This window comes from Paraburkholderia sp. 31.1, from assembly GCF_014397645.1.
GTDB lineage: Bacteria > Pseudomonadota > Gammaproteobacteria > Burkholderiales > Burkholderiaceae > Paraburkholderia > Paraburkholderia tuberum.
Genome location: NZ_VZQN01000031.1, coordinates 1 through 101276 on the forward strand (window position 1 = coordinate 1; position 101276 = coordinate 101276).

Annotated in this window: 98 protein-coding genes, 1 tRNA gene, 2 pseudogenes and 1 riboswitch; of the genes and pseudogenes, 33 read left to right on the forward strand and 68 right to left on the reverse strand. The window is 64.7% G+C overall.

The genetic code is table 11. From position 1 onward, the window contains the following. The first annotated feature begins 231 nt into the window (after nt 1-231). Both ettA and F6X37_RS23105 read left to right on the forward strand, forming a co-directional pair. Complete coding sequence (ettA, locus tag F6X37_RS23100; RefSeq protein WP_018420110.1) at nt 232-1896, forward strand: energy-dependent translational throttle protein EttA; 1665 nt, start codon at nt 232-234, stop codon at nt 1894-1896. Nucleotides 1897-2052: 156 nt separating this feature from the next. Continuing rightward, nucleotides 2053-3177, forward strand: coding sequence for a DUF748 domain-containing protein (locus tag F6X37_RS23105; protein WP_187612888.1), 1125 nt, complete (start codon nt 2053-2055; stop codon nt 3175-3177). A 14-nt stretch (nt 3178-3191) separates the two neighbouring features. Here F6X37_RS23105 and F6X37_RS23110 read toward each other — a convergent pair whose 3' ends face one another. Genes F6X37_RS23110 through F6X37_RS23120 form a run of 3 tightly spaced genes read right to left on the reverse strand, consistent with a single transcriptional unit; the run spans nt 3192 to nt 5960 of the window. Next, complete coding sequence (locus F6X37_RS23110; protein WP_187612889.1) at nt 3192-3815, reverse strand: HAD family hydrolase; 624 nt, start codon at nt 3813-3815, stop codon at nt 3192-3194. Between the two features lie 33 nt (nt 3816-3848). Beyond that, nucleotides 3849-5663, reverse strand: coding sequence for an aminopeptidase P family protein (locus F6X37_RS23115; RefSeq protein ID WP_187612890.1), 1815 nt, complete (start codon nt 5661-5663; stop codon nt 3849-3851). An 18-nt stretch (nt 5664-5681) separates the two neighbouring features. Beyond that, the gene (locus tag F6X37_RS23120; RefSeq protein ID WP_187612891.1) at nt 5682-5960 is read right to left on the reverse strand and encodes a hypothetical protein; all 279 of its coding nucleotides are present in this window, start codon (nt 5958-5960) and stop codon (nt 5682-5684) included. A 229-nt stretch (nt 5961-6189) separates the two neighbouring features. On the opposite strand from F6X37_RS23120, the gene F6X37_RS23125 reads away from it, so the two are divergent. The 7 genes from F6X37_RS23125 (at nt 6190) to F6X37_RS23155 (ending at nt 12355) form a co-directional block, all read left to right on the forward strand. Next, a complete protein-coding gene (locus F6X37_RS23125; protein ID WP_184065653.1) occupies nt 6190-6900 on the forward strand; it encodes a response regulator transcription factor in 711 nt (236 codons plus the stop codon). Nucleotides 6901-6979: 79 nt separating this feature from the next. Continuing rightward, entirely contained in the window at nt 6980-8266 is a 1287-nt protein-coding gene (gene hemA, locus F6X37_RS23130; protein ID WP_184052388.1) for a glutamyl-tRNA reductase, read from the forward strand. A gap of 121 nt (nt 8267-8387) precedes the next feature. Beyond that, on the forward strand, nt 8388-9470 hold the full coding sequence (prfA, locus tag F6X37_RS23135) for a peptide chain release factor 1 (protein WP_187612892.1): 1083 nt from the start codon (nt 8388-8390) through the stop codon (nt 9468-9470). Between the two features lie 10 nt (nt 9471-9480). Continuing rightward, on the forward strand, nt 9481-10368 hold the full coding sequence (gene prmC / locus F6X37_RS23140; RefSeq protein WP_187612893.1) for a peptide chain release factor N(5)-glutamine methyltransferase: 888 nt from the start codon (nt 9481-9483) through the stop codon (nt 10366-10368). A gap of 112 nt (nt 10369-10480) precedes the next feature. Further along, nucleotides 10481-10792 carry a Grx4 family monothiol glutaredoxin gene (gene grxD / locus F6X37_RS23145; protein WP_018420101.1) on the forward strand — a complete coding sequence of 104 codons (312 nt, stop codon included), beginning with the start codon at nt 10481-10483 and terminating at the stop codon, nt 10790-10792. A 40-nt stretch (nt 10793-10832) separates the two neighbouring features. Continuing rightward, nucleotides 10833-11435 carry a UbiX family flavin prenyltransferase gene (locus F6X37_RS23150; protein WP_090802052.1) on the forward strand — a complete coding sequence of 201 codons (603 nt, stop codon included), beginning with the start codon at nt 10833-10835 and terminating at the stop codon, nt 11433-11435. Nucleotides 11436-11569: 134 nt separating this feature from the next. After that, nucleotides 11570-12355: a DODA-type extradiol aromatic ring-opening family dioxygenase gene (locus F6X37_RS23155; protein ID WP_184070559.1), complete on the forward strand. Its 786-nt coding sequence runs from the start codon at nt 11570-11572 to the stop codon at nt 12353-12355. 117 nt (nt 12356-12472) lie between these two features. On the opposite strand, the gene F6X37_RS23160 is transcribed toward F6X37_RS23155, so the two are convergent. Beyond that, nucleotides 12473-14068 carry an APC family permease gene (locus tag F6X37_RS23160; RefSeq protein WP_184065637.1) on the reverse strand — a complete coding sequence of 532 codons (1596 nt, stop codon included), beginning with the start codon at nt 14066-14068 and terminating at the stop codon, nt 12473-12475. 430 nt (nt 14069-14498) lie between these two features. On the opposite strand from F6X37_RS23160, the gene F6X37_RS23165 reads away from it, so the two are divergent. Continuing rightward, the gene (locus F6X37_RS23165; RefSeq protein ID WP_007180251.1) at nt 14499-14702 is read left to right on the forward strand and encodes a cold-shock protein; all 204 of its coding nucleotides are present in this window, start codon (nt 14499-14501) and stop codon (nt 14700-14702) included. 134 nt (nt 14703-14836) lie between these two features. On the opposite strand, the gene F6X37_RS23170 is transcribed toward F6X37_RS23165, so the two are convergent. Then, the gene (locus F6X37_RS23170; protein WP_187612894.1) at nt 14837-16087 is read right to left on the reverse strand and encodes an Hsp70 family protein; all 1251 of its coding nucleotides are present in this window, start codon (nt 16085-16087) and stop codon (nt 14837-14839) included. 188 nt (nt 16088-16275) lie between these two features. On the opposite strand from F6X37_RS23170, the gene F6X37_RS23175 reads away from it, so the two are divergent. Then, nucleotides 16276-17769: an MFS transporter gene (locus F6X37_RS23175; RefSeq protein WP_187612895.1), complete on the forward strand. Its 1494-nt coding sequence runs from the start codon at nt 16276-16278 to the stop codon at nt 17767-17769. Between the two features lie 103 nt (nt 17770-17872). Here F6X37_RS23175 and F6X37_RS23180 read toward each other — a convergent pair whose 3' ends face one another. Both F6X37_RS23180 and F6X37_RS23185 read right to left on the reverse strand, forming a co-directional pair. Next, the gene (locus tag F6X37_RS23180; protein ID WP_262419998.1) at nt 17873-18490 is read right to left on the reverse strand and encodes a nitroreductase family protein; all 618 of its coding nucleotides are present in this window, start codon (nt 18488-18490) and stop codon (nt 17873-17875) included. Nucleotides 18491-18659: 169 nt separating this feature from the next. Next, nucleotides 18660-19943 (reverse strand): MFS transporter, encoded by a 1284-nt coding sequence (locus F6X37_RS23185; RefSeq protein WP_187612896.1) that lies wholly within the window; start codon nt 19941-19943, stop codon nt 18660-18662. A 151-nt stretch (nt 19944-20094) separates the two neighbouring features. Here F6X37_RS23185 and F6X37_RS23190 point away from each other — a divergent pair, with 151 nt between their 5' ends. Together F6X37_RS23190 and F6X37_RS23195 are read left to right on the forward strand one after the other, a co-directional pair. Continuing rightward, complete coding sequence (locus tag F6X37_RS23190; RefSeq protein WP_187612897.1) at nt 20095-20742, forward strand: TetR/AcrR family transcriptional regulator; 648 nt, start codon at nt 20095-20097, stop codon at nt 20740-20742. A gap of 58 nt (nt 20743-20800) precedes the next feature. Beyond that, the gene (locus F6X37_RS23195) at nt 20801-21355 is read left to right on the forward strand and encodes a DUF1415 domain-containing protein (protein WP_187612898.1); all 555 of its coding nucleotides are present in this window, start codon (nt 20801-20803) and stop codon (nt 21353-21355) included. 20 nt (nt 21356-21375) lie between these two features. On the opposite strand, the gene F6X37_RS23200 is transcribed toward F6X37_RS23195, so the two are convergent. After that, nucleotides 21376-22218, reverse strand: a complete 843-nt coding sequence (locus F6X37_RS23200) for a class I SAM-dependent methyltransferase (RefSeq protein ID WP_090805485.1) — start codon at nt 22216-22218, stop codon at nt 21376-21378. A gap of 388 nt (nt 22219-22606) precedes the next feature. Here F6X37_RS23200 and F6X37_RS23205 point away from each other — a divergent pair, with 388 nt between their 5' ends. Further along, entirely contained in the window at nt 22607-22927 is a 321-nt protein-coding gene (locus tag F6X37_RS23205) for a DNA-binding protein (protein WP_090802066.1), read from the forward strand. A gap of 135 nt (nt 22928-23062) precedes the next feature. On the opposite strand, the gene F6X37_RS23210 is transcribed toward F6X37_RS23205, so the two are convergent. Continuing rightward, complete coding sequence (locus F6X37_RS23210; protein ID WP_090805487.1) at nt 23063-23272, reverse strand: DUF1059 domain-containing protein; 210 nt, start codon at nt 23270-23272, stop codon at nt 23063-23065. 441 nt (nt 23273-23713) lie between these two features. On the opposite strand from F6X37_RS23210, the gene F6X37_RS23215 reads away from it, so the two are divergent. Continuing rightward, entirely contained in the window at nt 23714-24985 is a 1272-nt protein-coding gene (locus F6X37_RS23215) for a TIGR03862 family flavoprotein (RefSeq protein ID WP_187612899.1), read from the forward strand. A gap of 15 nt (nt 24986-25000) precedes the next feature. Here F6X37_RS23215 and F6X37_RS23220 read toward each other — a convergent pair whose 3' ends face one another. Then, complete coding sequence (locus F6X37_RS23220; RefSeq protein ID WP_187612900.1) at nt 25001-26125, reverse strand: methyltransferase; 1125 nt, start codon at nt 26123-26125, stop codon at nt 25001-25003. Nucleotides 26126-26312: 187 nt separating this feature from the next. Between F6X37_RS23220 and F6X37_RS23225 the strand changes: the two genes are divergently transcribed. Then, the gene (locus F6X37_RS23225; protein WP_187612901.1) at nt 26313-26546 is read left to right on the forward strand and encodes a hypothetical protein; all 234 of its coding nucleotides are present in this window, start codon (nt 26313-26315) and stop codon (nt 26544-26546) included. A 10-nt stretch (nt 26547-26556) separates the two neighbouring features. Here F6X37_RS23225 and F6X37_RS23230 read toward each other — a convergent pair. The 7 genes from F6X37_RS23230 to F6X37_RS23260 form a co-directional block, all read right to left on the reverse strand. After that, nucleotides 26557-26632: transfer RNA gene (locus tag F6X37_RS23230), tRNA-Thr, on the reverse strand. Between the two features lie 19 nt (nt 26633-26651). After that, nucleotides 26652-27149 carry a ClpXP protease specificity-enhancing factor gene (locus tag F6X37_RS23235; RefSeq protein WP_187612902.1) on the reverse strand — a complete coding sequence of 166 codons (498 nt, stop codon included), beginning with the start codon at nt 27147-27149 and terminating at the stop codon, nt 26652-26654. Between the two features lie 66 nt (nt 27150-27215). Continuing rightward, the gene (locus tag F6X37_RS23240; RefSeq protein WP_006052302.1) at nt 27216-27827 is read right to left on the reverse strand and encodes a glutathione S-transferase N-terminal domain-containing protein; all 612 of its coding nucleotides are present in this window, start codon (nt 27825-27827) and stop codon (nt 27216-27218) included. 95 nt (nt 27828-27922) lie between these two features. Continuing rightward, complete coding sequence (locus tag F6X37_RS23245) at nt 27923-28678, reverse strand: cytochrome c1 (RefSeq protein WP_187612903.1); 756 nt, start codon at nt 28676-28678, stop codon at nt 27923-27925. Between the two features lie 23 nt (nt 28679-28701). Next, the gene (locus F6X37_RS23250; protein ID WP_187612904.1) at nt 28702-30081 is read right to left on the reverse strand and encodes a cytochrome b; all 1380 of its coding nucleotides are present in this window, start codon (nt 30079-30081) and stop codon (nt 28702-28704) included. Continuing rightward, a complete protein-coding gene (gene petA / locus F6X37_RS23255; protein WP_090802072.1) occupies nt 30081-30701 on the reverse strand; it encodes a ubiquinol-cytochrome c reductase iron-sulfur subunit in 621 nt (206 codons plus the stop codon). Before petA ends, F6X37_RS23250 begins: the two co-directional genes overlap by 1 nt. 220 nt (nt 30702-30921) lie before the next feature. Then, entirely contained in the window at nt 30922-31668 is a 747-nt protein-coding gene (locus tag F6X37_RS23260; RefSeq protein WP_187612905.1) for a Nif3-like dinuclear metal center hexameric protein, read from the reverse strand. A gap of 19 nt (nt 31669-31687) precedes the next feature. Between F6X37_RS23260 and F6X37_RS23265 the strand changes: the two genes are divergently transcribed. Then, nucleotides 31688-32911 carry a Do family serine endopeptidase gene (locus tag F6X37_RS23265; RefSeq protein WP_187612906.1) on the forward strand — a complete coding sequence of 408 codons (1224 nt, stop codon included), beginning with the start codon at nt 31688-31690 and terminating at the stop codon, nt 32909-32911. 89 nt (nt 32912-33000) lie between these two features. On the opposite strand, the gene tatC is transcribed toward F6X37_RS23265, so the two are convergent. The 28 genes from tatC to F6X37_RS23405 form a co-directional block, all read right to left on the reverse strand. Next, entirely contained in the window at nt 33001-33786 is a 786-nt protein-coding gene (tatC, locus tag F6X37_RS23270) for a twin-arginine translocase subunit TatC (protein WP_187612907.1), read from the reverse strand. A 34-nt stretch (nt 33787-33820) separates the two neighbouring features. Continuing rightward, nucleotides 33821-34363, reverse strand: a complete 543-nt coding sequence (gene tatB, locus F6X37_RS23275) for a Sec-independent protein translocase protein TatB (RefSeq protein WP_090802078.1) — start codon at nt 34361-34363, stop codon at nt 33821-33823. A gap of 48 nt (nt 34364-34411) precedes the next feature. Next, nucleotides 34412-34657: a Sec-independent protein translocase subunit TatA gene (gene tatA / locus F6X37_RS23280; protein WP_090802080.1), complete on the reverse strand. Its 246-nt coding sequence runs from the start codon at nt 34655-34657 to the stop codon at nt 34412-34414. Nucleotides 34658-34925: 268 nt separating this feature from the next. Beyond that, nucleotides 34926-35291 carry a histidine triad nucleotide-binding protein gene (locus F6X37_RS23285; protein WP_184035806.1) on the reverse strand — a complete coding sequence of 122 codons (366 nt, stop codon included), beginning with the start codon at nt 35289-35291 and terminating at the stop codon, nt 34926-34928. A gap of 93 nt (nt 35292-35384) precedes the next feature. Beyond that, entirely contained in the window at nt 35385-35780 is a 396-nt protein-coding gene (locus tag F6X37_RS23290; protein ID WP_184065591.1) for a DUF4870 family protein, read from the reverse strand. Between the two features lie 90 nt (nt 35781-35870). Continuing rightward, nucleotides 35871-36266, reverse strand: a complete 396-nt coding sequence (locus F6X37_RS23295) for a phosphoribosyl-ATP diphosphatase (RefSeq protein WP_187612908.1) — start codon at nt 36264-36266, stop codon at nt 35871-35873. Next, nucleotides 36263-36673, reverse strand: a complete 411-nt coding sequence (gene hisI, locus F6X37_RS23300; RefSeq protein WP_090802086.1) for a phosphoribosyl-AMP cyclohydrolase — start codon at nt 36671-36673, stop codon at nt 36263-36265. The genes F6X37_RS23295 and hisI overlap by 4 nt, the downstream gene beginning before the upstream one ends. A gap of 1 nt (nt 36674) precedes the next feature. Beyond that, complete coding sequence (hisF, locus tag F6X37_RS23305; RefSeq protein WP_090802088.1) at nt 36675-37448, reverse strand: imidazole glycerol phosphate synthase subunit HisF; 774 nt, start codon at nt 37446-37448, stop codon at nt 36675-36677. 246 nt (nt 37449-37694) lie between these two features. Further along, nucleotides 37695-38447 carry a 1-(5-phosphoribosyl)-5-[(5-phosphoribosylamino)methylideneamino]imidazole-4-carboxamide isomerase gene (gene hisA, locus F6X37_RS23310; protein WP_090802089.1) on the reverse strand — a complete coding sequence of 251 codons (753 nt, stop codon included), beginning with the start codon at nt 38445-38447 and terminating at the stop codon, nt 37695-37697. 181 nt (nt 38448-38628) lie between these two features. Then, nucleotides 38629-39270, reverse strand: a complete 642-nt coding sequence (hisH, locus tag F6X37_RS23315) for an imidazole glycerol phosphate synthase subunit HisH (protein WP_187612909.1) — start codon at nt 39268-39270, stop codon at nt 38629-38631. A 161-nt stretch (nt 39271-39431) separates the two neighbouring features. After that, a complete protein-coding gene (hisB, locus tag F6X37_RS23320; protein WP_013090696.1) occupies nt 39432-40019 on the reverse strand; it encodes an imidazoleglycerol-phosphate dehydratase HisB in 588 nt (195 codons plus the stop codon). A 115-nt stretch (nt 40020-40134) separates the two neighbouring features. Further along, nucleotides 40135-41205 (reverse strand): histidinol-phosphate transaminase, encoded by a 1071-nt coding sequence (gene hisC, locus F6X37_RS23325; RefSeq protein ID WP_187612910.1) that lies wholly within the window; start codon nt 41203-41205, stop codon nt 40135-40137. A 250-nt stretch (nt 41206-41455) separates the two neighbouring features. Beyond that, nucleotides 41456-42790 (reverse strand): histidinol dehydrogenase, encoded by a 1335-nt coding sequence (gene hisD, locus F6X37_RS23330; protein ID WP_187612911.1) that lies wholly within the window; start codon nt 42788-42790, stop codon nt 41456-41458. Between the two features lie 58 nt (nt 42791-42848). Next, nucleotides 42849-43550 carry an ATP phosphoribosyltransferase gene (gene hisG, locus F6X37_RS23335; RefSeq protein ID WP_187612912.1) on the reverse strand — a complete coding sequence of 234 codons (702 nt, stop codon included), beginning with the start codon at nt 43548-43550 and terminating at the stop codon, nt 42849-42851. Beyond that, nucleotides 43547-44809, reverse strand: a complete 1263-nt coding sequence (gene murA, locus F6X37_RS23340; protein ID WP_187612913.1) for a UDP-N-acetylglucosamine 1-carboxyvinyltransferase — start codon at nt 44807-44809, stop codon at nt 43547-43549. The genes hisG and murA overlap by 4 nt, the downstream gene beginning before the upstream one ends. 111 nt (nt 44810-44920) lie before the next feature. After that, nucleotides 44921-45160, reverse strand: coding sequence for a BolA family protein (locus F6X37_RS23345; protein ID WP_008918725.1), 240 nt, complete (start codon nt 45158-45160; stop codon nt 44921-44923). Nucleotides 45161-45175: 15 nt separating this feature from the next. Further along, nucleotides 45176-45940 (reverse strand): ABC transporter permease, encoded by a 765-nt coding sequence (locus F6X37_RS23350; RefSeq protein ID WP_187612914.1) that lies wholly within the window; start codon nt 45938-45940, stop codon nt 45176-45178. Further along, on the reverse strand, nt 45937-46869 hold the full coding sequence (locus tag F6X37_RS23355) for an ABC transporter ATP-binding protein (RefSeq protein ID WP_187612915.1): 933 nt from the start codon (nt 46867-46869) through the stop codon (nt 45937-45939). Before F6X37_RS23355 ends, F6X37_RS23350 begins: the two co-directional genes overlap by 4 nt. Nucleotides 46870-47060: 191 nt before the next feature. Beyond that, nucleotides 47061-47381 carry a lipid asymmetry maintenance protein MlaB gene (locus F6X37_RS23360; RefSeq protein WP_090802102.1) on the reverse strand — a complete coding sequence of 107 codons (321 nt, stop codon included), beginning with the start codon at nt 47379-47381 and terminating at the stop codon, nt 47061-47063. Beyond that, a complete protein-coding gene (locus F6X37_RS23365) occupies nt 47378-48010 on the reverse strand; it encodes a phospholipid-binding protein MlaC (protein ID WP_187612916.1) in 633 nt (210 codons plus the stop codon). The genes F6X37_RS23360 and F6X37_RS23365 overlap by 4 nt, the downstream gene beginning before the upstream one ends. A 114-nt stretch (nt 48011-48124) precedes the next feature. After that, nucleotides 48125-49105 (reverse strand): VacJ family lipoprotein, encoded by a 981-nt coding sequence (locus F6X37_RS23370; protein ID WP_187612917.1) that lies wholly within the window; start codon nt 49103-49105, stop codon nt 48125-48127. Between the two features lie 19 nt (nt 49106-49124). Continuing rightward, a complete protein-coding gene (gene mlaD, locus F6X37_RS23375) occupies nt 49125-49655 on the reverse strand; it encodes an outer membrane lipid asymmetry maintenance protein MlaD (RefSeq protein ID WP_187612918.1) in 531 nt (176 codons plus the stop codon). Between the two features lie 91 nt (nt 49656-49746). Then, nucleotides 49747-50514: a lipid asymmetry maintenance ABC transporter permease subunit MlaE gene (mlaE, locus tag F6X37_RS23380; protein ID WP_187612919.1), complete on the reverse strand. Its 768-nt coding sequence runs from the start codon at nt 50512-50514 to the stop codon at nt 49747-49749. Next, nucleotides 50511-51335 carry an ABC transporter ATP-binding protein gene (locus F6X37_RS23385; protein ID WP_018420056.1) on the reverse strand — a complete coding sequence of 275 codons (825 nt, stop codon included), beginning with the start codon at nt 51333-51335 and terminating at the stop codon, nt 50511-50513. The genes mlaE and F6X37_RS23385 overlap by 4 nt, the downstream gene beginning before the upstream one ends. Before the next feature lie 91 nt (nt 51336-51426). Next, entirely contained in the window at nt 51427-52530 is a 1104-nt protein-coding gene (thiE, locus tag F6X37_RS23390) for a thiamine phosphate synthase (protein WP_187612920.1), read from the reverse strand. After that, nucleotides 52527-53342 (reverse strand): thiazole synthase, encoded by an 816-nt coding sequence (locus F6X37_RS23395; RefSeq protein ID WP_090805494.1) that lies wholly within the window; start codon nt 53340-53342, stop codon nt 52527-52529. The genes thiE and F6X37_RS23395 overlap by 4 nt, the downstream gene beginning before the upstream one ends. A 107-nt stretch (nt 53343-53449) precedes the next feature. Then, complete coding sequence (gene thiS / locus F6X37_RS23400) at nt 53450-53647, reverse strand: sulfur carrier protein ThiS (RefSeq protein ID WP_026225709.1); 198 nt, start codon at nt 53645-53647, stop codon at nt 53450-53452. A gap of 59 nt (nt 53648-53706) precedes the next feature. Continuing rightward, nucleotides 53707-54843 (reverse strand): FAD-dependent oxidoreductase, encoded by a 1137-nt coding sequence (locus F6X37_RS23405; protein ID WP_187612921.1) that lies wholly within the window; start codon nt 54841-54843, stop codon nt 53707-53709. A gap of 220 nt (nt 54844-55063) precedes the next feature. Next, nucleotides 55064-55187: riboswitch (TPP riboswitch) on the reverse strand. 431 nt (nt 55188-55618) lie between these two features. On the opposite strand from F6X37_RS23405, the gene F6X37_RS23410 reads away from it, so the two are divergent. The 5 genes from F6X37_RS23410 to F6X37_RS23430 all read left to right on the forward strand — a co-directional run bounded on the left by F6X37_RS23410 (nt 55619) and on the right by F6X37_RS23430 (nt 60426). After that, on the forward strand, nt 55619-57370 hold the full coding sequence (locus tag F6X37_RS23410) for an ABC transporter ATP-binding protein/permease (RefSeq protein WP_187612922.1): 1752 nt from the start codon (nt 55619-55621) through the stop codon (nt 57368-57370). Beyond that, entirely contained in the window at nt 57367-58170 is an 804-nt protein-coding gene (locus F6X37_RS23415) for an SDR family NAD(P)-dependent oxidoreductase (protein WP_187612923.1), read from the forward strand. Before F6X37_RS23410 ends, F6X37_RS23415 begins: the two co-directional genes overlap by 4 nt. A 205-nt stretch (nt 58171-58375) precedes the next feature. Beyond that, entirely contained in the window at nt 58376-58849 is a 474-nt protein-coding gene (locus tag F6X37_RS23420) for a hypothetical protein (protein ID WP_187612924.1), read from the forward strand. Between the two features lie 63 nt (nt 58850-58912). Continuing rightward, entirely contained in the window at nt 58913-59581 is a 669-nt protein-coding gene (locus F6X37_RS23425; RefSeq protein ID WP_187612925.1) for a hypothetical protein, read from the forward strand. 101 nt (nt 59582-59682) lie between these two features. Further along, nucleotides 59683-60426 (forward strand): response regulator, encoded by a 744-nt coding sequence (locus F6X37_RS23430; RefSeq protein WP_184035709.1) that lies wholly within the window; start codon nt 59683-59685, stop codon nt 60424-60426. Nucleotides 60427-60520: 94 nt separating this feature from the next. Here F6X37_RS23430 and F6X37_RS23435 read toward each other — a convergent pair. From F6X37_RS23435 to F6X37_RS37670, 4 genes and pseudogenes are all read right to left on the reverse strand, one after another. Further along, a pseudogene (locus F6X37_RS23435) lies at nt 60521-61205 on the reverse strand (flagellar basal body L-ring protein FlgH). 111 nt (nt 61206-61316) lie between these two features. Beyond that, a complete protein-coding gene (locus F6X37_RS23440) occupies nt 61317-62030 on the reverse strand; it encodes a hypothetical protein (protein ID WP_187612926.1) in 714 nt (237 codons plus the stop codon). Nucleotides 62031-62033: 3 nt separating this feature from the next. Continuing rightward, nucleotides 62034-62231, reverse strand: coding sequence for a DUF6726 family protein (locus F6X37_RS37665; protein WP_184070632.1), 198 nt, complete (start codon nt 62229-62231; stop codon nt 62034-62036). Nucleotides 62232-62246: 15 nt separating this feature from the next. After that, the gene (locus tag F6X37_RS37670; protein WP_316251993.1) at nt 62247-62438 is read right to left on the reverse strand and encodes a hypothetical protein; all 192 of its coding nucleotides are present in this window, start codon (nt 62436-62438) and stop codon (nt 62247-62249) included. Between the two features lie 392 nt (nt 62439-62830). On the opposite strand from F6X37_RS37670, the gene F6X37_RS23450 reads away from it, so the two are divergent. Continuing rightward, nucleotides 62831-63571, forward strand: a complete 741-nt coding sequence (locus tag F6X37_RS23450; protein WP_184065535.1) for a response regulator — start codon at nt 62831-62833, stop codon at nt 63569-63571. Further along, nucleotides 63568-64876 (forward strand): annotated as a pseudogene (locus F6X37_RS23455) (ATP-binding protein). The gene F6X37_RS23450 and the pseudogene F6X37_RS23455 overlap by 4 nt, the downstream one beginning before the upstream one ends. Nucleotides 64877-65067: 191 nt before the next feature. Here F6X37_RS23455 and F6X37_RS23460 read toward each other — a convergent pair. Continuing rightward, nucleotides 65068-66015: a tyrosine-protein phosphatase gene (locus F6X37_RS23460; RefSeq protein WP_410451411.1), complete on the reverse strand. Its 948-nt coding sequence runs from the start codon at nt 66013-66015 to the stop codon at nt 65068-65070. A 282-nt stretch (nt 66016-66297) separates the two neighbouring features. Here F6X37_RS23460 and F6X37_RS23465 point away from each other — a divergent pair, with 282 nt between their 5' ends. After that, nucleotides 66298-67557: an MFS transporter gene (locus tag F6X37_RS23465; RefSeq protein WP_187612928.1), complete on the forward strand. Its 1260-nt coding sequence runs from the start codon at nt 66298-66300 to the stop codon at nt 67555-67557. A gap of 28 nt (nt 67558-67585) precedes the next feature. After that, nucleotides 67586-68851 carry a D-amino acid dehydrogenase gene (locus F6X37_RS23470; RefSeq protein ID WP_187612929.1) on the forward strand — a complete coding sequence of 422 codons (1266 nt, stop codon included), beginning with the start codon at nt 67586-67588 and terminating at the stop codon, nt 68849-68851. 197 nt (nt 68852-69048) lie between these two features. Here the strand turns inward: F6X37_RS23470 and F6X37_RS23475 are convergent, their stop codons facing one another. From F6X37_RS23475 to F6X37_RS23485, 3 genes are all read right to left on the reverse strand, one after another. Continuing rightward, nucleotides 69049-70518: a glutamate synthase subunit beta gene (locus F6X37_RS23475; protein WP_187612930.1), complete on the reverse strand. Its 1470-nt coding sequence runs from the start codon at nt 70516-70518 to the stop codon at nt 69049-69051. A 105-nt stretch (nt 70519-70623) separates the two neighbouring features. Then, on the reverse strand, nt 70624-75327 hold the full coding sequence (locus F6X37_RS23480; RefSeq protein WP_187612931.1) for a glutamate synthase-related protein: 4704 nt from the start codon (nt 75325-75327) through the stop codon (nt 70624-70626). Nucleotides 75328-75680: 353 nt separating this feature from the next. Further along, nucleotides 75681-76388: a transposase gene (locus F6X37_RS23485; protein ID WP_187612932.1), complete on the reverse strand. Its 708-nt coding sequence runs from the start codon at nt 76386-76388 to the stop codon at nt 75681-75683. A gap of 187 nt (nt 76389-76575) precedes the next feature. On the opposite strand from F6X37_RS23485, the gene F6X37_RS23490 reads away from it, so the two are divergent. Further along, nucleotides 76576-77301, forward strand: a complete 726-nt coding sequence (locus F6X37_RS23490) for an OmpW/AlkL family protein (protein ID WP_187612933.1) — start codon at nt 76576-76578, stop codon at nt 77299-77301. A gap of 367 nt (nt 77302-77668) precedes the next feature. Next, nucleotides 77669-78049: a YqjD family protein gene (locus tag F6X37_RS23495; protein WP_090802126.1), complete on the forward strand. Its 381-nt coding sequence runs from the start codon at nt 77669-77671 to the stop codon at nt 78047-78049. A 100-nt stretch (nt 78050-78149) separates the two neighbouring features. On the opposite strand, the gene F6X37_RS23500 is transcribed toward F6X37_RS23495, so the two are convergent. From F6X37_RS23500 to pilM, 7 genes are all read right to left on the reverse strand, one after another. Continuing rightward, a complete protein-coding gene (locus tag F6X37_RS23500; RefSeq protein ID WP_311541596.1) occupies nt 78150-79352 on the reverse strand; it encodes a deoxyguanosinetriphosphate triphosphohydrolase in 1203 nt (400 codons plus the stop codon). A gap of 144 nt (nt 79353-79496) precedes the next feature. Continuing rightward, complete coding sequence (aroB, locus tag F6X37_RS23505; protein ID WP_187612934.1) at nt 79497-80582, reverse strand: 3-dehydroquinate synthase; 1086 nt, start codon at nt 80580-80582, stop codon at nt 79497-79499. Beyond that, the gene (locus F6X37_RS23510; RefSeq protein WP_090802131.1) at nt 80582-81133 is read right to left on the reverse strand and encodes a shikimate kinase; all 552 of its coding nucleotides are present in this window, start codon (nt 81131-81133) and stop codon (nt 80582-80584) included. The genes aroB and F6X37_RS23510 overlap by 1 nt, the downstream gene beginning before the upstream one ends. Before the next feature lie 114 nt (nt 81134-81247). Continuing rightward, nucleotides 81248-82966 (reverse strand): type IV pilus secretin PilQ, encoded by a 1719-nt coding sequence (locus tag F6X37_RS23515; RefSeq protein ID WP_187612935.1) that lies wholly within the window; start codon nt 82964-82966, stop codon nt 81248-81250. Continuing rightward, entirely contained in the window at nt 82963-83895 is a 933-nt protein-coding gene (locus tag F6X37_RS23520; protein ID WP_187612936.1) for a hypothetical protein, read from the reverse strand. Before F6X37_RS23520 ends, F6X37_RS23515 begins: the two co-directional genes overlap by 4 nt. Then, nucleotides 83892-84578: a fimbrial assembly protein gene (locus tag F6X37_RS23525; RefSeq protein WP_187612937.1), complete on the reverse strand. Its 687-nt coding sequence runs from the start codon at nt 84576-84578 to the stop codon at nt 83892-83894. The genes F6X37_RS23520 and F6X37_RS23525 overlap by 4 nt, the downstream gene beginning before the upstream one ends. Further along, on the reverse strand, nt 84575-85564 hold the full coding sequence (pilM, locus tag F6X37_RS23530; protein ID WP_187612938.1) for a pilus assembly protein PilM: 990 nt from the start codon (nt 85562-85564) through the stop codon (nt 84575-84577). The genes F6X37_RS23525 and pilM overlap by 4 nt, the downstream gene beginning before the upstream one ends. A gap of 270 nt (nt 85565-85834) precedes the next feature. Between pilM and F6X37_RS23535 the strand changes: the two genes are divergently transcribed. Continuing rightward, nucleotides 85835-88231: a penicillin-binding protein 1A gene (locus F6X37_RS23535; RefSeq protein ID WP_187612939.1), complete on the forward strand. Its 2397-nt coding sequence runs from the start codon at nt 85835-85837 to the stop codon at nt 88229-88231. Between the two features lie 94 nt (nt 88232-88325). Here F6X37_RS23535 and cyaY read toward each other — a convergent pair whose 3' ends face one another. Further along, nucleotides 88326-88646, reverse strand: a complete 321-nt coding sequence (cyaY, locus tag F6X37_RS23540) for an iron donor protein CyaY (protein WP_090802140.1) — start codon at nt 88644-88646, stop codon at nt 88326-88328. Nucleotides 88647-88681: 35 nt separating this feature from the next. On the opposite strand from cyaY, the gene lptM reads away from it, so the two are divergent. Beyond that, the gene (lptM, locus tag F6X37_RS23545; protein ID WP_090802141.1) at nt 88682-89026 is read left to right on the forward strand and encodes an LPS translocon maturation chaperone LptM; all 345 of its coding nucleotides are present in this window, start codon (nt 88682-88684) and stop codon (nt 89024-89026) included. A gap of 9 nt (nt 89027-89035) precedes the next feature. Then, complete coding sequence (gene lysA, locus F6X37_RS23550) at nt 89036-90298, forward strand: diaminopimelate decarboxylase (protein WP_187612940.1); 1263 nt, start codon at nt 89036-89038, stop codon at nt 90296-90298. 111 nt (nt 90299-90409) lie between these two features. Here the strand turns inward: lysA and msrQ are convergent, their stop codons facing one another. The 5 genes from msrQ to F6X37_RS23575 all read right to left on the reverse strand — a co-directional run bounded on the left by msrQ (nt 90410) and on the right by F6X37_RS23575 (nt 96522). Further along, the gene (msrQ, locus tag F6X37_RS23555) at nt 90410-91111 is read right to left on the reverse strand and encodes a protein-methionine-sulfoxide reductase heme-binding subunit MsrQ (RefSeq protein WP_187612941.1); all 702 of its coding nucleotides are present in this window, start codon (nt 91109-91111) and stop codon (nt 90410-90412) included. Nucleotides 91112-91121: 10 nt separating this feature from the next. Then, entirely contained in the window at nt 91122-92117 is a 996-nt protein-coding gene (msrP, locus tag F6X37_RS23560; protein WP_187612942.1) for a protein-methionine-sulfoxide reductase catalytic subunit MsrP, read from the reverse strand. Between the two features lie 206 nt (nt 92118-92323). Further along, nucleotides 92324-93535 carry a c-type cytochrome biogenesis protein CcsB gene (gene ccsB, locus F6X37_RS23565; RefSeq protein ID WP_184065481.1) on the reverse strand — a complete coding sequence of 404 codons (1212 nt, stop codon included), beginning with the start codon at nt 93533-93535 and terminating at the stop codon, nt 92324-92326. 4 nt (nt 93536-93539) lie between these two features. Beyond that, nucleotides 93540-95750: a cytochrome c biogenesis protein ResB gene (locus tag F6X37_RS23570; protein WP_090802149.1), complete on the reverse strand. Its 2211-nt coding sequence runs from the start codon at nt 95748-95750 to the stop codon at nt 93540-93542. 118 nt (nt 95751-95868) lie between these two features. After that, nucleotides 95869-96522: a c-type cytochrome gene (locus tag F6X37_RS23575; protein WP_090802150.1), complete on the reverse strand. Its 654-nt coding sequence runs from the start codon at nt 96520-96522 to the stop codon at nt 95869-95871. A 220-nt stretch (nt 96523-96742) separates the two neighbouring features. Here F6X37_RS23575 and yihA point away from each other — a divergent pair, with 220 nt between their 5' ends. Further along, nucleotides 96743-97405, forward strand: a complete 663-nt coding sequence (gene yihA, locus F6X37_RS23580) for a ribosome biogenesis GTP-binding protein YihA/YsxC (protein ID WP_187612943.1) — start codon at nt 96743-96745, stop codon at nt 97403-97405. Nucleotides 97406-97683: 278 nt separating this feature from the next. Then, a complete protein-coding gene (gene hemB / locus F6X37_RS23585; RefSeq protein WP_184065475.1) occupies nt 97684-98682 on the forward strand; it encodes a porphobilinogen synthase in 999 nt (332 codons plus the stop codon). A gap of 123 nt (nt 98683-98805) precedes the next feature. Here the strand turns inward: hemB and dsbD are convergent, their stop codons facing one another. Continuing rightward, nucleotides 98806-100686, reverse strand: a complete 1881-nt coding sequence (dsbD, locus tag F6X37_RS23590) for a protein-disulfide reductase DsbD (protein WP_187612944.1) — start codon at nt 100684-100686, stop codon at nt 98806-98808. Beyond that, nucleotides 100679-101011: a divalent-cation tolerance protein CutA gene (cutA, locus tag F6X37_RS23595; RefSeq protein WP_090802155.1), complete on the reverse strand. Its 333-nt coding sequence runs from the start codon at nt 101009-101011 to the stop codon at nt 100679-100681. The genes dsbD and cutA overlap by 8 nt, the downstream gene beginning before the upstream one ends. Between the last annotated feature and the right edge of the window lie 265 nt (nt 101012-101276).

Consider the following 101276-nt stretch of genomic DNA (forward strand, 5'->3'; position numbering starts at 1 on the left):
GGACCGACACCGTGTCTCCCACCGTTTCGAAATGATCAAGGACTAGCACGATGTTTACAGGAATCGTCGCGGCAGTGGGCTCGCGAGCGCGCCCGCGCGCGGCAGCGTCGTCGAATCCGACGCCGCGCCGGCCGGCGCCGGGTGTTCCGCCCGGCCCTCACACCGACTACCCATTCACCCCCGACTGCCCGCCCGCACGCGGCCGGCGTCGTCAACGTCTACTGCAAGCTAATGGCCCAATACGTTTTCACCATGAACCGGGTCGGCAAAATCGTGCCGCCCAAGCGCCAGATCCTGAAAGACATTTCGCTTTCGTTCTTCCCCGGCGCGAAGATCGGCCTGCTCGGCCTGAACGGCTCGGGCAAGTCGACCCTGATCCGCATCATGGCCGGTGTGGACACGGAGATCGAAGGCGAAGCGACACCGATGCCGAACCTGAACATCGGCTATCTGCCGCAGGAGCCGCAACTCGATCCGCAGAAAACCGTGCGTGAAGCGGTCGAGGAAGGCCTCGGCGACGTGTTCAACGCGCAAAAGAAGCTCGACGAAATCTACGCGGCCTACGCCGAGCCGGACGCCGACTTCGACGCGCTGGCCGCCGAGCAGGCGAAGTACGAAGCGATCCTCGCAACGACCGACGGCAGCGCCGAGCAGCAGATCGAAATCGCCGCCGACGCACTGCGCCTGCCGGCATGGGACGCCAAGATCGAGCATCTGTCGGGCGGCGAAAAGCGCCGCGTCGCGCTGTGCAAGCTGCTGCTGCAAAAGCCCGACATGCTGCTGCTCGACGAGCCGACCAACCACCTCGACGCGGAATCGGTCGAATGGCTCGAGCAGTTCCTGACGCGCTTCCCGGGCACCGTGGTCGCCGTCACACACGATCGCTACTTCCTCGACAACGCCGCCGAGTGGATTCTCGAACTCGACCGCGGTCACGGCATTCCGTGGAAGGGCAACTACAGCAGCTGGCTCGATCAGAAGGAAGAGCGTCTGAAGCAGGAAGAAGCGTCGGAGTCCGCGCGCCAGAAGGCGATCAAGAAGGAACTCGAGTGGGTGCGCCAGAACCCGAAGGGCCGCCAGGCGAAGTCGAAGGCGCGTATCGCGCGCTTCGAGGAGCTGAACAGCCAGGACTACCAGAAGCGCAACGAAACGCAGGAAATCTTCATTCCGGTCGGCGACCGCCTCGGCAATGAAGTGATCGAGTTCAAGAACGTCAGCAAGTCGTACGGCGACCGGCTGCTGCTCGATAACGTCAGCTTCAAGATCCCGGCCGGCGCGATCGTCGGCATCATCGGTCCGAACGGCGCCGGCAAGTCGACGCTGTTCCGTATGCTGACCGGCCGCGAGCAACCCGATTCGGGCGAAATCGTGCAGGGTCCGACCGTCAAGCTCGCGTACGTGGACCAGAGCCGCGAAGCGCTCGCAGGCACCAAGACCGTGTTCGAGGAAATCTCGGGCGGCGCGGACGTGCTGACGGTCGGCAAGTACGAAACACCATCGCGCGCGTATATCGGCCGCTTCAATTTCAAGGGCGGCGACCAGCAGAAGATCGTCGGCAATCTGTCCGGCGGCGAGCGCGGTCGTCTGCATCTGGCGAAGACGCTGATCGCGGGCGGCAACGTTCTGCTGCTCGACGAACCGTCGAACGACCTCGACGTCGAAACGCTGCGCGCGCTCGAAGACGCGCTGCTCGAATTCGCGGGCTCGGTGCTCGTGATTTCGCACGATCGCTGGTTCCTCGATCGCATCGCGACGCATATCCTCGCGTTCGAAGGCGACTCGCAAGTCACGTTCTTCGACGGCAACTACCAGGAATACGAAGCGGACAAGCGCGCGCGTCTCGGCGAAGAAGGCGCGCGGCCGAAGCGCCTGCGCTACAAGCCGATCTCGCGTTAAGAAGCGGGCGGACGACGGCCCGTCTGGCGCGATGCCGGACGGGCCGCGGGGCATGCGCGTTGCTAACCGTCGCTAGATGGAGGCGCGCGTGAAAGTCTCGCGCACGCGACAGACGGTCAACACAGCGCCGCGCGACGCGGCGACGAGGAGACAGGCATGGCGATGTCGAAGGGCAGGCGTTGGATCGTCATCGTGGGCGGAACGCTTTTGGCGTTGGTTCTGATCGCGATCGGCGCGATGCAATTCGCGCAACAGGAAGTCAAGAATCGCGTCAGCGCGGCGCTCGGGCCGCTCGGCAGCGCCGACAGTATCGAGGTCGGCCTCACCTCGGTACACCTCACCCACGTCGTGCTAAAAGCGCCGCCTGACTGGCCAGCGGGTGAACCGCTACGCGCCGACGAAATCACGATCACCCCGGACGTGCGCGATCTGATCGCGCGGCGCATGCATATCCGCGAGGTCGTCGTGCGCGGCTTCGACATGGCCGTGTTACGCACGAAGGACGGCTCGCTGAATCTGCTGCCGAACCTGCGCGAATCGCTGAACCGCGGCGATCAGCCGGGCAACGCCGGCACGGCGCCGCCGATCCCGCGCGAAAAGCTGGTCGACCATATCCGCTTCGAACACGGCAACTTCCATTTCTACGACATGACTGTCGGGCCGCCGCCGTTCAAGGTCACGGTCAGCAACGCGAACGCGAGCGTCGACCATCTGCATCTGCCGGCGCTTACCGAACCGACCCATGTCAGCGTTCGCGGCTCGATGAAGGGGCCGGCGCATACGGGCACCGTGACGTTCGACGGCTGGATCAAAATCGCCAGCCGCGATTCGCAGACGACGAGCACGCTGCACGGCGTCGATATTGCGATGCTCGATCAGTATCTGCTGAAGAAGGCCGGCACGCGCGCGCAGGTGACGGGCGGCACCGTCGATCTGACGATCGAATCGACGGTGCGGAACTATCATCTCCATGCGCCCGGCACGGTGACGGTCCACAATCTGCAGCTCGCCGAATCCGACAATCCGCTCGAGACGTTCATGTCGATTCCGACCCACGCCGCCGTCGCCGCGCTGAAGACGCATAACGGCAATATCACGCTGCATTTCGTGCTCGACGGCGATCTGCGCGATCCGAAGTTCTCGGTGCGCGAAGGGATCCTCGCGCGCATCGGCGCGGGGTTTGCGCAGGCGCTCGGGGTCAGCGTCGAAGGCGTCGCGAAGGGTGCGGGCGAGACCGTCAAGGGTCTCGGTAATGCGCTGAAGAATCTGCTGGGGCAGTAGCGGCGGCGGTCAGCTCAAACCGGCAAGCCCAACTCGCGCAGCTTGGCTTCCGTTTGCGCGGCGCTCGTGTGATGCACGCCGTGCCAGCCGAGCGCCTTCGCGGCTTCGGCGTTCTTCGCGTTGTCGTCGATGAAGACGAGTTCGGCCGTCTCGACACCGGGCATTTGCAGTTCGATGCGCCGGCGCATCTCCGCGAAGATCGCCGGGTCGGGCTTCACGAGCTTCACGCGCCCCGACACGACGACGTCGCGAAACCGCCGCAGCACCGGATAGTGCTCCCACGCGTACGGAAACGTCTCGGCCGACCAGTTGGTCAGCCCGAAGAGCGGCACCTCGGCCGCTTCGAGCTTTTCCATCAGCGCGATGCCGTCGTCGAGCACACCCGCCACCATCTGGTGCCAGCGCTCATAGAACGCGCGGATCAGCGGTTCGTGATCGGGAAACCGCGCGATCAGCTCGTCGGTGGCTTCGACGATCGGCTGGCCGCCATCCTGGCGGATCACCCAGTCCATCGAGCAGACGTGCGTGAGGAACCAGCGGCGCTCGAGTTCGTCGGGAATCAGCTCGCGGTACAGGTACTCGGGACTCCAGTCGATCAGCACGCCGCCGAAATCGAACACCACTGCCTTGATCGCCATGCACCACGCTCCTTTGGAAGGTCGCCGCTATGCTCAGATGGGTTGCGTGCGCAGTTCCAGCCACGCTTTCGCGTCGCCCGATACATGCGGCGCGAGGCGCGCGCGCACCGTCTCGTGATACGCGTTGAGCCACGCGCGCTCGTCGTCGCGCAGCAGCGACAGCTCGATGCAGCGCGCGTCGATCGGGCACAGCGTCAGCGTTTCGAACTTCAGGAAGTCGCCGAATTCGGTTTTTTCCGCGGCCACGTTCAGCACGAGGTTTTCGATTCGCACGCCCCACTTGCCCGACCGATACAGACCCGGCTCGTTCGACGTGATCATGCCCTCCTCCATCGCGGTCCACGGTTCGGCCGGTGCGTAGTGCGAGATCACCTGCGGGCCTTCGTGCACGTTCAGGAAGTAGCCGACCCCGTGACCGGTGCCGTGGCCATAGTCGGCGCCGGCCTGCCAGATCGGCGCGCGCGCGATCGCGTCGAGCATCGGCGAGCGGATGCCGCGCGGGAATTGCGCGCGTGACAGCGCGATCATGCCCTTCAGCACGACGGTGAAATCGCGGCGCTGTTCGCTGCTCGGCGTGCCGACCGGGACGACGCGTGTAATGTCGGTCGTGCCGCTCAGATACTGGCCGCCCGAATCGATCAGCAGCAGGCCATTGCCTTCGATCACCGCATGCGACTCCTCGGTCGCGCGATAGTGCGGCATCGCGCCGTTCGCATTGAAGCCCGCGATCGTCGCGAAGCTCAGCGACACGAAGCCGGGACGGCGGGCGCGAGCTGCCGTCAGACGCTCGTCGATCGTCAGCTCGGTGATGCGCTCGCGGCCGAGCGCGCTTTCGAACCACGCGAAGAATTCGGCGAGCGCGGCGCCGTCCTGCTCCATCGTCTCACGCACGTGCGCGGCATCGGCGGCGGTCTTGCACGACTTCAGGAAAGTGGACGGATTGACCGCCTCGACCACCTTGACCGACGACGGCACCGCCTGCAGCGAGCCGTACGTGATGCGGCGCGGATCGATCAGCAGTGTGCTGCCGGCTGGCAGCGCAGCAAGCGCGGCGGCGGTTTTCGCGTACGGCTCGACGCTGATGCCGTCGCGCGCGAGCACTTCGGCGAGCGCCGGCGATACCTTGCCGTCGGCGATAAATAACGACGCCCGATCCACGCCGATCAGCGCGTGCGCGACGAACACCGGGTTGTAGCTGACGTCGGCGCCGCGCAGATTCAGCAGCCAGGCGAGGTCGTCGAGCGTCGAGATGAAGTGCCACTGCGCGCCTTTCTCGACCATCGCGCGACGCACCTGCGCAAGCTTGTCCGCACGTGTGACGCCCGCTTGCGGCGCGGCGTGCTCGAAGACGGCGTCGGCGGGCAGCGCCGGGCGCTGCGCCCAGATCGCGTCGAACAGGTCGAGGTCGGTGCGCAATTGCACGCCGCGCGCGTTCAGTGCGGCGCTCAACGCGCGCGCGGCCGCGACGCCCAGCACCGCGCCGTCCACACCGACCGTGCCGCCGCTCGCGACGTTCTGCGCGAGCCATTCGAAATGCGGCGTCGTGAGCTGGCCGCCGGTCATCTTCATCAGCTCGACACCGCTGCCGGCGAGCTGCGCACTCGCCTGCTCCCAGTAGCGGCTGTCGGTCCAGACGCCGGCGAAATCGGCGGTGACGATCAGCGTGCCGGCCGAGCCGGTGAAGCCCGACAGCCACTGGCGGCCTTGCCAGCGCCCTGGCAGATACTCGGACAGATGCGGATCCGCCGACGGCACGAGGTAAGCGGCAATGCCCTCGCGCGCCATCGCGGCGCGCAGGCTCGCGAGTCGCTCGGGAATGGAGGAGGTTTCGGGAAGTCGGGCGTTCATGGAGTTACCTGCAAGGATTCATCGACGGATTGACCGGCGCGTTGATTGACGCGACAAGAGGCCGACCGTCACGGCGACGGCGACGAGCGCGACGGCGGTGCATACCGGCCATTCGAGCATGTCGCCGTCATGGAAGAAACTTGTCACATTGCCGGCCATCCGCGCGACGCTCGTGCCGAGCACACCGGCCAACAGCGCGGCCCACCAGCGGGCGCGGCTCGCGCGGCGCTGCGGATGCAACCACCAGCCCGCGAGGCCGATCACCGCGCCGAGTACGAGAATGCCTGGCCAACCCATCAGGCGTCGACTCCAGACTGGGCGCTCAAACATGGCAAGATCAATTTCGGATTCGTCTCATAGGCGAAAGGAGCCGCCAACGCTAGCATTTTTGCCTCCTCAACTATACAAGTTCAGCACGGCGCTTTCCGCATAGCGGTTGAGTTTAGGGATCGGGGTGTGCTTAGGCAAGTTGTAAGTCTGACGAAAACGCCTCATGCTTCGCCCGTTGCCAGGCTGACGCAGCGCCATGCGCATCGCCCTTATCGAACCCGACGTGCAACACGCCAAACTGGTCGACCGGCTCATTTTCGCCGGCGGCCACGCGTGCCAGCACTTCACCACTAGCGCCACCTTCCTGCAGCGCGCTACCGACGAATTTTTCGACCTGTTGATCACCGAAAGTTGGGCCGGCGACCATTGCGCCGAAGACGTGATCCCGCGCGCGCGCTCCATTCTGCCGGGCCTGCCCATCATGATGCTGCTGAGCGCACCGCGCGAATGCCAGATCGTCGCCGCGCTGCATGCCGGCGCCGACGACTGTCTCAGCAAGCCAGTGCGCGGCCCCGAAATGCTCGCGCGTGTCGAGGCGCTGCAGCGCCGTGCGGGCCTGCGGCGGCCGCCCAACCGTCGACGCGACGTGATCGGCGGCTATACGTTCGACGCGGCGAATTTGGCCGTGACATTCCGCGACCTGACCGTGATCCTGACGCCGAAGGAATTCCGCCTCGCGCTGGTGCTGTTCAACAATCTCGCGCGGCCGGTGTCGCGCGCGCATATTCTCGAAACCGTGTGGGCCCGCCGCCGTGACGTAAATTCGCGCACCATCGACACCCACGCGTCGCGCGTGCGCAGCAAGTTGCAACTGCGCCCGGAGCTTGGTTACACGCTGACGCCGGTCTATGGTTACGGTTACCAGCTCGACGCGATCCCGCCGGAGAGCCTGACAGGCGCGAACTGACGCATGCGGGATATATGGCGGGCAGAATGTGAGTATCGTGGAAACGCTATAATATATGGCTGAACGATAGCTCCCCCAAATGCAGCTTCTAACGATCGGAATCAACCATCACACTGCGCCTGTCGCCTTGCGCGAACGCGTGGCGTTTCCGCTCGAACAGATAAAGCCCGCTCTGGATACGTTCAAAGGCATCTGGCTGGGCCACATGGCCCCCAACGCGCCCGAGGCGGCAATTCTGTCCACCTGCAACCGCACCGAACTCTACTGCGCGACCGACGACCTCGCCGCGCGCGAAGCCTCGGTGCAGTGGCTGTCGAAGTACCACAACCTCCCGATCGATGAACTCGCGCCGCACGTCTATGCGCTGCCGCAGTCCGAAGCCGTGCGCCATGCGTTCCGCGTCGCGTCGGGGCTCGATTCGATGGTGCTCGGCGAAACGCAGATCGTCGGACAAATGAAGGACGCGGTGCGCACCGCCTCCGAAGCCGGCGCCCTCGGCACCTACCTGAATCAGCTATTCCAGCGCACCTTCGCCGTCGCGAAGGAAGTGCGCAGCACCACCGAGATCGGCGCGCAGTCGGTGTCGATGGCCGCCGCCGCGGTACGCCTCGCCCAACGCATTTTCGACAAGATCGCGAACCAGCGCGTGCTGTTCATCGGTGCTGGCGAAATGATCGAGCTTTGCGCGACGCACTTCGCGGCGCAGCATCCGCGGGAACTCGTCGTCGCGAACCGAACCGCCGAGCGCGGCATGCGGCTCGCCGAGCGCTTCAACGGCCGCGCCATTCCGCTCTCCGAGCTCCCCGCGCGGATGCACGAATTCGACATCATCGTGTCGTGCACGGCGTCCACGTTGCCGATCATCGGTCTTGGCGCGGTCGAGCGCGCGGTCAAGGCGCGCCGTCACCGGCCGATTTTCATGGTCGACCTCGCGGTGCCGCGTGACATCGAACCCGAAGCCGGCCAGCTCGAAGACGTGTTCCTGTACACCGTCGACGACCTCGGTGCGATCGTCCGCGAAGGCAATGCGTCGCGCCAGGCCGCGGTCGCGCAGGCCGAAGCGATCATCGAAACGCGCGTACAGACCTTCATGCAGTGGCTTGATGCGCGCAGCATCGTGCCGGTGATCCGCCACATGCACACGCAGGCCGACACGCTGCGCCGCGCAGAGGTCGAACGCGCGCAGAAAATGCTCGCGCGCGGCGACGATCCGGCCGCAGTCCTCGAGGCACTGTCGCAATCGCTCACCAACAAGCTGATCCATGGTCCTACGCACGCGCTGAATCGCGCGAGCACCGACAACCGCGACAAGCTGATCGAGCTGATGAGCGGCTTCTACAAACACCCCGGCTCTACCGAGCGTTAGCGGCGCAGTGCTCGCCGCACCCCCGCGCGCCACCGCCGTGGGCTCGCAAAGTGCTTCCGCCCCGGGCATTGCCCGTTCCCCTGGCCGCATCCATTCCGGAGTCCGCTCCGCTACCCGCCCGATGAAAACGAGCATGCAACGCAAGCTCGACCAGCTGACCACCCGGCTGGCCGAACTGAACGACCTGTTGAGCCGCGAGGACACCACCGCCAACCTCGACCAGTACCGCAAGCTGACGCGCGAACACGCGGAGCTCGACCCGGTCGTCGAGCATTACGGGCTGTGGCGCCAGGCGCAGAACGACGCCGCCACCGCGCAGGAACTGCTCGCCGACGCGTCGATGCGCGATTTCGCCGAAGAGGAAATCCGCGCAGCACGCGATCGTATGGAGACGCTCGGCGTCGAACTGCAGAAAATGCTGCTGCCGAAAGACCCGAACGACGAGCGCAACATTTTCCTCGAAATCCGCGCGGGCACCGGCGGCGACGAATCCGCACTGTTCGCGGGCGATCTGCTGCGCATGTATCTGCGCTATGCCGAGCGCAACCGCTGGCAGGTCGAGATGATGTCGGCGAGCGAATCGGACCTCGGGGGCTATCGCGAAGTGATCGTGCGAATTGCCGGCGATGCCGCGTATTCGAAGCTGAAGTTCGAGTCGGGCGGGCATCGCGTGCAGCGCGTGCCGGCCACCGAAACGCAGGGCCGCATCCATACCTCGGCGTGCACGGTCGCGGTGATGCCGGAAGCGGACGAGATCGGCGAAGTCGAGATCAATCCGGCCGATCTGCGTATCGACACGTTCCGCGCGTCGGGCGCGGGCGGCCAGCACATCAACAAGACCGACTCGGCGGTGCGCGTCACGCACTTGCCGACGGGCATCGTCGTCGAATGTCAGGACGACCGCTCGCAGCACAAGAACAAGGATCGCGCGCTGAAGGTGCTCGCCGCGCGCATCAAGGACAAGCAGGCGCACGAGCAGCAGGCGAAGGAAGCGGCGACGCGCAAGAACCTGATCGGCTCGGGCGACCGTTCGGAGCGCATCCGCACGTACAACTTCCCGCAGGGGCGCCTCACCGATCACCGCATCAACCTGACGCTGTATCGCCTCGACGCGATCATGGACGGCGATCTCGAAGAACTGATCGCGGCGCTCGTCAGCGAGCATCAGGCCGAACTGCTGGCTTCGCTCGGCGACGCGGACTAACGCCCCGACAATGACCGACGCCTCCCCGGCTCCGCTCGACCCCACCGCTCTGCCCCCCACGGCCGAGGCGCTAATGCGCGCATCGCGGCTGCCGCCGCTCGAAGCGCGGATTCTGCTCACGCATGCGCTCGGTTGGCGGCGCACGCAGCTGATCACGCGCGGCGAGGAGCCGCTCGAACGCGCAAGCGTCGAGCGTTATCGCACGCTCGAGGCGCGGCGCCTGGCCGGCGAGCCGGTCGCGCAGCTCGTCGGTGCGCGCGAGTTCTTCGGGCTCGAATTCGAAGTGACGCCGCACGTGCTGATTCCGCGTCCTGAGACCGAGCTGCTGGTGGAGACCGCGCTCGCGGCGATCGAACCTCGGCCGCGCCCACGTGTGCTCGATCTCGGCACCGGGACCGGCGCAATCGCGGTGGCGATCGCGTCGATGCGGCCCGACGCGCAGGTCTGGGCGCTCGACCGCTCGGCCGACGCGCTCGCCGTCGCCGCGCGCAACGGCGCGCGCCTGCTCGACGTGAAACGCCCGGGGGGCGCCGTCGTTTTCCTGCCCAGCGACTGGTACGGCTCGCTCGACGCCGCGTTGCGCTTCGATGCGATCGTCAGCAATCCACCGTATATCGCGAGCGGCGACCCGCATCTGCGTGAGGGCGATCTGCGCTTCGAGCCGCGCGGCGCGCTCACCGACGAGGCCGACGGCCTCAGCGCGATCCGCGCGATCGTCGCCGGCGCCCCCGAGCGTCTAGCCGCCGACGGCACGGTTTGGATCGAACATGGCTACGACCAGGCCGAAGCCGTGCGCGCATTGTTGAGCGAACGCGGTTTTGCCGAGGTCCGCTCGGCGCGCGATCTCGCCGGCATCGAGCGGATCAGCGGCGGCGTGCTGCGCGCCGCTGCGGCCTGAGCGCGGTCGCCGAGGCTAAAACCCCAGGCGCGACGTGGCTGCGGCCGCCCGTAGCGAAATCCGCTATCATTTCAGCCTATTCCCATCCTTTATCGGAACCGCAAGGTCAGTCATGGATACGCAACAACGCATCAAGCAAATCGTCGACGGCAACAACGTCGTTCTCTTCATGAAGGGCACGGCCCAGTTCCCGATGTGCGGTTTTTCCGGCCGCGCCATCCAGATCCTGAAGGCGTGCGGTGCCGGTGAAATCAAGACCGTCAACGTGCTCGAAGACGACGAAATCCGTCAGGGCATCAAGGTGTTCTCGAACTGGCCGACCATTCCGCAGCTGTACGTGAAGGGGGAATTCATCGGCGGCTCGGACATCATGATGGAGATGTACGAATCGGGCGAACTGCAGCAGCTGTTCGCCGCGGCCTGAGCGTTCTACGCTTCGTTCGCTTCATCAGGCGCCGCAAGCCATGCAGCAAGCACGCACCGCGGTGCCTCGCCGGCTGATCGTCGCGATCACCGGCGCCAGCGGCGCCATCTACGGCATCCGGCTGCTCGAGACGCTGCGGCGGCTCGGCGGCGTCGAGAGCCACCTGCTGATTTCGAGCGCGGGTTGGCTCAACATCCAGCATGAACTCGAGTTGGGCAAGGAAGACGTGCATCCGCTCGCGGATGTCGTCCATTCGGTGCGCGATGTCGGCGCGAGCATCGCGTCCGGCTCGTTCGCGACCGACGGCATGATCGTCGCGCCCTGCTCGATGAAAACACTCGCGAGCATCGCGCACGGTTTCGCCGACAACCTGATCACCCGCGCCGCCGACGTCACACTGAAGGAGCGTCGCCGTCTCGTGCTGCTGGTGCGCGAAACGCCGTTCAATCTCGCGCATCTGCGCAATATGACGGCCGTCACCGAAATGGGCGGGGTGATCTTCCCGCCGCTGCCCGCGTTCTATAACCGGCCTGCTTCGATCGACGAGATGGTCGACCACACTGTCGCACGCGTGCTCGATCTGTTTGCGCTGGGGCCGGCGTTGTCGCCGGCGTGGGAAGGATTGCGGGGCGCGCAGGATTAACCGCGACAACGCGGATTAACAACGGCCGCGACGCAATCAATTCCCGCCGAGCCCATTTATCAAGCTGGCGTGCGGACCTATATTGGTAGCAACCCAATTTCTCCGTGCCGTGCTTACCCGGCCGCGTTGCTGTCATGAACCGCTTACCGTCGCTTTTCCTGTCTCACGGCGCACCCACGTTGCCGATCGATCCGTCGATGCCGTCCGCCGAGTTCGGCGCGCTCGGCACGCAATTGCCGCGTCCCGAGGCAATCCTGATGTTGTCGGCGCACTGGGGCACCGCGCAGCCACTCGCGAGCATCGCGACGGCGCCTGAAACCATCCACGATTTTTATGGTTTTCCGCGCCAGCTCTATGAAATCCAATATCCGGCGCCGGGCGCGCCCGACATCGCACGGAGCGCCGCCGCGCTGCTCGGCGCGAGCGGCATCGTCGCGGACGTGCAGCCGCACGGACTCGACCACGGCGCATGGGTGCCGATGCTGCTGATGTTTCCGCGAGCGGACGTGCCGATCGCGCAACTGTCGATCCAACCGCACAAGGACGCCGCGCATCATTTCCGCGTCGGCCGCGCGCTGCGCGCGCTAAAAGACGAAGGCGTGATGGTGATCGGCTCCGGCCAGATCACCCATAACCTGCGCGCCGCCGATTTCTCCGCGCGCCCGGAAGACGCCGATCCGCGTGTGGCCGAATTCACCGACTGGTTCGAGGACAAACTCGTCGCGCGCGATATCGACGCGCTGCTCGACTATCGCCGCCAGGCGCCGCACGCGGTGTTGATGCATCCGACCGACGAGCATCTGTTGCCGGTATTCGCCGCGCTCGGTGCCGCCGACGACGACTATTCGCTCGCGATCCAGTCGCTCGGCACCTACCAACGCTCGCTCGCGATGACGAACTACGTGTTCGGGACCGCATGATCCGGCGCGGGGTCGCGCACAAAGCTCAACAAAAAGCCCGCCTGATCATCGATCGGGCGGGCTTTTTATCGGCCCCGAAAGACCCGCGTCGAGCGGATCTTCGGTTTCGACCGGCGCTCAATGCGCGCCGACAACTTCGAGCACTTCGTCGTGCACGAGCCGCTCGTCCAGATACTCCGAACGATAGCCGCTGTTCACGCCCCAGAAGTAGAACACCAACGCGAAGGCGATCACGACGAGCATGTCCCAGCCGTAAGGCAGAATGCCGAAGCCGCCAAACTCCTTGCTGCCGATCAGCGACAGGATCGCCATGATCGGCAGATACGCGACCAGCCACCAGGCGGCCTTCAGGTCACGGCCCCAGCCCTCGAAGCCCGACTTCGCCTGGAAGTAGAAATACACCGGCAGCGCGACGACCATCAGCAGAATGATTTCGCCGGTCAGGGGCCACCTCGCCCAGTACAGGATCAGCGACGCGCAGACGAACGCGAACGGCGCGATCACCTTCATGCCGGCGATGTGCAGCGGGCGCTCGAGATCGGTTGCCGCGCGGCGCAGTGCCATCAGGCTGATCGGGCCGGTCAGGTACGAGATCACGGTCGCGACCGAAATCACCGCCGCGAGCGAACTCCAGCCGCGGAAGAAGAACAGGAAGATGAACGAGACGAGCAGGTTGAACCACATCGCGTTGCGCGGAACGCCATAGAACGGGTGCACGTTACCGAACATCTTCGGCATCGTGTTGTTGCGCTCCATCGCGTAGATCATGCGCGAGGTGGTTGCCATGTAGGTCGTACCGGTGCCGCTCGGGCTCACGAACGCGTCGACGTACAGCAGGATCGCCAGCCAGTTCAGGTTCAGCGCAATCGCCAGTTCCGCGAACGGCGAAGCAAAGCTGAAGTGGCTCCAGCCCTTCATCACGTCGGCCGGATTCACGGCGCCGATGTATGCGATCTGCAGCAACACGTAGATCACGAGCGCGAGCAGGATCGAGCCGATCACCGCGAACGGCACGCTCCTGGCCGGATTTCGCGCTTCACCGGCCAGGTTGATCGGGCTCTGGAAACCGTTGAATGCGAACACGATGCCGCTCGTCGCGACCGCGGTCAGCACCGCCGACCAGCCGTACGGCGCGAACGTGGTCGTCTGACCAAAGTTCTCGGTGTGGACGCCTGTCATCATCAGGCCGACGATCGTTGCGCCCGGGATCAGGAACTTGAAGATCGTGATCGCCGAGTTGGCGCGCGCGAACAGCTTGACGCCCCAGTAGTTGAGCAGGAAATAGATGATGACGAGCCCGGCGGACAACAGCAGGCCGTTGGTCGTCAACGACCCGTCGACGAACAGCGCATGCGCCCAGGGATAGGGCCAGGTACTCATATATTGGATCGATGCTTCGGCCTCGATCGGGATCACCGACACGATCGCGATCCAGTTGGCCCACGCGCTGATGAAACCGACCAGCGCGCCGTGCGAGTAGCGCGCATAGCGCACCATCCCGCCAGATTCCGGAAACATCGCGCCAAGTTCCGCGTAGGTCAGCGCAATCGCGAGAATCACGACCGCACCGATGATCCATGCGCAAATCGCAGCCGGACCGGCAATTTTTGCAGCCTTCCACGCGCCGAACAGCCAACCCGAACCGATGATCGAGCCCAGACCGGTCAGCATCAGCGCGAATGGCCCGATGTTCCGTTGTATAGAACTTTTCAAGTCTTCTCCTAAATCAGAACCATGTCGGCACCGCGTGACATCGCTTGTGGCGTTGGGGACGGGGTGGCGCGCATGTAAGCGCGTCCAGATGCGGAATAGGTGCAACCGACGCGCGGCGCGTAGTTTAACGGTTGCACCGTGTTACTGCAGCGAAACCGCAGCCGAACCAAGGGTTCTCCCTAGCAAAAAGTTGTCCCCCTGCGCAAGCTTTGTAAGAAAATTTCGGATCAGTCCGGCAAAGTTTCGTCTAGACTGTTGACCTTCGTCCGAATTCGCCGTATAACGTTCGGGCAGGATTTCAAGTGGCGAGTGAAGTGGTTCTTTCGTAGTTCGCCCATCAACGGTACTCCGGTTGGTCCCATTACCCCCTTCCTTGATTTTCATGCACCCCGGGCTTCGGCCTTATTCACCATTTTTAGGAAAAAGTAATATGGAAACCGGTACCGTCAAGTGGTTCAACGACGCTAAGGGCTTTGGCTTCATCACTCCGGACGGCGGCGGTGAAGATCTGTTCGCGCATTTCTCGGAAATTCGCACTGAAGGCTTCAAGACGCTCCAAGAAAACCAGAAGGTCACGTTTGAAGTGAAGACGGGCCCGAAGGGCAAGCAAGCGGCTAACATCAAGCCGGTGTAAGCTCCGCGCTTCCTTCTGGACGCAAAAAAACCCCGCCTCGGCGGGGTTTTTTATTACGGCGGCCAATCTGAATGCGCCGATTAACTTCGCGTTACTTCGCAATCCGCGGCGGATTATTTGTTGATTATTCGGGATTATCCGAATACACGCCGCGCATGAATACCGAGGCCGGTCGCCACGCTCGCGAGACGATCGCCGAATACCGCTTGCGCGTCTGGAAACGCCGCGGCCAACGCGCCCGACAGAAACGCGAGGCCGGTCGACCCGCCGGTGAAATAGATCGCGTCGACATCGCGCGGCGCGACGCCCGCCGCCTGCACCGTATCGCGCGCGGCCTGCACGATGCGTCGCGTTTCTTCCTCGCCTGCTTTGACGAGCTGCGCTTCGTCGAACGCGAGACGCAGATCCTCTTCCACCTGCTCGAGATCGATCACGGTCTCGCCGCCCGCCGCCACGCCGATCTTCGCCTCTTCCGCGTGGGCGGCGAGCGCGTGCCCGAAACGCTGCTCGACCACGCGCATCAGCCGGTCGTGGTGCTTCGTCTCCGTGAAAAGGTGCCGCATCAGCGCGAGTTCGCTGACGCGCTTTGGCGTGTAGACGGTGTTGATCAGGTGCCAGGTCGCGAGATCGAAATAAATCCGGTTCGGGATTTCGCGCCCTTGCGGATCGAGCGACTGGTAGCCGAGTTCGCGCAGTATCGTGGCGAGTTCGACGCGGCGGTCGAAGTCCGTACCCGCGACGTGCACGCCGTGGTGCGCGAGCACATCGTCCTTGCGCTCGACGCGCTTCATCCGTTCCGGCCCCACTCGCACGAGCGAAAAGTCCGACGTACCGCCGCCGATGTCCGCCACAAGCACGAGCCCCTCGGCGCTCAGGTGCGATTCGTAGTCGAACGCAGCCGCGATCGGTTCATACTGAAAGTGGATGTCGCGCAAGCCGGCCGTGCGCGCAGCGGCTTCGAGCTGTTGCTGCGCCATCTGGTCGGCGCGCGGGTCGTCGTCGACGAAGAACACCGGGCGGCCCAGCACCGCGCAGTCGATCGCGCCGCCGGCGCTCGCCTCGGCCGCGCGCTTCAGGTGAGTCAGGAACGTCGCGATCACGTCGGTGTACTTGATCGCACTGCCGTCGCCGAGATCGGTCGTATTCTCGGCGAGCGGCGAGCCGAGAATGCTTTTCATCGAGCGCATCAGCCGGCCGTCGAAACCGTCGATGTAAGCAGCGAGCGCCGCGCGCCCGAATTCGCTGGTGTGTTCGTCGGTATTGAAGAAGACCGCGGTGGGCAGCGTCGTGTACGCGCCTTCGACCGGCGCCAGCTTCAGCTGCGGGCCGATCGGAACCGCGACGGCCGAATTGGAAGTACCGAAGTCAATCGCGCAATAGTTCATGGCAGGAATGGCCGCTCACGGCTGGCGCGCAAAGAAAGGGGAGCGGCTTTGTATCACGAAAACTCCGGCAGCATCAACTGAAGCTGCCGGGACGGCCGCAAGATCGATTGAAATCATGGCGCGGAATGGATCTTGCTGCGTCCGACCGGATATGCCGCCCCATTTCGCCATCGAGGAGACTTCGCGTCATGAGCGTGCCGCCCGCCGCCGCCGTCGATGACCAGCACGCCACGCTGATCGAAACCGATCTGCCGTCGCGGCTAGACCGTCTGCCGTGGGGCCGCTTTCATACGCTGATCGTGGTTGCGCTCGGCGTGACGTGGCTGCTCGACGGCCTTGAGGTGACGCTCGCCGGCGCGGTCGCGAGCGCGCTGAAAACCAGCCCGGCGCTGCGCTTTTCGAATGCCGAGGTCGGCCTCGCGGGCAGCGCATACATTGCCGGCGCGGTGCTCGGTGCGCTCGGTTTCGGCTGGCTGACCGACCGTCTCGGCCGCCGCAAGCTGTTTTTCATCACGCTGACGCTGTATCTGGCCGCGACCGCGGCGACCGCGCTGTCGTGGAATCTGATGAGCTTCATGCTGTTCCGCTTCCTGACCGGCGCGGGTATCGGCGGCGAATACACGGCGATCAACTCGACGATCCAGGAATTCACGCCGGCACGCGTGCGCGGCTGGACCGACCTCGGCATCAACGGCACGTTCTGGGTGGGCGCGGGGCTCGGCGCCGCGGGCTCGCTGGTGCTGCTCGATCCGCACCTGCTGCCTTCCGACTGGGGCTGGCGCGCGTGTTTTTTCATCGGCGCGCTGCTCGCGCTGGTGATCCTGCCGATGCGCATCTGGATACCCGAAAGCCCGCGCTGGCTACTCACGCACGGCGACGAGCGCGACGCCCGCACGATCGTCGAGGGCATCGAGACGCGTTTTCGCGACGCCGGTCACACGCTCGCCGACGACGCCCTCACGCGGCTGCGGCTGCGCGCGCGCGACCATACGCCGTTGCGCGAGGTGTTCCACACGCTGTTCAACGTGCACCGGCGCCGCGCGCTGGTCGGTCTCACGATGATGACCGCGCAGGCATTCTTCTACAACGCGATCTTTTTCACCTACGCGCTCGTCCTCACCGACTTCTATCACGTGCCGGGCGACGACATCGGCTGGTATCTGCTGCCTTTCGCGCTCGGCAATTTCCTGGGGCCGCTCGTGCTCGGGCGGCTGTTCGACGTGATCGGCCGACGCAAGATGATCGCCGCGACCTACGCGATGTCGGCGATCCTGCTGACGCTGTCCGGCTATCTGTTCGAGCAGCAACTGCTGAGCGTCGTCACGCAGACGGTCGCCTGGATGGTCATTTTCTTCTTTGCGTCGGCGGCCGCGAGTTCCGCGTATCTGACCGTGAGCGAATCGTTTCCGCTCGAAATCCGCGCGCTCGCGATCGCGGTTTTCTATGCGTTCGGCACCGCGCTCGGCGGCATCATCGGGCCGGCGTTTTTCGGTCGGCTGATCGATACGCATCAGCGCAGCGAGGTGTTTTCGGGCTATCTGGTCGGCTCGGCGTTGATGCTCGCGGCGGCGCTCGTCGCGGCGATCTGGGGTGTCGACGCGGAGCGCAAGTCGCTCGAGCATGTGGCCGCGCCGCTGTCCAGCGTGACGGAGGGCGAGAACGGCATGGACGGCGCTGCATGAAAAACGCGCGGACCGTGCCGCGCGTGCCTGACTGCTTCGTTGCTCATCGACCGCTTTCTTCGCTTTACGCGAAATCGCGCGGCAAGCGCGGCGAATCCATCGCTCAGAACGCCTTCTTCCAGGCGCCGGCGTACGCGATATCCGCGAGCGCCGCGCGTTGACGCGGCGCCTTCTCGCGTTCGCGCAGGACCGGGTCCAGTTTGTCGATGTCGCCGTAATGGCCGAGCGAGATCATCGCGATCGGCTCGACGTCCTTTGGTAGTTCGAAGGTGGTACGGAACGCGTTCACGTCGAAGCCGCTCATCTGGTGCGCGGCGAGGCCGAGCGCGTGCGCTTGCAGCACCAGCGACATCGCCGCCGCGCCGGCGTCGTAGAACGCGCAGCGGTTTACCTCGCCCTTGTTGGTCAGTGTGTGCGCGGTCACCGCGATCAGCACCGGCGCGAGCGCATTCCAGCCCTGGTTGAACGGCACTAGCGTGGCGAAAGCCTTCTTGAACGCGACTTCGTCGACGCTGCGATCGAAGACCACAAAACGCCAAGGCTGCACGTTATATGAAGATGGCGCCCAGCGCGCCGCTTCGAGCACGGCGCGCAACTGATCGCGGCTCACCGGCTCGCTCGAATACGCGCGAGGGCTCCAGCGGCCTGCAATCAGCTCGTGAATGGCAACTTCGGTTGAGGCGGGTTTGGTGGCCATGCGCTTCTCTCGGTAGATATTCATGTTCTCCGGGCGGCTGCCCGAGGCCACATAGCATAACGGGCTTTCGGTGCGCGCTCCAAGTTGCGGCGCGGCGCTATGCGTGCTGGCTGAGAAAACGCGCACGGCCCCGTTATGGGGCCGTGCGTCGTTGCTTCGCTGACGGTGAATCCGCGCGGCTCGCGAGGGCGCCTCAGATTGCCTGCGGCGTCGGCACCTTGGCCGGGCGATTGATGCGCAGCACGATCACCGCGGCGATCAGACACAAGCCGCCGGAAATCATCGATGCGACCGTGTAGGTGCCAAGACTCGCGCGCAGCATGCCCGCGCCGAGCGCCGCGAACGCCGCGCCGAGCTGGTGGCCCGCGACCACCCAGCCGAACACGATCGGCGCCGATTCCTTGCCGTAGACGTCGGTCGCAAGACGCACGGTCGGCGGCACGGTGGCGATCCAGTCGAGACCGTAGAACACCGCGAACAGCGGCAGTCCGAAAAAGTCGATGCCGAACGCGTGCGGCAGATACATCAGCGACAGCCCCCGCAGCCCGTAATACCAGAACAGCAGCACGCGGCTATTGAAGCGGTCCGACAGCCAGCCCGACATCGTCGTGCCGAACAGGTCAAACACGCCCATCGCCGCGAGCAACGACGCGCCCTGCACTTCGGTCATCCCGTAGTCGCCGCACATTGCGATCAGATGGGTGCCGACATAGCCATTGGTGCTCGCGCCGCAAATGAAGAAGCTGAAGAACAGCAGCCAGAAGTCGCGCGTTTTGCTCGCCGACGCGAGCGTGCCGAATGCGATCGCGAGCGGATTCTGCCTGGTGACGGTCGTCGTGATGGGCGCGTCATGGGGTTCGCCGTACGGGCGCAGCTGCATGCTGGCCGGATGCTCGGGCAGCAGGAACGCGACGAGCGGAATCACGACGGCCGCCGCGAGCGCGACGACCCACACGACCTGACGCCAGCCGTAATGCTCGGCGATGGCCGCGAGCAGCGGCAGAAACACCAGCTGGCCGGTCGCCGAGCTGGCGGTCAGGATACCCATCACGAGACCGCGGCGCGTCGTGAACCAGCGCGTCACGACCGTCGCCGACAGCGACAGCGCCGCTACCCCGGTCGAGCCGCCGACCATCACGCCCCAGATCAGCACCATTTGCCACGGATGCGTCATCAGCGACGACAGCGCGACACCCGCGGCCATCGTGCCGAGCGCGCTCAGCAGCGTGGGGCGCACACCGAAGCGCTGCATCGCGGCGGCCGCGAACGGCCCCATCAACCCGTACAGCGCGATGTTCACCGAGATCGCGAGCGAAATCGTCGCGCGGCTCCAGCCGAATTGGTGCTCGAGCGGCACCATCATCACGCTCGGTGTCGCTCGCGTACCCGCCGCCGCGAGCAACACCAGGAACACCACGGCGACGGTCAACCAGCCGTAGTGGAAACGCCCGCCTATCAGTCGCGCAGCCCAGTTCATCGATTCTCCCATCGACGCGGCCCGGGTGGCGGCGTCGTTCGTATTTACGGCCTCGGTGAATGACTTGTGACAGATTGGTCACAATTGTGTTGCGATCTTAGTTACTGGTCGGTAACATGTCAAGGCGTCAATCTCATTCGGGTGACTTGCCATGTCCGACAGCGAAACCCCCAAGCCCGCCCCTACTCGTGCGCGGCGCGCGCGCGGCGCACAGACCGCCGGGCCGCAGGCGCAGCTGCATCTGCTGCGCGCGGCCAGCGAGTTGTTCTATCGCGAGGGCGTGCGCACGGTCGGCGTCGATGCGGTGGTCGAGCGCGCGGGCGTGAACAAGATGAGTCTGTACCGGCAGTTTTCGTCGAAGGACCAGCTCGTGATGGCGTATCTGGAGCAGAAGGACGAGCAGTTCTTCCGCTACGTCGAGAAGAGCTTCGCGAAGCATCCGGGCGAGCCGGCGAAGCAGCTTCAGCAGTATTTCGACGACCTCGCGGTGCGCGCCTCGGTCGACGATTACCGCGGCTGCCCGTTCGTGAACGTGTCGGTGGAGTTTTCGGATACCGCGCATCCGGCGCGGCAGTTCGTGTTCCGCAACAAGCGGCGCTTGATGGCGCGCCTCGTCGAACTGTCGACAGCGGCCGGCGCCGGCGATCCGCAAGCGCTGGCCGATGGGCTCGGTCTGCTGATCGAGGGCGTGTACGCGGCGAGCCAGACTTACGGGCCGGGCTGCGGGCCGATCCTCGCCGCGCCGAAAGTCGCCGCGCAGTTGATAGCGGCCGCTTGCGCGGAGAAGCCGGTTCGCTGAGCCAGTCCGTCAGCTGGGTCCTTTAGAATTGCGCGTTTTCCCGTCACATCCATCCGCCATGCCGTTGCCCGCCGAATCCCACGCTGCCGTTATCGCCGCGACCCGTCATTGGCTGACGGAGGCCGTGATCGGCCTGAACCTGTGTCCGTTCGCGAAGGCCGTGCATGTGAAGGGGCAGATTCGCTATGCGCTCAGCGAAGCAGACACGCTCGAAGCGGTGCTGACCGACCTGGAAGCCGAGCTGCAGACCCTCGTCGCCGCCGACCCCGCCGCCATCGACACGACGTTGCTGATCCTGCCGCGCGCGTTCGAGGACTTTCCCGGCTTCAACGACTGCCTGTTCTTCGCCGACCGGCTGGTCCAGCAACTGCGGCTCGAAGGCGTCATCCAGATCGCGAGCTTTCATCCGCATTACCAGTTCGAAGGCAGCGAGCCCGACGATATCGAAAACTACACGAACCGGGCGCCTTATCCGATCCTGCATCTGCTGCGCGAGGACAGCATCGAGCGGGCCGTGCAGGCCTTTCCCGACGCGGAAGAGATCTACGAGCGCAATCAGGAAACGCTGCGGCGCATTGGCCTCGCCGGCTGGGATGCGTTGATGAAGCGCTAAGTGAAGCGCCAGGTCGCGCCTCAGGCCGGCACGAAAAATCGCTCCTTCAGCGTATCGAGCCCGAGCGCGTCCAGCACTTCGCCGAGCCGCTCAGCGGGCCGGCGCCGCGGCAGGTCCTTGTACTGCGCGATGATCAACTCGTTTTTCATCGAGTGTTCCCAGCCGACCAACTCGGTCACGCTGACCTGATAACCATGCGCTTCGAGCTGCAGGCAGCGCAGCACGTTCGTGATCTGGCTGCCGAATTCGCGCGTGTGCAGCGGATGCCGCCAGATTTCCGTCAGCGCGGTCTTCAGAGCCTTGCCCTTGTTCTGCCGCAGCACGCCGGCTACCTCGGCCTGGCAGCACGGCACGACGACGATGTACTTCGCGTGCTTTTCGAGTGCGAAACGGATCGCGTCGTCGGTGGCGGTATTGCACGCGTGCAGCGCGGTCACGATGTCGATTTCGGCGGGCAGCCGCGTCGACGTGATCGACTCCGCCACCGACAGATTCAGAAACGACATCCCCTTGAAGCCGAGCCGAGCCGCCAGCTCTTCGGACTTCGTCACCAGCTCTTCGCGCGTTTCAATGCCGTAAATGTGCGAAGCCCCACCAGCGACGTCCTGAAACTCCTTGAAAAACAGGTCATACAGGATAAAACCGAGGTATGACTTGCCCGCGCCGTGATCGACGAGCGTCAGCGCCCCCTGCTGGTCCTTCAGGTCCTTGAGTAGCGGCTCGATGAACTGGAACAGATGGTAGACCTGCTTCAGCTTGCGACGGCTGTCCTGATTCATCTTGCCGTCGCGCGTGAGGATGTGGAGCTCTTTGAGCAGTTCGACGGACTGGTTGGGACGGATTTCGTGGGTTTTGCCGGACATCGTATGGGCCGCCATCAATTGCAGTGCGAACGTGCGACAGATGACGGAAAAAGAGAAAGGTTGCTGCCAGTTTACCCAAAGTGCGGCAATCCCAGCGAGTACGCCGTCCGGATCACGCGAGACAGGCGGTCCACCGGGAACACTTCCTGCTCGAAAGGCGCTGCGCGGAAGTGTCTCGAGAATGGCCGAAAACAGCTTGAGCGCCGGCTGAGCCTGCGGGTGCAAGCCGCGTCGCCGAAAACAGGAAGCTGTCCGGCCGTGCAACCGGACACGCGAACCGGATGCATTTGGGGAGAGCGGTCCCGCAACAAGGGGCGAACGTTACGTAACCAGCAGCGGCCGGCTTTGCAACGGGTCGCGCGCTCGGATGATCACAGAAGAGGCGGCAATGGATACGGTACCCAACGGAAATGTCGAACAGAAGTTTCAGGAAATGATGGCGAAGCTCACCGCCGCGCCGGCATGGTCGGAGAAACAGCAACTCGAACTGGAGATGGCTCGCGACATCTCCACGGAAATGCTGCGGCTCGCCGAGGTCATGCGTGACGGCAACGTCGACCTCGAGACCTGCCTGACGATGCTCAAGTACGCCAAGGTGCTCGACTTCGTGATGACGACGCTCGCGTCGCGACGCGACATCAAGCCGCAGACGTTGCGGGTGATCTTCAAGCTCGCCGGGCTGAAGGTCGATGAGGCGTATCCGGGTTAGCGCGTCGGCATGCTGGTTAGATTGGCTTGGTATCGCGTTTCTCGTGTCACCACAAGACTGCTGCAACACGCCCGCACGCGGCCGGCTGGATGCCGCTCGCGACGCGGGCTTCCACACTCCCCTTCCACGGGTGTCTCAAGCGTGCCGCGCCTCGACTGGCGGCGTTCCCTCATGAAATAGCGTCTTCAGCTGCTCGCGCAGCTCCGGCGAATCCGCGTGCTTGTGAACGCTGACGGCATGCTGGACCGCGGCTTCGAGCAGTTCGCCGTCGCTGTCGGCGGATAGCGCGACAGTGCAGTTCGTTTCGCTCGGAAACTCGCGACAGTCGATATATTTGCGGGTCATGGCAATCTCCTTGAACCAGACGATCGACTCTTCCATCGATGCATCAGGCGCTTCGCGTCGGCTGCCGGCGCGCGGCAGTGAAGCGCGCCGCAGCGGCTGCGTCGCAAGCGACGTGATGGGGGATTGACGCGAGGAACGACGCGAACGGCGTCCGATGGAAGATGTTTGAAAAGTATAGGTCGCGTGCGGCGCGGGCCAAGCGGTGAATGCGATGCGCAACGGCCGGGAGAAAGACTGAATCCAGTATTTTCCGGTCTGGGGCGATCGAGCCCGGTCGCCTGGCGAATAGCCGCCTATTTGCCAGTACCGAGCACAGTTCGACAGAGTTTGTCGGCGTTTGCCGCGGGCCGCGCGCGGTGTGACAATAGCGCCCTTCGCGCCGCATATCCGTTCGGTCACCGCGGCGCACCGCCTTTTTTCCCCGTTGATCCGCTGAACCGCATGTCATTCTCGCTCGATTCCGCCCGCGTCGCCGTGATCGGCGGCGGCCCCGCCGGCCTGATGGCCGCCGAGACGCTTGCCGGGCGCGGCGTGCAAGTCCACGTATATGACGCGATGCCGTCGGTCGGCCGCAAATTCCTGATGGCGGGCAAAGGCGGCATGAACATCACGCATTCGGAAGCCCTCGCACCGTTTCTCGAGCGCTACGGCTCGCGCCGCGAGCGCATCGCGCCGTTACTCGACGCGTTCGGTCCCGACGCGCTGCGCACATGGTTGCGCGAGTTGGGCGTCGAGACGTTCGTCGGCAGTTCGGGGCGCGTATTTCCGTCCGACATGAAGGCCGCGCCGATGCTGCGCGCGTGGCTGCATCGGCTGCGCGAAGCGGGTGTGCAGTTTCATATGCGTCACAAGTGGAGCGGCTGGGCGTCAACATCCGAAGACGGTGCCGCCCACGCGTTGCGCTTCGACACGCCCAACGGTGAGCAGACGATCAGCTGCGACGCGGTCGTGTTCGCGCTCGGCGGCGCCAGTTGGCCGCGTCTCGGCTCCGACGCCGCGTGGGTGCCGCTGATGACGTCGCGCGACGTGCCGGTGACGCCGCTGCGTCCCGCGAACTGCGGCTTCGACGCGGACTGGAGCCCGTATCTGCGCGAGCGTTTCGCGGGTCAGCCGATCAAGACGGTCGCGATTTCCGTCACCGGTGTAGACGGAAAAGTCCACAATCGACAAGGTGAAATACTTTTGACCGAAACGGGCCTCGAAGGGAGCCTGATTTACGCGTTGTCGGCGCCGATCCGCGAGCGGATTCTCGCCGGCGGCGAGGTCACGATCGCGCTGGATCTCGCGCCCGGCTTGCCGCTCGAGCGAATCGTGGAGGAAGTGACGCGGCCGCGCGGCTCACGCTCGATCGCGAGTCATCTGCACGGGCGAATCGGAATCGGCGGGGTCAAGCTGGCGTTGCTGCACGAGATTCTGTCGAAAGAAGCCTTCGCCGATGCACGCGGCCTCGCCCACGCGATCAAGGCGCTGCCGATGCGACTGCTGCGCGCGCGACCGATCGAGGAAGCGATCAGTACCGCGGGCGGAATCTCGTTCGAGGCGTTGGACGCGCATCTGATGATCGACCGGATGCCCGGCGCATTCTGCGCGGGCGAAATGCTCGATTGGGAGGCGCCGACCGGTGGTTATCTGCTGACCGCCTGCTTTGCCAGCGGGCTGGTCGCTGGCCGGGGCGCGTGCGCGTATCTGGAAGCGCACGGCACGTCGGCGTGACGCGCGCAGTCGACGTCACCGCGCCTTGAGCCGCCACAACGACGTGACCTCGGCCGCTCGCGCAACATACAACGGATCGTTCTGATCGCTGGCCTTCGGATGCCGTGGACGAATGTCCTCGCGTCCCACGACACTGAGCCCCGCGTGCTCGATCGCCGCGAGCAGCCACTCGCGCGTCCGCAGTCCAAGGTGCTCGGCGAAATCCGAAATGATCAGCCAGCCCTCGCCGCCCGGCGTCAGATGATCGGCGAGGCCGTTCAGGAAGCCGACCAGCATGCGGCTGTCCGGATCGTAGACCGCGTATTCGAGCGGCGACGCGGGCCGCGCCGGCACCCACGGCGGATTGCAGACGACGAGCGGTGCCCGACCGTCCGGAAACAGATCGGCCTGTACGATCTCGACCTGCTCGGCGCAACCAAGACGCGCGAGATTTTCACGAGCACACGCAAGCGCGCGCGCATCCTGGTCCGTCGCGACGATCTTGCGCACGCCGCGTTTGGCCAGCAGCGCGGCCAGCACGCCAGTGCCGGTGCCGATATCGAACGCGAGGTCCAGCGACGGCAGCGGCGTGCGCGCGACCAGATCGACGTACTCGCCGCGCACCGGTGAGAACACACCGTAGTGCGGATGGATGCGCTCGCCGAGCGCCGTAATCTCGACGCCCTTCTTGCGCCATTCGTGCGCGCCGATCAAACCGAGCAACTCGCGCAACGACACGACCGACGCGTCACCGCTCGCCGGTCCATAAGCTTCGATGCAGGCCTGCCGCACGTCGGGCGCGCGACGCAGCGGAATGACGTAGTCGGCATCGAGCGGAATCAGGATCATGCCGAGCGTGCGCGCGCGCTGCGACTGCGCCTGCCGATGCTGGTTGAACGCGTCGAGCGGTGTGGCTCCCTGCTTGCGCGGCTTGCGTTCGAGCCGGCGCGTGACGGCCTGCAGCAGTTGGCGCGCGTTCTGGAAGTCGCCGCGCCACAGCAGCGCGGTGCCTTCGCAGGCGAGGCGGTAGGCCGAATCGGCGGTGGTGCGGTCGTCGGCGACGACGACGCGCTTCGGCGGCGGCACGGCCGCTTCGGAACGCCAGCGTGCGGTGCGCGGGCCGTCGGCTTCTGGCCAGGTGAGAGTTGCGGGGCTGGTCATGGTGCAATGGAGTCGATGTGACGTCGCCCGCGACGTGGACCGCGGTAGCGGACCGGAATGTCCGGCGGCTGCCCGCCATCCCGGGCGACGCCCGAATAGTAACGTACCGCCGCCGTGCGGATTCGCGGCGCGGCATGAATGGGTGACGGTGATGAGGTGAGTCTAGACGCACCGAAAGTAGACAATCATGTCTACAATCGACAAGGTGAAAGAGATATCGTGGTTTTTGAGCCATCGCGCGGCTCACCTCACGCTGCCCTCGCACGTTTTGACGTGCGTGAAACCCTCGTCGCAAGCAAGCCTGGCCAAAGCTTCGGTGATCGGCATCAGCAACGATCCGGGCAATTTCCACCGAAAAAAGAAAAACCCCGCCAAAGCGTGTGCTTCGACGGGGTTTTCTAGCATTTCCAGTTACTGCTGATAAAGCAATCTGGTGCCGGCTGCAGGACTCGAACCCGCCACCTCATGATTACAAGTCAAGCGCTCTACCTGATGAGCTAAGCCGGCGTGAGGCCGTGATTCTACTTCATTTCACGATCTTAAGGCGAGCCCTTCCGCCGCCTTTCGAGCCATCGTCGTCGGGCTGCGGTTTGTCGTCGGCGTCGGTGGCCTCGGCAGGGTCGGCGGGGGCGGTTTCGACGGCGCGCGGAGCCGCCGGCGTGTCAGCTTCGTCCGCGGCATCCGCGCCCGAATCCTGAGCCTCGCCGCCCGCCGATTCGACTGGGAACGCCATACCCTGGCCGTTCTCGCGCGCGTAGATCGCAAGAATATTGGCGACCGGCACTTCGATCTTGTGGGACTTGCCGGAGAAGCGCGCGTTGAACTCGATCCACTCGTTGCCCATCTGCAGCTGGCTGGTCGCCTCGAAGCTGATGTTCAACACGATCTCGTTGTCGCGCACGAACTGACGTGGCACGCGCGTCTGATTGTCGACGCGGACCGCGATATGCGGTGTGTAGCCGTTATCCGTGCACCACTCGTAGAGCGCGCGCAACAGATAAGGCTTCGTGGAAATCTCTTGCATCAACAGTCCTCTTGCGGGCGCGGTCGCGCATCGAAGCGATGCGACGTCCGCGCTCCAAAGCCAAACTCAACGACGCATCACCTTTTCCGACGGCGTCAGCGCTTCGATATAAGCCGGGCGGCTGAAAATGCGCTCGGCGTACTTCATCAGCGGCGCGGCGTTCTTCGACAGCTCGATACCGTAGTGGTCAAGGCGCCAAAGCAGCGGTGCGATCGCGACGTCGAGCATCGAGAACTCTTCGCCGAGCATGTACTTGTTCTTCAGGAAGATCGGCGCGAGCTGCGTCAGGCGATCGCGGATCGCGAGGCGCGCCTTCTCGTGATTCTTCTCCGCTGCCTTGCCCTTCTCGTTTTCGAGCGTGCCGACGTGGACGAACAGCTCTTTCTCGAAGTTGAGCAGGAACAGGCGGGCACGCGCGCGCTGGACCGGATCGGCCGGCATCAGCTGCGGGTGCGGGAAGCGCTCGTCGATGTACTCGTTGATGATGTTCGATTCGTACAGAATCAGGTCCCGTTCGACGAGAATCGGCACCTGACCATACGGATTCATCACGGCGATGTCTTCCGGCTTGTTGAACAGGTCGACGTCGCGGATCTCGAAGTCCATGCCCTTTTCGAACAACACCAGCCGGCAACGCTGGGAGAACGGGCAAGTAGTGCCGGAATACAGAACCATCATGTTTACGTTTCCTCAAAAAGCTGAAGGGCCAGCGCGCGGAAAAACCGTTCAGCAGGTTTTTCCTGGCGCCGGCCCCACGCCATGTAGCGGCGTGATTATTTGATATGTTTCCAGTACGCGGCGTTCAGTCGCCAGGCGAAAAAGCTCAGGATACCGAGGAACAACAGCACCCACACGCCAAGTTGCCTGCGGGTTTGCTGCGTCGGTTCGGACATCCATGACAGGTACGACACGAGGTCGGCCACAGCAGAATCATAATCTACCGGCGACATCGTCCCCGGAGTCAGTTGCTGGAAGCCGAGGAATTTGTGTACTTTTTCGCCGGTTCTTTCGTCGGTTTCGTCGCCGAATTTCGCCGCACGCTGCCCCTGAAGCTGCCACAGCACGTGAGGCATGCTCACGTTTTGGTACACCAGATTGTTCCAGCCGGTCGGCCGCGTATCGTCGCGGTAAAAACTCCGCAGATACGTGTAAAGCCAGTCCGTGCCGCGCGCCCGCGCCTCCACCGACAGATCCGGCGGCGTCGCCCCAAACCACGCTTTCGCGTCCTCCGGGCGCATCGCCACGGTCATCGTGTTGCCGACCTTGTCGGTGGTGAACAGCAGGTTCGCCTGGATTTCGTTCGGCGTGATGCCGAGATCGGTCAGGCGGTTGTAGCGCATCAGGTTCGCGCTGTGGCAATTCAGGCAGTAGTTTACAAACAATTGCGCGCCGCGCTGCAAAGAAGCGAAATTGTTCGTGTTGTCCGGCGCGCGATCGAGCGGGAAATTCTCGTCCGCGTGAACCGGAGCGGCCAACAGCGCAAGCATGGTCGCGCCGACCAGCGCGCACATCGAAAGCAGTTTTTTCATCTTCATGTGCTCCTGGCTCGCGATTAGTGAGGCTTGAACCGCACCCGCTCGGGCGGCTGCTTGAACTTGCCAAGCCGGGTCCAGAAGGGCATGCCGAGGAAAAACGCGAAGTAGATCAGCGCGCAGATCTGGGCGATCAGCGTCGCGGCCGGCGATGGCGGCCGCGTGCCGAGGAAGCCGAGCGTCAGGAACGCAATCACGAAGATCCCGAAGAAAACCTTGTGGAAGAACGGCCGGTAGCGAATAGACCTGACCGGCGACCGGTCGAGCCACGGCAGGAAGAACAGCGAAATCACCGCGCTGCCCATCACCACGACGCCCCAGAACTTCGATTCGGTGAACACCATCGCGACGATCACCAGCACCGCAAGCACCGGCAGGCCGAGCTTCCACTTGCCGCGCGCGCGCACGAGCGCCAGCAATCCGAGTAGCGCGATGACGATCATCAGCACGATCTTGAATGGATCGGTAGTGGCGCGCAGCATCGCATAAAAGGCGGTGAAGTACCACACAGGCGCAATTTCCGGCGGCGTCTGCAGCGGATTCGCGGGGATGAAGTTGTTGGCTTCAAGGAAGTACCCACCCATTTCCGGCGCGAAGAAGATGATCGCCGCGAAGATCAGCAGGAAGATCGTTACGCCCATGAAGTCGTGCACCGAGTAGTACGGGTGGAACGGAATGCCGTCGAGCGGCACGCCATCCGGGCCCTTCTTCGCCTTGATCTCGATGCCGTCCGGGTTGTTCGAGCCGACTTCGTGCAGCGCGACGAGGTGCGCGATCACGAGGCCGATCAGCACCAGCGGAATCGCGATCACGTGGAACGCGAAGAAGCGGTTCAGCGTGACGTCGGACACGACGTAGTCGCCGCGAATCCACAGCGACAGATCCGGCCCGATGAACGGAATCGCCGAGAACAGGTTCACGATCACCTGCGCGCCCCAGAACGACATCTGCCCCCACGGCAGCAGATAGCCGAAGAATGCCTCGGCCATCAGGCTCAGGAAGATCAGGCAGCCGAAAATCCACACGAGCTCGCGCGGCTTGCGGTACGAGCCGTACATGAGCCCGCGGAACATGTGCAGATACACGACGACGAAAAACATCGACGCACCCGTCGAGTGCATGTAGCGGATCAGCCAGCCCCACGGCACCTCGCGCATGATGTACTCGACCGACGAGAACGCGAGCGTCGCGTCGGGCTTGTAGTTCATCGTCAGGAAAATGCCGGTGACGATCTGGTTGACCAGCACCAGCAACGCAAGCGAACCGAAGAAGTACCAGAAGTTGAAGTTCTTCGGCGCGTAGTACTCGGAAACGTGCTTCTTCCACGTGGCAGTCATCGGGAAGCGCTGGTCGATCCAACCAGCCAGCCCGGTCGTCTCTACTTCGTGTTCGCTCGCCATTACGCTTCTCCTTTTTCGTCCTTCCCGATCACAAGGGCCGTCGCCGACGTGAACATGAAGCGCGGGATGTCGAGGTTCTGCGGAGCGGGTTTGTTCTTGAAGACGCGGCCGGCCATGTCGTAGGTCGAGCCGTGGCACGGGCACAGGAAGCCGCCGGGCCAGTCGTCGGGGAGATTCGGCTGCGGGCCTTCCTGGAAGCGCGGCGTCGGCGTGCAGCCCAGATGCGTGCAAACGGCGACGGCAACCAGCAGATGCTTGTTCTCGGCGCGTGAACGGAATTCGTTGTTGCAGTAGTCCGGCAGCGGCATCGAAAACGGATTCAGCGAGTGGGGGTCCGCTACCTGGCTGTCGGCTTTTTGAACATCGGCGAGCATGCGGTCCGTGCGGTTGATGATCCACACCGGCTTGCCACGCCAGGCGACCGTCATCATGTCGCCGGGCTTCAGACCACTGATATCGACTTCGACCGGGGCACCTGCGGCCTTGGCCTTTTCGGATGGTGCAAAGGAACTAACAAAGGGTACGACAACGGCAACACCTCCTATGCCGCCTGCTACGGTCGTCGCTACCAGCCAGTTACGGCGGCTGCCATCGACGCGTTCCTCTTCTTTGTCTCGCATCACACGCCCCACTTCTGAGTTGGATTTTTCCTTCACGTCGCGTCTACCGCCGCTAGTTTGCTCGAATGGAGTCGCCATTTACAAGGGCCGATTGCCAAAAACCGTGCGAAGCCCTTGATAACTCAGGGTTTGTCCGTACCGATCGCAAACTTTTTCGCACCTCCTTTTAAGTGCCTTCTGCGGTATTCCTGCTTTGTTCTTCGTTAATGCAATTCGCAATTCAAACGGGATTGGGGATATCGATAAACAGATGTTCGATATCGAACGATTCGGACAGATGCTTGCCCACCGCCTGCACGCCGAAGCGCTCGGTCGCGTGGTGGCCAGCCGCCAGAAACGCGACGCCGCTTTCCGCCGCCGTATGCATCACCGACTCCGATACCTCGCCGGTCACGTAGACGTCGACACCCGCGTTGATCGCCGCGTCGAACATCCCTTGCGCGGCGCCCGTGCACCAGCCGACGCGGCGCAGCTCCATATCCGGATCGCCGAACACGAGCGGCGTGCGGCCCAGTGTCTGCGCGATTTCCGCGGTGAGGTGCGACAGCGTGATCGACATCGGCAGCGTGGCGAGCCAGCCGAGATCGTTGTCGCCGAAACGCGCGTCGCTGATCCAGCCCATCTTCTCGCCGATCTGCGCGTTGTTGCCGAACTCGGGATGATCGTCGAGCGGCAGATGGTAGGCGAACAGGTTCAGGTCGTTGGCGAGCAGCAGCTTCAAACGAGCATGTTTGCGGCCGGTGATCTGCGGTGCCTCGTTGCGCCAGAAGTAGCCGTGATGGACCAGCACGGCGTCCGCGCCCCAGTCGAGCGCGGCCTTCAGGAAGGCCACCGACGCGGTCACGCCGGTCGCGAGCTTGTTGATCCGGCGGCGTCCTTCGACCTGCAATCCGTTCGGGCAATAGTCCTTGAAGCGCGCGGTTTCAAGGAGATTGTTCAAGTACAATTCAAGTTCAATCCGATCCATATAGACCTCTAGTCTTCAGATGCTTAGACGCTTCTGGCTGTTATTTGCCCAAGCGGTGACGGTGCTGTTGGCGCTGATGTTCATCATTGCGACCCTCAAACCGCAGTGGCTGCAGCGTCAAGGACAATTCGGCAGACAACTCGCCGAACCGATCGTCGCGCTACGGGAAGTGGCGCCGGGCATCGGCACTGGCCATGCCGAAACGTCCTATGCCGAAGCGGCGCAAAAGGCCATGCCCGCGGTCGTCAACGTGTTCTCCAGCAAGGATGGCTCGCTGCCTCCCGACCCGCGCGCCAAAGACCCGCTGTTCCGCTACTTCTTCGGCGACAGGAACAATCGCAAGCAGCAGGAGCAGCCTGCCTCGAATCTCGGCTCAGGCGTGATAGTGAGTTCGGAAGGTTACATTCTAACGAACCAGCACGTCGTCGACGGCGCCGATCAGATCGAAATCGCGCTCGCCGATGGCCGCACCGCCAGCGCGAAGGTCATCGGCATCGACCCCGAAACCGATCTGGCCGTGCTCAAGGTCAATATGACCGATCTGCCCACCATCACGCTCGGCCGGATGGACCAGACCCGCGTCGGCGACGTCGTGCTCGCGATCGGCAATCCGTTCGGCGTCGGGCAGACCGTAACGATGGGCATCGTCAGCGCGCTCGGCCGCAACCATCTCGGCATCAATACGTTCGAAAACTTCATCCAGACCGACGCCCCGATCAACCCCGGCAACTCGGGCGGTGCGCTCGTCGACGTGAACGGCAACCTGCTCGGCATCAACACCGCCATCTACTCGCGCTCGGGCGGCTCGCTCGGCATCGGCTTCGCGATTCCGGTGTCGACCGCGCGCAGCGTACTCGAGAGCATCATTACGACCGGCACGGTCACGCGCGGCTGGATCGGCGTCGAACCGCAGGACGTCACGCCGGAAATCGCGGAGTCGTTCGGGCTCGATCAGAAGTCGGGCGCTATTGTCGCGGGCGTGCTGAAAAGCGGCCCGGCCGACCGCGCGGGCATCAAGCCCGGCGACATCCTGACGAGCGTAAACGGCCAGGCGATCACCGATACCACGCGTCTGTTGAACGTGATCGCGCAGATCAAGCCCGGTACGGCGGCGAAAGTGCATCTGGTGCGCAAAGGTCATCAGATCGATCTCGACGTGAAGATCGGCAAACGCCCGCCGCCGCCGAAACAGACGGAAGACGACAACGGCGGCGGCGATCAGCCGGATGACGAAGGCGGTTGAAGTAATGCCGCGATTCCACGCAATGAATAAGGGCAGTCCGCAATGAACTGCCCTTATTCATTTGACACCCGGCACTGACTCGCGGCACTTCAACTAGACGGCGGCGGACTCGCATCCTCCACGACCACCGGCTGCTTGCCGACGATCAACCGCGCCGCGACGATGCCAGCTTCGTACAGCAGAATCAGCGGAACCGCGAGGATCAGCTGCGAAAACACGTCCGGCGGCGTTACGACGGCCGACACCACGAACGCGCCGACGATCACATACGGCCGGATCTCCTTCAGCTTCTTCAGCTTCACCACGTTCATCCGCACCAGCAGCACGACGACGATCGGTACCTCGAACGTGACGCCGAACGCGATGAACATCGTCAGCACGAAGCTCAGGTAATTGTTGATATCGGTTGTCATCTCCGCGCCGAGCGGCGCATTGTAGTGCGCCATCACGCGGAAGATGGTCGGAAACACGACGAAGTACGCGAACGCCATGCCGCACAGGAACAGCGTGTAGCTGCTCGCGACGAGCGGCGCGACAAGCTTCTTCTCGTGCTGATAGAGCCCAGGCGCGACGAACGCCCAGATCTGGTACAGCACGACCGGCAGCGCGATCACGAAGGCGACCAGCATCGTCACCTTCATCGGCACGAAGAACGAGCCGGTGACGTCGGTGACGATCATCTTGCCGTCCTTCGGCAGATTCATCATCAGCGGACGGGCGAGCAGTTTGAAGATGTCCGGCGCCCAGTACACGAGCCCGATGAACACGACGACGACGGCGAGCCCCGCACGGATGATGCGGTCACGCAGTTCGACGAGGTGGGAAATGAAGGTCTCTTCAGTGCCTTCGTTCTGGGATTGCTGGGGGTCGCTCACACCGGCCCTCGGTTGGGGATTGTCGATCTGAACATCAGAAAAACCGCGTCGGACGACGCAGGTTGGCAGGTGTGTGCCGCGCAACGCGCGCGGCGCCCGACTGCACGCGCGTGCGCCGCAGGCTCGCTCGCTTGTACCAGGTGGGCGTGGCGCTCTGCTGGACGCGCCAGGTCTTGCGTTTGGGCGCGGCGGCCGGCGTACTGACGGGCCACGAGGTGGCACCCGCGCTGCCGCTGGCTCCGCTGCCGGCGTCTTCGAGTGCGCCGCCGGCGATGCTCGGCGATACCGACGTACCGCTATTCCATGCTTCGTTCAGTTCATTCTCGTGCTTGCGCAGATTGTCCTGAACTGCCGTTTCGACATTGCTCGCGGCCTTCTCGAACTCGGTCTTCATGCGCCGCAATTCGTCGAGCTCGATTTCGCGCGTGACTTCGGCCTTAACGTCGTTGATGTACCGCTGTGCGCGGCCGAACAGCGCGCCGGCCGTGCGAGCGACACGCGGCAGGCGCTCAGGCCCGAGGACGACCAGCGCGACGACGCCGATCAGCGCCATCTTGGTTAGACCGAGGTCCAGCATGAAGTGGAATGTCCGTCAGAAACGCGGGAACGGCGCGAAGGCCGCGGCTTAGCGGTAATCGCTCGATTGCTGCGTCTTTTCCTTCGCTTCGACGTCCACCGCGCCGTTGCGCGGCAGCTCGCGCTGCTGCTGTTGCGCGTCGGCCGACGACGAATCGGCTTCCTTCATGCCTTCCTTGAAGCCCTTCACGGCGCCGCCCAGATCGCTGCCGATGTTGCGCAGCTTCTTCGTGCCGAACACGAGCGCGACGATCAACAGAACGATCAACCAATGCCAAATACTCAACGAACCCATGACTACTCTCCTTAACCCCGGCGCCGCATCTTGATGCGGCCAATTTGCATAACCTGAAGCGCGTGCGCTTCGTCTCGATATATCTCTACGTTACATCAGGCTGCACCGCCTCGCTCGCAATGCGGCCATCTTCGCCTGTCATTATGGCCACACGATCGCGTCGACGTTATTACACAGCGGTAAAAACAACGAAGGCGCTATTGTCCTCGACCAAAACTCGCGGCGGTGCGCACTTGCCACGCAGCGCGCATGACGCGTGAACCGGCGCTCAGCCCATGCGTTGCCAAGGACGCGGTCCCGCGAGAATGTGCGCGTGCAGGTGATACACCTCCTGACCACCGCCCGGACCGGTATTGATTACCGTGCGAAAGCCCGTTTCGCCGCCGTTATAGGCGACCCCCAATTGTTCGGCCAGTCGCGCGGCCAGGACAAGCATTCTACCAAGCAGAGGCGCGTCGCTTTCCGTGCAGTTCGACAGCGTTGCAATGTGCTTGCGAGGAATCACCAGCACATGCGTTTCGGCCGCCGGACGGATGTCGCGGAAGGCGACGAACTCGTCGTCTTCGTGGACCCTGGTCGACGGGATTTCGCCAGCGGCAATCTTGCAGAAAAGGCAGTTCGGATCGTGACTCATCGTATTCCTGACGCGGTATGACTTGGGCGAGCGAAGCCGCCCGCGCCGAGGTTCGATCCGAAAGCCGGCCCGCCCATACGGACCGGCTAGCGTTCAGACCCAACTGGCCGGATTCGCGAACGACTTGTTATCGTACAGATACAGCCAGCCTTTGATAATACGGTACAACATCCATATGCTGACTGCCCACAGCACCGGAATGCCAATCACGACGAGCAGCAGCAACGCGCCGATCGCGTAACCGACGAGGCCCAGCCAGAACGTGCGGATCTGCCATTCGAAGTGCGCTTCGTACGGCGTGCCGGCCACGTCCGACCGTTTGACGTAGTTGATGATGATCGCGACCAGAATGGTGAGCCCGCCGGTCAGCCAGTGGACCGCATACAGCGCGTACAGCACGTGCGTGAGCGTGCGCAGGCTGCGCTCGCGCTCAGGCTCCATCGCGTGGCGGTAGACCGGCGGCGGATAGCTTCCCTGCGGCTGTTCCATGCTTGCGTCCTCCCGGAGGTGCGGTTACCGCTATATTGGTGCCGGCGCGCGCGACTTCAAGCGGAAACACCAGATTTCCGCTCCGGCTGCTCAGTCGCCGTTTTCCTCGCGCTCGCGGCTCTTGCGCAGCGCCTTTTCCTCGATGCCCGACAGGCCTTCGCGACGCTCGAGTTCGGCGATCACGTCGGCGGGGCTCAGATCGAAATGCGACAGCATCACGAGGCAGTGGAACCACAGGTCCGCAACCTCGCCGACCAGCGCCTTCGGTGCGCCGCCCTGGCGCACGTCCTTCGCGGCCAGCACGACTTCGGTGGCTTCTTCGCCGATCTTTTTCAGCACCGCGTCGTCGCCCTTGTGGAACAGGCGCGATACATACGAGATGTCCGGATCGTCGCCCTTGCGGCTGTCGATCACCGCCGCGAGGCGCAGCAGCGTGTCGAGCGTGGAAGCCGTGGCGGGCGACGGGTTTTGCGTGGATTGCGTCATTTGTAGATGTGTTCGGGGTCTTTCAGCACGGGATCGACGGCCTGCCAGTCGCCATCGTCCACCGAGCCTTCGAATTTCTGGAAAAAGCACGAGTGGCGGCCGGTATGGCACGCGATGCCCGATACCTGCTCGACTTTCAGCAGCACGACGTCTTCGTCGCAATCGAGTCGCACTTCATGCACATGCTGCACGTGGCCCGACTCCTCACCCTTGAACCACAGGCGCTGGCGCGAGCGCGAGAAATACACCGCGCGGCCGGTCTCGACGGTCTTCGCGAGGGCCTCGCGGTTCATCCATGCGAACATCAGCACGTCGTTCGTCGACGCTTCCTGCGCAATCACCGGCACGAGGCCGTTCGCGTCCCACTTGACCTTGTCGAGCCAGTTCACTGCCGAAGGATTCGTCACGTCACAACCTCACCGAAATGCCCTGATCGGCCATGAAGCGCTTGGCCTCGCCGACCGTGTGTTCGCCATAGTGGAAGATGCTCGCGGCAAGCACCGCGTCCGCGTGACCGCTCTTGATGCCGTCGGCGAGATGCTGCAGATTGCCGACGCCGCCCGAGGCGATCACTGGCACCGGCACCGCGTCCGACACCGCGCGCGTGAGCGCAAGGTCGAAGCCGCTCCTGGTGCCGTCGCGATCCATGCTGGTCAGCAGGATTTCGCCCGCGCCCAACTCGGCCATCTTGCGCGCCCATTCGACCGCATCGAGACCGGTGGCCTTGCGGCCGCCGTGCGTGAACACTTCCCAGCGCGGCGTTTCGCCGTCGGCCGACACGCGCTTCGCATCGATCGCGACGACGATGCACTGCGAGCCGTATTTGTCGGTCGCGTCCTTCACGAGTTGCGGATTCGCTACCGCCGACGAGTTCATGCTGATCTTGTCTGCGCCCGCGTTCAGCAGGCGCCGCACGTCTTCGACCGCGCGCACGCCGCCGCCGACCGTCAGCGGAATGAACACCTGCGAAGCGACCGCCTCGATGATCGGCAGAATCAGGTCGCGCTGATCCGAGGTCGCGGTGATGTCGAGGAACGTCAGTTCGTCGGCGCCCTGATCGTCGTAACGGCGCGCGATTTCGACCGGGTCGCCCGCGTCGCGCAGTTCGACGAAGTTGACGCCCTTGACCACGCGGCCCGCGGTGACGTCGAGACAGGGGATGATGCGTTTAGCTAGAGCCATGATCGTGCAATTCTGCCAATACCGCTGATGAGGCCGCTCGCTTGCGGGCAAGCGGCACGGTGCCGGCGCGAGCGGTTGCGTCGCGCCGCGAGTGAGGTGCCGGCCGGAAGCTGGCGAGGTTCCGGGCGCTTGATCGTGCGACGCGCGTTACAGGCAAGCCATCGTTCGAACGAGCGCCGCAAGCCGACACGAGCGCAACGCCGGCGGCCCGCGCAACCTGCCCAGCACGCGCAGCCGACGCCGTGCTTAAGCGTCGTCCGCTTCGCGCAGCTTGTCCGCGAGCGTCTGCGCGGCCGCGAAGTCGAGGTCGCCCGAATAGATCGCGCGGCCGCAGATTACGCCCTCGATGCCCTCGCCTTCGACTTCGCACAGCGATTCGATGTCCGCGAGGTTCGACAGACCGCCGCTCGCGATCACCGGAATCTTGACCGCGCGCGCAAGGCGCACCGTCGCTTCGATGTTGATGCCTTGCAGCATGCCGTCACGGCCGATGTCGGTGTAGATGATCGACTCGCAGCCGTAGTCCTCGAACTTGCGCGCGAGGTCGGCCACTTCGTGACCGGTCAGCTTGCTCCAGCCGTCGGTGGCGACCTTGCCGTCTTTCGCGTCGAGGCCGACGATGATGTGACCGCCGAACGCGGTGCACGCGTCCTGCAGAAAGCCGGGGTTCTTCACCGCGGCCGTGCCGATGATCACGTACGACAAACCGTCGTCCAGATAGCGCTCGATCGTGTTCAGGTCGCGGATGCCACCGCCCAACTGAACCGGAATCGCGCCGCCCACTTCATCGATGATCGCCCGGATTGCATCGCCGTTCTTCGGCTTGCCGGCGAACGCGCCATTCAGATCGACGAGATGCAGACGACGCGCGCCGCGGTCGACCCAATGTCGGGCCATTGCCGCCGGTTCCTCGGAGAAAATCGTCGCCTGGTCCATATCGCCCTGTTTGAGGCGTACACACTGACCGTCTTTCAGGTCGATGGCGGGAATCAGCAGCATAGCAATCGGGTGTTATCTGGGAGTGGATTGAAGGTCGGCGGCAGCGGCTGGCGAGTCAGCCCGCCGCAATACCGTCTCGCTAGTTTAGTACAACTCGTTCGGCGCTCCAGTGGGGCGCCGGTCGGATGCGGGACCGCGGCACCGCGCGACGCGCGCGCGGCAACGGGATGAAAAAAGGCGTTCACGGGTTCCAGTGCACGAAGTTGCGATACACGCGCAAACCCGCCTCGGCGCTCTTTTCAGGGTGGAATTGGGTGGCAAAGATGTTATCCCGCGCTACCGCCGAGGTAAAGGGCACGCCGTAGACCGTTTCGCCCGACGTATGCGCCGGGTTGTCCGGAACCACGTAGTAGCTGTGCACGAAGTAGAAGAACGCGTTGTCGACGACACCGTCCCACAGCGGATGCGGCTGCGCCTGACGCACGCGGTTCCAGCCCATCTGCGGGACCTTGAAGCGCGAGCCGTCGTCCTGCACCTGGCCTTCGAGCTCGAAGCGCACCGCCTTGCCGGGCAACAGACCCAGACCCGGCGTGTCGCCCTCGGCGCTCCAGTCGAACAGCATCTGCTCGCCGACGCACACGCCCATCAGCGGCTTGCTGCGCGACGCCTCGACGACCGCTTCCTGCAAACCGGACGCGCCGAGACTGCGCATGCAGTCGGGCATCGCACCCTGGCCCGGCAGCACCACGCGGTCGGCCGAGCGGATCGCTTCCGGACGATCGACGATCGCCACGTCCGCTTCCGGCGCCGCTTTACGCAGTGCCTGGGCAACCGAGCGCAGGTTGCCCATTCCGTAATCCACAATCGCTATCGAAGTTTTCATTTCAAGTTTGGCCGCTCTGCCCTCGATCCATCGATGCCGCCGCGCGGCGTCAAACGACGTGCCGGCAAATGCGGTCCTGCCCGATGAATCGCTTGAAGGTGAGTGGCCTGAAAACGTTGGAGGCGGTGAAACCCGTGTTAAGGCCTGCTACGGCCGTTACGTTAGAGGCTGCCCTTGGTCGACGGAATCTGTCCGGCCGCGCGCTCGTCGAGTTCGACGGCCATGCGCAGCGCACGCCCGAATGCCTTGAACACCGTTTCGAGCTGATGGTGCGCGTTGATGCCGCGCAGGTTGTCGATGTGCAGCGTCACGCCGGCATGGTTCACGAAGCCGCGGAAGAATTCGATCGACAGGTCGACGTCGAACGTGCCGATGCGCGCGCGCGTGAACGGCACGTGAAATTCGAGGCCCGGACGGCCGGAAAAATCGATCACGACGCGCGACAGCGCTTCGTCGAGCGGCACGTAGGAATGGCCGTAGCGGCGGATGCCCTTGCGATCGCCGATCGCCTTCGCGACGGCCTGGCCGAGCGTGATGCCGGTGTCTTCGACCGTGTGATGGTCGTCGATATGCAGGTCGCCATGCGCTTCGATCTCGAGGTCGAACAACCCGTGGCGGGCGATCTGGTCGAGCATGTGGTCCAGGAACGGCACACCGGTGGCCAGCTTCTGCTGGCCGGTGCCGTCCAGGTTGATCTTCACACGGATCTGCGTTTCGCTGGTGTTGCGAACGACTTCCGCAAGGCGCATGGCAATTCCTCGAATCTGGCTTAAAAGCGCTAGTAATGTGGGATGGACAAACTGGCGGGCTGCTCAGTGCAGCCGTTCAACGCAGCGGCTCAGTGCCGCCGCTCGATGCGGCGGGTTACCGCAACACGAGTTTCAGGCCGGCGAGCAACTGGGCGTTCTCGTTCGGCGAACCGACGGTCAAACGCACGCAATTGGCCAGCAATGGATGCATTTTACTCACGTTTTTGATCAGAATCCGCGCCGTTAGCAGGGTTTCGAACAATACCGACGCATCGGGCACCCGCACGAGCAGGAAGTTGCCCGCGCTAGTGAACACTTCGGCGCCCGGCAGCGCGGCCACCGCCTGCGCGAGTTTCTCGCGTTCGTCGCGCAATTGCGCGGCCTGCGCATCGAGCACGCCGATGTGGTCGAGCAGGAAATCAGCGGCGGCCTGCGTCAGCACGTTGGTGTTGTACGGCGGGCGGACCTTGTCGAACTCGGTCAGCCACGCGGGCTTGCCGACCAGGTAACCGAGGCGAATGCCGGCGAGGCCCAGCTTCGACACCGTGCGCATCACGACGACGTTGTCGAACTGGTCGGCGCGCGGCAGCCAGCTCTTCTGCGCGAACGGCTGATACGCCTCGTCGATCACGACGAGGCTCTTGCCCGCCGCGGCGATGACGCGCTCGATTTCGGCGTCATCGAACAGCGTGCCGGTCGGGTTGTTCGGATACGCGAGATAGATGATCGCCGGTTCATGCTCGGCGATCGCCGCGAGCATCGCGTCGGTATCGAGCGTGAAGTCGGCTTTGAGCGGCACGCCGACGAATTCGAGATTCGCCAGCTTCGCCGACATCTGATACATGACGAAGCCCGGCACCGGCGCGAGCACCTTCGCGCCCGGCTTCGCGCACGCGACCGACATGATGCTGATGATTTCATCCGAGCCATTGCCGAGCAGCACGTCGCACCCCGCCGGCACGCCCATCACGTGACGAATGCGCTCGATCAACTGCTCGGGGCGCGGCGCCGGATAACGGTTCAACGCGACGCCGGCCAGACGCTCGCCGAGATGCGCGGCAAGTTCCGGCGGCAGCGGAAACGGGTTTTCCATCGCGTCGAGCTTGATGAAGCCGGTGGCGTCCGGAACCGGATAGCTCGTCATTGCGAGCACGTCGCTGCGGATGATGTCTTGAGGTGTCGTCATAGGTTCGGGGGCCGGGCCGTGCGAAAGACGCCGGGTCGGCGTCGTCAGTGCTCGGCGCTCGGCGCTCGGGTTGGTCTCTGTCGTCGTTATTGAATGGGGCGGGTGGGCTCGAGCCGTCGCTCGAACGGGTGGAAGCCGGAAAACATGGAAGCCGGTCGATGCGGCGGCGGTTGCCGCCCTCGCCGCTTCGCCTGCTCCCGCTTACGCCTGCTTGAGCTCCGCCGCGCGCCAGCGCGATCAGCGCTGCGCCTCAGCCGCGTTCGTTGGTGTTCTGCCGCATCCGGTATTCGGCGCTGCGTGCGTGCGCTTGCAGACCTTCGCCGTATGCCAGTTCCGCGGCAATCTCGCCGAGCGTCTGCGCACCTTCCGCGCTGACCTCGATCAGACTCGAACGCTTGAAGAAATCATAGACGCCGAGCGGCGACGAAAACCGTGCGGTACGCGACGTCGGCAGCACATGATTCGGGCCCGCGCAGTAGTCGCCGAGGCTCTCGCTCGTGTAACGGCCAAGGAAGATCGCGCCTGCGTGACGGATCTGCTGCGCCCACTGATGCGGCTCCAGCGCCGAAATTTCAAGGTGCTCCGGCGCGATGTCGTTGGCGATCGCGCAAGCCTCGGCCATGTCGCGCACCTTGATCAGCGCGCCGCGGTTTTCGAGCGACGTGCGGATCACTTCGCGGCGCGGCAGGGTGGGCAGCAGTTCCTCGATCGCTTCCTGCACGCGCGCGATGAACGCGTCGTTGGGGCACAGCAGGATCGACTGCGCGAGCTCGTCGTGCTCGGCTTGCGAAAACAGGTCCATCGCGACCCAGCGCGGGTCGGTCGTGCCGTCGCACACCACGAGGATTTCCGACGGCCCGGCGATCATGTCGATGCCGACCGTGCCGAACACGCGACGCTTCGCCGACGCGACGTACGCGTTGCCGGGGCCGCAGATCTTGTCGACCGCGGGCACAGTCTGCGTGCCGTGCGCGAGTGCAGCTACCGCCTGCGCGCCGCCGATCGTGAACACGCGATCGACGCCACCCAGCAGAGCCGCCGCGAGCACGAGCGGATTCTTCACGCCTTCCGGCGTCGGCACGACCATCACGATTTCGCGCACGCCGGCCACCCGCGCCGGTATCGCGTTCATCAGCACCGACGACGGATACGCGGCCTTGCCACCCGGCACGTAGATGCCCGCGCGATCGAGCGGCGTGACCTTCTGGCCGAGCACGGTGCCGTCGGCTTCGGTGTACTGCCAGCTATGGCTGCCGCACTCGATCTTCTGCTTCTCGTGATAGCCGCGCACGCGTGCCGCCGCCGCTTCGAGCGACGCGCGCCGCTTCGGCTCGAGACTTTCGAGCGCCGCCTCGAGTTCGGCCATCGGCAGTTCGAGCTCGGCCACGCTTTTCGCATCGACGCGATCGAAGCGATTCGTGTACTCGAGCACCGCCTCGTCGCCGCGCGCCTTCACGTCGTTCAGAATCTGCGCGACCGCGCGCTCGATGGCTTCGTCTTCGCTCGCCTCGAACGCGAGCACCGCATGCAGCGACTTGTGGAAGTCGCGAGCGGTGGAATCGAGTTTGCGAATCTTGGTAGACATACAGGTATCCGTTTCGGTAAGGCGCGCTATCAGTGCAACGTCACATTGCCATCGTCAGTCAGGCCGCCGGGGCGGCGGTTTTCGACGAAGCATTGGCAAACGCGTCGAGAATCGGCCGCAACGCGGCGCGTTTGAGCTTCAGCGCTGCCTGGTTCACGACGAGACGCGACGAAATCTGCATGATCTCCTCCACCTCGACCAGATTGTTCGCGCGCAGCGTATTGCCCGAGCTGACCAGGTCGACGATCGCGTCGGCGAGACCAACCAGCGGAGCGAGTTCCATCGAACCGTACAGCTTGATCAGATCGACGTGAACGCCCTTGGCGGCAAAATGCTCACGAGCGGTTTCAACATACTTGGTCGCGACCCGCAGACGCGCGCCCTGGCGCACCGCGTTCGCATAATCGAAACCGGCCGCGACCGCGACCGACATGCGGCAACGCGCAATGTCCAGATCCACCGGCTGATACAGGCCGCTGCCGCCATGCTCGAGCAGCACGTCCTTGCCGGCCACGCCGAAGTCGGCCGCGCCGTACTCGACATAGGTCGGCACGTCGGTCGCGCGCACGACGATCACGCGCAGGTTCGGGTCGGTGGTCGACAGAATCAGCTTGCGCGAGCTCTCCGGATCTTCCGCTACCTCGATGCCGGCCGCCGCGAGCAGCGGCAGCGTTTCCTCGAAGATACGCCCTTTCGACAACGCGAGCGTGAGCGGCGCGCTGACCGCCGGCGACGACGACGTTTGCGGCATCGAACTCATGCCCCGCTCCCGGAAACCCGGCGCACCTTCGCGCCGATCGCATTGAGCTTCGCTTCCATGCGGTCGTAGCCGCGATCGAGGTGATAGATGCGGTCGATCAGCGTCTCGCCCTCGGCGCGCAGCGCGGCGATCACAAGACTCGCGGACGCGCGCAGATCGGTGGCCATCACCTTCGCGCCGGACAGTTTTTCGACGCCGCTTACGAGCGCGGTGTTGCCGTCGATCGTGATGCTCGCGCCGAGACGGTTCAGCTCCTGGACGTGCATGAAACGGTTTTCGAAGATCGTCTCCACGACTTGCGACGTACCGTCCGCGATCGTGTTGAGCGCCATGAACTGCGCCTGCATGTCGGTCGGAAACGCCGGGTATTCGGAGGTGCGGAACGTGACCGCGCTCGGGCGCTTGTCCATGCGCACGCGCATCCAGTCGTCGCCTTCCTCGACCGTGACGCCCGCTTCGCGCAGCTTTTCGGTGACGGCTTCGAGCAGCAGCGGACGCATCTTGCGCAGCATGACGTCGCCGCCGGCCGTCGCGACCGCGCACAGGAAAGTGCCCGCTTCGATGCGGTCCGGAATCACCGTGTGCTTCGCACCGTGCAGCTTGTCGACGCCATGGATCACCAGACGGTCGGTGCCGATGCCTTCGATCTTCGCGCCCATCGCGACGAGCAGACGCGCGAGGTCGACCACTTCGGGTTCGCGCGCTGCGTTCTCGATGACCGTCTCGCCTTCGGCGAGCACCGCCGCCATCAGCAGGTTCTCGGTACCGGTCACGGTGATCATGTCGGTGACGATGCGCGCGCCCTTCAGACGCTTCGCGCGCGCCTCGATGAAGCCGTGCTCGATCGTGATCTCGGCGCCCATCGCCTGCAGACCCTTGATGTGCTGATCGACCGGACGCGCGCCGATCGCGCAGCCGCCCGGCAGCGACACGCGCGCATGACCGAAGCGCGCGACGAGCGGACCGAGCACGAGAATCGACGCGCGCATCGTCTTCACCATTTCGTACGGCGCGACGAGGTTGTCGACCTTCGACGCGTCGAGCGCGACGCGCCCTTCGCCGGCTTCGATACGCACACCCATCTGGCCGAGCAGCTTGAGCATCGTGCGCACGTCCTGCAGATCGGGCACGTTCTCCAGATGCACCGGATCGGCGCTCAGCAGAGCCGCGCACAGGATCGGCAATGCCGCGTTTTTCGCACCCGAGACGACAACTTCACCGGAGAGCGGGTAGCCACCTTCAATGATGAGTTTATCCATGCCTGTCGGTTCCTGATCGGCCCGGTTCGCGTCCGGACCTGCTTTGTCTGTGTTCGGCGCGCCGCTAGCGGTGTCGCGCCCTTCCTGAGTAATTCGCACTAAATTTCCAGATTACGCGTTCTGCCATTCGGCGGGCGTCAGCGTCTTCATGCTGAGCGCGTGGATTTCTTCGCGCATGCGGTCGCCGAGCGCCGCATACACGAGTTGGTGACGCTGGATCAGGCGCTTGCCTTCGAAGTTCGGCGAGACGATCGTCGCAAAGAAATGCTGACCGTCGCCTTCGACTTCGAGATGCTCGCACGCGAGTCCAGCTGCAATGTACTGTTTGACCTGTTCGGGAGTCGGCAACATGAGAGAAGCTCCTCGTCAGTGGCGCAGCTTGTAGCCGGTAGCGAGCATGCGCATCGCCACGGCGGCCAGCACCACGAAGAAACCGGCGACGATCGCGAGGCTCACCAGCGGGTCGATATCCGACACGCCGAAAAAACCATAGCGAAAGCCGTCGATCATGTAGAAAAACGGATTGAGCCGCGATACTTCGCGCCATACGGGCGGCAGCGTATGCGTCGAGTAGAACACGCCCGACAGGAACGTGAGCGGCATGATCAGAAAGTTCTGGAACGCGGCGAGCTGGTCGAACTTCTCGGCCCAAATGCCGGCGATCAGACCCAGCGTGCCGAGAATCGCCGAGCCGAACATCGCGAACACGATGATGTAGAGCGGCGCGGTGAAGGCGAGCGGCACGAACCAGATCGTCACGATGAACACGCCGAAGCCGACACACAGCCCGCGCGCCACGGCCGCGAGCACGTAGGCCGCGAACATCTCGTGGTGCGACAGCGGCGGCAGCAGCACGAACACGAGGTTGCCGGTGATCTTCGATTGAATCAGCGACGAAGAACTATTCGCGAACGCGTTCTGCAGCACGCTCATCATCACGAGGCCCGGAATCAGGAAGCTCGTGTATTCGACGCCCGGATAGACCTGCACGTGGCCGCGCAGCGCGTGCCCGAAGATGGTCAGGTAAAGCAGCGCGGTGATGACCGGCGCGAGCACGGTCTGGAACGACACCTTCCAGAAGCGCAGCAGTTCTTTGTAAAACAGCGTGCCAAATCCACTGTACCCGCTCATGCAAGCCCCTCGATCACTTCTGGACCGTTCATCACCTGAACGAATACGTCTTCGAGGTCGGCCTTGCGGACCTCGATTTCTTCGAATGTACAACCGGCCGCGCGACACTGCGCGAGGATGCGCTCGACGTCGTCGTAGCTCGTCAGGCGCAGCAGATGCTGGCGGCCATTGCCGTTGCCGGCGCCGCTTTCCGCCTCGAGCGGACGAAGCTCGGCGGGCAGCACGCCCCGCGCGAAGCGAACGAACAGTTGCATGCCGGCGAAACGCTGCAGCAGTGTGCTGGTGCGATCGAGCGCGACGACCTCGCCACGGCGCAGCATCGCGATGCGGTCGCACAACGATTCGGCTTCTTCCAGATAGTGCGTGGTCAGCACGATCGTGTGGCCTTCGCGATTCAGGCGCGAGATGAACTTCCACAGCGTCTGGCGCAACTCGACGTCGACACCCGCGGTCGGCTCGTCGAGCACGATCACCGGCGGGCGGTGCACGAGCGCCTGCGCGACCAGCACGCGGCGCTTCATGCCGCCCGACAGCGCGCGCATGTTGGCATCGGCCTTTTCGGTGAGATCGAGATTGGCCATGATCTCGTCGATCCACGCGTCGTTGTTGCGCAGCCCGTAGTAGCCGGACTGGATGCGCAAGGTTTCGCGCACCGTGAAGAACGGATCGAACACGAGCTCCTGCGGCACCACGCCGAGCGCGCGGCGCGCGTTGCGGAAATCGTCAACGACGTCGTGACCGCGCACCGCGATGCTGCCTTCGTCGGCGCGCGCGAGACCCGCGAGTATGCTGATGAGCGTCGTCTTGCCCGCGCCGTTCGGACCGAGCAGTCCGAAGAACTCGCCTTCTTCGACCGTGAGGCTGACGCCCTTGAGCGCCTGCAAGTCCTTGTAGCGCTTCTTGACGTTACGAATTTCTATGGCTGACATGACTATGGGCCGCGTGCGTCGCGGCGCCTGAAGTAGCCCCAATGGAGCTTGGGGACGCGCAAATGCTGGAAGAAACGGGAACCGGGGCCGATTAGGGGGCCAGTTCGACGCCCCAAAAAAACGTTTGATTATAGGGCAAAAACTGACACCCCCGGCCTGGCCGGAAGGGGGGAGACGACGCTAGAGGAGCGTCAATGTCGCGCTGACGCAACCATGCTGGAGGCGCCAGAAGAGAGAAGTGTATCGACGCCGTAGGCCTGCGCGAGACTGGCGAGCCCAGCCGGCAGATTGACGATTTCGAACTTGCCGCCGCGCGCCGCCGCGGCCCGCACCCACGCGAGCAGGACGGCGAGCGCCGACGAATCGAATTGCGTGAGCGGCGCGCAATCGACGCCGCCCGCACCCGCCGCGATGCGTTGCAGACCTGCCGCGAGCGCGGCCTTCGCGCTCGCGTGGGTCAGCGTCGTGCCGCTGTCAAAGCGGTTCGCCACCGGGTTCAGCACGTCGCTCACGACTGCTTGCCCGCGGCGAGTTGCTGATTGCGCTGCGTGAGGAACTGGATCAGTCCGTCCACGCCCTTCTGCTGGATCTGCTCGTTGAACTGCTGCTGATACGCCTGGATCAGCCACGCGCCGAGCACGTTGATGTCATACACGCGCCAGCCCTGCGCCGTCTTGTACAGGCGGTAGTCGAGTTCGATCGGCTGGCCGTTGTTCATCACGACCGAGCGCACCACCGTGTCGGTGTCGTCCGGGTTCATGCGGAACGGCTTGTACTGGATCTGCTGGTCGCGCACCTGCGCGAGCGCGCCCGCGTACGTGCGGATCAGCAGCATCTTGAACTGCTCGACCACCTGGTTCTGCTGTTCGGGCGTCGCGGTGCGCCAGTTACGGCCCATCGCGAGCTGGGTGGTGCGGCGGAAATCGGTGTACGGCAGGATCTTTTCGTTGACGAGCGCCGTGATGTGCGTGATGTCGCCCTGCTGGATCGACTTGTCGCCCCGAATCGCGTCCATCACCTGCTGGGTGACGGTCTTGATCAGCGCGTCGGGCGAGCTGGTGTCGACGGTTTGCGCCGATGCGCCCGCGCTGATGAACGAAAACAACGCGGCAAACAACGGAATCAGGAAGAATTTTTTCATATCGAGCTTTGCCTCAAAAATAATGCAACAGTTTGAATCGACCTTATCACGCGAGTTCGACGGCAATCCATGCGCAAACTGCGAGAGTCGTATCGATCTGTTACGGCTGCACGTTCAATGCAATCTTAAGGACGGGAAGTTGAAGCGCGTGGGCGGCACCAACTGACCGGCCGGAACTTGCGTTTCCGGGCCGCCTTTCAGGTCGAGAGGCGGTGTTTCGGCGCCCGACGCGGCCTCCGGTGCCGACGCGCCTTGCGGCGTGCCCACGGCCGCGCCGGATGCGGGAGCCGGCTTGGCCGGCACACCTGCCGCGCCCGTCTCGCCTTCGTCGTACTTCGGCAGCGGCGCTTCCTCGTCGTAGCTCGGCAGTTCCTGCGGCCGCCGGCGGTTATCCGACAACAGATACTGCCGGCGCTGCAGATACGCGTTACGCACGAACGAGTATTTGTCGAGCGCCGCGCCTTCCAGCAGGTTGCTCGCTCCGAGCAGGTTCGCGCGCGTGTTGACGATGTTCAGGCCATACAGCGCCCAGCTCAGGCCCGGCGGGTCGACGTAGCTGATCGGGTTCACGTAGTAGTTGCCGAGCGAGCCGACCGCATCGCGCACCGTGCTCGGCCCGAACAGCGGCAGCACCAGATAGGGGCCCGCCGGCACGCCGTAGTGGCCGAGCGTCAGACCGAGGTCGTTGTCGTGCTTCGGGAGCTTCGCGAGCGTCGCGACGTCGAACAGGCCGCCGACGCCGAACAACGTGTTGATCACGATCCGCATGATGTCGGACACGCCGTCGGCGATGCGCAGCTGCAGCAGGTTGTTCGCCGCAATATAGACGTCGCCGATGTTCGAGAAAAAGTTCGTCACGCTGTCGCGAACCGGCTGCGGCGTGACCCAAACGTAGCCCTGCGCAACCGGCTTCAGCGCGTACTGGTCGATCTTGTCGTTGACGGTGAAGATCGTACGGTTCAGCCCTTCGAACGGGTCGCCCTTGGTAGGCGTCTGCACGGTCGTGCAACCGGCGAGCAGCGCAGCCGCCACGGCGACCTTGCCGAACTGTAGGACGCGCGCGCCGCTGCGCGCGGTCTGCAGTGTCGTCTGCATCTAATTCTCCTTGTTGGCCTTACTGGCCGGCAGCGCCGGAGGCCGGCGCGCCCGGCGCCGGTGCAGGGGCGGATGCGGCGGGCTTCGCCGCGCCGGAATCCGCGGCCTTGCTATACAGGAACTGGCCGATCAGGTTTTCCAGCACGATCGCCGATTGCGTCATCGAGATCGTATCGCCGGCCTTCAGCATTTCCGAGTCGCCCCCCGGCTCGAGCCCGATGTACTGCTCGCCGAGCAGACCCGAGGTCAGGATCTTCGCCGAAGTGTCCCTCGGAAACTGATATTGCTTGTCGATATCGATCGTGACGAGCGCCTGGTAGGTGTTGCTGTCGAAGCCGATCGACGCGACCCGGCCGACCGTCACGCCGGCGCTCTTCACCGGCGCGCGTGGCTTCAGCCCGCCGATGTTGTCGAACTTCAGCTTGACCGGGTAGGTTGCCTGGAACGACAACGAGCTCATATTGCCGGCCTTCAGCGCAAGAAACAGCAACGCCACGAAACCCAGCACCACGAACAGGCCGACCCAGAAGTCGAGAACATTCTTTTTCATCGTCATCCCAAAGTGAATCCGCCGCGCCGCCGCCACCTCCCGCCGTGCGCGGCGCATCATGCACCGCCGGCAGCCGGCATGCTGCGCGGTCTTAGCTGAACATTAGCGCGGTCAGCAGGAAATCGAGCCCGAGCACCGCGAGCGACGCGTACACGACCGTGCGGGTCGTCGCGCGCGACACGCCTTCCGGCGTCGGCTTCGCCTCGTAGCCCTGAAACAGCGCGACGAAGGTCACCGCGAGGCCGAACACCACACTCTTGACGACCCCGGCGCCGACATCGCGCCACACGTCGACGCCGCTTTGCATCTGCGACCAGAACGCGCCGGCATCGACGCCGATCAGCAGCACGCCCACCACGTAACCGCCCAGAACGCCGACCGCGCTGAAGATCGCGGCGAGGATCGGCATCGACACGATGCCGGCCCACAGGCGCGGCGCGATCACGACCTTGACCGGATCGACGGCCATCATTTCCATCGCGGTGAGCTGCTCGCCCGCCTTCATCAGGCCGATTTCGGCGGTCAGCGACGTGCCCGCGCGCCCGGCAAACAGCAGCGCGGTCACGACCGGCCCGAGCTCGCGCACGAGCGACAGCGCGACCAGCAACCCGAGCGCCTGCTCGGAGCCGTAACGGTTCAGCGTGTAATAGCCCTGCAGCCCGAGCACGAAGCCGACGAACAGCCCCGACACCGCGATGATCACGAGCGAATAATTACCGACGAAGTGGATCTGCTTCGTGACAAGACGCGGGCGGCGCAGCAGCGGGAAAAATTCGAGCACGAGCCGCAGGAAGAAGCGCGTCGCGTAGCCGGCGGTGCCGAGCCCGGTGATAACCGAGCGACCGATCGTATTGATCATGACTGGCCTCCGCCGATGCCGAAGTCCGCCGCGAGCGGCGTCTGCGCCGGATAGTGGAATCTGAACGGGCCGTCCGGCGCGCCGTCGATGAACTGCCGCACGGTCGGATCGGTCGACGCGCGCAGTTCGTCGGGCGTGCCCTCGGCAAGCACACCGCCGTTGGACAGGAAGTACACGTAGTCGGCGATCGCGAATGATTCCGGCACGTCGTGCGTGACGAGAATCGACGTGGCGCCGAGCGCCCGGTTCAGCGTGCGGATCAGGTTCGCGGTGATGCCGAGCGAGATTGGGTCGAGACCGGCGAACGGCTCGTCGTACATCATCAGTTCGGGGTCGAGCGCGATTGCGCGCGCGAGCGCCACGCGCCGCGCCATGCCGCCGGAAATCTCGGACGGCAGCAGGTCGCGCGCGCCGCGCAGGCCGACCGCGTTGAGCTTCATCAGCACGAGGTCGCGCAGCAGTTCTTCAGGGAGATCGGTGTGCTCGCGTAGCGAGAAGGCGACGTTTTCGAACACCGACATGTCGGTGAACAGCGCGCCGAACTGGAACAGCATGCCCATCTTGCGGCGCAGCGCGTAAAGGCCTTCGCGCGTCTGCTCGCCGATGTCCTCGCCATGGAACAGCACCTGGCCGCGCTGGGCGCGCACGAGGCCGCCGATCAGCCGCAGCACCGTGGTCTTGCCGCAACCCGAGCCGCCCATGACCGCGACGACCTGACCGCGACGAAAGCGCAGATTCAGATTCGACAGGACGAGCCGGTCGCCGTAACCGAAGTCGACGTCGCGCAGTTCGAGTAAGGTCTCGGGATAGGAAGGCACCAAACTGACAATCCTTTTACAGGGAAGGCCGAATTATAGGGCCATCGTGCAAAAGCTGCCGTGAGGTGCCCCGTTCCTTGACTATGCCTGACGATTATTGCGTAAACGTGTGTTGCAGTGCATAAACCGCGGCGGCCGGATCGGCCGCTTCCGTCACCGCGCGCACCACGGCCGCGCAGCCGACGCCGGTCGCGAGCACGTCCGGCAGCACCTGCAGATCGATCCCGCCGATCGCGACGAGCGGCACCACGCCGTCGAGCAGCCGCACATAGCGTGCGAGGCGGCGCAAGCCCTGCGGCGCGGTCGGCATGACCTTGGTCGTGGTCGGGAACACGGCGCCCAATGCAATGTAGCTCGGCCGCAAATGCAGCGCCTTCAGCATCTCGTAGAAGCCATGAGTGGACAGGCCCAGGCGGATGCCCGCGTCGACCAGCGCGGACAGATCCGCGGTATGCACGTCTTCCTGGCCGAGGTGCACGCCGTATGCGCCCGCCTCGAGCGCCGCCTGCCAGTGATCGTTGATGAACACCTGCGCGTCGTGCGCGCGGCCGGCCGCCACGCAGCGCGCGATTTCGCGCTTCAGCTCGTCGGCGGGTTCGGCCGACTTGCGGCGCAACTGCACCGTCTTCACGCCGAAGCCGACCACCCGTTCGACCCAGTCCGCGGTCGGCAACACCGGATACAGGCCGAGCCTTGCCGGGCAGCGCGGGAACGCCTTGGCGGGTGCCGCCGGCAGGTCGGTAAGGCGCGGAAAGCGAGCGAGGTCGGCCGGGAAAGCATCGTCGGCGCGGGTCTCGTCGCCATCGCGCCACGCGAGCGCGAGCACCAGCGCGTCGTGCGGATCGAAACCGCAGTCGAGGAACGCGGCAAGCGCGGGAATCCAGTCTTCCGCCAGATGGCCTTCGAGGCCGTACTTCTCGCCGCCCAGATGCAGCGTCGCGCGGTTTTCCGCGGCGACGATCACGCCCGCACCCCGCGTCAGCCAGCGCGCGATCTGCTCGCCGTGCGGCTGTGCGTCGGCGGTCACGATCAGGTCGCCACCGTTCGGTTCGTCGGGTGCGATCAGGCAGATGCGCCACGGCGCGTGCGTCGGCGGCCAGTCGCCGAGACGTGCGCGGATGCGCTCGGCGGCTTCGATGAGTTCGTCGGCCGTCGGCCAGAACAGATCGCGGTCCTTCAGCGTCAACGACTGAGTCATGCGGCACCTCCATCCTGATGCCAGAACGGCATGCCGACCACCGGCGTGCTCGCGTGCGCGCTCTCGCGCTCGGCCATCGGGCCCGCGAGATACGCTTGCCGACCCGCCTCGACGCCCAGCGCGAACGCGCGCGCCATCGCGTCGGGGTGCGTCGCCTGCGACACGGCCGTGTTCAGCAGCACGCCGTCGAAGCCCCACTCCATCACCTGGGCCGCATGCGACGGCACGCCGAGCCCGGCGTCGACGATCAGCGGCACGTCCGGCAGCCGCTCACGCAACACGCGCAGCCCGTATGGATTGATCACGCCCTTGCCGGTGCCGATCGGCGCGCCCCACGGCATCAGCGCCTCGCAGCCGGCGTCGAGCAGACGGCGGCCGATCACCAGATCTTCGGTGCAGTACGGCAGCACCTTGAAGCCATCCTTGACGAGCCGCGCGGCGGCTTCGATCAGGCCGACCGGGTCGGGCTGCAGTGTGTAGTCGTCGCCGATCAGTTCGAGCTTGATCCACTCGGTCTCGAAGATTTCGCGCGCCATGTGCGCGGTCGTCACCGCTTCACCGACGCTCAGGCAACCCGCCGTGTTCGGCAAGAGCGGCACGCCATGGCGCTTGAGCAGATCGAAGAAGCCGGCTTCGGCGTGGCCCTCGTTCATCTGACGGCGCAGCGCGACCGTCACCATGCCGGGGCGCGCGGCGTCGATCGAATCGGACAGCGATTGCAGCGACGGATAGCGCGATGTGCCGAGCAGCACGCGGCTTGCAAAAGTTTGACCGTATAGCGTCAGCGCGTCGGCGGTCTCGTGAGAAGTCATTTGCATCATCCTGGTTTGCCCTCGCGGCTAGAACCGACCGCGTTGCGGCAATGGGTTTTCGGCGACGGTTGTTGCGTTCGGTAAGCGAGAGGCTGGCGCGGTCGCGCTCAGCCGCCCGCGACCGGCTGCACGACGTCGAGCCGGTCGCCCGTTTGCAACGCGCGCGCCGCATGCTGCGCACGCGCGACGAAATCGCCGTTGAGCGCGACCGCGAACGGCGGACGCGCGCCAAAGGCGGCGAGCGCATCGGCGACAGTCGCGCCCTCGGGCAGCGACAACGGCTTCTGATTGATATGAATGTCCATGGTGTTCGAATACGGTTCAATCGATGGCGCAAGCGGCATCGCGCGCGGCACGTTGGCCGCTACGCCCGGGCCGGCTCGCGCGCGAAATGCTGCTGGAACAGCTCGCTCCAGCGTGAGTCGCGCCGCCAGCCGGCGAATGCGTCGGCATCACCGACGCGGCCGTCGAGCAGCGCGCTCGCGAAGCGCACGGCTTCGTCGGCGACTTCGGGCGCGATCATGTAGCCGTGCCGGTACAGGCCGTTCACGCGCAGCGTGCGCGCGCCGTCCCACAGCAGCGCGGGGCGATGATCGGGCAAGGTCGGCCGGCACTGCGAATTCAGCTCGAGAATGCGCGCCTCGCCGAAGCCCGGGTGCACCGAAAACGCCGCGCTCAGCAACTCGAGCGCCGAACGCACGCTGACGGGCGACATGTCCTCGCCCTCCACCTCGGTCGCGCCGATCACGTAGAGGCCGTTCTGCTTCGGCGCGATATACAGCGGGTAACGCGGATGCAGTAGCCGCACCGGGCGCGTCAGCAGCAGGTGAGGCGCATGCACGCGCGCAACTTCGCCGCGGATGCCGCGCAGCGTCGGCAGCACCGGCTTCGCGCCGAGCCCGCGGCAATCGATGGTGATGCCGGCCTCGGGCAGCGACGCGTCGTCGATCGGCGTGTTCCAGTGCGTGTCGACGCCGCGCTCGGCAAGCCCGGCCGCGAGCGCGGACAGCACCTGGCGGTTGTCGAGCTGGCCTTCTCGCGGCAGCAGCCAGCCTTGACTGAAGCGGCCGGCCAACGCGGGTTCGGCGGCGTCGAGCTGCGCGCCCGCCAACGCGACGAAGCCGCCGTCGAGCAACTCGGCCGGCGCGTTCGCACGCACGCGCCGCTCGAATAGCGGCGCCTCGGTGCGATCCGCGTGATGCCAGACGACGAGCGTGCCGTTGCGCTGGAAAAACACCGGCTCCGGCAGTTCGGCAAGCACGCGCGGCCAGCTTTCGAGCGAACTCGCGCCAAGCCGGGTGATCAGCGGCTCGGCGCTCGCGGCCTCTGCCAGCGGCGCGAGCATCGCGGCGGCGACCCACGCGGCAGCCTGCGAACCGGCGGCATCGCCGCGCTCGTAGAGCGCCACGCGATGCCCGTCGCCAGCGAGGCGCCACGCGACCAGGCGGCCGCACAGGCCGCCGCCGAGCACGGCGAAATCGGGTCGGGCGGGACGGTTCATCGCGCGCGCTCCGTTCGACTGCGGTGGGCAAAACCAAAACGGCACGGCTCGCCCGAGGCGGCGTGACGAAGGGAAAAATGCATGTCTGAAGAATAGGCGGTCATCGAGTCCTTTCCGTACGGCCAAAACGCACGTACCCAGGACGAAACCGGCGGGTGAAGCCGGCCGGTCACGACGTGCACATGTGAGCTGCGCTCGCCGCCCGGCGGGGAATGGAAGACGGTTGCTTCCGGAAACTTCCCGCGCCGGTATTACCCGGATCGGGTGCAAAGGGTCTCTCTCAGCCTCGCCGCCCCGGCATGAAAGTCATGCCGCCTGTGGGCGAAGCACCCCTGTTTCGTCGCAGGTCATTAGACCATAAAAGGCGCGGCGCCCGCAAACCAGCGCGCCGCGGTCGCCACCCGAATTTTGATCTGGCACCGTCTATCGAGATGCCGGTGCGAAGCGGCCCGGCGCTCTGGCACAATGCCGTGACCGGTGCCGCAAAAACGCGGCGCGCGCGGCGCTCGTGGCCGCATGCGTGGCGGCGGCACCGCAGCGGATGCCGGCCCCGAAAATTAATTTTCGCTTAAGGGCGTCACGCCAGAATCGGGCGCCCGTCCGGACTCGCGTTCATCGAGCGTGATGGCGCGATGCCCGGCCAGGTATCGCAGACCCGCGGCAGCCACGCCCTCGCAAAGAGGCCTGCTGTTCGCGGGATCGCCCGACATGGGTCAACCAGATCGGACCCGTACGCCGGAATGGCACTTCGGGTCAGCACTTCATCAGGATGCTCATGACACCACATACTTCCGCCAGCCCCGCGCTGCCGCCCGACGAAAAGGTCTCCGCGTGGACCCTGATCAAGCCCTACTGGGTTTCCGAGGAACGAGGCATCGCGTGGGGGCTGCTCGTCACGATCATCGTGATGAACCTGCTCGTCGTCTGGATCAACGTGCGCCTGAATAGCTGGAGCAGGGACTTCTACAACGCGCTGCAGGCGAAGAACGTCCACGACTTCCCGCACCTGCTGATGATCTTTACCGGACTCGCGTTCGGTTTCATCATCCTCGCCGTGTATGGACGCTATCTGCGCCAGATGCTCGGCTTCCGCTGGCGCCAGTGGCTGACCACCCGCTACCTGAACGAGTGGCTCGACGACAGCGCGTTCTACCGCATCGAGCGCGACCGCCTCGCCGACAACCCCGACCAGCGGATCAGCGACGACCTGCAGTCGTTCGCGACCACCACGCTGTCGCTAACGCTCGATCTGCTGTCGACCGTCGTCACGCTCGTGTCGTTCATCACGATCCTGTGGTCGCTCGCGGGCGCGTTGAGCATCTCGCTCGGCGGCATGCCGCTGCAGATCCCCGGCTACATGGTGTGGGCCGCCGCGCTGTATGCGGTCGTCGGCTCGCTCGTCACGCAGAAGGTCGGCCATCCGCTCGTGTCGATCAACTATCAGGCGCAGAAAGTCGAGGCCGATTTCCGTTTCGGCTTGATCCGGCTGCGTGAGAACGCCGAGCAGATCGCGTTCTACAACGGCATGGAAACCGAGAAGACGAACGCGCGCACGCTGTTCGGCCGCATCCGCGACAACTGGTGGCAGGTGATGAAGTACACGAAGCGCCTGACCTTCGTGCTGAGCTTCTACGGCCAGATCGCGATCATTTTCCCGATCGTCGTCGCCTCGCCGCGCTACTTCGCGGGCGCGTTCACGTTCGGCGTGCTGATGCAGATTTCGAGCGCGTTCGGCACGGTCAGCGATTCGTTCTCGTGGTTCATCAACAGTTATACGAGCCTCGTCGAATGGCGCGCGACCGTGAACCGGTTGCGCGAATTCAAGCGCGTCGTGCATTCGCCGCGTCTGAAGGAATCGGTGTCGCCGGCCACGGAACATGGCGGCATCAATCTGCATTTCGTCGACAGCAACACGCTTACCACCGACAGCCTCCAGCTCGCGCTGCCCAATGGCAACCCACTGTCGCGCATCCGCGATATCGCGATCCGGCCGGGCTCGCGCTGGCTCGTGCGCGGTCCGTCGGGCGCCGGCAAGAGCACGCTGATGCGCGCGCTCGCGGGCCTGTGGCCGTTCGGCGACGGCTCGATCGACGCACCGGTCAACGCGCGCATGATGTTCATCCCGCAGGTCAGCTACATGCCGATCGGCACGCTGAAGGCGGCGCTCGCGTATCCGTCGGCGGCGGACACCTATGGCGACGACGAATGCCGCGACGCGCTCATCACCTGCCATCTGTCGGAATACTCGGACCGTCTGCAGGAAACGGCGCACTGGACTCGCGTGCTGTCGCCGGGTGAGCAGCAGCGCTTCGCCGCCGCGCGCGTGCTGCTGCACAAGCCGGACTACCTGTTCCTCGACGAAGCGACCAGCGCGCTCGACGCGGAAAACGAGTCGCGGCTCTATCGGCTGTTCACCGAGCGGTTGCCGAAGGCTGCGATCGTCAGCGTCGCGCATCGCGAATCGCTCGCCGCGTTCCATGACGAAACGCTCGACGTCGAGCGTTCTGTCGAAGCGGTAGCGGCGTGAGCGACGCGAGCGGCGCTCACGTCAGCGAAGCGCACGGCACCGCCGCTCGCGTCGTGCTGATCACCGGCGCCGGTTCCGGCATCGGCGCGGCGCTCGCACGGCGCCTCGCGGCGCGGCATACGTCGTTGATGCTGCACGCGCGCGGCGCAGACGACGCCTCCCGTCGACGGCTCGTGCAGGTTGCCGCCGACTGCACGGCAAGCGGCGCACACTGCGCGACCGTGTTCGGCGACCTCGCCGAGCGCGGCGCGGCGGAGCACGTGATCCATCAGACGCTGGCGAGCTTCGGCGCACTCGATCAACTGGTCGCGAACGCCGGCCATGCGCAGCGCCAAACGCTGGCCGCGCTCGATCCCGACACCTTCGGCGCCGCCTTCGCCGCGATGCCAGCAGCCTTCGCCGCGCTCGTGCGGCGCGCGATGCCCGCGCTCGAAACATCGAAGCGCGGTCGCGTGGTCGCCTTGAGTTCGTTCGTCGCGCATCGCTATCGCGCGGATGCGCCATTCGCCGCGACGGCGGCCGCGAAAGCGGCACTCGAAGCGCTTGCGAAAACGGCGGCCGCGGAGCTCGCGCCGCTCGGCGTGACCGTCAATTGCGTGGCGCCGGGCTACACGCGCAAGGATCGCGGCCCAAGCGCCGACAACGCGGCCGTGTGGGCGCACGCCGCCGAAGCCACGCCGCTCGGTCATGTTGCCGAACCGGACGACGTCGCCGCGCTGATCGCATTCCTGCTGTCCGACGCGGCACGCCACATCACCGGCCAGGTGATTCACATCGATGGCGGCTTGACGCTCGGTTAAGCCTCGCCTGCGCGCCGGCACCTCCGGGCGCAACATCCGGAAAGACACGAGAAGAATTCGAAAGCATTTGCGGAGCGCGCAAGCTGTTCCGCGCTTTGAAAATGCCTGCGAGCAGCGACGATAGTCGTACGGGCCGCGCCATGCGCCGGCCGTCGTTGATGTCAGTCACGTCTTTCATCGCAACCGCTCTTCGGACTCCTCGCCCATGTCATTCGCTCGCCGTGTTTCACCTTTGCTCCCGTCTTTGCTCCCGCGCATCGCGCTCGCCTGCGGCGCGGCGCTGCTGCTCACGAACGCCGTCGATGCCGCGCAAACGACCGGGCCGGACCAACCCGCCGATATCTGCGCGGCGCTCACGCACATCGTCGATGCGAGCGATTTCCGGCGACTGCCGGGCGAGGCCGCCGCGCAACTGCCGGGCGTCTCCCATCCCGACGATTGCCGCGCCAGCACGCACGCGTACGACTGCCACTGGCGCGCGCACTGGCAAGCCGACGGCGTCATCAACGATCCGCTCGAAGAACTCGGCGCCGACATCGCCGCCTGCTTTCCGCGCGTCGTGCACGACGTCAACACACCCGTGCGCCAGCATTTCGTCGTGACCACCGACGCCCGTCGCGTGAACGTCACCGCGAGCGTGCAAGGTCAGAACGAACTGCGACTGCGCGTGACGCGCTGAGCGCGCGGCCGAGCTGCTTTTGATGCTCCATCGCATTTCGTGACCGGGATCGGGCGCTGCCTCATGACCTCGTCGCCGACCGTGCGCGCGCCAGCGGCAACCAGGCATTCGCGCCTGTGTCTGGTCGCCTCGCTGATATGCCGGCGTCGTTGCGCCCTCGCCGCCTTCGCCGCGACGCTGACGCTCGCGCTCGACGGCTGCGCCTGGACGCTGGTCCAGGCCGCCGACGCCACCGGCTCCGTCATCCAGGCCGGCTACGCGATCGCGTCGAACTACTCGTCGCCGACCTTCGTCAACGGGCGGCCCGCGGATTTGCAGCACCTCTGCATCGAAGTGAACCCGACGGTGTCGGTCGGCGATTTCGTGCCGGCGCTGCAGCTCGCGCTCGAGCGGCGCGGTATTCGTTCGGACGTCTACAATCCGGGCACCTCGCCGGCCGGCTGCGAAGCGCGGCTCGTCTACGACGCCGCGATCGACTATGGCCGCCGCTCGTTCAGCGACGAATCGATCCAGTACCTGTCGATCATCGATCTGACGCTGATCCAGAGCGGCCGCATTCTGGTCACCGCGCGCTATCAGACCGGCGGCCTGAACACCGACCGTTTTTCGTCGGCCTCGGTCAAGCTCGGCGGGCTGATCGAGCGGATGGTGGTCGATCGGACCGATTTCCCGCGTCAAGCGCAGCAACAGCAGACCCTGCAAACCTCGCAGGCCTTCCCGCCGCCCCACTGAGTGCTCGCGGCTTTGCTTTCGCTTGCAGCGCCTTACACGGGAAAGGATTGGAAAGCGGTATACGCTTTGCGCGGCCCGTGCGCATCACTAAGATGACCTGAATGAACCAGACCATCCTGATCGTCGATGACGATCCCGTCGTACGCGAGCTCGTCAGCGAATATCTGCACGGCCGCGGCTTCAAGGTCGCCACGCTGGAAAATGGCTTGGCGTTGCAGCGCAGATTGCAGCAGGAGCGTCCCGCGCTCGTCGTGCTCGACATCATGATGCCGGAGCTCGACGGCATCAGCGCGCTGCGCGCCTTGCGTGTCGCCGGCGACGACATTCCCGTGATCCTGCTGACCGCGCGCGCCGATCCGATCGATCGCGTGATCGGCCTCGAACTCGGCGCCGACGATTATCTCGGCAAGCCTTTCGAACCGAGCGAACTCGTCGCGCGGATTCGCACCGTGCTGCGGCGTCGCGGCTCGATCGCGCCGGGCGCGCCCGAACAGCGCGCGCCCTATCATTTCGGCCGCTTCGAAGTGAACTTCCCCGCGCGCGAACTGCGCCGCGACGGCGAACGCATCACGCTGCGTTCGAGCGAATTCGCGATGCTGAAGGTGTTCGTCACGCACGCGATGACCGTGCTCACGCGTGCGCAGCTGCTCGAAAAACTGCACGGCAATAGCGAAGCGCATCGCAACCGCAGTCTCGACGTATCGATCTGGCGCTTGCGTCGATTGATCGAAGTGGACCCGTCGGAACCGCGCTACGTGCAGACGGTGTGGGGACGCGGCTACGTGTTCGTGCCGGACGGCGAGATCGGCGCGGCCGAACGCGGGCTTGCGCCGCCGCTCGGTTAGCGGCGCCTGATGGTCGAAGCCGGTTGATGCGGCCCACGCGTCGCACGTAACGCGCAGCGCGGTGTCGCGCGCACCGCGCTGACCCGGCTGACGGTCAAAACGTCAGCACACTCAGAAACATCCTCTGCAGCCAGCCCATCGTCGTCGCATCGTTGACCATGCCGAGGCCCGCCTGCTCGATGCGCGCGTTCGCGACCTTGCTCGACGCGACGTAATTGCCTGCTTCGATGTCCTTGGGATTGACGATGCCCGAGAGTCGAAGACGGTCGCGGGTCCCGCTCATCGCGATCACCTTCTCGCCTGACACGACGAGATTGCCGCCCGACACCGTGCCGATCACGGTGACGGCTAGCGTGCCCGTCATGTCGCTGATGTCGCTCAGATTGCCCTGCCCTTTTGCCCTGCCCTTTGTAGTCGGTGCTGGCAGAGCCGATGTTGAACAGTTTGGCGAGTCGCGCGGCGGCATTCGTCGATTGATCCGCGGCAGTCGAGGTGATGCTGCTCGTGCGGTTCGCCGACGCGCTCGCGCTGTTGTTGCCGCTATACGATACCGACAGCCGGATCGTCAGCACGTCGCCGACGTGCTGCGCGCGCGGCGTCTCATACAGCAGCAGCGGCGCGCCGGCCTGATAGATCGCGCCTTGCGTGTTGACGTTCAACGGCGCGGACGCGAGCGGCGGCGCCATCGGCGTTTCGACGATCGACCTGGTCTGCGCGCTCGAACAGCCCGCGAGACAGGTCGCGGCGCCGAGCACGAGGGTGAGACGTAGCGCGGTCATGCTGGCTCCGTGGCGGAAAGGATGAAAGGAGTCGAAGTGAGGCGGCCCATCCGGACACCGCCCGGTTTCGGCGTTGGGATCGCACCGGTAATCAGGGTTGCCTGGCAAACGTCAGCCCGCGTCGGCGCCGCTCGCCTGCCACTGCCGCACGACCGCTTTCATCCACGCATCCGAGCCCTTCAGCAGATACGTGAGCGTGCCGTTGCGGCTGCCGGGCAGAAAGCACAGCGTGATCGAACTCACCGCGTTCTCCCATACGTACATCGGCATCGCGCCCGGCGCCGCCGCGTTGCGGGTCGCGAGACGCGGCGGCCCGTAACGATCCTCGAGCGCGTCGCGCAGATCCTCCGCGGTCAGCTCGTCGATCACGAACGACATCTCGTAGAGACGCAGCGCGCCCTGCCCGTCGATGCGCGCGAAGCGCATCACGTGTTCGAGCGCCGGCGCACCATCGACCACGGCCTGCGACACCGCCCAGCGTTCATCATCGCGATGCGCCCAGCGGCACGCGACGCTCAGGCTATCGTGCGACTTCAGCCGCATGCCGAGCGCTCCGGCCTGCACGTCCGTCTCGCAGATCGGCACGCTGCCGACCGGCGTCGCGCGCACGGTCGAGCCCGCGCGGAATTCGTCGATCGTGATGCCGAGCGCGACGCCGCGAAACGAAAACGGCGCGTCCGGCGAGCGCCGCCGCGTGTCGGTGACGACGCTGTTCGATGCCGCGCTGGCCGCCTTCGCACTGCGCGCGACGAGCTGTGCATGCGCGGCGCACGACAGCACGCCGCCGAGCAGCATCAGTGCACCAACCATCCGGGTAAGCGTCATGATTCAATCGATCGCGGAAGCGCACATGTCGAAAGGCGTCGCCGCCGCATGGCCGACGACCGGCAGCACTTTCAGGGTCGCCGCCGTGACCCGGCACGGCAGCGCCGCGGCGCCGCAGCCGCCGAGCGGCAACAGCAGCGCGCCGGCAACGAGCCACGCCACGGCGCGCCGCCGCTGCTCAGTAGTTCTGGATAACGGCACGCGGACCTCGCCGATTCACGCAGTCGTGTTGAGCAGATGGCCGATGAGCCCCGTGCCCGGCGCAGGCAGTGCAGGCTTCCCGAGCCCGGCGCTCTGCTGCGATTTCGCCGCTTCGCCCGTGGAGTTTGAACTGGCGGATTTCTCCGTGGCCGGCTTATTCGCCAGCGAGGAGAAAGGCGTGGAACTGAGCGTATTGTGGATCGTCATGATGGACCTCGCGAAGGTGCGCATTGCGCACCGGTGTCGGTTGAACGCCACGCGCCGTCGTCCGAGGCAGCGGGCCTCGTTCGGCGTGCGGCGCGACTTGCTGCGGAACGAATCATCGCGCCGCGCGGGTGCCGACGATGGGCGAAGCAAAGCACGCTTTCGCGCGGTTGTTACGATCAGTTCCGTGGGCTTGCGAGGGCTTTCGAGTGCTTGCCAACCGTTGTCATCGCGTGCCTGTCGTCGCGCAGAGCCGGATCAGGCAGTGCTAAAGTAAGCGCTGCACCTTCGCTGATCCGCCCCGGCGCGAGCCCGCCAGCACCGAGCGGCACACAGTAAGCGTTGGTAAGGAAATGCCCGGTCGCGCGTCTGGCGGGCCAGTCTAGAATTTCGCCATGAATCCACAGGTCCTTATCGTCGACGACGATCCGGTCGTACGCGATCTGCTTTGCAAATTTCTGCAGTCGAACGGCTTCGATGCGTCCGTGCTGCATGACGGCACCCATTTGCAGCGTCGTCTCGAGCGTGAGCGGCCGTCGGTCGTCGTGCTCGACATCATGATGCCGAACACCGACGGCCTGCGCGCGCTCACCGCGTTGCGCGCCGCCGGCGACGACATCCCGGTGATCTTCGTGACCGCGCGCGGCACGGTGGCCGACCGCATCGTCGGCCTGTCGCTCGGCGCGGACGACTATCTGACCAAGCCGTTCGATCCGCGCGAACTGCTCGTGCGGATCCAGACCGTGTTGCGCCGGCGCGGGCCGTCCACCACGAGCGCGCCCGAAGCACGCAAGCGCTATCGCTTCGGTCCATTCGAACTGGACTTCGCCACGCGCTCGCTGAGCCGCGACGACGCCAAGCTGCCGCTGCGCGACAGCGAATTCGCGCTGCTGAAGATCTTCGTCAACAATCCGTACAAGGTGCTGTCGCGCGTGCTGATTCACGATCTCGTGCATCGCGACAACCTCGCGTTCCGCGACCGTAGCCTCGACGTACCGATCTGGCGCCTGCGCCGCGTGATCGAAGACGACCCGTCGAACCCGTGCTACGTGCAAACGGTGCGCGGCAAGGGCTACGTGTTCGTGCCCGACGCCAACGGCGCGCCCTTCGAGGACGGGGCCGCCCCGAGCGCATGAGAAATCCGCTGAACACGCTGTTCGGCAGAATGGCGTTGCTGTCGGCGGCGGTGCTGTTCGCGATTCAGGCGAGCTGGTTCGTGCTGGTGACGATGCAGCCGCCGCGCCATGAAATCGACGGCTTCGCGCGCGGCATTCTGCTCGTGCTGCAGGCGATCAACGGCGAGCCGATCAAGGGCGCCGCGCTCGCGCCGGCGATGCGCGTGCATCTGGTGCCCACCTGGAACATGCCGACCAGCGTGCATCTGCGCGAGCCGCACGAGCATATGGTGGTCGAACTGAGCCGGCACCTGCGTGAGAACCTGCCGGCCGGCACGCAGATCGCCGTCGACGATCTGCGTCCGCCGCAACTGTGGGTGCTGGTCCCGGGCAAGTCGAACTGGGTCGTCGTGCCGGTCGACCTGCCGCCGCCGCCGCGCTTTCTGATCGAATCGGTGTCGATGCTGGTCGCCGGGCTGATCCTGTCGTTGTTCGCGGTGTGGCAGATGCAACGGCCGTTGTCGCGCGTGGCCGATGCGTCGCGGGCGTTCGGCTCGGGCGGCCGGCCCCAACCCCTGCCGGTGCAGGGCCCGCGCGAGTTGCGTGAGCTGATCGGCTCATTCAACGACATGATGCGGCGCCTGAACGAAGCCGGCGACGACCAGGCGGTGATGCTCGCCGGCGTCGCGCACGATCTGAAGGCGCCGCTCACGCGCCTGAAGCTGCGCGCAAGCGTGCTGGTCGACGAAAACGAGCGCGCGGGCCTGATCCGCGACGTCGATTCCCTGACCAACATCGTCCAGCAGTTCCTCGAATTCGCGGGCCAATCGGCGGACGCCGGACCGCCCGTCGAAGTCGACGAGTTCTTGCGCGAGCAGTTTTCCTCGGGCGATTACGCGGAGGCCGCTGAAACCGCCGAAGCGGCGGACCCCGCCGAAACCCCGCTGTTCGCGCTCGATCTGCGCGCCGGCCCCTCGTTCACGCTGCCGCGCACGCTGCTCGACCGGCTCGTGACGAACCTCGTCGACAACGCGCTCGAACACGGCATGCCGCCCGTGGAAATCTCGACCGCGTGCAGCGACCGTCATTGGACGATCAGCGTGCGCGACCACGGCGCCGGCATTCCCGACGACCGCATTGCCGCGGCGATGAAGCCGTTCGTGCGGCTCGACGCCGCGCGCGGCGGCGAAGGCCATTGCGGGCTCGGTCTCGCGATCGTCGCGCGGCTCGCGCACGATCGCGGTGGACGCTGCCTCGTGCGCAATCACGCGCAGGGGGGGGCTCGAAGTGCGGATCGAATTGCCGGTGGAGCCGGCGCTGTCGTAAGGATGATCGCAGGCAAACGCGGCGCGGACCGGACACTTACCTGCCCTTACCGCATCGACTGTCGCGCGGGGTGCGGCCTTATAGTCACCCCCGGCAACCTCGATGCAGCCCTTCCCGGTCCGCCCGCACCTCTGCGGCGGACTTTTTTTTGCGCTGTAAGGAAGGCCACCAAAGCGCGCCAGCGAAGCGCGTCAATGCACGAGCCGATTGCGCAGCGCGTCGACCGTCGCCGTGGAAAGACCGAGGCCTTGCGTCAGGTAGCTCGCCATCGTGCCGTAGCTCGCCTGCACCTGGTCGAAGCCCGCCTGCAGATAATTCTCGTCGACGTCGAGCAACGGCGCTCTCGCCGTCGCGATGGCCGCGCCTTCCTGCGCGCGCAGCGTGGTGGTTTGCGCGGCGATCGATGGCGCGAGATAGACGTTGCTGAGCAGGTAGTCCTGCATGATCACGTCGAGCGGAACGTTGGCGATGCTGAGCAGCAGCGCCGCGACCCAGCCCGCGCGATCCTTGCCCGCGTTCGAGTGGAATAGCTGCGCGCCCGTGCCGTCGGCGAGCGCGCCGAGCAGCGCGCCATAGGCGGCTCGCTGCGGGCCGCCCGTCACATACGCGCGCGCCTGCGCCTGCATGAACGCGACGGCGTCGACGGGAGAATCGACCGGGGGCGCGACGAAGTCGTTCATGCCGAGCACGTTCAGCGTCGAGGATGTCGCGCCGCTCGGCAGCACGTCGGCGGTGCGTGCGATTTCGGCGGGCGTGCGCAGGTCGTAGACCGACACGATACCGAGCTTGTCGAGCGTCGCCGTGTCGGTGCCGCTCAGCGTCAGCGCGTTCGCGCGATAGAACACGCCGCGCCGCATCTGTTTGCCGTCGACGGTCAGATAGCCGGCACCCGCGCCGCCGACATCGCGGAAGTTGCTGACCGACACGAGCCGCGGCGTAGCCGGCTGATCGGCTTCGAGACTACCGCCGCAGGCGGACAGCAGCGTGCTGCCGAAACCCGCGGCCAGCATCACACCGGCCGAGCCCCTCAGAAAGCGTCGCCGCGCCGCCGACGCTTCGCCGGGCATGCCGCGCTCCACGGGCACGATCGTGCTCGCAAGGGCGCGGAAAGGCGAACGGTTTTTCGCGGTAACGGACATCGGGGGCGACAGGTGTATAGGAGGATTGCGTGGGGCAGCCGGGGCTGCAGACGCAGTTTAACGTTGACCAGAAAGTTTTGCGTTACATCGTAGCGGTTAGTAAGAAAAAAGAGGGACGGTTGGCCCACTGATTTCCGTTCCCTTGCGGCGCCTTATCGGCCGTTACCGCGCGCACACCCTTTTTGACCCCAACTGGCCTCACGACGCCGCATCCCCGTAGAATACTGACACCCTCCCATCCGGCCCCCGCGGGCACAAGAAACCTGGAGACCACAACAAAACATGTCTTCTCTCCAATGGTTCACCGAGCTGACCCCGCGCGAGCGTCGCACGCTATTCGCCGGTTTCGGCGGATACGCGGTCGACGCGTTCGACTTCATGATCTACTCGTTCCTCATCCCGACGCTGATCGCGACGTGGGGCATGAGCAAAAGCGAAGCAGGCATGATCGCCACCAGCTCGCTGATTTCGTCGGCGATCGGCGGCTGGCTCGCCGGCATTCTTGCCGATCGCCACGGCCGCATCCGTGTATTGCAATGGACGATCGCCACCTTCGCGATCTTCACGTTCCTGTCTGGCTTCACGCAGTCGTTCTGGCAGTTGCTCGCCACGCGTACGCTGCAGGGCATCGGCTTCGGCGGTGAGTGGTCGGTCGTGACGATCATGATGGCCGAGACGATCCGCTCGCCACAGCATCGCGCAAAGGCGGTCGGCACCGTGCAGAGCAGTTGGTCGTTCGGCTGGGCGGCCGCGGCGATCGTCTACTGGGCGGCTTTCGCGCTGCTGCCCGAGCAGTACGCGTGGCGCGCGTGTTTCTGGGTTGGCCTGCTGCCCGCCGCATGGATCATCTACATCCGCCGCAACGTCAGCGACCCCGACATCTTTGTCGCGACGCGTCGCGCGCGCGAAAGCGGCATCAACACGTCGCACTTCATGCAGATCTTCTCGGCCGCGTATCTGAAGACAACTGTGCTCGGCAGCGCGCTGTGCACCGGCATGCTCGGCGGCTACTACGCGATCACGACGTGGCTGCCCACCTATCTGAAGACGGAGCGCCATCTGTCGGTGTTCAATACGAGCGGCTATCTGATCGTGCTGATCGTCGGTTCGTTCGCCGGCTATATCGTCGGCGCGATTCTGTGCGACAGGATCGGCCGGCGCGCGTCGTTCGTGCTGTTCGCGGTCGGCTCGTTCGTGCTCGGCATGGTCTACACGATGCTGCCGATCACCGACACGATGATGCTCGCGCTCGGCTTTCCGCTCGGCATCGTCGTGCAGGGGATTTTCGCGGGCATCGGCGCGTATCTGTCGGAGCTGTATCCGAACGAGATTCGCGGTTCGGGACAAGGCTTCTGCTACAACCTCGGGCGCGGGCTCGGCTCGTTCTTTCCGATACTCGTCGGCACCTTCGCGCAGACGATGACGCTCGTGAAGGCGATGGGCATCGTCGCGGGCTCGGGGTATCTGCTCGTGATCGTCGCCGCGTTGTGCCTGCCGGAAACGAAGGGTAAGGTGCTCGGGGCGGCCGGCTCCGCCGCTTGAGATCGTCTGACACCGCAGTTCCACAATCATGAAAACGATCGTACTCGGCGGCGGCGTCATCGGCGTCGCCACTGCTTTTTATCTGTGCCAGCAAGGCTGCGACGTGACGGTGATCGAGCGTGAACCCGACGTCGCCCTGTCCACGAGTTTCGGCAACGCCGGCGTGATCGCGCCGGGCTACGTGACGCCATGGGCCGCGCCCGGCATGCCGGCGAAAATCCTCAAGTACCTGTTCAAGCCGGCCTCGCCGCTGATCTTCCGGCCGACGCTCGATCCGGCCCAATGGCGCTGGATCGCGCGCTGGCTGCGCGAGTGCGACCTCGACCGCTTTCGCGTGAACAAACAGCGTATGCAGCGCATCGCGTACTACAGCCGCGCTTGCCTGCACGAATTTCGCGGCCGTCATCCGTTCGACTACGGCCGCAGCCAGGGCTATCTGCAACTGTTTCGCAGCGAGTACGACGTCGAACTCGCGCAGCCGGCGCTCGCGGTGCTGCGCGATGCGGGCATCGTGCATCGGGAAGTCAGCGCCGCGCAGTGCGCGGAGATCGAGCCCGGTCTGCGCTGGGCGCGTCAGGCGCCGTTCTCGGGCCTCTATCTGCCCGACGACGAAGCCGGCGACTGCGCGCGCTTCACCCGCGAACTGCGCGCGATCTGCGAGCGCAATGGCGTGAGCTTTCGCTTCGACACGCGCGTCACGTCGCTCGATGTCGAGGGAGCGACGGTGCTCGGCGTGCATATTCAAAGCGAGCAGGGCGCGCAGACGCTGCCGGCCGACGCGGTGGTCGTCGCGCTCGGCGTCGATAGCGCGGCGCTGCTCGCGCCGCTCGGCGTGAAGGTGCCGCTCTATCCGGTGAAGGGCTATTCGGCCACGCTGCCTGTGACCGACGAGGAAAAAGCGCCACGGGCGGCACTGATGGACGAATCGCTGAAGACGGCGATCACGCGCTTCGGCAACAACCTGCGCATCGCGGGTACGGCGGAGCTCGGCAATCGCCAGACGACGTTGCGCGAGCAGGCGCTGCAAACGCTGCTCACGGTGCTGCGCGACTGGTTTCCGCACGCGGCCAATCCGACTTCCGCGCACTTCTGGGTCGGCCGCCGGCCGATGACGCCCGATGGCGCGCCGCTGCTCGGCCCGTGCAACATCGACAACTTATGGCTGAACCTCGGGCACGGCTCGACGGGCTGGGCGATGTCGATGGGCTCGGCGCGCGTGGTCGCGGATCTGATCGCACAGCGCAAACCGGAGATCGATCTCGACGGTCTGACGCTCGCGCGCTATCGCCAATGAGGCGGACATAACGCACCGCGACGAGGCAAAAGAAAACCGGGCTGCCCCTTTCAGGCGAGCCCGGTTTCTTTTTTACTGCATTGCTTTCCCGCTACAGGTGCCCTTCATGGGGCGCCTTGTCGTCTCCATGTCTTCCTGCAAATCGTGGCCGGCGCGCGCGGCCTGGAACGCCAGGCACGCACACCGGCTGAAGACGCTTAACGCGGCAGTTCCGAATGCCCCATCAGGAACGCATCGACCGAACGTGCGCACTGACGGCCTTCGCGAATCGCCCACACCACGAGCGACTGGCCACGGCGCATGTCGCCTGCCGTGAACACCTTGTTCACCGACGTGTAGTACGCCTTGTCGCCCTCGGTCGTGGCGCGCACGTTGCCGCGCGCATCCTTGTCGACGCCGAACGCTTCGAGCACCGGCGACACCGGCTGCGTGAAGCCCATCGCGAGCAGCACGAAGTCGGCCTTCATTTCGAATTCGGAGTTCGGCACTTCGACCATCTTGCCGTCCTTCCATTCGACGCGCGCGGCGATCAGCTTCTCGACCTTGCCGTTCTTGCCTTCGAGACGCTTGGTCGCGACCGCCCAGTCGCGCTCGCAGCCTTCCTCATGCGACGACGACGTGCGCAGCTTGATCGGCCAGTACGGCCATACGAGCGGCTTGTTCTCTTCTTCCGGCGGCTGCGGCAGCAGCTCGAACTGCGTGACGCTCTTCGCGCCGTGACGGTTCGACGTGCCCACGCAGTCGGAACCGGTATCGCCGCCGCCGATCACGACGACGTGCTTGCCCTTCGCGACGAGCTGGTTCGGCACTTTGTCGCCGGCGTTGACCTTGTTCTGCTGCGGCAGGAATTCCATCGCGTAGTACACGCCTTCGAGCTCGCGGCCCGGCACCGGCAGATCGCGCGGCATTTCGGAACCACCGGCGATCACGACCGCGTCGAACTGTTCGTTCAGCTCGGCCGGCGTGATGGTTTCCTTCGCGGTGTTGCCGATGTGCGCCGGCAGCGAGTCAGGCTTGCCGATGAACACGTTGGTGCGGAACGTCACGCCTTCGCCTTCCATCTGGCGCATGCGGCGGTCGATCTGCCACTTCTCCAGTTTGAAGTCGGGGATGCCATAACGCAGCAGGCCGCCGATCCGGTCGTTCTTCTCGAACACGGTCACGTCATGACCGGCACGCGCGAGCTGCTGCGCGGCCGCGAGACCCGCGGGGCCCGAGCCGACCACGGCGACCTTCTTGCCGGTCTTGTGCTTCGGCGTTTGCGGCGCGACCCAGCCTTCGGTCCAGGCTTTGTCGATGATCGCGTGCTCGATCGACTTGATGCCGACCGGGTCGTCGTTGATGCCGAGCGTGCACGCCGCTTCGCACGGTGCCGGGCAGATGCGGCCCGTGAACTCGGGGAAGTTGTTGGTCGAATGCAGCACTTCGATCGCGTTCTTCCAGTCCTGACGAAACACCAGGTCGTTGAAGTCCGGGATGATGTTGTTGACCGGGCAGCCGCTGTTGCAGAACGGAATGCCGCAGTCCATGCAACGCGCGCCTTGGATCTTCGCTTCGTCGTCGGTCAGTGCCGCGACGAATTCCTTGTAGTGCTTCACACGCGTGAGCGGAGCCTCGTACGTCTCGTGGCGACGTTCGAACTCGAGAAAACCGGTTGCCTTGCCCATGTGGTTCTCTTCTCTATCTGTATCTAGGGGGTAATCTGGACCCGCCACGCGTCGATTGGTCGGAACGCGGCGGGTACGTCTAAAGTTGACTTCCGTGAAGGCAGCTCAGGCGGCGAGCACTTCGCTGTTCGCCTTCTTCGCGGCGAGTTCGCCGAGCGCGCGCTTGTATTCGGTCGGGAACACCTTCACGAACTGACGGCGTGCCGCGTCCCAGTTTTCGAGCAGCGCCTTCGCGCGCGGAGAGCCCGTGAACTGGAAGTGACGCTCGATGAACCCCTTGAGCAGCGCTTCGTCGGTCGTGCCGCGATGCCACACGCCCTGATCGACCGTGCGCTCCTGTTCGGCCTGTTGCAGCACCGGTTCGAGCGCGACCATCGACTTGTTGCACTTGCTCGCGAACATGCCGTCCGGATCGAACACGTACGCGATGCCGCCCGACATGCCGGCCGCGAAGTTACGGCCCGTCTCGCCGAGCACGACGACCGTGCCGCCCGTCATGTATTCGCAACCGTGGTCGCCCGTGCCTTCGACGACCGCCGTCGCGCCCGAGTTACGCACGCAGAAACGCTCGCCGGCCACGCCGCGGAAGAAGGCTTCGCCTTCGATCGCGCCGTACATCACCGTGTTGCCGCAGATGATGTTCTCTTCCGACTTGCCGCGGAAATCGTTGGTCGGACGGATGATGATGCGGCCGCCCGACAGGCCCTTGCCCACGTAGTCGTTGCCGTCGCCGACCAGATCCAGCGTGATGCCCTTCGCGAGGAACGCGCCGAAGCTCTGACCCGCGGTGCCCTTCAACTGGATGTGGATCGCGTCGTCCGCGAGTCCTTCGTGGCCGTACTTCTTCGCGATCGTGCCCGACAGCATCGCGCCGACCGTGCGGTTCACGTTGCGCACCGGCTGGATGAACGACACGTGCTCGCCTTTCTCGATCGCGGCCTTCGCCTTCTCGATCAGCGTGTGGTCGAGCGCGCGGTCGAGGCCGTGATCCTGCACGTCGACGTGCTTGCGCGCGACTTCAGCCGGCACTTGCGGCTGGTAGAACACACGCGAGAAGTCGAGGCCCTTCGCCTTCCAGTGCTCGATACCCTTCTTCGTGTCGAGCAGTTCCGCGCGACCGATCAGGTCGTCGAACTTGCGGATACCGAGTTGCGCCATGATTTCGCGCGCCTCTTCCGCAATGAAGAAGAAGAAGTTCACGACGTGTTCCGGCTGGCCCTGGAACTTCGCGCGCAGCACCGGATCTTGCGTCGCGACGCCGACCGGGCACGTGTTCAGATGGCACTTGCGCATCATGATGCAGCCTTCGACGACGAGCGGCGCCGTCGCGAAGCCGAACTCGTCAGCGCCGAGCAGCGCGCCGATCACGACGTCGCGGCCGGTCTTCATCTGACCATCGGCCTGCACGCGGATACGGCCGCGCAGCCGGTTCAGCACCAGCGTCTGCTGCGTTTCGGCGAGACCCAGTTCCCACGGCGTGCCCGCATGCTTGATCGACGACAGCGGCGATGCACCCGTGCCGCCGTCATGACCGGCGATCACGACGTGGTCGGCCTTCGCCTTCGCGACACCCGCGGCAACCGTACCGACGCCCGACTCCGACACGAGCTTCACCGAGATGCTCGACGACGCGTTCACGTTCTTCAGATCGTGAATCAGCTGCGCCAGATCTTCGATCGAGTAGATGTCGTGGTGCGGCGGCGGCGAAATCAGGCCGACGCCCGGCACCGAGTAACGCAGCTTGCCGATGTAGTCCGACACCTTGTGACCCGGCAGCTGACCGCCTTCGCCCGGCTTCGCGCCCTGCGCCATCTTGATCTGGATCTGGTCGGCCGACACGAGGTACTCCGCCGTCACGCCGAAGCGGCCCGACGCGACCTGCTTGATGCGCGAGCGCAGCGAATCGCCTTCCTTCAACGCAATGTCGACGACCACTTCGTCGCCGATCACGGACTTCATCGTGTCGCCGTTCTTGACCGGAATGCCGCGCAGTTCGTTGCGGTAACGGTTTGCGTCTTCACCGCCTTCACCGGTGTTCGACTTTCCGCCGATGCGGTTCATCGCGACGGCGAGCGTGGCGTGCGCTTCGGTGCTGATCGAGCCCATCGACATCGCGCCGGTCGCGAAACGCTTGACGATTTCCTTCGCCGGTTCGACTTCGTCGAGCGGGATCGCCTTGGTCGGATCGAACTTGAACTCGAACAGGCCGCGGAAGGTCATGTGGCGCTTGGTCTGATCGTTGATCAGATGCGCGTATTCCTTGTACGTCTGGTACGAGTTGCTGCGCGCCGAGTGCTGCAGCTTGGCGATCGCATCCGGCGTCCACATGTGTTCTTCGCCGCGCACGCGGTACGCGTACTCGCCGCCCGCGTCCAGCATGTTCGCGAGGACCGGGTTGTCGCCGAATGCTTCGCGATGCAAACGGATCGCTTCTTCCGCGACGTCGAACAGACCAATGCCGCCGACTTTCGACGACGTGCCGTGGAAGTACTTCGACACCAGATCCGCGGCAAGACCGACCGCTTCGAAAATCTGCGCGCCGGTGTACGACATGTAGGTCGAAATACCCATCTTCGACATGACCTTCTGCAGGCCCTTGCCGACTGCCTTCGTGAAGTTGTAGACCGCCTTCTCCGCCGACAGGTCGCCCTTCAGGCCGGCCGCGAGCTGGCTCAGCGTTTCCATCGCGAGGTACGGGTGCACGGCTTCCGCGCCATAGCCCGCGAGCAGCGCGAAGTGGTGCGTTTCACGCGCCGAACCGGTTTCGACGACGAGACCCGTACTCGTGCGCAGACCCTGCTGCACGAGGTGCGTGTGGATCGCGGCCGTAGCGAGCAGCGCCGGAATCGCGACGTTGTCGCGATCGGTCTTGCGGTCCGACACGATCAGCATGTTGTAGCCGGACTTGACCGCATCGACGGCTTCCGCGCACAGCGACGCAAGGCGTGCCTCGATGCCTTCCTTGCCCCAGGCGACCGGATAGCAGATGTTCAGTTCGTACGAGCTGAACTTGCCGCCCGTGTACTGATCGATCGCGCGGATCTTCGCGATGTCCTTGAAGTCGAGCACCGGCTGCGACACTTCGAGACGCATCGGCGGGTTGATATTGTTCGTGTCGAGCAGGTTCGGCTTCGGGCCGATGAACGACACGAGCGACATCACCATGTTTTCACGGATCGGATCGATCGGCGGGTTCGTGACCTGCGCGAACAACTGCTTGAAGTAGTGATAGAGCGTCTTGTTCTTGTTGGACATGACCGCGAGCGGCGAGTCGTTGCCCATCGAGCCGACGGCTTCCTCGCCCGCTTGCGCCATCGGCGCCATCAGGAACTTCAGGTCTTCCTGGGTGTAGCCGAACGCCTGCTGGCGATCCAGCAGCGCAGCAGCTTCGCGGCGTTCCGTCACGACGTCTTCGGCCTTCGCCTCGATCTCGTCGAGCTTGATGCGCACGGCGTCGATCCAGCTCTTGTACGGCTTGGCGTTCGCGAGGTTGTCCTTCAGTTCCTTGTCGTCGATGATGCGGCCGTGCTCCATGTCGATCAGGAACATCTTGCCCGGCTGCAGACGCCACTTCTTGACGATTTTCGACTCGGAAATAGGCAACGTGCCGGCTTCCGACGCCATGATGACGAGGTCGTCGTCGGTGACGATGTAGCGCGCCGGGCGCAGACCGTTACGGTCGAGCGTCGCGCCGATCTGGCGGCCGTCGGTGAACGCGATGGCGGCGGGGCCGTCCCACGGCTCCATCATGGCGGCGTGGTATTCGTAGAACGCGCGGCGATTTTCGTCCATCAGCGTGTGCTGTTCCCAGGCTTCCGGAATCATCATCATCATCGCGTGGACGAGCGGGTAGCCGGCCATCACCAGCAGTTCGAGACAGTTGTCGAACGATGCCGTATCCGATTGGCCCGGATAGATCAGCGGCCACAGCTTCGGCAGATCGTCGCCGAGTACGTGCGAGGCGATCGCGCCGGTACGCGCGTTCAGCCAGTTGACGTTGCCCTTCACCGTGTTGATTTCGCCGTTGTGGGCGATCATGCGGTACGGGTGAGCCAGTTCCCACGCCGGGAACGTGTTGGTCGAGAAGCGCTGGTGCACGAGTGCGAGCGCCGAGATGGTGCGGTCGTCCTGCAAGTCGCGGTAGTACACGCCGACCTGGCCCGCCAGCAGCAGACCCTTGTAGACGACCGTGCGCGCCGACATCGACGGCACGAAGTATTCCTTGCCGTGCTTGAGCTTCAGCGCCTGGATGCGATGGCTCGCGGTCTTGCGGATGATGTACAGCTTCCGCTCAAGCGCGTCGGTCACCATGATGTCCTTGCCGCGGCCGATAAAGATCTGGCGGATCAGCGGCTCGCTCGCCTTCACGGTCGGCGAGATCGGCATGGCGTGGTCGACCGGCACGTCGCGCCAGCCGAGCACGACCTGACCCTCGGCCTTCACCGTGCGCTCGAGCTCCTGTTCGCAGGCGATGCGCGACGCGTGCTCCTTCGGCAGGAAAATCATGCCGACGCCGTATTCGCCAGCCGGCGGCAGCGTCACGCCCTGCCGGGCCATCTCTTCGCGATAGAAGCCGTCCGGAATCTGGATCAGGATGCCCGCGCCGTCGCCCATCAGCGGATCGGCGCCGACGGCGCCCCGGTGATCGAGGTTCTCGAGAATCTTCAGGCCCTGCTGGATGATTTCGTGACTCTTGTGGCCCTTGATATGGGCGACGAAGCCGACGCCGCAGGCATCATGCTCGTTTTGCGGGTCGTACAGACCTTGGGCGGCGGGAACCGGGTGAATCGGTTGCTGGTGGTCGTTCATGGGGACACCGTCTGTGAGGAGGCCGGACAGGCCGTTAAACCATTGTGTTTTTGCCGCAGTGCGCTTCGCGATTACGACGGCGCTCTTTCTCGCAGCAAGACTGCGCGGGACGAAAAGCGTCGGAAATCGGAATATACGCGACGAATCAAGGAAATAGCAAATAAAACCTAATGATAGGACCCCGATTATCAACTTGGTGCAGTGCGGTTATTTTTTATTGGTGCCACATCAACTTGGGGCAAAAGAAAACGGCATCCGACGTGCCGTCTTCATGCAGTCCCTTGATGCAAATCGCTTTAATCCGATTTAAAGCGGCTCTATCGGCGCCGCCGGGGTATCGCCCTGCCGCCGCCTCACTGCGTATGCGGCGTCTCGCGCACCTTGCGTGGTCGGCCACGCGGTAGGGGTGACACACGTCGATTGGCGGCGCGCGCCGCCCATTCGCGGTACGTGTCGCTGCCGAGCACCCAGCCCTTCAACGTGGCTTGCTGGAGCTGACTTGCCTCGCGCTCGTCGAGCGGCTGCTCGCACAGTTCGCGATAAGCACGCTGTCGCTCGAACGGCGTATTGCCGAGCGACCAGTAAAGGGGGTGATCCGTGATCAGACTGTCGAGGGTGAGGCCGATGTGATGACGGTAGCTCGACCAGCGATAATCGTCGGCCGCGTTGACCAGCTGCAAGCGCACCGGACACATTTCCACGACCCGGCTCGCAAGCAGGAAGTAGCGTTCACCCTCGATCACGGTGGCCCGGTAACGGCCTTCCCACAAGGTGCCGCGACGCGCATAGCGCCGGTTGAAGTGCGCGACATAGCGCCGCCCGACGGCCTGCATCGCCTTGGGCAGGCTCGACTCCTCGGTGGGCGTGACGAGCAGTTGCACGGCGCCCGGCATCAAGGCGTAAGCGTGGATCGAAAGGTGATGGTCCCGGGAGGCCGCCTTCAGACAGTCGATGAAAAGCTCGTAGTCCTGGTCGTCGACGAAGGCGGGCTGCTGGTCGAGCCCGCGGAGGATGACGTGCTGCGGCTGGTCGGGGACATAAAGACGTGCAAGCCGTGCCATGCTGGAGTGTCCAATAGTCGCGTTGGTATATACCCGAAGGTCCGAAGAGCCGCATGGGCGCAAGGTTCGGCGCCATGCGGCCAAGCCAGAAACCACGCGGTGCTTAGGGAGAAAACTCTAACCGCCGCGTATGGTTTGTTTCAAACGTTGTAGTCATAATGAGCGGGCCTTTTTTGGAGGAGCACATATGAAATTAAAACAGGCCGTAACGGGGATGGCAGTGCTAGCCTGCATGAGCACGGCAGCGCACGCACAATCGGCCGGCACCATTTACTTCTCGACGGGCTGGTTCCATCTTGCGCCCCAATCGAGCAGCGACCCACTGACCGTGACCAGCATTGGCGGTAGCCCAACCAACATCACCGAAGCCAACACCGGCGCCTCGCTGAGTTCGGCCGATACCATCGGTTTCACCGCCGGCTACTTCGTCACCGACCATATCGCAACCGAATTCGTCATTGGCGTCCCCCCTACTTTCGATCTGTACGGCACGGGCAGCTTCGCGCAGTTCGGCAAGCTCGGGCAGGCCAAACAGTGGAGCCCGACGCTGCTGTTCAAGTACTACTTCAACGCGCCGACCGCTTCGTTCCGCCCGTATCTCGGTCTCGGTGTGAGCCGCATCTGGTTCACCGACGCACACATTTCCAACAGCGCATTCGTAGCCAACGTTCTGCATGGTCCGACCAGTGTGTCGACGGATAGTTCGTGGGAACCTGTGTTTAATGCGGGCTTCACGTACGCCTTCAATCAGCATTGGTTCGCCGGCGTGTCGATCTCGTACCTGCCGCTCAGCACGACCGCAAAGCTCAGTTCGGCATCGGCCACGCCGGTCGGCACGCTGACCGTGCAATCGCAAACCAAGATCAAGCTGAACCCGATCGTCACTTACGTCAACGTCGGTTACCGTTTCTAACGCTTCGCTAGAGCGGGTAGCTTGAATTAGGGTAGTCGAATTTTCGCGACCTGGGGAACGCCGTCATCGAACCGATCACGGCGTTTGCATTTGGCGTCTCTGTTGCATCGGCATGGCAGCGTCATCCGGCATCAGCGTTTGTAAATTTGACGCGAATTCGGCGCGTCCATGTGCAAAATCCGGCGACGATACGGGCACGCCCCATCCTGTCGTGAGCCGCACGCGTGCAGCGGTACCGGCGATGCAGCGCTTGGCATCGAAGTTGCGTTTAGATGGCGTTTCCTATGCGACGACGTGATACTGCGTCTGCGCATTGCGTGTCCGCGCGACGATGCGCGGGGCCTTTCAACTCATCGACGGAGCGACCATGACAGCACTTCCAAATACGCGAGACGCCCTCGGCGAATCCTGGACCAGCGCGAGTCGCCGCGCGCGGCGCATCGCTCGCCACAGCCGCCACGCGGCCGAAGACATCGCGGTCGAGTTGCGCACCCTGCTGTCGGAACTCGAATCGACCTTGGCCGACGGCACGCAGGCCGACGCCGTGGCCCTGCGCGGCAGGCTGCGCAAACAGTTGGACGCCGCGCGCGAGCGGCTGAACGACACGCGCGACGCGATGCGCGATCGTGCGGGCGTCGCGATCTCGGACGCCGATCACTACGTGCATGAAAATCCGTGGCAGACGATTGCGATCGTCGGCGGGCTTGCGCTGGTGCTGGGGGCGCTGTTCGCGTCCCGTTCGCGATGACGCTGGCTTGCCCGGTTTGACGGTGCTGGCAAGGGGGCGCGACGGCCGCTCGATGCGAAGGCTGAACGTTACACCGCTTGCCGCGCCCAGCCGCTAGCGCCTAGTTGTCGTCGATCACGAACAGCCGCCGATACTCCTTCAGCGCGTAACGATCGGTCATCCCCGCGATGTAATGCGCGATCAAACGCGGCTGACGCGTCGCATCGGCCGACTGATAGTCCGGCGGCAGCAGCCGCGGGTCGTCGGTGAACGCGTCGAACAGGCCGACCACGACGCGGCGTGCCTTATTGGCCATGCGCATCACGCGATAGTGACGGTACATGTTTCTGAACAGGAAGCGCTTGAGCGCCGCGGCCTGCGCGGCGATCGCATCACTGTGCGCGACGAGCGGTGGCGCCGCGCGTACGTCGTCGAGTGACGCCGGCGCGTAGCGCGCGAGATTGGCCCGCGTCGTTTCGATCAGATCGACGATCAGCGTATTGATCACGCGCCGCACCGTCTCGTGAATCAGCCGACGCCCCTCGATCTGCGGATAGTCGCCGCGCGCCGCCTCGCAGTGCGTCTGCCAGAGTTCCACTTCGGCGAGCTGCTCCAGCGACAGCAGACCGGAGCGCAGACCGTCGTCGACGTCGTGATTGTTGTACGCGATTTCGTCGGCGACGTTGGCGATCTGCGCTTCGAGCGACGGTTGCCGCCCTTCGAGAAAGCGCTCGCCCAATGTGCCGAGCCGGCGCGCGTTGTCGCGTGAGCAGTGCTTGAGAATGCCCTCGCGCGTCTCGAAGCACAGGTTCAACCCATTGAACGCTCCGTAGTGCTCTTCAAGTTCGTCGACGACCGTGAGGCTCTGCAGGTTGTGCTCGAAGCCGCCATGCTCGCGCATGCATTCGTTCAACGCATCCTGGCCGGCATGGCCGAACGGCGTATGGCCGAGATCGTGCGCCAGCGAAATCGCTTCGACGAGATCTTCATTGACGCGCAGATTGCGCGCAACCGAGCGCGCGATCTGCGCAACTTCGAGGCTATGGGTGAGGCGCGTGCGAAACAGGTCGCCCTCGTGGTTGACGAATACCTGCGTCTTGTATTCGAGCCGCCGGAATGCGGTCGAGTGGACGATGCGGTCGCGGTCGCGCTGAAACTCGGTACGCGCGCTCGGCGCGGTTTCCGCATAGCGACGCCCACGCGACTGGCTCGAATGCGCCGCGTACGGCGCGAGATGCGCTTCGAGCGCCTGCTGGGTCGGCGCGGGGACGGCGGGTGTGGCAACCGCGGCAGCGGCATCCGCGGTGCTGACCGTGGCGGCGATGACGCCGTTCCCGGCGCCTGCGCGCGCGCTCGTCGTGTCATGCTGGATATCGTCGCTGCGCCTGTCAGTCACCGGGTCCTCCGAAACATGGGCGGCGCCTCGTGACGCGGGTGCGTGAAGCGTAGCTGCAGGGCCGTGTTGAATCTAGATGGCGGCGGCCAGCGTCGCATGCACGTCGGCGTCGGGCGCGCGGGTGATCAGTGTCTCACCGAAACGCTTCAGCAGAATGAACTTGATCGCGCCGGCTTCCGCCTTCTTGTCGATCTGCATCAGCTCGATGTAACGATCCGCGCCGAGCGCGGGAGCACGAGTGGGCAGATGCGCGGCAAGCACGACGTCGACGAGCCGCTTGCGCGACGCTTCATCGAGATGGCCGAGCCTCACGGACAGATCCGCCGCCATCACCATTCCGCAGCCGACCGCCTCGCCGTGCAGCCACTCGCCATAGCCGAGTCCGGCTTCGATCGCGTGGCCGAACGTGTGACCGAAGTTGAGGATCGCGCGCAGACCACCTTCGCGCTCGTCCTGCGCCACCACCGACGCCTTGATCTCGCACGAGCGTTTGACTGCCAGGGTCAACGCCTCCGGTTCGCAGCGGTTCAAAGCCTCGATATTGGCCTCGATCCAACTGAAGAATCCGGCGTCGGCGATTGCGCCGGTCTTGATGACCTCGGCGATGCCCGCCGCGAGTTCGCGTTCGGGCAACGTACGCAATGCGCCGATGTCAGCGATCACCGCCCGAGGCTGGTAGAACGCGCCGATCATATTCTTGCCCAGCGGATGATTGATGCCGGTCTTGCCGCCGACCGACGAATCCACCTGCGACAGCAACGTGGTCGGCACCTGGATGAACGGCACGCCGCGCATGTAGCAGGCGGCGGCAAACCCGGTCATGTCGCCGATCACACCGCCACCGAGCGCGATCAGCGTGGTCTTGCGGTCGGCGCGCGAGCCGAGCAGCGCGTCGAAGATCAGGTTCAGCGTCTGCAGATTCTTGTGTGCTTCGCCGTCCGGCAAAATCACCGTGGACACCTGCTTGTTCAGCGGCGCAAGCGCTGCGCGCAGCTTGTCGCCGTAGAGCGGATCGACGGTGCTATTGGTGACGATCGTGACCGAGTTGCCGGCGATATGCGGCGCGAACAGCGCGGTCTGGCCGATCAGGCCGGCACCGATATGGATGGGGTAGGCGCGCTCGCCCAGTTCGACGTTGACGGTAATCATACGGTCCATTATGAAGCAGGATGTTTGGCGACGCCGGCCATCTCGAGCTGCATCAGAACCATGTTGACGAGTCCGTTGACCGAGGGCCGGCCGGTTTCGATCACGAAGTGCGCGCATTCGCGGTACAGCGGGTCGCGCACTTCATAGAGCGCTTCGAGGCGCGCCTTGGGGTCTTCCGTTTGCAGCAGCGGGCGATTCTTGTCGCGCCGCGTGCGCAGCCACAGGTCATGCGGATTGGCGCGCAGATAGATCACGAGGCCACGGCTTTTCAACGCTTCGCGGTTTTCCGGCCGCAGGACTGCACCGCCGCCGGTCGCGAGCACGATATTGTCGCGCCCGGTCAGCTCGGAGATCACGCTCGCTTCGCGATCGCGAAAGCCCGCTTCGCCCTCGAGCTCGAAGATCACGGGAATGCGCGCGCCCGTGCGCGCCTCGATTTCATGGTCGGAATCGAAGAACGGGCGCTCGAGACGGCGCGCAACCGCCCGACCCACAGTGGTTTTTCCTGCCCCCATGAGCCCTACGAAAAAAACATTGGCGTGTGCGTCCCGCGCTTGCAACGGTGTCCTCTGGCTAATCCGGTGTAGTTCGTGCCGCAGCTTACTGGCAAAGCGGCTGCCTTGTCGAGCCTGCGCGCCGCCGGCGGACGGCGGTGCATGCGTGCCCTATATGCCCTAATTTTCCCGCACCACGCGCGGCGTGATGAAAACCGCCAGTTCGCTACGCGTGTCGCGATGAGTCCGATGGCGGAACAATGCGCCCAGAACCGGTATTTTGCCGAGGAGGGGCACCCGCTCGACGTCGTCACGGTCGTCGGTCTCGTAAATTCCGCCGATCGACACCGTACCACCGTCCTCGACCTCGACGCGCGTTTGCACGTGCTTGGTGTTGATCGCGGGCCCGGCGTCGGTCTGCTCGCCGACGCTGTCCTTCGCGACGTCGAGATCGAGCACCACGCGGCCATCCGGCATGATCTGCGGCTCGACCTCCAGTTTGAGCGTCGCCCGGCGAAACTGCACGCCCGATACGCCCTGGCCGACCTTCGCCTGATACGGCAGCTCGGTGCCCTGCTCGACGATCGCCTTCATCCGGTCCGCGGTGACGACCCGTGGGCTCGACACGATTTTCCCATGCCCTTCGGACTCGAGCGCCGAGAGTTCGATATTCAGCAGCCGGGTCGCGTGAGCCGCGAACAGCGTGAGGCCGGCGGTCGCGGCATCGAATCCGGAGATCGGTCGGGCCGACAGATCGTACACGGAGCCGTCCGTTCCACCCGTCAGCCCTCTCGACGTACCGTCCGCGCTGGTGCCGGCGAGCGACAGCCGCACCCCGAGATTGCGCGAAAAGCCCTGGTCGCCTTCGACGATCTGAGCCTCGATCAGCACCTGGCGAGTCGGCCGGTCGACGGAAGCGATCAGCGCCGCGATCTGCTCGAGCCGCCCCGCGAGATCGGTGACGAACAGCAGGTTGGTGCGCGGATCAGCGGTGACGGCGCCACGTTTGGACAGCACGCGCTGCGTGCCGGAACCGGTCAGCAGGCGACGCACGTCCTCGGCGTGCGCGTAGTGCAGCTCGAACGTGCGGCTCGCGAGCGGCTCGAGGTCCGCGGCGCGCGCGTGGGCTTCGAAGCGCTGACGTTCGCGCGCGGCGAGCTCGGCGGCAGGCGCGACCCAGATTACGTTGCCGTGGCGCTCCATCGCCAGATTATTGACATCGAGCAAGGTGTCGAACGCGGTGCGCCACGGCACCTTGTCGAGACGTATCGACACGGCGCCGCGCACTTTGGCGCTGGCGACGATGTTCAGGCCGGTGAACTCGGCGAACGCTTTCAGGACCGCGCCAAGTTGCGCACGCTGAAAGGTCAGCGAGATCGGCTCGTTGCCCGCGGGAAGGCCCGAGTCCGCACTGGCCGATGCGTCGGCGAGGCGCGGCCGCGGCGGCAGCGGGACCGGCGGGCCTTCGAGACCAGGCGTGCCGGCACTGTCGTCGCGAGCCGGGGTGGCGGGTTGTGTTGGCGAAGGCGGCGGCATCGGGCCGTTGGCGAGGTCGTCCGGGGAGGCGTCGGGCGCTATCGCGGAACGCGCGGCCGGCTGGAGCGTGTCCGGCTCCTGGGCCCCGCCTGGCGTGGAAACGTCGCCGAACGGATTCGCCGCCTGGCCGATGCCGCCGCTCGGCAGCGGCGCCGTCTCGTAGGCGGTGTTGGCCGATACGGCCGGGTCGTCGAGCGCCGCGTAAGTCGGCAACGGCGGCGGCAGCAGTGGCGTCGCTGCCTGTGCGACGCCGGCACCCAGCGTCGCGGCGACGTAGAGCCCGAAACACCGTCCGGATACGACGCGGACCTCGCGTCCGACACCCAGCGTCGCCACGCTCCATCGCTTGAGCGGGCGCATCATGACGCCTCCGTCAGCGTCAGCGTGCGCGTCGCGCCGCCGTTCGCGAGCGTAATGCCAAGCGCGTCGAGCTGTGTGACCCGCTCGACGCCCAGTCGTTGCCCAGCCGCGACCATCGTCGTGCCGTCTGGCGTGTCGAGCAGCGCGAGCCCGCGGGTACGATCGCGCAGCAAACCGACAAGGCGCAACTCAGAAGCATCGCCCAGCTCGCCGCTCGCGGAGATCTGCGACTTCGCAAACGGATCGAAGAACACGAGGCCTTCGTCGTCATCGTCGGCAGCCTCGTCGGCGTCAGGGCTCGCCTCGGCGCTCGCAGCCGGGGTGTCGGGCACCGGTCGCAGCGCGGCGTACACCTGCAGCGTCGCGGCCACCGCGAGCCCTTTGCCGTCCTGCTTGACGGTCACGTCGACGGGAACGATCAGCACCGGCAGTTGCGCGAGCCCGTGGAAAAACGCCATCAGGTGAACGAAGTCGGTGCGCGCGGTGAGCTGCAGAACGCGCATCCGCTCGACGCCCTCGCCGCTCGCCGCGCCCGGTTCCACCGCAAGCAGCGCGACGCCGCTTTGCGTGGCCAGCTCGGAGACGATGCGCACGTCGTCGGCGGAGTTCCACGACACGGCGCTCGACGCCGTGGCCGGCATCGCCGCGGCTGCACGGCGCAGCGACGGCAGCTGTGCGAGCGTGTGCCGCGCGTGCGCGAGACGCTGCGTGCTGACCGCGAGCGCCGCGCGGCTCGCTTCCAGTCCGGCGAGATCAGCCGCGTTCCAGCCGTACGCGCCGACGCCGAACACGAGCGCGGCAAGCGTCGCCGCGACGAGCCAGCGACGGCGCCGACTCCACGCCTCGAGCGGCATACGCGCCCGCTTGACCCAGCGCGAAAAACCCGCGGACCCATGCGCCGCACCACCCGCCTCGAAAAAGGTCGTGCTCATCGCGCACCTCCCGTTCGTGCGGCCTTCAGGGCGCGCGTCGCTTTGTGCGGCGGATCGCCCCAGCGCAGGCGCGCATCGAACTCCACGGGTCCGCCTATCGCCTGTTCCATCGACGCGCCGCCCTTCCCCGTCGGCCGATGCAGATCGCGCATCTCCGCGCCCTGCACGCCGTGGATCGCGCCGAGCCGCTTGAGCCACTCAGCCGATGCGATATGGCCGCTCGAAGTCGCCAGCAATTCAGTCTCGTACTCGCGCTGGCGCAACTGCCGCAACACGACGCGATCGCCGGGTTCGAAGCTCAGCGCGTCGAGCAGATCGCGCAGATGTGCGAGCGGCCTCGCGAGACTCGCGGCGCGCGCCGCGGCTTCGCGCTCATCCTGTTCGGCCCGCGACAGCTTCGCGTGCTCCGCGAGCGGCACGGCGAGCGGAGTCAGCGCCTGCCCGGCCGCCGCGCGCCGCGCATCGAGCCGCGCTGCGGCGAAGCTCTGCCAACCGGCGACGAGCAACACACCCGCGGCACCGACACAAGCGGCCACAGCCCAGTCGCGCATACAGCGGCGCCGCGCGAGTCGCGCGTTGCGTTGGCGATACGGCAGCAGATTGAAGCCGCCCATCCACGGTACAGCGGCGCGCTGATCGGCACTCGCGGCGACGCCAGACGAAAACGACAGAACGGCCCTCATTCCAGCACCCCGCGCAACGCGAGCCCAAACGCGACCGCGCCAGCCGGCTCGTGCAGCAAGGCGTCGTCGAGCGGCCGCGCGTGGCTGCCGAGCAGCGCGCATTCGAACGGCAGCGCCGAGCAGCCGAGCACGTCGCCAATATCGGCGAGTGAAAAGCCGACGCCGTCGAGCAGATCGATTTCGCCGCCGATCAGCGCGCAGTCGAACTCCGGCCCGCGCATGAGATCGCGCAACGCGTCGGCGAGATCGGCATGCTCCGGCGCCGGGTAGCGCATCTCGCCGATGCTCGCGCCATCGACGACGCTCCAGCCGTACACGCCGTCCGTACCGACCCACACCGCCGCGTACGGCTCGTTCGGGTCGAGCTCGCGACTGGCCGCGTGGCGCAGCGCGCGCAATGCCGCGTGCGGTTCGCCATCGATCGCGGACAGCGAAATCCCTGCGGTCGCGGCGCATTCGATCCGCGCTTCGAGATGCTGGCGCGCGGTCGCGGCGATCTTCACCGAGCGCACCGGCGACGGCGTCTCGTCGACGTACCAGTCGACCGCGAGCGCATGACGCTCGAGGCCGGCGATGCGCTCCGCCTCTCCCATCACCGCGGGCGCAAGTCCGGCGAGCGCAACGCCGCCGTCCTCCGCCTCGCAGTCGCTCTGAGCGGCGAGCCGCGCGAGCGGCACTGTCGTCGTCAGCGTGGCCGACGAAGGCACGGCCATCGCGCAGCGCAGCGCGTGCGTCGCGCATACGCGCGGCAAACCGGCGAACGCATCGCGCAACGCCCGCGCGACGGCCTGCCGATCGACGATCTCGGCGCCCGCCATGGTGCCGGCCGCGAACGGCACCGTGCTCATATGTTCGAGATGCAGCGCGCCTCGGGCGCGTTGACTCACCACGACGAGACGCACGTTTTGCGAACCGACATCGATGCCGGCGGCGAAACGCTGCCGGCCCTCCCGCACCGCCTGAAGCCACGAATTTTTATAGGCCATACCGCCCTCCCTCTGACTCACGCGACGAACCATTCGAACGCGAGTAACGAGGGATCATTGTCGGCAGACGCACGTCCTAACGACATTCAGCCGAATGGCTAACGCAGATGCGAAGCCGCCCCGAGCGACATCAAAGCGACTACAGTTGGGACTACAGCGAAGTCATTCCCGCGCCGCCTGGCGTGTGCCGATTGCGCGTCATTCGTAAGCTTGTCGAAAGCAGAAAAACCCTGGCGGCTATAATCGCGGGACTGTTTTTCCGGTACTCCTATGCAAGCCACGTCTCCTACGTCCCCGCCGCCCGCGCCGAAACGGCGCAAACGTCCGTTATGGCTGAAGCTGATCCTCGGCTTTGTCGGGTTGATCGTGGCGGGCATCGTATGCGTGGCGCTGGTGCTCGGCTATGCGCTCGTCGTCGCGACGCCGAACCTGCCGTCACTCGATGCATTGACCGACTATCAGCCCAAAGTGCCGCTGCGAATCTATACGGCCGACCACGTGCTGATCGGCGAATTCGGCGCGGAGCGGCGCGACATCGTGCACATCCAGGACGTGCCCGACAGCCTGAAGAAAGCGATTCTCGCGATCGAGGACGCGCGCTTCTATGAGCACGGCGGCGTCGACCTCACCGGCATCGCGCGAGCCGGCTTCGTCGCGCTGACCAACGGTCATGCGACGCAAGGCGCGAGCACGATCACGATGCAGGTCGCGCGCAACTTCTTTCTGTCCAGCGAGAAGACGTACACGCGCAAGATCTACGAGATGCTGCTCGCGTACAAGATCGAGTCGAAGCTGAGCAAGGATCAGATTCTCGAGGTGTACATGAATCAGATCTATCTAGGTCAACGCGCGTACGGTTTCGCGAGTGCCGCGCGCGTGTACTTCGGCAAGGATCTGAAGGACCTGACGCTCGCCGAATCGGCAATGCTCGCCGGTCTGCCGAAGGCGCCCTCCGCGTATAACCCGGTCGTCAATCCGAAGCGTGCGAAGGTGCGCCAGGAGTACATCCTGCAGCGCATGTACGAATTGCACTACATCACTCAGGAACAGTACGACGAGGCGAGCCGGCAGCGGCTCGTCGTGAAGGGCATGGGCAAGGAGTACAGCGTGCACGCGGAATACGTCGCGGAAATGGTGCGGCAGATGATGTACGCGCAGTATCGCGAGGAAGCCTACACGCGCGGCCTGAACGTCGTGACCACGATCGACTCGGCCGATCAGGACGTCGCCTACCACGCGGTGCGCAAAGGCTTGATGGACTACGAGCGCCGTCACGGCTATCGCGGCCCGGAGGCGTTCATCGATCTGCCGGCCGACGCCGACGAGCGCGAGCAGGCCATCGACGACGCGCTGCTCGAACATCCCGACAATGGCGAAATCATCGCGGCCATCGTCACGGCGGCGAGCCCGAAGCAGGTCCAGGCGGCGTTCATCGACGGCAATGTCGCGACCATTCAGGGCGACGGCCTGCGCTACGCGCAGTTCGCGCTCGGCCCGCGCGCGCAGCCGAATCAGCGCATCCGGCCCGGCGCGATCGTGCGGCTCGTGAAGAACGACGAGGGCGACTGGTCGATCACGCAATTGCCCCAGGTGGAAGGCGCGTTCATCTCGCTGGTGCCGCAGGACGGTGCGATCCGCTCGCTGGTCGGCGGCTTCGACTTCAACAAGAACAAGTTCAATCACGTGACGCAGGCGTGGCGTCAGCCGGGCTCCAGCTTCAAGCCGTTCATCTATTCGGCGTCGCTCGAAAAGGGCCTCGGGCCCGCCACGATCATCAACGACGCGCCGCTCTTCTTCAGCGCCGCCGAAACCGGCGGCCAGGCGTGGGAGCCGAAAAACTACGGCGGCGGCTTCGACGGTCCGATGACGATGCGCACCGCGCTGCAGAAATCGAAGAACCTCGTGTCGATCCGCATCCTGAACCAGATCGGCCCGAAGTACGCGCAGCAATACATCACGCGGTTTGGCTTCGACGCGGACCGCCATCCCGCCTATCTGCCGATGGCGCTTGGCGCGGGCCTCGTGACGCCGCTGCAAATGGCCGGCGCGTTCTCGGTGTTCGCCAACGGCGGCTACCGGATCAATCCGTATCTGATCGCGGAGGTCACCGATCAGCGCGGCATCGTCGTCGCGCACGCGCAGCCGCTCGTGGCCGGGCAAAGCGCGCCGTTCGCGATCCAACCGCGCAACGCCTACGTGATGAACAGCCTGCTGCAAAGCGTCGCGCAGCACGGCACCGGGGCGAAGAGCAACGTGCTCAAGCGCACCGATCTCGCCGGCAAGACCGGCACGACCAACGATTCCCGCGACGCGTGGTTCGCCGGCTATCAGCACACGCTCACCGCGATCGCGTGGATCGGCTACGACAACCCGCGCAGCCTCGGCGACAAGGAAACCGGCGGCGGCCTGGCGCTGCCGGTGTGGATCGAGTACATGGGACGCGCGCTGAAGGGGGTGCCCGAGTACAAGATGCCACGCCCCGACGGCGTCAGCGAAATCGGCTCGGAGCTTTATTTCGACGAGTTCACGCCGGGCCACGGCTTCATCGCGACGGTCGGCGTCAGTCAGGCGACGCTCGATGCGGAGGCGAGCGCGGCAGCCGCCGCTCCGGAACAGGTTGGCGAACAGGAAAAGCAGGACATCATGAATCTGTTCCGCGGGCACTGAGGCTGCGTCGATGTCCCGCTAGAAAAGAAAAAACCGCCGCGTTCGTTACGCGGCGGTTTTGTTTTGAGAGCGTCTCGCGCTTATTACACCGCGCTCATAGCGCGGCGATCCGCACCGGCTCGCCAGCCTGCTGCGTCGCATACTGCGACAGCGCCGCGAAAAACTCCGCGCCGCTGCGCGTGTCGCGCCATTCACCGTCGACGAAACGGAAGTGGAAACCACCGGCTTTGGCGGCGATCCAGATCTCGCTCATCGGCGGCTGAAGGTTGACGATGATCTTCGTGCGGTTCTCGAATTCGAGCGTCAAAACGTTGCCGCTGCGCTCGAGCTCGATGTCGGCGTCGATGTCGTCGAGCGCGCTCTCGATGGCGGCCAGCACGGCTTCCGCACGGGTCAGGTAATCACTATCGGACATGCTAAACTCCATCGATTATTCATTCAGGGACAGTCATGCGAGTCGTAACTCGGATGCGCGCGGCAGCGCCCGGCCGCGCGATTGTAGCGGTTTTAGTCATTCTCGCAGGTTGTGCGCTTACCGGCTGCGGCCAACGCGGCTCACTCTATCTGCCGACCGTACCGCCGATGCCTGCCCCGCCGGCTCACCGCACGCAAACACCATCGACCGATCGAACGCAACCGGCTAGCGGCAGCGCGGCCGACACGGGTTCGATCCCGGACACCTCGGGCACGCCGCTCACGCTCGCCCCCGAAGACCAGCTCGCGGCGCCGCCCGCTTCGGCGGCATCGGCTCCCGCAGTGCCGCTGCCCGCCTCTGCCGTCCCTTCCGTTCAATAAGACTTTCGCATGACTCGATCCGCATTTGACTACGTCGACGGCGTATTGCACGCCGAAGGCGTGTCCGCCGTTTCCCTCGCCGAGCAGTTCGGCACGCCGCTCTACGTCTATTCACGCGCCGCGCTCACCGCAGCGTGGAACGCCTATGCGGGCGCCTGCGCGGGGCGTCGCGCGAGCGTGCACGTGGCCGTCAAGGCCAACAGCAATCTCGCGGTGCTGAACGTGTTCGCGCGCCTCGGCGCGGGCTTCGACATCGTGTCGGGCGGCGAGCTCGCGCGCGTGCTCGCGGCTGGCGGCAAAGCGGAAAACACCGTGTTTTCGGGCGTTGGCAAGCAGGCAAGCGAAATGCGCGACGCGCTCGCGGCGGGCGTCAAATGCTTCAACGTCGAATCGATTCCCGAACTCGACCGCCTCAATTCGGTGGCGGGCGAGATGGGCAAGAAAGCGCCGGTGTCGCTGCGCGTGAATCCCGATGTCGATGCGAAAACGCATCCGTACATTTCCACCGGACTCAAGACCAACAAGTTCGGCGTCGCGTTCGAAGATGCGCGTGCCACCTACCAGGCGGCCGCAGCGATGTCGAATCTCGAGGTGATCGGCATCGACTGCCATATTGGCTCGCAGATCACCGAAGTCGCGCCCTATCTCGACGCGATCGATAAGGTGCTGGAACTCGTCGAGCAGATCGAGCAGGACGGCGTGTCGATTCGCCATTTCGACGTCGGCGGCGGTCTGGGCATCACCTACGACGACGAAACGCCGCCGGAAATCGGTGAGTTCGTGCGCACGGTGCTCGATCGCATCGAAGCGCTCGGCCACGGTCACCGCGAAGTCTATTTCGAGCCGGGCCGCTCGCTGGTCGGCAATGCGGGCGTGCTGCTCACACGTCTTGAGTTTCTGAAGCCGGGCGAGGACAAGAACTTCGCGATCGTCGACGCGGCGATGACCGATCTCGCGCGCCCCGCGATGTACGACGCCTATCACGCCATCGAGCCGGTCGTGAAGCGCGACGTCCCCGCGCATGTGTACGACGTGGTCGGCCCGGTCTGCGAAAGCGGCGACTGGCTCGGCCGCGAGCGGCTGCTCGCGATCGAACCCGGCGATCTGCTCGCGATCCGCTCGGCCGGCGCGTACGGCTTCGTGATGAGCTCGAACTACAACACCCGTGCGCGCGCCGCCGAGGTGATGGTGGATGGTACACAGGCGCATGTGGTTCGCGCGCGCGAAGAGGTCAAGCAGCTGTTTGCGGATGAAACGATACTGCCGGCGTAAACGTCAGTCCCTGCGGCAGAGCGCGAAGGTCGAGCGCAGCAACGAAAATGGCGATGCCACGGTGGCATCGCCATTTTTATTTGAAACAGCGTGACGCCAATAAACTCGCCATCATCGTCGGCGCGTTCCCATCCTCCGCTCACGTATCCACACCACCAGTCGCCATCCCAGCAACGCGATCATCACCGCGCCGTAGATCTTCGGCAGCAGCAGGTCGTGCTTGCCCGCCTTCATCCACCAGAAATGCAGGATCGCGAGCACGCCGATCGCATAGATCGCGCGATGCAGCGTCTGCCAGCGACGTCCGAGCTTGCGCACCATCGCGCGCGGCGACGTGACCGCGAGCGCGATCAGCAGCACGAACGCGGCGAAGCCCACCGTGATGAACGGCCGCTTGCCGATGTCCTTCAGAATCTCCGCAACATCGAACCACTTGTCGAACCACAGGTACGTGGTGAAATGCAGCGTCGCGTAGAAGAACGTGTAGAGCCCGAGCATGCGGCGCAAACGCACGAACGCGGCGACGCCGGTCAGACGGCGTAGCGGCGTCACCGCGAGCGTGATGCACAGGAACACGAGCGTCCACAGGCCGGTCGAGCGTGTGATGAATTCAATCGGATTCGCGCCGAGCCGGTCGGTCAGGCCGAACAGCACGAGGCGCGAGAGAGGATAGAGCGCCGCGATGAAGACCGCGACTTTGGTGGGCACGACCCAGCGCGCGCCGCCGGTGGAACGCAGCTTCGCCGCCGACGCCGACGAGGTCCGCCGCGTCGCAGGCTCGGTGCGGGTGACAGTTTGCGTATCGGAAACCATCGCGCTCGCCCTAGAAGTTCTTCTTCAGGTCCATGCCCTGATAGAGCGACGCGACCTGATCGCCGTAACCGTTGAACATCAGCGTCTTGCGTTTCGGCGTGAAAAAGCCGTCTTCGCCGATGCGCCTTTCAGTGGCTTGACTCCAGCGCGGATGATCGACATTCGGATTCACGTTCGAATAAAACCCATATTCGTTCGACGCGTACGTGTTCCAGCTCGTCGGCGGCTGCTTCTCGACGAAGCGGATTTTCACGAGCGACTTCGCGCTCTTGAAGCCGTACTTCCACGGCACCACGACGCGCACCGGCGCGCCGTTCTGATTCGGCAGCACCTGGCCGTAGAGGCCCATCGTCAGTAGCGTCAGCGGATGCATCGCCTCGTCCATCCGCAGGCCTTCGGAGTAAGGCCAATCGAGTATGGGTGCCGACAACCCTGGCATCTGCGACGGATCGGCGAGCGTGATGAACTGCACGTACTTTGCATTGCCGGTCGGTTCGACGCGTTTGATCAGCTCCGACAGCGAGACGCCGATCCACGGCACCACGATCGACCAACCTTCGACGCAGCGATGCCGGTACACACGCTCCTCGAGCGGCGCGAGCTTCAGCAGATCGTCGATGTCGTACACCTTCGGATTCTTGATCTCGCCCTCGACGCTCACCTTCCACGGATGCGGCCGCAACGTGCCCGCGCGCTGCGAGGGGTCGGATTTACCGGTGCCGAACTCATAGAAATTGTTGTAGGTCGTGATGTCCTTGTACGGCGTGATCTTGTCGAGCGCGACGAACCTGGTGTTGGTTTTCGCCGCGAGCTTCTGCGCCTTCGGATCGGGCGACGAGTAGGTCGCGAGCGCCTCGCCGCTCACGCCGATCAGGCCGCCGAGCGCCATCGCGCCCGCCGCCTGCAGGATGCGTCGCCGGTTTTCGAACACGTGCCGCGGCGCGATTTCGCTGCGCGCGATGTCATCGCCGGTCAGTTGAATTCTGTCGCTTCGCTTGATCCACATCGTGCTACTCCTTGCCGGCCCGCCGCGTCGCGCGCGTTGCGGAGCCTTATTGATGATCGCCCCTTTGGGGGCGTCTGTCATCCATGGGTAGTTGCTCTGGTGCTCGACTGGCGAACACCGGGGAGCAACGAATATTCCATCGGCCATAAAAAAACCGCCGGTGCGAAAGCACGCGGCGGTTCTTAGTCGGTTCAGCGCGGCGGATCTTACAGCTTGCCGTAGCTATGCAAGCCCGACAGGAACATGTTCACGCCGAGGAACGCGAAGCTCGTGACCAGCAGCCCGGTCAGCGCCCACCACGCGGCGAGCGCGCCGCGCAGGCCCTTCATCATACGCATGTGCAGCCAGGCCGCGTAGTTCAGCCACACGATCAGCGCCCACGTCTCCTTCGGGTCCCAGCTCCAGTAGCCGCCCCAGGCTTGGGCGGCCCACAGCGCGCCGAGAATCGTCGCGATCGTGAAGAACGCGAAGCCGACCGCGATCGACTTGTACATCACGTCGTCGAGCACGTCGAGCGCCGGCAGACGATCCGCGAGCACGCCGCGTTCCTTCGCCAGATATGCGACGCCGACCATCGCCGACAGCGCGAAGCTGCCATAGCCGATGAAGTTCGCCGGCACGTGAATCTTCATCCACCAGCTTTGCAGCGCCGGCACGAGCGGCTGGATCTGCTGCGCATCGCGCGCGACCGAGTACCACATCAGGAAGCCGACGGCTGCGCTGATCACGAGCAACACGAACGCGCCGAGCGCGCGCGTGTTGTAGTGCTGCTCGTAGTACAGATAGAACAGCGCGGTGATCAGGCTGAACAGCACGAACACTTCATAGAGGTTCGAAATCGGAATATGGCCGACGTCCGCGCCGATCAGATACGACTCGTACCAGCGCACCATCATGCCGACGAAGCCCATCAGCACCGCCGCCCACGTCATCGTCGAGCCGATCGCGGCGCCGGTCGGCGAGCGCGACAGCAGCGCGATCCAGTAGAACCCGGTCGCGAATACGAAGAGCGCGCTCATCCACAGGATCGCGGACTGGCTCGACAGGAAATACTTGAGGAAGAAAGCGTTGTCGGCGCGGCTCAGATCGCCGTGGTAGATCTGGATTGCGAGCAGCGACAGCGCGGCGATTCCCACCATCAGCGGACGCACCGGCTTCCAGCGCCAGCCGAGCACGACGAAAACCGGCACCGAGCACATCAGCACCAATTTGTCGTAGTAGTTCATGAACGGGTAATAGCGCGACAGCGCGAACCCGGCGCCCCCGACGAGCGCGAGCGCGAACAGCCAGTCGACGATACCCAGGCGTTTCAGGAACGGCCGTTCGTCGAAGTTCGGGAGTTCGGGCGTGCTGCTCGCAAACGCCTTGTCGGCGCGTGAAGCAGAAGAAGAGGAGGAGGAAACCTGAGTCAAGTCCATGATCTTACCGGGTCGAATCCTGTGAGCTTGCCGACGCAGCGGCGGCCTGGCCGGCCGGGCTGGCATCGGCTGCTTCGATGAGTTTCGCGCCCAATGCGGCGCTCACGGCGGCCCGCGTCTGGACGAACTCTTTCTCGAAGTCTAGCGTCTTACGCGCGCTCGACATCGCCATTACGACGCTCGTGCCGTGGTCCGTGTCCTTGAGCCAGAACCACAGACGCCGTTCGCGAACGTAGAACATCGAGAAGATGCCCAATACGAGAAGCAGGCTGCCAAGATACACGACTTTTTTGCCCGGCGCGCGCGTCAACTGAAATACCGAAGCTTGCACCTGCTTGAATGAGTCAAGCTGCAAATAGACCGGCGATCCATACAGAAAGCTGTCGGAAATCGCATTAAGCGAACTCTGGATGAAGCGGCTCGTGTCCGCATCGGCCGGCGCGGCGGGCTCGCCGAGCCGCTGGCGCGACAGTTGCCACAAGTCCCACGTCACACCTTCGAGCATGCGAAGCAGCAGGCCCGCGGCCTTTTCCTGCTCGCCCTTCGGTACCGAGCGGTCGATAAACCCAGCGACCGCCTGGAAGCCGCCGAGCGTTTCGCCATTCGGCATCTTCATGCTGCCGTCGGCGCCCGCAAAAAGGGTCAGCACCCGCAAGGCGCTTTCCTCCAGATGTTGCTGCAACTCCGCATTTGAACCCGGCACCGAACGCTGCGCGAATTGATGAGCGGCGATGGCCCGTTGGTTCGGGTCTTCCAGCGTGGCGCGCAGATTCATCCATTCCTTGAGCGTGCCGCCGCTGTCGGCGGGAATTCGCAGATAGCGGAACGGGTCATCGGGATTCAAGCGCATGCCGGCGAGGAACATTTTCTCGCCGTTCACGTCGACGGGCAGCATGTAGTTGTTGTATTCGCGCGCCTGGCCATCCTTGCCGCGAATCTTGTACTGCACCGACGGGCCGACGTTGTGCAGATCGAGCGGCTTCGACGTTTTCGCGCCGGAGCCGAGGCGCTCGTCGAACGCTTCCTTCAGCGAGTGCTGCGCGACAACCCCGCGCGCATCGTTCTGCCCGTTGCCGTTCGAGATGTTTTCGACGTTGATCGCGCGGAAGTCGGTGAATTCGACGGTCTGGCCATCGGCCAGCGGCGTGGCCGAGCTCAACGGCGCGCTGCCGCCGATCGTGCCGCCAAACGGCGCGGGCTTTGCACTCGGGCCGGACATCGGGAAGGCAGTCATCTGCATCTGCGAGCCGCCGTCCTGGAAGCTCGATTGATAAATCGACACGCCGTCGTATTCGAACGGCTTGTTGACCTCGACGCGCGCCGGCACGCGCGCGCCGGTCTTGTGATCGATCACGACGATGTCGCTCGCGAACAGCTTCGGCATGCCGGTCGAGTAGTAATCGACGATGAACTTGTTGAGCTCGATCGAAAACGGCAGGTCCTGGATCAGCGAACCATTGGGCTGATTCAGGATCGCGGTCGACACGTGCTGCCCTTCGGGTACCCACGCGTAGCCGCGGAACGTCGGGTTCGATTGCGACAGCCGATGCTCGGGCGAAATCTCGTTGATCACCGTGTTCGAGTTGATCGGCGACTTGTCGAACAGCCACATTTGCAGCTTGATCGGCAGATTGCTGTCGAGCAGGCCGCCGAGGCAGATCACGACGATCGCGAGGTGCGCGGAGATGTAGCCGAACTTCGTCAGCGCGCCACGCTTCGCGGCGATCAACGTCGCGCCGTCCGACTCGCGCGTGACGAACTTGTAGCCGAGCTTCGCCGACAACCTTGCGAGCACCGCCGCCGACTGCGCGCGCGTGCCGTGCACCGCGAACTCACCCTTGTGATGGAACGCGCGCAGGCTGCCTTCTCGAACCTTGTCCTTCCAGCTCTTCACGTCGGCGACCATCTTCGGCGCATTTCGGATCACGCAGAGCGACACAGACACCATCAGGAAGCCGAGAATCAGCATGAACCACCACGAGCTGTACACCGTGTAGAGGCTCAGCGCGCGGAAGATGTCCGCCCAGAACGGACCGAACTGGTTGACGTAGTTGGGATACGGATCGTCCTGCGTGAGGACGGTACCGATGATGCTGGCGATCGACAGAATGACGAGCAGCGCAATGGCGAAACGCATCGAGCTCAGGAGCTCGATGGCGCTGCGCATGACGCGATTGCCCGACTTCGACTGCAGACCCGACGTGGTGACGCTCATTCAATCTCCGACTGAACAGCAAAAAAGGGTGAAGGGCTGTCGTAGCGACGACACCCTCACCCTTTTCTTGTTTTTCACCGGCCTCGCCGGGCCGGTTGGATTTGCGCGGACGAAGCGCTTAATGCAGGCCCGCGATGTAGTCGGCAACCGCTTTGATTTCGTTGTCCGACAGACGCGATGCTATCGCATGCATCGCGTCGTTGTTATTACGAGCGCCCGGACCTTGCGTGAACGCGGTCAATTGCGTGACCGAGTACTCGGCCCACTGCCCCGACAGGCGTGGATACTGGATCGGAATGCCCTGCCCCGTGGGCCCGTGACAGGCCGCGCAGGCCGGCACCCCGCGGTCGGCAATCCCACCGCGATAGATCTGCTGCCCCACCGCGACGGTCTTCTTGTTGTGCGCATAGCCTGGCTTGGGCGTCTGCGTCGAGAAGTAAGCCGCGACGTTGATCATGTCCTGATCGGAAAGCGCGGCGGCCATGCCCGCCATGATCGCATTGTTGCGCGCGGCCTGTTTGGCGCCCGGCTGCGGCTTGAAATCTCTGAGCTGCTTGACGAGGTACTCAGGATGCTGGCCCGCCAGTTTCGGGTATGCGCCGCCGGCACTGTTGCCGTCTGCGCCGTGACATGACGCGCATACCTGTACCGCGATTGCCTGCCCCCGATTGATGTCCGGCTTTGCCGGATCTGCTGCTCGTGCCTGAATTGCCAAACCTGAAAGACCTGCCGTTACATGAAGCACCATCAGAGTCTTGCACAGTCGATTCATTCGCACACCCTGTCTCGTCTTGTGGGATTTTAGATGTTCTGCAAAGTACGACGACGGCGACCGAGCGACCGCCAGGAGCCGCCAAGGCACGTGGGGCGGCCTCCTAAGGTTTTCAGTAAACCATCGTATTGTACAATAACTCGCTAATCGCTTAGACGCCAGTCGGGCTTGACCCCGTTCCCGCTGCGGGCTCCGCAGCTTCTCCAATCTGGCTTCCACCATGCCCTTCCTGCTCCACGAATCCCGCTTCTATACCACCGTCAATCATCTGCGCGACCTGCCGTCCACCGCGCAGCCCGAGATCGCTTTCGCGGGACGCTCGAACGCGGGCAAATCGACCGCGATCAACGTGCTCTGCAATCAGAAGCGACTTGCATTCGCAAGTAAGACGCCTGGCCGCACGCAGCACATCAATTATTTTTCGGTTGGCAAGTCGGATGAGCCGACCGCCTATCTGGTCGACCTGCCGGGCTACGGTTATGCGGAAGTGCCGGGTGCGGCGAAGGCGCACTGGGAAGCGCTGCTGTCCACGTATCTGCAATCGCGCTCGCAACTGCGCGGCATGATCCTCATGATGGATTCGCGCCGCCCTCTGACGGATCTAGATCGGCGCATGATCGAGTGGTTCGCGCCGACCGGCAAGCCGATCCACACGCTGCTCACCAAATGCGACAAATTGACGCGTCAGGAAAGCACGAACGCGTTGCGCACCGCGCAGAAGGGACTGGCCGAATATCGGGCTGCGGGCTATCGCGGCGAACTCACCGCGCAACTGTTTTCGGCGCTCAAGCGAACGGGGCTCGATGAAGCGCATGAGCTGATCGAGAGCTGGCTGATCCCGGAGGCAGCGGGCGAAACAGGCGAAACGCCGGCCGCGGGCTGAACGCATATCAATGCAGGAATCCCGCGGCACGCGTGATATGCCTGTAAAACCCGCGTCAGAGCGCGTTTGCGGCCGCGCATAAAAAAACCCGCCGCTTGAACGGCGGGTCAAACAGCCTAATCGAAAAACGACAGGCACCCGCTCAGGGAGGAGAAGCGGGGAGGTCAGCGCTAGGCGCCTTGCTCGATCGGTATGATATACCATTGTCTCGAAAAGTTTCCGGGAGCGGAGCCAGGTGCTATTTGTCCACTCCACCTATCCACGATCTTCGATTCGATATGAGCTTCTACCCGCACTACCGTCCGCGCCGCATGCGCCGTGACGACTTCTCGCGTCGCATGATGCGCGAAAACATCCTCACGACCAACGATCTGATTTACCCCGTATTCATCGTCGAGGGAACCAACGTGCGGCAAGCCGTGCCGTCGATGCCGGGCGTCGAGCGTGTGTCGGTCGATCTGCTGATGGGCGTCGCCGGGCAGTGCGTCGAACTGGGCGTGCCGGTGTTGTCTCTGTTTCCCGCGATCGAGCCCTCGCTGAAGACACCCGAAGGCCGTGAAGCGGCCAACCCGGCGGGCCTGATCCCGCGCGCGGTGCGTGAGTTGAAGAAGAATTTTCCGGAGCTCGGCGTGCTCACCGACGTGGCGCTCGATCCGTATACGAGCCATGGTCAGGACGGCGTGCTCGACGAAGCCGGCTACGTGATCAACGACGAAACCGTCGAGATCCTCGTCGAGCAGGCTCGTGCGCAGGCGGAAGCCGGCGTCGACATCGTCGCGCCGTCGGACATGATGGACGGACGCATTGGTGCGATCCGCGAAATGCTCGAGAGCGAGGACCACATCCACACGCGCATCATGGCGTACGCGGCGAAGTACGCTTCGGCGTTCTACGGCCCGTTCCGCGATGCCGTCGGTTCCGCGACGAACCTCGGCAAGAGCAACAAGATGACCTACCAGATGGACCCGGCAAATTCCAACGAGGCGCTGCGCGAAGTGCAGGCCGACATCAACGAAGGCGCGGACATGGTGATGGTCAAGCCGGGCATGCCGTATCTGGACATCGTGCGTCGCGTGAAGGACGAGTTCCAGTTCCCCACCTACGTGTACCAGGTAAGCGGCGAATACGCCATGCTGAAGGCCGCCGCGCAGAATGGCTGGCTCGATCACGACAAGGTGATGATGGAATCGCTGCTCGCGTTCAAGCGTGCAGGCGCGGACGGCGTGCTGACGTATTTCGCGCTGGATGCCGCGAAGATCCTGCGTTCGCAGAAGTAAGCCAGGCGCGGTTTAGCGCGCGGCCGTCGAGAAAAAAACGGAGGCGAACCTTAGGGTTTCGCCTCCGTTTTTTTGTGCTGCCGTTTGCGAAGCGGCGGTCTTGCAACGCCCCGCGGCCTTCGATTACACCCCCGATGCACTCGCCCGATCCAGTGTGCGCAGGAATTTATCCGCCGATTCGTAGCCGACCTCCCGCAGCACTTCCTTGCCACCCTGATCGAAAAAAATAATCCCCGGCGGCCCGAACAGATTGAAGCGCTTGAGCAGCGCCTGGTCGTCGGTATTGTTCGCAGTGACGTCGGCGCGCAGCAGATTCATCTGCTTCAGCTTCGCCTGAACGCGCGGGTCGCTGAAGGTGAATTTCTCCATCTCCTTGCAGCTCACGCACCAGTCCGCGTAAAAATCGAGCATGGCTGGCTGCGCCGCCGTTTTGACGGCCTGGTCGAGCTGATCCGATGAACGTACCGGCGCGAACGTCAATTCGCTTTGCGGCGCCGTTGCGGCCGCGCCGGAGCCATCCTTCGCGATGCTCGCCTGATTGCCGACGCGAGCCGCGAGCACCGCCAGCGGTCGCAGCGGATCCAACGATCCCGCCGCGAGGCCAACTAGAAGCGCGGCTGCCCAAACCGCCATCACGACGCCGACCGCCCGCCCAAGCCGGTGCCATATCGAGGCGCCTGCAACCGACTTGGAAAACAGGCCGAGCGCAACCGCGGCGATCAGCAGCCAGAGGGCGCTCAACAGCATCGACGCCGCCCCGCCGAGCACCGGCCAAACAATCCACAGCGCCGCGGCCAGCAGAACGACGCCAAAGAACACTTTTACGCTGTCCATCCACTTGCCCGCGCGCGGCAGCAGTGTACCCGCGCCGAGGCCAATGATCAGCAGCGGCAGCCCGAGCCCGATGCCCATCGAGAACAGCGCCGCGCCACCGAGCACGGCGTTGCCGGTATGCGCAATGAACGCGAGCACCGCAAAAAGCGGCGCGGTCATGCAAGCGCCGACCACCAGCGCCGACAGCGCGCCCATCACGGCGACCGCGGTAAATTTGCCACCCGAGCGTCCCGCTGACCCGCTCGACATGCGATCGCGCCAGCGCGGCGGCAGTTCGAGATCCACACCGGCGATCAGCAGCAGCGCGAAAATCGTCAGAAGCCCGCCGAACGCGCCGAGCACCCACGGGTTCTGCAGCCATGCGCCGAGACTCTGCCCGACGAGTGCCGCCACGACACCCAGCACCGTGTACACGAGCGCCATCCCGACTACATACGCGAGCGACAGCGCGAAGCCACGCCTGCGCGTGACGCGCGCTCCCTCACCAATGATGATCGCCGACAGAATCGGAATCATCGGATACGAGCACGGCAGCAAGCTCAGAATGGCGCCGGCAACGAAATAAAGCCCGACGATCGCAAAAAAACCCCCACGCTGCAGCAGCGACTGCGCGTAATCGGCGCTGGTGGCGCGTTCGTACCAAGGTTCGTCGTCAGCGGCGGCGGATTGTTGCCCGGTTGGGGTCGCCGCCCCGCTGCCAGCCAGCTGCAGCGCCTTGCTGCTCACGTGGTACACGCGCTCCATCGGGGGGTAGCAGATGCCCGCGTCGGCGCAGCCCTGCGACGTCACCGCAAGATCGAACGGTCCGGCAGCCCGCTTGACCGGAATACGAATCGTCAGCTCGTTGCGATACGTCTCGACATTCTTGTTGAATGTCTGATCGAACTTCACATGACCGCCTGGCAGTTCAGGCTCGCCAAGCGTCGCCGTGCCGTTGCGGGTCGCGAACGCGAAGCGCTCGCGGTACATGTAGTAGCCGTCCGCAATCTTGTAGGTGACGACCACTTGGCCGGGGGCCTCGGTCGCGCTGAACCGGAACGCGACGGACGGGTCGAGGAAGTCGTCCGCGGCGCGCGCGAGCGTGGCGACTTGCGCGAGGAACACCCAGCCGAGCAGAAAGAATGCGGTGCGCAGCGCAGCGCGCGCGCGCCGGTCGAGACCGTTAAACATGAACAGGGCGTTGGGTTTCAGCAGTGATCCACTGGCCGTAGGCGGCGGAGGCCGTCGCTTGCCATGAGAGGATTTCCGGCGTGCCGTAGGGATGGTGAGCCTGAATGTATTGCTCCAGTTCGAGCGCGCGAGCGGCGCTGGTCTTGAACAGCAGCTGGATTTCCTGCGCGGTTTCGATCGCGCCCTGCCAGTGATAGCTCGACTGCACGCTGCCTAGCTGGGTGACGCACGCGCAAAGGCGAGCGGCGAGCGCGTCGGCTGCGAGCTTTTGAGCGCCGGCCGCATCCGGCACCGTTGTCAGCACCAAGGTCACATTCACACTCACACCAAGCTCCGGCGGCGCAGGATTTCGATCCCGATATCGTATCACCTGGCCCTGTCGCCCTGCAGGGCGCCACGCGTGCGGCAGCGACATTTGGTCACTGCGAAGCGGCTTTCGCTATCAATGAAAAATCCGCCGCAGAAATCGGGATAGGGGCAGGCCTCACGGCCCGACCCCTCCCACACCACCCGGCATGCGGGTCCGCACCGGGCGGTTGGAACAGTTGAGGTCCCCACGTGAGTTACCTCACGCAAAGCCTGGCCTCGCT

Coding starts and splice junctions, on each gene's coding strand:
- ettA (WP_018420110.1), top strand. CDS start 232: ATGGCCCAATACGTTTTCACCATGAACCGGGTCGGCAAAATCGTGCCG.
- F6X37_RS23105 (WP_187612888.1), top strand. CDS start 2,053: ATGGCGATGTCGAAGGGCAGGCGTTGGATCGTCATCGTGGGCGGAACG.
- F6X37_RS23110 (WP_187612889.1), bottom strand. CDS start 3,815: ATGGCGATCAAGGCAGTGGTGTTCGATTTCGGCGGCGTGCTGATCGAC.
- F6X37_RS23115 (WP_187612890.1), bottom strand. CDS start 5,663: ATGAACGCCCGACTTCCCGAAACCTCCTCCATTCCCGAGCGACTCGCG.
- F6X37_RS23120 (WP_187612891.1), bottom strand. CDS start 5,960: ATGGGTTGGCCAGGCATTCTCGTACTCGGCGCGGTGATCGGCCTCGCG.
- F6X37_RS23125 (WP_184065653.1), top strand. CDS start 6,190: ATGCGCATCGCCCTTATCGAACCCGACGTGCAACACGCCAAACTGGTC.
- hemA (WP_184052388.1), top strand. CDS start 6,980: ATGCAGCTTCTAACGATCGGAATCAACCATCACACTGCGCCTGTCGCC.
- prfA (WP_187612892.1), top strand. CDS start 8,388: ATGAAAACGAGCATGCAACGCAAGCTCGACCAGCTGACCACCCGGCTG.
- prmC (WP_187612893.1), top strand. CDS start 9,481: ATGACCGACGCCTCCCCGGCTCCGCTCGACCCCACCGCTCTGCCCCCC.
- grxD (WP_018420101.1), top strand. CDS start 10,481: ATGGATACGCAACAACGCATCAAGCAAATCGTCGACGGCAACAACGTC.
- F6X37_RS23150 (WP_090802052.1), top strand. CDS start 10,833: ATGCAGCAAGCACGCACCGCGGTGCCTCGCCGGCTGATCGTCGCGATC.
- F6X37_RS23155 (WP_184070559.1), top strand. CDS start 11,570: ATGAACCGCTTACCGTCGCTTTTCCTGTCTCACGGCGCACCCACGTTG.
- F6X37_RS23165 (WP_007180251.1), top strand. CDS start 14,499: ATGGAAACCGGTACCGTCAAGTGGTTCAACGACGCTAAGGGCTTTGGC.
- F6X37_RS23170 (WP_187612894.1), bottom strand. CDS start 16,087: ATGAACTATTGCGCGATTGACTTCGGTACTTCCAATTCGGCCGTCGCG.
- F6X37_RS23175 (WP_187612895.1), top strand. CDS start 16,276: ATGAGCGTGCCGCCCGCCGCCGCCGTCGATGACCAGCACGCCACGCTG.
- F6X37_RS23180 (WP_262419998.1), bottom strand. CDS start 18,490: ATGAATATCTACCGAGAGAAGCGCATGGCCACCAAACCCGCCTCAACC.
- F6X37_RS23185 (WP_187612896.1), bottom strand. CDS start 19,943: ATGAACTGGGCTGCGCGACTGATAGGCGGGCGTTTCCACTACGGCTGG.
- F6X37_RS23190 (WP_187612897.1), top strand. CDS start 20,095: ATGTCCGACAGCGAAACCCCCAAGCCCGCCCCTACTCGTGCGCGGCGC.
- F6X37_RS23195 (WP_187612898.1), top strand. CDS start 20,801: ATGCCGTTGCCCGCCGAATCCCACGCTGCCGTTATCGCCGCGACCCGT.
- F6X37_RS23200 (WP_090805485.1), bottom strand. CDS start 22,218: ATGTCCGGCAAAACCCACGAAATCCGTCCCAACCAGTCCGTCGAACTG.
- F6X37_RS23205 (WP_090802066.1), top strand. CDS start 22,607: ATGGATACGGTACCCAACGGAAATGTCGAACAGAAGTTTCAGGAAATG.
- F6X37_RS23210 (WP_090805487.1), bottom strand. CDS start 23,272: ATGACCCGCAAATATATCGACTGTCGCGAGTTTCCGAGCGAAACGAAC.
- F6X37_RS23215 (WP_187612899.1), top strand. CDS start 23,714: ATGTCATTCTCGCTCGATTCCGCCCGCGTCGCCGTGATCGGCGGCGGC.
- F6X37_RS23220 (WP_187612900.1), bottom strand. CDS start 26,125: ATGACCAGCCCCGCAACTCTCACCTGGCCAGAAGCCGACGGCCCGCGC.
- F6X37_RS23225 (WP_187612901.1), top strand. CDS start 26,313: ATGTCTACAATCGACAAGGTGAAAGAGATATCGTGGTTTTTGAGCCAT.
- F6X37_RS23235 (WP_187612902.1), bottom strand. CDS start 27,149: ATGCAAGAGATTTCCACGAAGCCTTATCTGTTGCGCGCGCTCTACGAG.
- F6X37_RS23240 (WP_006052302.1), bottom strand. CDS start 27,827: ATGATGGTTCTGTATTCCGGCACTACTTGCCCGTTCTCCCAGCGTTGC.
- F6X37_RS23245 (WP_187612903.1), bottom strand. CDS start 28,678: ATGAAAAAACTGCTTTCGATGTGCGCGCTGGTCGGCGCGACCATGCTT.
- F6X37_RS23250 (WP_187612904.1), bottom strand. CDS start 30,081: ATGGCGAGCGAACACGAAGTAGAGACGACCGGGCTGGCTGGTTGGATC.
- petA (WP_090802072.1), bottom strand. CDS start 30,701: ATGCGAGACAAAGAAGAGGAACGCGTCGATGGCAGCCGCCGTAACTGG.
- F6X37_RS23260 (WP_187612905.1), bottom strand. CDS start 31,668: ATGGATCGGATTGAACTTGAATTGTACTTGAACAATCTCCTTGAAACC.
- F6X37_RS23265 (WP_187612906.1), top strand. CDS start 31,688: ATGCTTAGACGCTTCTGGCTGTTATTTGCCCAAGCGGTGACGGTGCTG.
- tatB (WP_090802078.1), bottom strand. CDS start 34,363: ATGCTGGACCTCGGTCTAACCAAGATGGCGCTGATCGGCGTCGTCGCG.
- tatA (WP_090802080.1), bottom strand. CDS start 34,657: ATGGGTTCGTTGAGTATTTGGCATTGGTTGATCGTTCTGTTGATCGTC.
- F6X37_RS23285 (WP_184035806.1), bottom strand. CDS start 35,291: ATGAGTCACGATCCGAACTGCCTTTTCTGCAAGATTGCCGCTGGCGAA.
- F6X37_RS23290 (WP_184065591.1), bottom strand. CDS start 35,780: ATGGAACAGCCGCAGGGAAGCTATCCGCCGCCGGTCTACCGCCACGCG.
- F6X37_RS23295 (WP_187612908.1), bottom strand. CDS start 36,266: ATGACGCAATCCACGCAAAACCCGTCGCCCGCCACGGCTTCCACGCTC.
- hisF (WP_090802088.1), bottom strand. CDS start 37,448: ATGGCTCTAGCTAAACGCATCATCCCCTGTCTCGACGTCACCGCGGGC.
- hisA (WP_090802089.1), bottom strand. CDS start 38,447: ATGCTGCTGATTCCCGCCATCGACCTGAAAGACGGTCAGTGTGTACGC.
- hisH (WP_187612909.1), bottom strand. CDS start 39,270: ATGAAAACTTCGATAGCGATTGTGGATTACGGAATGGGCAACCTGCGC.
- hisB (WP_013090696.1), bottom strand. CDS start 40,019: ATGCGCCTTGCGGAAGTCGTTCGCAACACCAGCGAAACGCAGATCCGT.
- hisC (WP_187612910.1), bottom strand. CDS start 41,205: ATGACGACACCTCAAGACATCATCCGCAGCGACGTGCTCGCAATGACG.
- hisD (WP_187612911.1), bottom strand. CDS start 42,790: ATGTCTACCAAGATTCGCAAACTCGATTCCACCGCTCGCGACTTCCAC.
- hisG (WP_187612912.1), bottom strand. CDS start 43,550: ATGAGTTCGATGCCGCAAACGTCGTCGTCGCCGGCGGTCAGCGCGCCG.
- murA (WP_187612913.1), bottom strand. CDS start 44,809: ATGGATAAACTCATCATTGAAGGTGGCTACCCGCTCTCCGGTGAAGTT.
- F6X37_RS23345 (WP_008918725.1), bottom strand. CDS start 45,160: ATGTTGCCGACTCCCGAACAGGTCAAACAGTACATTGCAGCTGGACTC.
- F6X37_RS23350 (WP_187612914.1), bottom strand. CDS start 45,940: ATGAGCGGGTACAGTGGATTTGGCACGCTGTTTTACAAAGAACTGCTG.
- F6X37_RS23355 (WP_187612915.1), bottom strand. CDS start 46,869: ATGTCAGCCATAGAAATTCGTAACGTCAAGAAGCGCTACAAGGACTTG.
- F6X37_RS23365 (WP_187612916.1), bottom strand. CDS start 48,010: ATGAAAAAATTCTTCCTGATTCCGTTGTTTGCCGCGTTGTTTTCGTTC.
- F6X37_RS23370 (WP_187612917.1), bottom strand. CDS start 49,105: ATGCAGACGACACTGCAGACCGCGCGCAGCGGCGCGCGCGTCCTACAG.
- mlaD (WP_187612918.1), bottom strand. CDS start 49,655: ATGAAAAAGAATGTTCTCGACTTCTGGGTCGGCCTGTTCGTGGTGCTG.
- mlaE (WP_187612919.1), bottom strand. CDS start 50,514: ATGATCAATACGATCGGTCGCTCGGTTATCACCGGGCTCGGCACCGCC.
- thiE (WP_187612920.1), bottom strand. CDS start 52,530: ATGACTCAGTCGTTGACGCTGAAGGACCGCGATCTGTTCTGGCCGACG.
- F6X37_RS23395 (WP_090805494.1), bottom strand. CDS start 53,342: ATGACTTCTCACGAGACCGCCGACGCGCTGACGCTATACGGTCAAACT.
- thiS (WP_026225709.1), bottom strand. CDS start 53,647: ATGGACATTCATATCAATCAGAAGCCGTTGTCGCTGCCCGAGGGCGCG.
- F6X37_RS23405 (WP_187612921.1), bottom strand. CDS start 54,843: ATGAACCGTCCCGCCCGACCCGATTTCGCCGTGCTCGGCGGCGGCCTG.
- F6X37_RS23410 (WP_187612922.1), top strand. CDS start 55,619: ATGACACCACATACTTCCGCCAGCCCCGCGCTGCCGCCCGACGAAAAG.
- F6X37_RS23420 (WP_187612924.1), top strand. CDS start 58,376: ATGTCATTCGCTCGCCGTGTTTCACCTTTGCTCCCGTCTTTGCTCCCG.
- F6X37_RS23425 (WP_187612925.1), top strand. CDS start 58,913: ATGACCTCGTCGCCGACCGTGCGCGCGCCAGCGGCAACCAGGCATTCG.
- F6X37_RS23430 (WP_184035709.1), top strand. CDS start 59,683: ATGAACCAGACCATCCTGATCGTCGATGACGATCCCGTCGTACGCGAG.
- F6X37_RS23440 (WP_187612926.1), bottom strand. CDS start 62,030: ATGACGCTTACCCGGATGGTTGGTGCACTGATGCTGCTCGGCGGCGTG.
- F6X37_RS37670 (WP_316251993.1), bottom strand. CDS start 62,438: ATGACGATCCACAATACGCTCAGTTCCACGCCTTTCTCCTCGCTGGCG.
- F6X37_RS23450 (WP_184065535.1), top strand. CDS start 62,831: ATGAATCCACAGGTCCTTATCGTCGACGACGATCCGGTCGTACGCGAT.
- F6X37_RS23460 (WP_410451411.1), bottom strand. CDS start 66,015: ATGTCCGTTACCGCGAAAAACCGTTCGCCTTTCCGCGCCCTTGCGAGC.
- F6X37_RS23465 (WP_187612928.1), top strand. CDS start 66,298: ATGTCTTCTCTCCAATGGTTCACCGAGCTGACCCCGCGCGAGCGTCGC.
- F6X37_RS23470 (WP_187612929.1), top strand. CDS start 67,586: ATGAAAACGATCGTACTCGGCGGCGGCGTCATCGGCGTCGCCACTGCT.
- F6X37_RS23475 (WP_187612930.1), bottom strand. CDS start 70,518: ATGGGCAAGGCAACCGGTTTTCTCGAGTTCGAACGTCGCCACGAGACG.
- F6X37_RS23480 (WP_187612931.1), bottom strand. CDS start 75,327: ATGAACGACCACCAGCAACCGATTCACCCGGTTCCCGCCGCCCAAGGT.
- F6X37_RS23485 (WP_187612932.1), bottom strand. CDS start 76,388: ATGGCACGGCTTGCACGTCTTTATGTCCCCGACCAGCCGCAGCACGTC.
- F6X37_RS23490 (WP_187612933.1), top strand. CDS start 76,576: ATGAAATTAAAACAGGCCGTAACGGGGATGGCAGTGCTAGCCTGCATG.
- F6X37_RS23495 (WP_090802126.1), top strand. CDS start 77,669: ATGACAGCACTTCCAAATACGCGAGACGCCCTCGGCGAATCCTGGACC.
- aroB (WP_187612934.1), bottom strand. CDS start 80,582: ATGGACCGTATGATTACCGTCAACGTCGAACTGGGCGAGCGCGCCTAC.
- F6X37_RS23515 (WP_187612935.1), bottom strand. CDS start 82,966: ATGATGCGCCCGCTCAAGCGATGGAGCGTGGCGACGCTGGGTGTCGGA.
- F6X37_RS23520 (WP_187612936.1), bottom strand. CDS start 83,895: ATGAGCACGACCTTTTTCGAGGCGGGTGGTGCGGCGCATGGGTCCGCG.
- F6X37_RS23525 (WP_187612937.1), bottom strand. CDS start 84,578: ATGAGGGCCGTTCTGTCGTTTTCGTCTGGCGTCGCCGCGAGTGCCGAT.
- pilM (WP_187612938.1), bottom strand. CDS start 85,564: ATGGCCTATAAAAATTCGTGGCTTCAGGCGGTGCGGGAGGGCCGGCAG.
- F6X37_RS23535 (WP_187612939.1), top strand. CDS start 85,835: ATGCAAGCCACGTCTCCTACGTCCCCGCCGCCCGCGCCGAAACGGCGC.
- cyaY (WP_090802140.1), bottom strand. CDS start 88,646: ATGTCCGATAGTGATTACCTGACCCGTGCGGAAGCCGTGCTGGCCGCC.
- lptM (WP_090802141.1), top strand. CDS start 88,682: ATGCGAGTCGTAACTCGGATGCGCGCGGCAGCGCCCGGCCGCGCGATT.
- lysA (WP_187612940.1), top strand. CDS start 89,036: ATGACTCGATCCGCATTTGACTACGTCGACGGCGTATTGCACGCCGAA.
- msrQ (WP_187612941.1), bottom strand. CDS start 91,111: ATGGTTTCCGATACGCAAACTGTCACCCGCACCGAGCCTGCGACGCGG.
- msrP (WP_187612942.1), bottom strand. CDS start 92,117: ATGTGGATCAAGCGAAGCGACAGAATTCAACTGACCGGCGATGACATC.
- ccsB (WP_184065481.1), bottom strand. CDS start 93,535: ATGGACTTGACTCAGGTTTCCTCCTCCTCTTCTTCTGCTTCACGCGCC.
- F6X37_RS23570 (WP_090802149.1), bottom strand. CDS start 95,750: ATGAGCGTCACCACGTCGGGTCTGCAGTCGAAGTCGGGCAATCGCGTC.
- F6X37_RS23575 (WP_090802150.1), bottom strand. CDS start 96,522: ATGAATCGACTGTGCAAGACTCTGATGGTGCTTCATGTAACGGCAGGT.
- yihA (WP_187612943.1), top strand. CDS start 96,743: ATGCCCTTCCTGCTCCACGAATCCCGCTTCTATACCACCGTCAATCAT.
- hemB (WP_184065475.1), top strand. CDS start 97,684: ATGAGCTTCTACCCGCACTACCGTCCGCGCCGCATGCGCCGTGACGAC.
- dsbD (WP_187612944.1), bottom strand. CDS start 100,686: ATGTTTAACGGTCTCGACCGGCGCGCGCGCGCTGCGCTGCGCACCGCA.